97 protein-coding genes, 2 tRNA genes and 4 pseudogenes (1 of these 103 cut by a window edge) are annotated in these 115,343 nt (G+C 71.7%); 58 read left to right on the plus strand and 45 right to left on the minus strand.

Annotation, left to right across the window (positions count from 1 at the left end; genetic code table 11):
• Positions 1-117: 117 nt before the first annotated feature.
• Entirely contained in the window at positions 118-3,078 is a 2,961-nt protein-coding gene (locus tag AB0L21_RS03075) for a BTAD domain-containing putative transcriptional regulator (protein ID WP_365781891.1), read from the minus strand.
• 189 nt (positions 3,079-3,267) lie between these two features.
• Here AB0L21_RS03075 and AB0L21_RS03080 point away from each other — a divergent pair, with 189 nt between their 5' ends.
• From AB0L21_RS03080 to AB0L21_RS03105, 6 genes are all read left to right on the plus strand, one after another.
• Positions 3,268-4,494 (plus strand): amidohydrolase family protein, encoded by a 1,227-nt coding sequence (locus tag AB0L21_RS03080; protein WP_365702376.1) that lies wholly within the window; start codon positions 3,268-3,270, stop codon positions 4,492-4,494.
• Entirely contained in the window at positions 4,482-5,414 is a 933-nt protein-coding gene (locus tag AB0L21_RS03085) for a TIGR03619 family F420-dependent LLM class oxidoreductase (protein WP_365781893.1), read from the plus strand. Before AB0L21_RS03080 ends, AB0L21_RS03085 begins: the two co-directional genes overlap by 13 nt.
• Positions 5,415-5,424: 10 nt before the next feature.
• Entirely contained in the window at positions 5,425-6,195 is a 771-nt protein-coding gene (locus tag AB0L21_RS03090; protein WP_365781895.1) for an SDR family oxidoreductase, read from the plus strand.
• 110 nt (positions 6,196-6,305) lie between these two features.
• The gene (locus tag AB0L21_RS03095; protein ID WP_365702382.1) at positions 6,306-7,424 is read left to right on the plus strand and encodes an LLM class flavin-dependent oxidoreductase; all 1,119 of its coding nucleotides are present in this window, start codon (positions 6,306-6,308) and stop codon (positions 7,422-7,424) included.
• A gap of 13 nt (positions 7,425-7,437) precedes the next feature.
• A complete protein-coding gene (locus AB0L21_RS03100) occupies positions 7,438-9,168 on the plus strand; it encodes a D-aminoacylase (protein ID WP_365781897.1) in 1,731 nt (576 codons plus the stop codon).
• Between the two features lie 326 nt (positions 9,169-9,494).
• Positions 9,495-10,946, plus strand: coding sequence for an aldehyde dehydrogenase family protein (locus tag AB0L21_RS03105; protein WP_365782038.1), 1,452 nt, complete (start codon positions 9,495-9,497; stop codon positions 10,944-10,946).
• Positions 10,947-10,967: 21 nt separating this feature from the next.
• Here AB0L21_RS03105 and AB0L21_RS03110 read toward each other — a convergent pair whose 3' ends face one another.
• Together AB0L21_RS03110 and AB0L21_RS03115 are read right to left on the minus strand one after the other, a co-directional pair.
• Positions 10,968-11,363: a nitroreductase/quinone reductase family protein gene (locus tag AB0L21_RS03110; protein WP_365702386.1), complete on the minus strand. Its 396-nt coding sequence runs from the start codon at positions 11,361-11,363 to the stop codon at positions 10,968-10,970.
• 92 nt (positions 11,364-11,455) lie between these two features.
• The gene (locus AB0L21_RS03115) at positions 11,456-12,874 is read right to left on the minus strand and encodes a CehA/McbA family metallohydrolase (protein ID WP_365781899.1); all 1,419 of its coding nucleotides are present in this window, start codon (positions 12,872-12,874) and stop codon (positions 11,456-11,458) included.
• Between the two features lie 131 nt (positions 12,875-13,005).
• Here AB0L21_RS03115 and AB0L21_RS03120 point away from each other — a divergent pair, with 131 nt between their 5' ends.
• The 3 genes from AB0L21_RS03120 (at position 13,006) to AB0L21_RS03130 (ending at position 17,140) form a co-directional block, all read left to right on the plus strand.
• Complete coding sequence (locus tag AB0L21_RS03120; RefSeq protein ID WP_365781901.1) at positions 13,006-13,872, plus strand: LLM class F420-dependent oxidoreductase; 867 nt, start codon at positions 13,006-13,008, stop codon at positions 13,870-13,872.
• Between the two features lie 24 nt (positions 13,873-13,896).
• Positions 13,897-16,482, plus strand: coding sequence for a bifunctional FO biosynthesis protein CofGH (locus AB0L21_RS03125; protein WP_365702391.1), 2,586 nt, complete (start codon positions 13,897-13,899; stop codon positions 16,480-16,482).
• A gap of 85 nt (positions 16,483-16,567) precedes the next feature.
• Positions 16,568-17,140, plus strand: a complete 573-nt coding sequence (locus AB0L21_RS03130) for a hypothetical protein (protein ID WP_365781903.1) — start codon at positions 16,568-16,570, stop codon at positions 17,138-17,140.
• Here AB0L21_RS03130 and AB0L21_RS03135 read toward each other — a convergent pair.
• Positions 17,133-17,639, minus strand: a complete 507-nt coding sequence (locus AB0L21_RS03135) for a DUF2165 domain-containing protein (RefSeq protein WP_365781905.1) — start codon at positions 17,637-17,639, stop codon at positions 17,133-17,135. The genes AB0L21_RS03130 and AB0L21_RS03135 overlap by 8 nt on opposite strands.
• A gap of 137 nt (positions 17,640-17,776) precedes the next feature.
• Here AB0L21_RS03135 and AB0L21_RS03140 point away from each other — a divergent pair, with 137 nt between their 5' ends.
• Positions 17,777-18,892 carry an ADP-ribosylglycohydrolase family protein gene (locus tag AB0L21_RS03140; protein WP_365781907.1) on the plus strand — a complete coding sequence of 372 codons (1,116 nt, stop codon included), beginning with the start codon at positions 17,777-17,779 and terminating at the stop codon, positions 18,890-18,892.
• A 70-nt stretch (positions 18,893-18,962) separates the two neighbouring features.
• Here AB0L21_RS03140 and AB0L21_RS03145 read toward each other — a convergent pair whose 3' ends face one another.
• The gene (locus AB0L21_RS03145; RefSeq protein WP_365781909.1) at positions 18,963-20,522 is read right to left on the minus strand and encodes a sodium:solute symporter family protein; all 1,560 of its coding nucleotides are present in this window, start codon (positions 20,520-20,522) and stop codon (positions 18,963-18,965) included.
• Between the two features lie 127 nt (positions 20,523-20,649).
• Entirely contained in the window at positions 20,650-21,438 is a 789-nt protein-coding gene (locus AB0L21_RS03150; protein ID WP_365702401.1) for an SDR family oxidoreductase, read from the minus strand.
• A gap of 73 nt (positions 21,439-21,511) precedes the next feature.
• Here AB0L21_RS03150 and AB0L21_RS03155 point away from each other — a divergent pair, with 73 nt between their 5' ends.
• Positions 21,512-22,351, plus strand: coding sequence for a hypothetical protein (locus AB0L21_RS03155; RefSeq protein ID WP_365702403.1), 840 nt, complete (start codon positions 21,512-21,514; stop codon positions 22,349-22,351).
• Between the two features lie 3 nt (positions 22,352-22,354).
• Here AB0L21_RS03155 and AB0L21_RS03160 read toward each other — a convergent pair whose 3' ends face one another.
• On the minus strand, positions 22,355-24,175 hold the full coding sequence (locus tag AB0L21_RS03160; protein WP_365781911.1) for an MFS transporter: 1,821 nt from the start codon (positions 24,173-24,175) through the stop codon (positions 22,355-22,357).
• A gap of 222 nt (positions 24,176-24,397) precedes the next feature.
• Positions 24,398-26,938, minus strand: coding sequence for a D-alanyl-D-alanine carboxypeptidase (locus AB0L21_RS03165; RefSeq protein WP_365781913.1), 2,541 nt, complete (start codon positions 26,936-26,938; stop codon positions 24,398-24,400).
• Between the two features lie 181 nt (positions 26,939-27,119).
• On the opposite strand from AB0L21_RS03165, the gene AB0L21_RS03170 reads away from it, so the two are divergent.
• The 3 genes from AB0L21_RS03170 to AB0L21_RS03180 all read left to right on the plus strand — a co-directional run bounded on the left by AB0L21_RS03170 (position 27,120) and on the right by AB0L21_RS03180 (position 29,324).
• On the plus strand, positions 27,120-27,875 hold the full coding sequence (locus AB0L21_RS03170) for a GPP34 family phosphoprotein (RefSeq protein ID WP_365702410.1): 756 nt from the start codon (positions 27,120-27,122) through the stop codon (positions 27,873-27,875).
• A gap of 210 nt (positions 27,876-28,085) precedes the next feature.
• On the plus strand, positions 28,086-28,943 hold the full coding sequence (locus AB0L21_RS03175; RefSeq protein ID WP_365702412.1) for a helix-turn-helix transcriptional regulator: 858 nt from the start codon (positions 28,086-28,088) through the stop codon (positions 28,941-28,943).
• Positions 28,944-29,132: 189 nt separating this feature from the next.
• A complete protein-coding gene (locus AB0L21_RS03180; RefSeq protein WP_365702414.1) occupies positions 29,133-29,324 on the plus strand; it encodes a DUF397 domain-containing protein in 192 nt (63 codons plus the stop codon).
• Positions 29,325-29,452: 128 nt separating this feature from the next.
• On the opposite strand, the gene AB0L21_RS03185 is transcribed toward AB0L21_RS03180, so the two are convergent.
• Both AB0L21_RS03185 and AB0L21_RS03190 read right to left on the minus strand, forming a co-directional pair.
• A complete protein-coding gene (locus tag AB0L21_RS03185) occupies positions 29,453-29,959 on the minus strand; it encodes a glutathione peroxidase (RefSeq protein ID WP_014673293.1) in 507 nt (168 codons plus the stop codon).
• Positions 29,960-30,030: 71 nt separating this feature from the next.
• The gene (locus AB0L21_RS03190; protein ID WP_365781915.1) at positions 30,031-31,005 is read right to left on the minus strand and encodes a winged helix-turn-helix domain-containing protein; all 975 of its coding nucleotides are present in this window, start codon (positions 31,003-31,005) and stop codon (positions 30,031-30,033) included.
• An 88-nt stretch (positions 31,006-31,093) separates the two neighbouring features.
• Here AB0L21_RS03190 and AB0L21_RS03195 point away from each other — a divergent pair.
• The 3 genes and pseudogenes from AB0L21_RS03195 to AB0L21_RS03205 all read left to right on the plus strand — a co-directional run bounded on the left by AB0L21_RS03195 (position 31,094) and on the right by AB0L21_RS03205 (position 38,393).
• Positions 31,094-32,231 (plus strand): annotated as a pseudogene (locus tag AB0L21_RS03195) (MFS transporter).
• Positions 32,232-32,535: 304 nt separating this feature from the next.
• Positions 32,536-36,816 carry a tetratricopeptide repeat protein gene (locus AB0L21_RS03200; protein ID WP_365781917.1) on the plus strand — a complete coding sequence of 1,427 codons (4,281 nt, stop codon included), beginning with the start codon at positions 32,536-32,538 and terminating at the stop codon, positions 36,814-36,816.
• A gap of 5 nt (positions 36,817-36,821) precedes the next feature.
• Positions 36,822-38,393, plus strand: a complete 1,572-nt coding sequence (locus AB0L21_RS03205; RefSeq protein WP_365781919.1) for an ATP-binding protein — start codon at positions 36,822-36,824, stop codon at positions 38,391-38,393.
• A 593-nt stretch (positions 38,394-38,986) separates the two neighbouring features.
• Here AB0L21_RS03205 and murJ read toward each other — a convergent pair.
• The 4 genes from murJ to AB0L21_RS03225 all read right to left on the minus strand — a co-directional run bounded on the left by murJ (position 38,987) and on the right by AB0L21_RS03225 (position 42,697).
• A complete protein-coding gene (murJ, locus tag AB0L21_RS03210; RefSeq protein ID WP_365781921.1) occupies positions 38,987-40,624 on the minus strand; it encodes a murein biosynthesis integral membrane protein MurJ in 1,638 nt (545 codons plus the stop codon).
• 513 nt (positions 40,625-41,137) lie between these two features.
• A complete protein-coding gene (locus AB0L21_RS03215; protein WP_365702426.1) occupies positions 41,138-41,560 on the minus strand; it encodes an arsenate reductase ArsC in 423 nt (140 codons plus the stop codon).
• Positions 41,561-41,591: 31 nt separating this feature from the next.
• Entirely contained in the window at positions 41,592-42,326 is a 735-nt protein-coding gene (locus tag AB0L21_RS03220; RefSeq protein ID WP_365781923.1) for an MIP/aquaporin family protein, read from the minus strand.
• The gene (locus AB0L21_RS03225) at positions 42,323-42,697 is read right to left on the minus strand and encodes a metalloregulator ArsR/SmtB family transcription factor (protein ID WP_365702430.1); all 375 of its coding nucleotides are present in this window, start codon (positions 42,695-42,697) and stop codon (positions 42,323-42,325) included. The genes AB0L21_RS03220 and AB0L21_RS03225 overlap by 4 nt, the downstream gene beginning before the upstream one ends.
• Before the next feature lie 105 nt (positions 42,698-42,802).
• On the opposite strand from AB0L21_RS03225, the gene arsM reads away from it, so the two are divergent.
• Both arsM and AB0L21_RS03235 read left to right on the plus strand, forming a co-directional pair.
• Complete coding sequence (gene arsM / locus AB0L21_RS03230; RefSeq protein WP_365781924.1) at positions 42,803-43,660, plus strand: arsenite methyltransferase; 858 nt, start codon at positions 42,803-42,805, stop codon at positions 43,658-43,660.
• Between the two features lie 171 nt (positions 43,661-43,831).
• Positions 43,832-44,227, plus strand: a pseudogene (locus AB0L21_RS03235) (DUF5994 family protein); the annotation flags it as partial.
• A 147-nt stretch (positions 44,228-44,374) separates the two neighbouring features.
• On the opposite strand, the gene AB0L21_RS03240 reads toward AB0L21_RS03235, so the two are convergent.
• On the minus strand, positions 44,375-44,626 hold the full coding sequence (locus tag AB0L21_RS03240; RefSeq protein ID WP_365781926.1) for a hypothetical protein: 252 nt from the start codon (positions 44,624-44,626) through the stop codon (positions 44,375-44,377).
• A gap of 415 nt (positions 44,627-45,041) precedes the next feature.
• Here AB0L21_RS03240 and AB0L21_RS03245 point away from each other — a divergent pair, with 415 nt between their 5' ends.
• Positions 45,042-45,485, plus strand: a complete 444-nt coding sequence (locus AB0L21_RS03245; RefSeq protein ID WP_365781928.1) for a hypothetical protein — start codon at positions 45,042-45,044, stop codon at positions 45,483-45,485.
• A complete protein-coding gene (locus AB0L21_RS03250; protein WP_365702440.1) occupies positions 45,473-45,964 on the plus strand; it encodes a hypothetical protein in 492 nt (163 codons plus the stop codon). The genes AB0L21_RS03245 and AB0L21_RS03250 overlap by 13 nt, the downstream gene beginning before the upstream one ends.
• A 623-nt stretch (positions 45,965-46,587) precedes the next feature.
• Here AB0L21_RS03250 and AB0L21_RS03255 read toward each other — a convergent pair.
• On the minus strand, positions 46,588-47,007 hold the full coding sequence (locus tag AB0L21_RS03255; RefSeq protein ID WP_365702442.1) for a hypothetical protein: 420 nt from the start codon (positions 47,005-47,007) through the stop codon (positions 46,588-46,590).
• Between the two features lie 458 nt (positions 47,008-47,465).
• Between AB0L21_RS03255 and AB0L21_RS03260 the strand changes: the two genes are divergently transcribed.
• Together AB0L21_RS03260 and AB0L21_RS03265 are read left to right on the plus strand one after the other, a co-directional pair.
• Complete coding sequence (locus tag AB0L21_RS03260) at positions 47,466-47,609, plus strand: hypothetical protein (RefSeq protein ID WP_365702444.1); 144 nt, start codon at positions 47,466-47,468, stop codon at positions 47,607-47,609.
• A 170-nt stretch (positions 47,610-47,779) separates the two neighbouring features.
• Positions 47,780-48,015, plus strand: a pseudogene (locus AB0L21_RS03265) (oxidoreductase); the annotation flags it as partial.
• 58 nt (positions 48,016-48,073) lie between these two features.
• On the opposite strand, the gene AB0L21_RS03270 reads toward AB0L21_RS03265, so the two are convergent.
• From AB0L21_RS03270 to AB0L21_RS03280, 3 genes are all read right to left on the minus strand, one after another.
• A tRNA-Arg gene (locus tag AB0L21_RS03270) sits at positions 48,074-48,146 on the minus strand.
• 44 nt (positions 48,147-48,190) lie between these two features.
• Positions 48,191-49,834, minus strand: a complete 1,644-nt coding sequence (locus AB0L21_RS03275) for an IclR family transcriptional regulator C-terminal domain-containing protein (protein ID WP_365781930.1) — start codon at positions 49,832-49,834, stop codon at positions 48,191-48,193.
• A 125-nt stretch (positions 49,835-49,959) separates the two neighbouring features.
• A complete protein-coding gene (locus AB0L21_RS03280) occupies positions 49,960-51,270 on the minus strand; it encodes a M6 family metalloprotease domain-containing protein (RefSeq protein ID WP_365781932.1) in 1,311 nt (436 codons plus the stop codon).
• A gap of 406 nt (positions 51,271-51,676) precedes the next feature.
• Here AB0L21_RS03280 and AB0L21_RS03285 point away from each other — a divergent pair, with 406 nt between their 5' ends.
• Both AB0L21_RS03285 and AB0L21_RS03290 read left to right on the plus strand, forming a co-directional pair.
• A complete protein-coding gene (locus tag AB0L21_RS03285; RefSeq protein ID WP_365702451.1) occupies positions 51,677-52,324 on the plus strand; it encodes a helix-turn-helix domain-containing protein in 648 nt (215 codons plus the stop codon).
• 215 nt (positions 52,325-52,539) lie between these two features.
• Positions 52,540-54,078: an MFS transporter gene (locus tag AB0L21_RS03290; protein ID WP_365781934.1), complete on the plus strand. Its 1,539-nt coding sequence runs from the start codon at positions 52,540-52,542 to the stop codon at positions 54,076-54,078.
• A gap of 32 nt (positions 54,079-54,110) precedes the next feature.
• Here AB0L21_RS03290 and AB0L21_RS03295 read toward each other — a convergent pair whose 3' ends face one another.
• Positions 54,111-54,623: a MarR family transcriptional regulator gene (locus AB0L21_RS03295; RefSeq protein ID WP_365702455.1), complete on the minus strand. Its 513-nt coding sequence runs from the start codon at positions 54,621-54,623 to the stop codon at positions 54,111-54,113.
• Between the two features lie 104 nt (positions 54,624-54,727).
• On the opposite strand from AB0L21_RS03295, the gene AB0L21_RS03300 reads away from it, so the two are divergent.
• Positions 54,728-55,519 (plus strand): class III extradiol ring-cleavage dioxygenase, encoded by a 792-nt coding sequence (locus tag AB0L21_RS03300; RefSeq protein ID WP_365702457.1) that lies wholly within the window; start codon positions 54,728-54,730, stop codon positions 55,517-55,519.
• An 87-nt stretch (positions 55,520-55,606) separates the two neighbouring features.
• Here AB0L21_RS03300 and AB0L21_RS03305 read toward each other — a convergent pair whose 3' ends face one another.
• Positions 55,607-56,125 carry an N-acetyltransferase family protein gene (locus AB0L21_RS03305; RefSeq protein ID WP_365781936.1) on the minus strand — a complete coding sequence of 173 codons (519 nt, stop codon included), beginning with the start codon at positions 56,123-56,125 and terminating at the stop codon, positions 55,607-55,609.
• 219 nt (positions 56,126-56,344) lie between these two features.
• On the opposite strand from AB0L21_RS03305, the gene AB0L21_RS03310 reads away from it, so the two are divergent.
• Complete coding sequence (locus AB0L21_RS03310) at positions 56,345-57,343, plus strand: sigma-70 family RNA polymerase sigma factor (RefSeq protein ID WP_365702461.1); 999 nt, start codon at positions 56,345-56,347, stop codon at positions 57,341-57,343.
• 489 nt (positions 57,344-57,832) lie between these two features.
• Entirely contained in the window at positions 57,833-58,441 is a 609-nt protein-coding gene (locus AB0L21_RS03315; RefSeq protein WP_365782039.1) for a TetR family transcriptional regulator, read from the plus strand.
• A 304-nt stretch (positions 58,442-58,745) separates the two neighbouring features.
• Here the strand turns inward: AB0L21_RS03315 and AB0L21_RS03320 are convergent, their stop codons facing one another.
• Positions 58,746-59,723 (minus strand): WYL domain-containing protein, encoded by a 978-nt coding sequence (locus tag AB0L21_RS03320; RefSeq protein ID WP_365781938.1) that lies wholly within the window; start codon positions 59,721-59,723, stop codon positions 58,746-58,748.
• A gap of 62 nt (positions 59,724-59,785) precedes the next feature.
• Here AB0L21_RS03320 and AB0L21_RS03325 point away from each other — a divergent pair, with 62 nt between their 5' ends.
• The 5 genes from AB0L21_RS03325 to AB0L21_RS03345 all read left to right on the plus strand — a co-directional run bounded on the left by AB0L21_RS03325 (position 59,786) and on the right by AB0L21_RS03345 (position 66,105).
• Entirely contained in the window at positions 59,786-61,315 is a 1,530-nt protein-coding gene (locus AB0L21_RS03325; RefSeq protein WP_365781940.1) for an MFS transporter, read from the plus strand.
• Between the two features lie 264 nt (positions 61,316-61,579).
• Entirely contained in the window at positions 61,580-62,341 is a 762-nt protein-coding gene (locus AB0L21_RS03330) for a DeoR/GlpR family DNA-binding transcription regulator (protein WP_365702467.1), read from the plus strand.
• Positions 62,338-63,285, plus strand: a complete 948-nt coding sequence (gene pfkB, locus AB0L21_RS03335) for a 1-phosphofructokinase (protein ID WP_365702469.1) — start codon at positions 62,338-62,340, stop codon at positions 63,283-63,285. The genes AB0L21_RS03330 and pfkB overlap by 4 nt, the downstream gene beginning before the upstream one ends.
• A 238-nt stretch (positions 63,286-63,523) precedes the next feature.
• Complete coding sequence (locus AB0L21_RS03340; RefSeq protein ID WP_365781942.1) at positions 63,524-65,707, plus strand: fructose-specific PTS transporter subunit EIIC; 2,184 nt, start codon at positions 63,524-63,526, stop codon at positions 65,705-65,707.
• A 143-nt stretch (positions 65,708-65,850) separates the two neighbouring features.
• Entirely contained in the window at positions 65,851-66,105 is a 255-nt protein-coding gene (locus AB0L21_RS03345; protein ID WP_365702473.1) for a hypothetical protein, read from the plus strand.
• Positions 66,106-66,108: 3 nt separating this feature from the next.
• On the opposite strand, the gene AB0L21_RS03350 is transcribed toward AB0L21_RS03345, so the two are convergent.
• From AB0L21_RS03350 to AB0L21_RS03365, 4 genes are all read right to left on the minus strand, one after another.
• Complete coding sequence (locus AB0L21_RS03350) at positions 66,109-66,855, minus strand: DUF6227 family protein (RefSeq protein WP_365781944.1); 747 nt, start codon at positions 66,853-66,855, stop codon at positions 66,109-66,111.
• A gap of 157 nt (positions 66,856-67,012) precedes the next feature.
• On the minus strand, positions 67,013-68,233 hold the full coding sequence (locus AB0L21_RS03355; protein ID WP_365702477.1) for an Ig-like domain-containing protein: 1,221 nt from the start codon (positions 68,231-68,233) through the stop codon (positions 67,013-67,015).
• 149 nt (positions 68,234-68,382) lie between these two features.
• Positions 68,383-69,408 carry a P1 family peptidase gene (locus AB0L21_RS03360; protein ID WP_365702479.1) on the minus strand — a complete coding sequence of 342 codons (1,026 nt, stop codon included), beginning with the start codon at positions 69,406-69,408 and terminating at the stop codon, positions 68,383-68,385.
• Positions 69,409-69,448: 40 nt separating this feature from the next.
• Positions 69,449-70,687: a low temperature requirement protein A gene (locus AB0L21_RS03365; protein ID WP_365781946.1), complete on the minus strand. Its 1,239-nt coding sequence runs from the start codon at positions 70,685-70,687 to the stop codon at positions 69,449-69,451.
• Between the two features lie 123 nt (positions 70,688-70,810).
• Here AB0L21_RS03365 and AB0L21_RS03370 point away from each other — a divergent pair, with 123 nt between their 5' ends.
• Positions 70,811-70,987, plus strand: a complete 177-nt coding sequence (locus AB0L21_RS03370) for a hypothetical protein (protein WP_365702483.1) — start codon at positions 70,811-70,813, stop codon at positions 70,985-70,987.
• 23 nt (positions 70,988-71,010) lie between these two features.
• Here AB0L21_RS03370 and mscL read toward each other — a convergent pair whose 3' ends face one another.
• From mscL to AB0L21_RS03400, 6 genes are all read right to left on the minus strand, one after another.
• Positions 71,011-71,487, minus strand: a complete 477-nt coding sequence (mscL, locus tag AB0L21_RS03375) for a large conductance mechanosensitive channel protein MscL (protein ID WP_365781948.1) — start codon at positions 71,485-71,487, stop codon at positions 71,011-71,013.
• 147 nt (positions 71,488-71,634) lie between these two features.
• A complete protein-coding gene (locus tag AB0L21_RS03380; protein WP_365702485.1) occupies positions 71,635-72,207 on the minus strand; it encodes a hypothetical protein in 573 nt (190 codons plus the stop codon).
• Between the two features lie 201 nt (positions 72,208-72,408).
• Positions 72,409-73,242, minus strand: a complete 834-nt coding sequence (locus AB0L21_RS03385) for an S-methyl-5'-thioadenosine phosphorylase (RefSeq protein WP_365702487.1) — start codon at positions 73,240-73,242, stop codon at positions 72,409-72,411.
• 99 nt (positions 73,243-73,341) lie between these two features.
• Positions 73,342-73,638 carry an FmdB family zinc ribbon protein gene (locus AB0L21_RS03390; protein ID WP_365781950.1) on the minus strand — a complete coding sequence of 99 codons (297 nt, stop codon included), beginning with the start codon at positions 73,636-73,638 and terminating at the stop codon, positions 73,342-73,344.
• Between the two features lie 67 nt (positions 73,639-73,705).
• Positions 73,706-75,001, minus strand: coding sequence for an MFS transporter (locus AB0L21_RS03395; protein WP_365781952.1), 1,296 nt, complete (start codon positions 74,999-75,001; stop codon positions 73,706-73,708).
• Between the two features lie 244 nt (positions 75,002-75,245).
• Positions 75,246-76,775, minus strand: a complete 1,530-nt coding sequence (locus tag AB0L21_RS03400; protein ID WP_365702493.1) for a potassium/proton antiporter — start codon at positions 76,773-76,775, stop codon at positions 75,246-75,248.
• Between the two features lie 196 nt (positions 76,776-76,971).
• On the opposite strand from AB0L21_RS03400, the gene AB0L21_RS03405 reads away from it, so the two are divergent.
• On the plus strand, positions 76,972-79,836 hold the full coding sequence (locus AB0L21_RS03405) for a penicillin acylase family protein (protein ID WP_365781954.1): 2,865 nt from the start codon (positions 76,972-76,974) through the stop codon (positions 79,834-79,836).
• Positions 79,837-79,906: 70 nt separating this feature from the next.
• Here the strand turns inward: AB0L21_RS03405 and AB0L21_RS03410 are convergent, their stop codons facing one another.
• A complete protein-coding gene (locus AB0L21_RS03410) occupies positions 79,907-80,527 on the minus strand; it encodes a 5-formyltetrahydrofolate cyclo-ligase (protein ID WP_365702496.1) in 621 nt (206 codons plus the stop codon).
• Between the two features lie 95 nt (positions 80,528-80,622).
• Between AB0L21_RS03410 and galU the strand changes: the two genes are divergently transcribed.
• From galU to AB0L21_RS03450, 8 genes and pseudogenes are all read left to right on the plus strand, one after another.
• On the plus strand, positions 80,623-81,534 hold the full coding sequence (galU, locus tag AB0L21_RS03415) for a UTP--glucose-1-phosphate uridylyltransferase GalU (protein WP_365702498.1): 912 nt from the start codon (positions 80,623-80,625) through the stop codon (positions 81,532-81,534).
• Positions 81,531-82,853, plus strand: a complete 1,323-nt coding sequence (gene glp, locus AB0L21_RS03420; protein WP_365702500.1) for a gephyrin-like molybdotransferase Glp — start codon at positions 81,531-81,533, stop codon at positions 82,851-82,853. Before galU ends, glp begins: the two co-directional genes overlap by 4 nt.
• A gap of 84 nt (positions 82,854-82,937) precedes the next feature.
• The gene (gene moaC, locus AB0L21_RS03425; RefSeq protein WP_030650393.1) at positions 82,938-83,450 is read left to right on the plus strand and encodes a cyclic pyranopterin monophosphate synthase MoaC; all 513 of its coding nucleotides are present in this window, start codon (positions 82,938-82,940) and stop codon (positions 83,448-83,450) included.
• Positions 83,447-83,950: a MogA/MoaB family molybdenum cofactor biosynthesis protein gene (locus tag AB0L21_RS03430; RefSeq protein WP_365702502.1), complete on the plus strand. Its 504-nt coding sequence runs from the start codon at positions 83,447-83,449 to the stop codon at positions 83,948-83,950. Before moaC ends, AB0L21_RS03430 begins: the two co-directional genes overlap by 4 nt.
• Positions 83,951-83,970: 20 nt before the next feature.
• A complete protein-coding gene (locus tag AB0L21_RS03435) occupies positions 83,971-84,585 on the plus strand; it encodes a GNAT family protein (protein WP_365702504.1) in 615 nt (204 codons plus the stop codon).
• Positions 84,586-84,761: 176 nt separating this feature from the next.
• On the plus strand, positions 84,762-86,000 hold the full coding sequence (glpR, locus tag AB0L21_RS03440) for a gephyrin-like molybdotransferase receptor GlpR (RefSeq protein ID WP_365781956.1): 1,239 nt from the start codon (positions 84,762-84,764) through the stop codon (positions 85,998-86,000).
• 92 nt (positions 86,001-86,092) lie between these two features.
• Positions 86,093-86,166 (plus strand) — tRNA-Ala (locus tag AB0L21_RS03445).
• A 27-nt stretch (positions 86,167-86,193) separates the two neighbouring features.
• A pseudogene (locus AB0L21_RS03450) lies at positions 86,194-86,652 on the plus strand (LysR family transcriptional regulator); the annotation flags it as partial.
• Between the two features lie 49 nt (positions 86,653-86,701).
• On the opposite strand, the gene AB0L21_RS03455 reads toward AB0L21_RS03450, so the two are convergent.
• Positions 86,702-87,178, minus strand: a complete 477-nt coding sequence (locus tag AB0L21_RS03455; RefSeq protein ID WP_365781958.1) for a GNAT family N-acetyltransferase — start codon at positions 87,176-87,178, stop codon at positions 86,702-86,704.
• 80 nt (positions 87,179-87,258) lie between these two features.
• Here AB0L21_RS03455 and AB0L21_RS03460 point away from each other — a divergent pair, with 80 nt between their 5' ends.
• Positions 87,259-88,062, plus strand: a complete 804-nt coding sequence (locus AB0L21_RS03460) for an exodeoxyribonuclease III (protein ID WP_365781960.1) — start codon at positions 87,259-87,261, stop codon at positions 88,060-88,062.
• Here AB0L21_RS03460 and AB0L21_RS03465 read toward each other — a convergent pair.
• Positions 88,059-88,679, minus strand: coding sequence for a MerR family transcriptional regulator (locus AB0L21_RS03465; RefSeq protein ID WP_365702582.1), 621 nt, complete (start codon positions 88,677-88,679; stop codon positions 88,059-88,061). The two genes, AB0L21_RS03460 and AB0L21_RS03465, sit on opposite strands and share 4 nt — an antisense overlap.
• Positions 88,680-88,856: 177 nt before the next feature.
• Here AB0L21_RS03465 and AB0L21_RS03470 point away from each other — a divergent pair, with 177 nt between their 5' ends.
• The 4 genes from AB0L21_RS03470 (at position 88,857) to AB0L21_RS03485 (ending at position 92,552) form a co-directional block, all read left to right on the plus strand.
• Complete coding sequence (locus AB0L21_RS03470; protein ID WP_365702513.1) at positions 88,857-90,386, plus strand: NAD(P)/FAD-dependent oxidoreductase; 1,530 nt, start codon at positions 88,857-88,859, stop codon at positions 90,384-90,386.
• Entirely contained in the window at positions 90,383-91,336 is a 954-nt protein-coding gene (locus AB0L21_RS03475) for an alpha/beta hydrolase (RefSeq protein ID WP_365781962.1), read from the plus strand. Before AB0L21_RS03470 ends, AB0L21_RS03475 begins: the two co-directional genes overlap by 4 nt.
• A complete protein-coding gene (locus AB0L21_RS03480; RefSeq protein ID WP_365781964.1) occupies positions 91,333-92,217 on the plus strand; it encodes an SDR family oxidoreductase in 885 nt (294 codons plus the stop codon). Before AB0L21_RS03475 ends, AB0L21_RS03480 begins: the two co-directional genes overlap by 4 nt.
• Positions 92,218-92,306: 89 nt before the next feature.
• Entirely contained in the window at positions 92,307-92,552 is a 246-nt protein-coding gene (locus AB0L21_RS03485; RefSeq protein ID WP_365781966.1) for a hypothetical protein, read from the plus strand.
• A gap of 80 nt (positions 92,553-92,632) precedes the next feature.
• On the opposite strand, the gene AB0L21_RS03490 is transcribed toward AB0L21_RS03485, so the two are convergent.
• Positions 92,633-95,920, minus strand: coding sequence for a S41 family peptidase (locus AB0L21_RS03490; RefSeq protein ID WP_365702521.1), 3,288 nt, complete (start codon positions 95,918-95,920; stop codon positions 92,633-92,635).
• Positions 95,921-96,099: 179 nt separating this feature from the next.
• On the opposite strand from AB0L21_RS03490, the gene AB0L21_RS03495 reads away from it, so the two are divergent.
• The 5 genes from AB0L21_RS03495 (at position 96,100) to AB0L21_RS03515 (ending at position 100,776) form a co-directional block, all read left to right on the plus strand.
• Positions 96,100-96,702, plus strand: a complete 603-nt coding sequence (locus tag AB0L21_RS03495; RefSeq protein ID WP_365702523.1) for a TetR/AcrR family transcriptional regulator — start codon at positions 96,100-96,102, stop codon at positions 96,700-96,702.
• A gap of 97 nt (positions 96,703-96,799) precedes the next feature.
• Positions 96,800-99,004 carry an MMPL family transporter gene (locus AB0L21_RS03500; RefSeq protein ID WP_365781968.1) on the plus strand — a complete coding sequence of 735 codons (2,205 nt, stop codon included), beginning with the start codon at positions 96,800-96,802 and terminating at the stop codon, positions 99,002-99,004.
• An 87-nt stretch (positions 99,005-99,091) separates the two neighbouring features.
• On the plus strand, positions 99,092-99,580 hold the full coding sequence (locus AB0L21_RS03505) for a YbaK/EbsC family protein (protein ID WP_365781970.1): 489 nt from the start codon (positions 99,092-99,094) through the stop codon (positions 99,578-99,580).
• The gene (locus tag AB0L21_RS03510) at positions 99,577-100,422 is read left to right on the plus strand and encodes a DMT family transporter (RefSeq protein ID WP_365781972.1); all 846 of its coding nucleotides are present in this window, start codon (positions 99,577-99,579) and stop codon (positions 100,420-100,422) included. The genes AB0L21_RS03505 and AB0L21_RS03510 overlap by 4 nt, the downstream gene beginning before the upstream one ends.
• A gap of 78 nt (positions 100,423-100,500) precedes the next feature.
• Positions 100,501-100,776, plus strand: a complete 276-nt coding sequence (locus AB0L21_RS03515; RefSeq protein ID WP_365702531.1) for a DUF1876 domain-containing protein — start codon at positions 100,501-100,503, stop codon at positions 100,774-100,776.
• A 32-nt stretch (positions 100,777-100,808) separates the two neighbouring features.
• Here AB0L21_RS03515 and AB0L21_RS03520 read toward each other — a convergent pair whose 3' ends face one another.
• The 6 genes from AB0L21_RS03520 to AB0L21_RS03545 all read right to left on the minus strand — a co-directional run bounded on the left by AB0L21_RS03520 (position 100,809) and on the right by AB0L21_RS03545 (position 105,662).
• The gene (locus tag AB0L21_RS03520; RefSeq protein WP_365781974.1) at positions 100,809-101,969 is read right to left on the minus strand and encodes a serine hydrolase domain-containing protein; all 1,161 of its coding nucleotides are present in this window, start codon (positions 101,967-101,969) and stop codon (positions 100,809-100,811) included.
• 80 nt (positions 101,970-102,049) lie between these two features.
• Positions 102,050-102,496, minus strand: a complete 447-nt coding sequence (locus tag AB0L21_RS03525) for an organic hydroperoxide resistance protein (protein ID WP_365702536.1) — start codon at positions 102,494-102,496, stop codon at positions 102,050-102,052.
• 116 nt (positions 102,497-102,612) lie between these two features.
• A complete protein-coding gene (locus AB0L21_RS03530) occupies positions 102,613-103,077 on the minus strand; it encodes a MarR family transcriptional regulator (RefSeq protein WP_365781976.1) in 465 nt (154 codons plus the stop codon).
• Complete coding sequence (locus AB0L21_RS03535; protein ID WP_365702540.1) at positions 103,074-103,832, minus strand: ABC transporter ATP-binding protein; 759 nt, start codon at positions 103,830-103,832, stop codon at positions 103,074-103,076. Before AB0L21_RS03535 ends, AB0L21_RS03530 begins: the two co-directional genes overlap by 4 nt.
• Positions 103,820-104,581, minus strand: coding sequence for a cobalt ECF transporter T component CbiQ (gene cbiQ, locus AB0L21_RS03540; protein WP_365702542.1), 762 nt, complete (start codon positions 104,579-104,581; stop codon positions 103,820-103,822). The genes AB0L21_RS03535 and cbiQ overlap by 13 nt, the downstream gene beginning before the upstream one ends.
• A gap of 1 nt (position 104,582) precedes the next feature.
• Entirely contained in the window at positions 104,583-105,662 is a 1,080-nt protein-coding gene (locus tag AB0L21_RS03545) for an energy-coupling factor ABC transporter permease (RefSeq protein WP_365781978.1), read from the minus strand.
• A gap of 149 nt (positions 105,663-105,811) precedes the next feature.
• On the opposite strand from AB0L21_RS03545, the gene AB0L21_RS03550 reads away from it, so the two are divergent.
• Positions 105,812-106,150, plus strand: a complete 339-nt coding sequence (locus tag AB0L21_RS03550; protein ID WP_103809895.1) for an SsgA family sporulation/cell division regulator — start codon at positions 105,812-105,814, stop codon at positions 106,148-106,150.
• A gap of 20 nt (positions 106,151-106,170) precedes the next feature.
• Here the strand turns inward: AB0L21_RS03550 and AB0L21_RS03555 are convergent, their stop codons facing one another.
• From AB0L21_RS03555 to AB0L21_RS03565, 3 genes are all read right to left on the minus strand, one after another.
• Positions 106,171-107,838, minus strand: coding sequence for a penicillin-binding transpeptidase domain-containing protein (locus AB0L21_RS03555; RefSeq protein ID WP_365781980.1), 1,668 nt, complete (start codon positions 107,836-107,838; stop codon positions 106,171-106,173).
• A gap of 96 nt (positions 107,839-107,934) precedes the next feature.
• Positions 107,935-109,569, minus strand: coding sequence for a penicillin-binding transpeptidase domain-containing protein (locus AB0L21_RS03560; RefSeq protein ID WP_365702548.1), 1,635 nt, complete (start codon positions 109,567-109,569; stop codon positions 107,935-107,937).
• A gap of 107 nt (positions 109,570-109,676) precedes the next feature.
• Positions 109,677-111,434, minus strand: a complete 1,758-nt coding sequence (locus tag AB0L21_RS03565) for a phospholipid carrier-dependent glycosyltransferase (RefSeq protein ID WP_365781982.1) — start codon at positions 111,432-111,434, stop codon at positions 109,677-109,679.
• 147 nt (positions 111,435-111,581) lie between these two features.
• Between AB0L21_RS03565 and rsmI the strand changes: the two genes are divergently transcribed.
• The 4 genes from rsmI to AB0L21_RS03585 all read left to right on the plus strand — a co-directional run.
• The gene (gene rsmI, locus AB0L21_RS03570) at positions 111,582-112,430 is read left to right on the plus strand and encodes a 16S rRNA (cytidine(1402)-2'-O)-methyltransferase (RefSeq protein WP_365702562.1); all 849 of its coding nucleotides are present in this window, start codon (positions 111,582-111,584) and stop codon (positions 112,428-112,430) included.
• A gap of 238 nt (positions 112,431-112,668) precedes the next feature.
• Entirely contained in the window at positions 112,669-113,091 is a 423-nt protein-coding gene (locus AB0L21_RS03575; protein ID WP_365702564.1) for a hypothetical protein, read from the plus strand.
• Between the two features lie 47 nt (positions 113,092-113,138).
• Positions 113,139-114,038 (plus strand): TatD family hydrolase, encoded by a 900-nt coding sequence (locus AB0L21_RS03580; RefSeq protein WP_365781984.1) that lies wholly within the window; start codon positions 113,139-113,141, stop codon positions 114,036-114,038.
• Between the two features lie 131 nt (positions 114,039-114,169).
• Positions 114,170-115,343, plus strand: partial view of a ubiquitin-like domain-containing protein gene (locus tag AB0L21_RS03585; RefSeq protein WP_365702568.1) — the 5' portion only. The gene runs 197 nt beyond the window's last position; 1,174 of the gene's 1,371 nt are visible here — the first part of the coding sequence; it begins with the start codon at positions 114,170-114,172; its stop codon lies beyond the right edge, outside the window.

Here is a 115,343-nt window from a genome sequence, read left to right on the forward strand (position 1 = left end):
CTGGCTCCTGCTCGAACCGCCTGCCCCCCGACGCGACGGTTCGACAAGAAGAAGACTGCCCGGCAGAGATAAACGATTGCTGAACGTCGGAGACGGGCCCGACGTGACCTACTTCGATCACGCAGTAGCGGGGGCGAGGAGACCGCGCACTACCTGAGCCTCCTCGGCTCCGTTCTGCTCGTAGAGATTCAGTGCCTCCCGCCAACAGGCTTTGGCCCGGTCGGCCTGTCCCAAGACCGAAAGAGCCCGTCCGAGGAGCGTCAGGACGTTACCGCGCATCCGGTCGCCGCCTACACAGCCCAGAGCCAGGGCTTGCTCCGCGTGTTGTGCTGCCTGCGCCGGACTTTGGGCTGCCAGATGCACCTCGGCGATCCGGAAGTGCGTGTTTCCCACCCAAAGTCGCTGCCGGTGCTCCGTAAAGATGTCCTGAGCGTCGGACAACTGGCTGAGGGCTTCGGTATGCCGTCCGGCCTTGGTCAAGGCCAGGCCCAGGGCGAAGTGTGCGTTGGCGCGGCGCATCGGCCGGCCTATTTCAGCGTGTACGGCTAGCCCGTGCTGAGCGATCTCGACGGCTTTCGTGACCTTGCCCATCCCCAGATAGGCGCGTGAGAGGTTGGCGAGTGTGACCGCTTGGCCGAGCCTGTTGCCAGCGTCCCGATAGCCCTCGATCGCCTGCTCGAAGAAGGCCCTTCCGTCATGGAATCGCCCTTGGTGCAATGAGATGAGGCCGCGGTCGTTCGCCACCCAGCTGACGGCAGTGGCATCTCCGGCGGATTCCGCAAGCTGCATGGCGAGCTCCGCTGCCTCTGACGCCTGCTGAATCCGGCCGGAGACCAGAAGTACGTTGGTGAGGGTCGTACGCGCCCTTCCTTCGGCGCGAGCATCCCCCGCATCCCGCGTCGCCTCGCACATCGCCCTGGCCATCATCTCGTACTGATGCGAGTTCGCCCCAGACTCCGTCAAATCTTTGGCGGCCCACAGCAAGTCCACTGCCCGCCGCAACCTCCGCGTCCCCACCGCCTGCCGCACGCAAGCCAGCAGCGGCCCCGCCTCGGTGTACAACCAGTCGAGGGCCGCCGCCCCTTCGGTGAAGCGCAGACCCGGATACCGAGTGCCCTCCAAATCATCGACCAACCGATCCCCCGGCCGCTCCATCGCATAAACCCGAGCCGCCGTAGCCAAATAAAAGTCCAGCACCCGAGACATAGCCGCCTCCCGCTCACTAGGCGGCCACTCGTCCCTCTCCGCGCAAGCTCGCGCGTACAGCCGGACCAGGTCGTGGAAGCGGTAGCGCCCAGGCGCCGCCGACTCCAGCAGCGATGTGTCCACCAGGGACTCCAGAAGGTCCTCCGTCTCCTCCACAGGGAGGTCCAGGACCGCGGCGGCAGCAGCAAGCGAAATGTCCGGGCCGTCGGCCAGGCCCAGGAGGCGGAAGGCGCGAGCCTGGGCCGGTTCCAGCTGCCCGTAGCCCAGTTCGAAGGTTGCCTTCACCGCGAGGTCTCCGGCCTGCAGCTCGTCCAGCCGGCGCCGCTCGTCCGCCAGCTTCGCCGCCAGGACGGACACCGTCCACGTCCGCCGTGCCGCCAGGCGAGAGGCCGCGATGCGGATCGCCAGGGGGAGGAAGCCGCAGGCCGCGACCACGTCCAGCGCGGCCTCGCGTTCCGCCGCCACCCGTTCCTCGCCCACGATCTTCGTGAAGAGGGCGAGCGCCTCGTCGGGGGACATGACGTCCAGGTCGACCAGGTGGGCGCCGGCGAGGTCGAGCATGCGGACGCGGGAGGTGACCAGGGCGGCGCAGCCCTCGGTGCCGGGGAGCAGGGGCCGTACCTGGGCCGCGTCCTTGGCGTTGTCCAGCAGGACCAGGACTCGGCGGCCGTCCAGCACCGAGCGGTACAACGCCGCTCGCTCCTCCAGCGAATCCGGGATCGATGCGTCCGCCGTGCCCAGCGCCCGCAGGAAGGAGCCCAGCACCGTCTCCGGTTCCGCCGGGCGGGGGCCCGCGCCCTGGAGGTCCACGTACAGCTGGCCGTCGGGGAAGGCCGTACGGGCCCGGTGGGCCACGTGCACCGCCAGCGTCGTCTTGCCGACGCCGCCGATGCCGGCCAGGGCGGAGACCGCCATCACCCTGCCCTCCGCCTCGGACGCCGAGGACAGGACGTCCGTCAGTTCCGAGACGAAGGACGAGCGGCCCGTGAAGTCGGGGACGGAGGCCGGGAGCTGGGCCGGTCGGACCGGGGTCGCCGTCGGCTCCGTCACGGGGGCGGACGGCTCCGCCAGGGCCGGGTCCGCCTGGAGGATGCGCTGCTGGAGTTCGCTCAGGCCCGGGCGGGGGTCGACCCCCAGCTCCTCCGACAGGAGGCGGCGGGTGTCCGCGTACACCGCCAGGGCCTCCGCCTGGCGGCCGCTGCGGTACAGCGCCAGCATCAGGAGTTCGCGCAGGCGCTCCCGGAGCGGGTGCGCGGCCGTCAGGGCCGTCAGTTCCGAGACCGCCTCCGCGTGGCAGCCCTGTTCCAGGTCCAGGTCCAGGCGGGTTTCGAGCAGGCCGAGCCGCCATTCCTCCAGGCGGGCCCGCTGGGCCTCGGCGTACGGGCCGGGGACGCCGGCCAGGGGTTCGCCGTCCCACAGGTCGAGGGCCTGGTTCAGCAGCGACCGGGCCCGGCCCAGCTCCCCGGTGCCCCGCGCCTTCTCCGCCTCCGCCGCCAGGTCCTGGGCGACCGCCAGGTCCAGGGCGCCTTCGCGCAGGCCCCGGACGGCGTACCCGCCCGACTCGCTGGCCAGGACGCCGGGGCTCAGCACCTTCCGCAGCCGGGAGGCGTAGGTGCGGACCGCCGCCAGTGCCTGGGACGGCGGCTCGGATCCCCACAGCGCGTCGATCAGCTCCGCCGCCGTGGCGGTACGGCCCTCGCGCAGCAGCAGGGCGGCCAGCAGGGCGCGCTGCTGGGGGGAGCCCGTACTGAGCGTCTCCTCGCCGCGCCAGGCCCGCACCGGACCGAGCACGCCGAAGCGCAGCGGGCCGGGCTCCGCGACGGGCGCGGAGCCGGCACGCCGCTGCTCGGGTACTCGCGGCCCACCGTCCATGCGTTCGTCCCCCTCGGCATCACGAACAACCCCGTCAGTTTGCCTTGTTCGGGGCGGTTGCGTCAGCCGTGGGAGACGCCGATCACAGAGGGTCGCACCTGGGTGCACAGAGCCCTCACAACCTCTCCGCATGCCGGCCGCCGACACCGAGAGCTGACGGACCGTCAGATCGGCGCTACGGTGAACGGCATGGAGACCACACAGTTCCCGCTGATCATCTCCGTCGACGACCACACCGTTGAGCCTCCCGGCGTGTGGCAGGACCGGCTGCCGAGGAAGTACCGGGACGCCGGGCCCCGGATCGTGCGCGCGCCGCTGAAGGAGATGACCTTCCTGGGCGGGCGGTTCAAGCCGGTCATGGGCACGCCGGGCAGCGACGAGGGACCCGTCGGCGACTGGTGGGTGTACGAGGACCTGCGCCGGCCGCTGACCCGTCTCGACACCGCCGTGGGGTACGCCCGGGACGAGGTCCGGCTGGAAGTGATCACGTACGAGCAGATGCGGCCCGGGTCGTACGACGTGCCCGCCCGCCTCGCCGACATGGAGGTCAACCACGTCCAGTCGGCCGTCTGCTTCCCCACCTTCCCCCGCTTCTGCGGGCAGACCTTCACCGAGGCCGCCGACAAGGAACTCGCCCTGCTCTGCGTCCGCGCCTACAACGACTGGATGGTGGAGGAGTGGTGCGGGGCGCGGGCGCGGGGCCGGCTGATACCGCTCACGCTCATCCCCCTGTGGGATGCCGAACTGGCCGCGCGGGAGGTGCGGCGGAACGCCGCACGCGGCGTGCGGGCCGTCGCCTTCTCCGAGATACCCCCGCACCTGGGCCTGCCGTCCGTGCACACCGACGACTGGGACCCGTTCCTAGCGGCCTGTGACGAGACCGGCACCGTCATCGCCATGCACATCGGGTCGTCCAGCCGGATGCCCTCGACCTCGGCCGACGCGCCGCCCGCCGTCGGCTCCACCATCACCTTCGCCAACTGCTGCTTCTCGATGGTCGACTGGCTGATGAGCGGCAAGTTCGAGCGTTTCCCGCGACTCAAGGTCATGTACGCGGAGGGGCAGATCGGCTGGATTCCGTACATCCTGGAGCGCGCCGATGTGGTGTGGGAGGAGAACCGGGGGTGGGGCGGGGTCGCCGACAAGGTCACCCGGCCGCCGTCCGAGCTGTTCGCCGAGCACGTCCACGGCTGCTTCTTCGACGACGCCTTCGGACTCAGGAACCTCGACGCCATCGGCGTCGGGAACGTCCTGTACGAGACCGACTACCCGCACTCCGACTCCACCTGGCCGAAGTCCCGCGAGGTGGGCGAGGCACAGATGGGGCACCTGCCGGCCGACGTGGTCGAGCGGATCGTCCGCGGGAACGCCATCGAGCTGCTGGGGCTCACCGAGGAAGGGCTGTGGCGGGCGTGACCTCCCTGGCGTACGGCATCCAGCTGCCCGTCCAGTCGCAGAGCACCCTGTACACGGAGGAGTGGGAGACCGGGGCCGGGGCGGAGGACCTGGTCGCGGTGGCGCGGGCGGCGGACGACGCCGGGTTCGCGTACGTCGCCTGCTGCGACCACGTCGCCGTCCCGCGCCGCCTGGCCCCGGCCATGAGCACGGTCTGGTACGACCCCGTGGCCACCCTCGCCCACCTGGCCGCCGTCACCGAGCGGGTACGGCTGCTCAGCCATGTGGCCGTCGTCGGGCTCCGGCACCCGCTGCTGACCGCCAAGCAGTACGCCACCCTCGACCACCTCTCGGGCGGCCGGCTGGTCCTCGGGGTGGGGGCCGGGCATGTGCGGGAGGAGTTCGAGGTGCTCGGAGTCGACTTCGAGCGGCGGGGGGCCGTGCTCGACGAGAGCATCGACGCCCTGCGGGCCGCCCTCGGACCCGACGAGTTCCCCGAGCACCACGGGAAGCACTACGACTTCGCCGGCCTGGGCCAGCGCCCCCGCCCCGCGCAGCCGCACGTCCCCCTGTGGGTCGGCGGCTCCTCGCCCGCCGCCGTCCGCCGGGCCGCGCTGAAGGGCGACGGCTGGCTGCCGCAGGGGGATCCGCGGGAACGGCTGCCGGCGCGGATCGAACGGATCCGGCGGCTGCGGGAGGACGCCGGCCTCGACGGGCCCTACACGGTGGGCGCCCTGACCGAGCCCCTGTACGTGGGCACGCCTGCCTGGGAGGCCGGGCGGCGCACGGTCAGCGGTCCCCCGCGGGCGCTCGCCGAGTCCCTACGCGCGTACCGCGCGATGGGCGTGGACCAGATCCAGGTGCGGTTCCGCAGCCGCAGCCGCACCGAACTCACCGACCAGATGGCGGCCTTCGGAGCCGAAGTGGCTCCTGATCTGTGAGGAGTACGGCATGGGGAAGCTGGACGGACGCGTCGTGATCGTCACGGGGGCGGCGCGCGGGCAGGGTGAGCAGGAGGCGCGGCTGTTCCGGGCGGAGGGCGCGCGGGTGGCCGTCGCCGATGTGCTGGACGACCAGGGGAAGGCCCTCGCCGAGGAGATAGGGGCGCTGTACGTCCATCTCGACGTCGGCGCGGAGGACGGCTGGCGGGAGGCCGTGGCCGCCGTCAAACGGGCGTACGGGCGCGTCGACGGGCTGGTCAACAACGCGGGCATCCTGCGTTTCAACGCCCTCGTGGACACGCCGCTGGACGAGTTCATGCAGGTCGTGCAGGTCAACCAGGTCGGCTGCTTCCTGGGGATCAAGACGGTCGCGCCGGAGCTGGCGGACGGGGGCACGATCGTCAACACCGCCTCCTACACCGCGCTGGCGGGCATGGCGGCCGTGGGGACGTACGCCGCCACCAAGCACGCCGTGCTGGGGCTGACCCGGGTGGCCGCGCTGGAGCTGGCGGGCCGGCGGATCCGGGTCAACGCCATCTGCCCGGGCGCCGTCGACACCGCGATGTCGAATCCGGCCCGGCTGGATCCGGACGCCGACCCGGAGGAGATGAGCCGGGCCCTGGACGAGCTGTACCGGGGGCTCGTGCCGCTGGGCCGGGTCGGCCGGCCGGAGGAGGTGGCCCGGCTCGCCCTCTTCCTCACCTCGGACGACTCCTCGTACATCACCGGGCAGCCGTTCGTGATCGACGGCGGCTGGCTGGCGGGGGTCAGCGTCATCTGAAGCGTGAGCTGACTGTCCGTCAGCTATTGACGGTGGAGACGGCCGGTGCGACAGTCGGCCGACGAACGGTATCTGACGGGCTGTCAGACGATTGGGGACGGTGAACCGCCGTGGAATTCGGGCTCTTTGTACAGGGATACGTGGGCAAGCGCGCCGAGACCGACCCGCTGGCCGAGCACAAGGCGCTGATGGAGGAGACCGAGTACGTCATCCAGGCGGACAAGTCCGGCTTCAAGTACGCCTGGGCCTCCGAACACCACTTCCTGGAGGAGTACTCCCACCTGTCCGCCAACGACGTCTTCCTCGGCTACCTCGCCCACGCCACCGAGCGGATCCACCTGGGCTCCGGGATCTTCAACCCGCTGGCCCCGGTCAACCATCCGGTGAAGGTCGCCGAGAAGGTCGCCATGCTGGACCACCTCAGCGAGGGCCGCTTCGAGTTCGGCAGCGGGCGGGGCGCCGGGTCGCACGAGATCCTCGGGTTCATACCGGGCGTGACCGACATGAACCACACGAAGGAGATCTGGGAGGAGACGATCGCGGAGTTCCCGAAGATGTGGCTCCAGGACGAGTACGCGGGCTTCCAGGGCAAGCACTGGCAGCTGCCGCCGCGGAAGGTCCTCCCGAAGCCGTACGGGAAGTCCCACCCGGCGATGTGGTACGCGGCCGGGTCCCCGCCGTCGTACGCCATGGCCGCGAAGAAGGGGCTCGGGGTGCTCGGCTTCAGCATCCAGAAGGTCTCCGACATGGAGTGGGTGCTGGAGCAGTACAAGACGGCGATCGTGGACGCGGAGCCGGTGGGGGACTTCGTCAACGACAACGTGATGGTGACGACGACCGCGATCTGCGCGCCCACGCACGCCGAGGCGATCGAGACCGCGGTGGGCGGCGGGCTGCACTATCTGCCCTCGCTGGTCTTCCGGTACCACGACACGTTCCCCCGGCCGGAGGGGTTCCCGGTGTGGCCCGAGACGCTGCCCGCGTACACGCCGGAGTTCGTGGAGCTGCTGATCGAGGAGGAGCTGCTGATCTGCGGGGACCCGGACGAGGTGCTGCGGCAGTGCAAGCGGTGGGAGCAGGCGGGCGCCGACCAGTTGAGCTTCGGGTTGCCGGTGGGGGTGCCGAAGGAGGAGACGCTGCGGACGATCCGGCTCATCGGCGAGCACGTCATCCCGAAGATCGACACGGATCCGGTGCACCGGACCACCAGGTTCCGGCAGGCTGTGTAAGGGGGTTCCCGGCATGTTGGACCACCTCGTCAAGGGCGCCACCGTCGTCGACGGCACCGGCACGCCCGGCTACACCGCCGACGTCGGCATCCGCGACGGACGGATCGCCGTCATCGGAAAGGTCACGGAAGGGTCCCGCACCAGCGAAGACGCCGCCGGACTCGTCCTCGCCCCCGGCTTCGTCGACCCCCACACCCACTACGACGCCCAGCTCTTCTGGGACCCGTACGCCACGCCCTCGCTCAACCACGGGGTCACCACCGTGGCCGCCGGGAACTGCGGGTTCACCCTCGCCCCGCTGAACCCCGCCCGCCCCGAGGACGCCGACTACACGCGCCGCATGATGTCCAAGGTCGAGGGGATGTCCCTGGTGGCGCTGGAGCAGGGGGCGCCCTGGACCTGGCACGGGTTCGGGCAGTACCTGGACGCGCTGGAGGGGCGGATCGCCGTGAACGCCGGGTTCATGGTGGGGCACTGCGCGCTGCGGCGGTACGTGATGGGGCCGCATGCCGTCGGCGGGCAGCCGGACGAGGAGCAGCTGGGCGCCATGGTCCGGCTGCTGCACGAGGCCATGGACGCCGGGGCGTGGGGGCTGTCGACCACGCAGTCCAGCACGCACTCCGACGGCGACGGGCAGCCCGTGGCCTCCCGGCACGCGCGGCCCGAGGAGCTGGTGGCGCTGGCGCGGGCCGTCGGGGAGCACGAGGGGACGCAGATCGAGGCGATCGTCGCCGGGTGCCTGGACCAGTTCAGCGACGCCGAGATCGATCTGCTGGCCGAGCTGAGCGCCGTCGCCGGGCGCCCCCTGAACTGGAACGTGCTCACCATCGACGCGGCCGTCCCGGAGCGGGTGCCCCGGCAGCTGAGCGCGAGCGAGCGGGCCCGGAAGGCCGGCGGGCGGGTCGTGGCGCTCACCATGCCGATCCTCACCCCGATGAACATGTCCCTCGGCACCTTCTGCGCCCTCAACCTCATACCCGGATGGGGACCGGTCCTGGGGCTGCCCGTGCCCGAGCGCATCGCCAGGCTGCGGGACCCGGCCGTGCGCGCCGGGATGCTGCGGCGGGCCGGGTCGAAGGAGGCCGGCGTCTTCAGGCGGCTCACGGACTTCGGGCGGTACGTCATCGGGGACACCTACAGCGAGGCCAACCGGGGGCTCACCGGACGCGTGGTGCGGGACATCGCCGCCGAGCGCGGACAGGACCCCTTCGCCTGCCTGGTGGAGATCTGCGCCCACGACGAGCTGCGTACGGTCCTGTGGCCCATGCCGACCGACAACGACCCGGCGTCCTGGGCGCTGCGCGCCGAGACCTGGCAGCACGAGGACGTGCTGCTCGGCGGCTCGGACGCGGGCGCCCACCTCGACCGGATGTGCGGGGCGCCGTACACCACCCGGTTCCTCGGGGACTGTCTGCGCGGGCGGCGGCTGGTCGGTCTGGAGCGGGCGGTGCGGATGCTGACGGACGACCCGGCGCGGCTCTTCGGGCTGCGGGAGCGGGGACGGGTGAAGGAGGGCTGGCACGCGGACCTCGTCCTCTTCGACCCGGAGCGGATCGACGCCGGCCCGGCCCGCCTCGTGCACGACCTGCCGGGCGACAGCCCCCGCCTGGACTCCCGGGCGATCGGGGTGCGGGCCGTGTGGGTCAACGGCGTGGAGGCGATCCGGGACGACGTGGTGACCGGGGCCGTACCGGGCCGGGTGCTGCGGTCCGGGCGGGACACGCGGACGGTGAGCACACGGTGAGCGCGGGCGGCGAGCACATGGTGGGTGCCGGTGGCGGGCACACGGGTGCGGGCGGCGGGCACGTGGTGGGTGCGGGTGGTGCGCATGTGGTGGGTGCGGGCGGCGGGCACGTGGTGGGTGCCGGTGGCGGGCACGCGGTGGGTGCGGGCGGCGGGCACGCGGCGGGTGCGGGTGGTGCGCATGTGGTGGGTGCGGCCGGAGGCCACGCGGTGGGTGCCGGTGGCGGGCACCCGGGCGCGGGCGGCGAGCACGTGGCGGGTGCCGGTGGCGGGCACACGGCGGGGGCGGGCGGCGGGCACGCGGTGGGTGCGGGTGGTGCGCATGTGGTGGGCGAGGGGCAGCCGCTGTTCGTCGGCGGCCGGTGGGTGGCGCCGGACGCCGGGTACTACCCGGTGACCGACCCGGCCACCGAGGAGACCGTCGGCTGGGCGCCGGAGGCCTCCCCCGAGCAGGCGCGGGCGGCCTGCGCGGCGGCCCGGGAGGCGTTCGGGGCGTGGTCGCGGACCCGGCCGGAGGAGCGGGCCGCGCTGCTCGGGCGGGCCGCGGAGATCATCCGGGAGCGGCTGGTGCCGTACGCCGACCTGGCCCGGGCCGAGACCGGCGCGACCACCGGGACGGCCCGCGCGATGCAGGTCGGGGTGGCCGCCGCCCGTTTCCGCCGGTACGCGCGCGTGGAGCCCGCCGAGTGGGCCGTCGTCCCGCAGATCAACGAGGCCGGACCGATGGGGAAGGCCGGGGTGATGGGCGCGCTGGCGGTACGGCAGCCCGTCGGGGTCGTCACCTGCGTCACCTCGTACAACAACCCGTGGGCCAACCCGGCCGGGAAGATCGCCCCGGCGCTGGCGATGGGCAACACGGTCGTGGTGAAACCCGCCCCGCAGGACCCCCTCTCCGTCTACCGGATGGCGGAGGCGCTGGAGGCGGCCGGGGTGCCGCCGGGCGTGGTGAACGTCGTCTCGGGGCGGGAGGTGTCGGTGGGGGAGGCCGTGGTGGCCTCCGGTGACGTCGACATGGTCAGCTTCACCGGGTCCACGGCCGTCGGGCGGCGCATCGGCGAGGTGTGCGGGCGGGACATGAGACGGCAGCTGATGGAGCTGGGCGGGAAGGGGGCCGCGCTCGTCTTCGACGACGCCGACCTCGCCTCGGCCGTCGCCGGCATCGGCACCACGTTCTCCTTCTACAGCGGCCAGATCTGCACGGCCCCGACCCGGGTGCTGGCCCAGCGCGGGGTGTACGGCCGTCTGGTGGAGCAACTGGCCGGTTACGCCCGCCGTTTGAAGGTGGGGGACCCGGCGGCTGCGGACACGGTCGTGGGCCCGCTGATCTCCGCCGGGCACCGGGCGCGCGTGGAGTCGTACATCGAACTCGGCCGGAAGGAAGGCGCCGTCGTCGTCGCGGGCGGCGAACGGCCGCCCCTGGAGCGTGGCTTCTTCGTCGCACCCACCCTTCTCGCCGACTGCGCGAACGACATGCGGGTGGCGCGGGAGGAGATCTTCGGGCCCGTGGTGGTGGTGATCCCGTTCGACGAGGAGGACGAAGGCGTGGCCCTCGCCAACGACTCCGACTACGGCCTCATCGACTACGTCTGGTCCGGCGACGTCGCCCGCGCCTTCCGGGTGGCGCGGCAACTGCGGGCCGGCGGCGTCGGCATCAACACGGTGGGCCGCAACATGGAGGCCCCGTTCGGCGGCTTCAAGAAGAGCGGGGTCGGCCGGGACGTGGGCGTGTACGCCCTGCACGCGTACAGCGAGGTGCAGTCCCTGGTGTGGCCGGGGTGAGAGACCGGTGGGCGACGGGGCTCAGTCCGTCAGGTCCACCCGTACGGTCAGCAGGTCCGTGCCGAACGCCCGTACCGCCGTGCTGTTGAGGCGGGGCAGAGTGCGCAGCCGGGCCACGGGGTCGTCGTCGGGCAGGAGGTGGGCGGTGCCGTGGTGCCAGCGGCCGGCGATGCGGACCCGGACCGTGGGGTCGGCCTGGATGTTGCGCACGTACTGCGACTTCAGGCCGAACTCGGAGACCAGCCAGAAGGAGTTCCCGGCCCGGCGCCCGCCGACCGGGGTCCGCCGGGGCAGACCGGACGTCCGGCCGGTGGTCTCCAGCAGGGTCTGGAACGGCAGGCGCCGGTTGAGCGGGTTGGCGACGTACCGCTGGACGCGGGTCACGACGCGGTGCTTGCGGTCTGCGCGGCCTGACATGACTCCGGCTCCCCTGTCCTCTCCCGGCACGAGGATGCCAGCCTCCACCGGGGTCACGACTGATCGCAACGGGGGCGCGGGCCGGGCGCGCCTCAACGCGCCGCTCCGGGCTTCCCGTCTTCCAGCCTCCCCAGGAACACCGGGTTGGTGAACGCGGCCATCGCCCCGGGCACCGGTCCCAGCGCCGTCTCGTGCCGCAGCTCGGCCCGTACACAGGCCGCGCGGTCCGGGGCCGTGCGCCACTCCACGGTGCCCGTGCCGGACACCGGCAGCGGCCCGCCGGTGAACAGCACGCCCTGGTCGGTGACGAACCGCACCGAGCAGCGCGGCGCTCCGGACACCTCCAGCCGGACGGTCACCGGGGTGTCGTGCCCGACCGCCAGCCGCTCCCCGATCCCCGCCCGTTCACCCCCCTCGGCCGTCACGGAGAACGCCAGCGAGACGTGCCGCGACTCGGCCACGTACGACCGCCCGGCCCGCAGCCCCTCCCGGATCGCCTCCCGGGTCAGACCGTCGGCGAGCACGACCGTCTGGGGCAGCCCGACCACGTCCGGGGCGCGATGGGCATCGCTGTTGCCCATCGCCGGCAGCCACGCCCGCTCGCCCCGCACCGACGCCACCAGCCCCGCGTCCCAGGCCGCCAGCGCCAGCTCGTCGTCGGGTGTCCAGGGCCCGTTCCACACCTCCACGGCGTCCGCCTCCGCGAACCCGAACTTCCAGCCGCAGCCCACGCAGCCGGCGTGCGGATGGGCCGGTACGACCAGACCGCCGGCCCGCCGGATCTCCCGCGCGAAGCGCGCCCAGCGGCCGTCCCGGGCCCGGTGGCGCCAGTCGACGAAGGTGCCCGGCTCGGTGCCGAGCGCCAGGACGTGCCCGTTCCTGGTGGTGACCTCCTCGCCGAGCAGCACCAGCAGGTCGTCGCCGGCCGCGTCGGCCCAGTGGGCGTGCGAGGCGTGGGTGTTGTGGTCGGAGCTGTTGAGGAAGTCGAGCCCGGCCGCACGGGCCAGATCCGCGATGTCTGCCGGGGTGCGGCGCCCGTCGGAGTGCCAGGAGTGCAGATGGCAGTCGCCCCGGTACCAGTCCCGGCCCCGCCCCCGGGCCCGGTCCGGCGGATACACGGCCTCGGGCGTCTTGCCGGCCGCCCCCTCCGCCGGCGTGACGGTCACCTCGTACGACAGCCCCTGGGGCGCCACGGTGTACGGCCCGAGCGCGACGTACCAGGTGCCGGGCGTCAGCGGCCCCGGAAGATACCCGGGCGTCGCCTCCTCGGCCCGCACGAAGAACTCACTGCGCGCCCCGCCCGACCACCCCCGGAACCCCCGCCCGCCCAGTGCGGTACCGCGTGTGTCGAACAGCCCGATGTCGAGGGCGTTGCCGGGGGTACCGGGCGGGACGGGGGGTTTGTCGTAGGTGTAGGAGATCCGCAACTCCGCTGTTCCCGGCGCTACTTCGAACGGGAGGTACACGTAGTCCGGCGAACCCGGTGGGAGAGTGCCGCGCAAGGTGGTCACGAGGTCCAAGTTAGGCGCCCTGAGGGGCGCGGGACAGTATCCAGATGCGGCTCCGCCGCGTGGGCGCGACAGGCCACGACGAACCCGCGCGCGCCCCCTGACGAGCAACCGACCAGTCGGTACGATGCCTCATGCGTATCTCCGTCACGATCTTCCTCACCGACGAGACCATCACCCCCGTCCGGCTGGCCCAGGAGCTGGAAGCGCGCCGTTTCTCCGGCCTCTACCTCCCGGAACACACCCACATCCCGGTCGACCGCACCACCCCCTACCCCGCCGGCGGCGACCTCCCCCGCGAGTACGGCCGCACCCTCGACCCCTTCGTGGCCCTGGCCCAAGCAGCGGCCGTGACCCAGCGGCTGGCGCTCGGCACCGGCATCACCCTCGTCGCCCAGCACGACCCCATCGACCTCGCCAAGCAGATCGCCTCCCTCGACCACCTGTCCGGCGGCCGCTTCACCCTCGGACTCGGCTACGGCTGGAACGTGGAGGAGGCCGCCGACCACGGCGTGACCTGGCGGACCCGCCGGGAGCTGGTCCGGGACCGGATGGCGCTGATGCGCGCGCTGTGGAGCGAGGAGCCGACCGCGTACGAGGGGGAGTTCGGCGCCGTACAGGCCAGCTACGCCCACCCCAAGCCCGTGCGGAAGCCGCGCGGCCCGGTCACCGGCCCCCGCACGCTCATCGGCGGGGCCGCCGGGCCCAAGCTGTTCGCGCACATCGCCGAGTACGCCGACGGCTGGCTGCCGATCGGCGGGCGCGGGCTCTCCGAAGCGCTGCCCGTGCTGCGCTCGGTGTGGGCGGACGCGGGCCGTGACCCGGCCGCCCTCCAGGTCGTCCCGTACGCCGTCCAGCCCACCCCCGGCAAGCTCGCCCACTACGCCGAACTGGGCGTCGAGGAGGTCGTGGTGCAGTTGCCGCCGGCCCGGGAGGCGGAGGTGCTGCGCGCGCTCGACGCGTACGGCCCCCTCCTGCCGGACAGTGCCCCGCAACCGTGATCAAAGCGAACGTATGCTCAAGGGATGACGACTTCCGCGACCTCCGGAACCGGCCCCACCGAGAACTCCATGCGTCGCGCCCTCAAACGCGCCCGGGACGGCGTCGCCCTGGACGTCGCCGAGGCGGCGGTGCTGCTCCAGGCACGCGGTGAGGACCTCACCGGCCTCGCCGCCTCCGCCGCCCGGGTGCGGGACGCGGGCCTGGAGGCGGCGGGCAGGCCCGGCGTCATCACGTACTCGAAGAGCGTCTTCGTCCCCCTCACCCGGCTGTGCCGGGACAAGTGCCACTACTGCACGTTCGTCACCGTGCCCGGCAAGCTGCGCCGCGCCGGGCACGGCATGTTCATGTCCCCGGACGAGGTGCTGGACATCGCCCGCAAGGGCGCCGCCCTCGGCTGCAAGGAAGCCCTGATCACCCTCGGCGACAAGCCCGAGGACCGCTGGCCGGAGGCGCGCGAGTGGCTCGACGCGCACGGCTACGACGACACCATCGCCTACGTCCGCGCCATCTCCATCCGCATCCTGGAGGAGACGGGACTCCTTCCCCACCTCAACCCGGGCGTGCTGACGTGGACCGACTTCCAGCGGCTGAAGCCCGTCGCGCCCAGCATGGGCATGATGCTGGAGACGACCGCGACCCGCCTGTGGTCCGAGCCGGGCGGCCCGCACCACGGCTCCCCGGACAAGGAACCGGCCGTACGGCTGCGCGTCCTGGAGGACGCCGGCCGCTCCTCCGTGCCCTTCACCTCCGGCCTGCTCATCGGCATCGGCGAGACCTACGAGGAGCGCGCGGAGTCCCTGTTCGCCCTCCGGAAGGTCTCCCGCGCCTACCACGGCATCCAGGAGCTGATCATCCAGAACTTCCGCGCCAAGCCGGACACGGCGATGCGCGGCATGCCGGACGCCGAACTGGACGACCTGGTCGCCACGGTGGCCGTCGCCCGGCACATCATGGGCCCGGCGGCCTGTCTCCAGGCCCCGCCGAACCTGGTCGACGCCGAGTACGAGCGGCTGATCGGCGCCGGCATCGACGACTGGGGCGGGGTCTCCCCGCTGACCATCGACCACGTCAACCCCGAACGCCCCTGGCCGCAGATCGACGAACTCACCGAGCGCTCCCGCGCCGCAGGCTTCGAACTGCGTGAACGCCTCTGCGTCTACCCGGAGTTCGTCCGCCGCGGCGAGCCCTGGCTGGACCCGCGGCTGCGCCCGCACGTGTCCGCCCTCGCCGACCCGGTCACGGGCCTCGCCCTGCCGGACGCGCCGGTCCAGGGCCGCCCCTGGCAGGAGCCGGAGGAGGTGTTCACCGCGACCGGCCGCACGGACCTGCACACCTCCATCGACACCGAGGGCCGTACCGGCGACCGGCGTGCCGACTTCGACGAGGTGTACGGCGACTGGGAGGCCCTGCGGGAGGCGGCGGCCCCCGGCATGGTCCCGGAACGCATCGACGCCGACGTGCGCGAGGCGCTGCGCACGGCGGCCGACGACCCCACCCGCCTGACGGACGCCGAGGCCCTCGCCCTGCTGCACGCGGACGGTCCGGCGCTGGACGCGCTGTGCCGGGTGGCCGACGACGTCCGCAGGTCGGCGGTCGGCGACGACGTCACCTACATCGTCACCCGCAACATCAACTTCACCAACGTCTGCTACACCGGCTGCCGGTTCTGCGCCTTCGCGCAGCGCCGCACGGACGCGGACGCGTACACGCTCTCGCTGGCGCAGGTCGCCGACCGCGCCCAGCAGGCGTGGGACGTGGGCGCGGTCGAGGTGTGCATGCAGGGCGGCATCCACCCGGACCTGCCGGGCACCGCGTACTTCGACATCGCGAAGGCGGTGAAGGAGCGCGTCCCGGGCATGCACGTGCACGCCTTCTCCCCGATGGAGGTGGTGAACGGCGCGACCCGGACCGGCATGTCCATCCGCGAGTGGCTCTCCGCCGCCAAGGAGGCGGGCCTGGACTCCGTCCCCGGTACGGCGGCGGAGATCCTGGACGACGAGGTCCGCTGGGTGCTGACCAAGGGCAAGCTGCCCACGGCCACCTGGATCGAGGTGATCCGCACCGCGCACGAGCTGGGCATCCGCTCGTCGTCCACGATGATGTACGGGCATGTGGACCAGCCCCGGCACTGGCTCGGCCATCTGCGCACGCTGGCCGGGATCCAGCGGGAGACGGGCGGCTTCACGGAGTTCGTGACGCTCCCGTTCATCCACACCAACGCGCCGGTGTACCTGGCCGGCATCGCCCGCCCCGGCCCGACGATGCGGGACAACCGGGCGGTGACGGCGATGGCCCGTCTCCTGCTCCACCCCTGGATCCCGAACATCCAGACGAGCTGGGTCAAACTGGGCACGGAGGGGGCGGCGGAGATGCTCCGCTCCGGCGCGAACGACCTCGGCGGGACGCTGATGGAGGAGACGATCTCCCGCATGGCGGGCTCCTCGTACGGGTCGTACAAGTCGGTCCGCGACCTGGTCGCGGTGGCGGAGGCGGCCGGCCGCCCCGCGAAGCCGCGCACCACGCTCTACGGCGAGGTGCCGGAGGAACGCCGGCGGGCGGCCGAGGCGTCCGACGGCCACCTGCCGGACCTGCTGCCGGTCCTGGACTGAGCGGCCTCCCGGACCGATCCCCCTCCGCGGACTGAGTACGATGATCCGACCCCTGTGCTGAGAAGGGGGACCCGTAGCGGAGGAGATGCGTCCCGTGGCTGCCCGACTGCCCTCGTGGGCCTGGGTCACCGGTCTGACGGCGGGGGCGACCGCGGTCGTCGTCGCCCTCGCCGTGCAGGCGGACCACGGGCCGCATCCCACGGCCGCCGTGACCAGGCCCAGCGCGTCGGCGTCGGCGAGCCCGCACGCGTCGCTGACGCCGAAGGCGCCGTCCGCCCCCGCCCTGCCGGACGAGTCCGGCGAGGGCCGCCGGATCGTGTACTCGCTCGGTGAGAAGCGCATCTGGCTGGTCGACGCGACCGGCAGGGCGACCCGCACGTTCACGGTGTGGCCGGGCACGGTGAGCCCGCAGCCCGGCCGCTACTCGATCATCAAGCGCACCCAGTCCATCCAGGGCTCGGACGGCGTGCAGATCGAGCACATCATGTACTTCACCAAGGTGTCCGGCGTGGACGTCGCCTTCTCCAACGCCCTCGACGGCTCCTCGCCCCCGCCCGCCAACGGCCAGAAACTGGGCGGCATCCGCCTCCACAAGGAGGACGGAGCCGCCCTGTGGGCCTTCGGCGACCAGGGCACCCGGGTCGCGGTGGTCAGGTAGCGTCCCGTGCGCCCGAGGGCAGCTGGTTGACGATCAGCGCGACGCCGCTGAGCAGGAACACGCGGGTCGCCGCGTCCAGGCCGTTCCACGTCTTCGACTGCCACATCGCGAACCACTCACCGCCGATCGCGATGAACCCGGCGCCGAAGAGCAGCAGCAGCATCAGCAGACCGTAGGTGGACCAGCGCCGGGCGAGGTCGTCCTTCCGCCGCGCCCACAGGTACGTCCCCCGGATCAGCAGCAGGGCCGCCACGGTCTCCCACACGATGACGAGGACGTACGCGGTGTCCTCGAGCGCCGTACTGGTGACCGCCCGCCACATCAGGTCGTCGTCCTTGAACGTCGTGTCCATCGCCAGCACGTGCCGGACGAACTGCTGGTTGGTCCCGAAGTCGGTGATGTTCCCGAGCGCGACCAGGGCGATGTAGAGGGCGAGTATGCCGGTGAGCACACCGGCGGCGAGCCTGAGGCCGGTGTGGCGGGTGGGGGTGGTGGTCATGGCTGGATTCTGCCCGGTGGCCGCCCCGGTCCGCCGTACGCATTGCGCCAGAATCCGGCCGGGCGGCGCTGAACGGACCGTTCCCGGTCGATTACAGTGCTGGCGTCGTACAGGCGGACGGTGCCGGGGGAGGTCTGGTGGGCGCGACAGCCGGTCCCGTCTGGGGGCGTGCCGAGCAGCAGGACTTCCGGAGCCGGGTGCGGGGCACGCTGCTCGGGGCCGCGGTGGGCGACGCGCTGGGCGGGCCCGCCGACCCGCTGTCCCTGGAGGAGATCCGGGCCGCGTACGGCGGTGAGGGGCTGCTGGACCTGGCCTTCGGGCACGGGCGGCGCGGCACGGTCACCCATCACACCCAGCTGACCCTGTTCACCGTGGACGGGCTGATACGCGCCCAGGTGCGCCGCGACACCGGCGCCTGGCATCCGCCGACCGATCTGCACCGGGCCTATCTGCGCTGGGCGGCCACCCAGCGGGACTGGGGGCCCGACGAGCGCCGCAAGGACGACGGCTGGCTGGCCCGCGAGGAGTGGCTGTACGCCCGCCGGGACCCCACCCGCGCGCTGCTCATCGGGTTCGGCGACGACACCATGGGCACGCTGGAGTCCCCGAAGAACCCGGGGGAGCTGGGCCCGGAGGCGGTCGCCCGCTCGGCGCCGTTCGGGCTCCTCGTCGGCTGGGAACCCCAACTGGTCGTCCAGCTGGCCGTGGAGTGCGCGGCCCAGACCCACGGCCACCCCATCGCCTACCTGTCGGCGGGCGCGTACGCCGTGATCGTGCACGCGCTGGCCCGCGGCGACAGCCTGGACGGTGCCGTACAGCGGGCCCTCGCGCTGCTCGCCGTCCGCCCCGGCCACCAGCCGGTCTCCGACGCCCTCCAGCACGCTCTCGGGGCGGTGCGGCAGGGGATGCCGACCCCGGCCCGGGTGGAGGAGCTGGCCGGTGACGGTACGGCGGACGGGCTGCTGGCCGCGGCCGTGTACTGCGCGCTGGTGGGGGAGGATGTCCGCCATGGCCTGTGCCTGGCGGTGAACCAGAGCGGCCCCTCCGCCGCGGCGGGCGCCCTCACCGGCGGCCTCCTCGGTGCCCTGCACGGCGAAACGGCCCTCCCGCCGGCCTGGCTGGCCGAGCTGGAGGGCCGCCCCACGATCCTGGAACTGGCCGACGACTTCGCGATGGAGATGACCCAGGGCCCCGCGTTGCACGGCCCGGCCGGTTCGTCACCGGGGTGGCTGGCCCGGTATCCGCGGGCGTGAGCGCCCCGACGGGGCGCGGAGACCGGCGCGAGCGACCACGATGGACCCGCGCCGACTCCCCGTGCAACCCCTACGGCGCCCCCACCACGTCGTCGCCCGCCGTGGCCGGCACCGGTACCGCCGCCACCGCGTCGCCGTCCGTGTTGACCTTGTCGATGACGGCCAGGCGGGCCGGGGTGTCCTCGGGCTTCAGGTAGCCGACGAGGACGTAGAGGACCAGGGAGACCGCGAGCGGGATCGAGACCTGGTACTGGAGCGGGACGCCGCCGTCGACGTTCCAGTTGATGGGGTAGTTGACCAGCCAGAAGGCCAGCAGACCCGCCGCCCAGCTGGTGAGCGCCGCCGTCGGGCCGGAGCGGCGGAACGGGCGGAGCAGGCCGAGCATCATCGGGATCGCGATGGGGCCCATCAGACCGGCCACCCACTTGATGACGACGGTGATGATGTCCTTGAAGGCGGGGGAGTTGACCTGGGTCGCGACCGCCATGGACAGGCCGAGGAAGACGACTGTCGTGACCCGGGCCGCGATCAGACCCGAACGCTCGCTCCAGCCTCGCGCCCTGGCCGACAGCACCGGCGCCACGTCCCGGGTGAACACGGCGGCGATCGCGTTGGCGTCGGAGGAGCACATCGCCATGGTGTGGGAGAAGAACCCGACGATGACCAGGCCCAACAGGCCGTGTGGCAGCAGCTGTTCGGTCATCAGGGCATAGGAGTCGGAGCCGTCCGGCTTCTGCGCGTGGACCAGCAGCGGGGACATCCACATGGGGAAGAACAGCACCACCGGCCAGACCAGCCACAGCACCGCCGACAGCCGGGCCGAGCGCTCGGCCTCGTAGGCGCTGCCGGTGGCCATGTAGCGCTGGGCCTGGTTGAGCATGCCGCCGTTGTACTCGAAGAGCTTGATGAAGAGGAACGCGAGGAGGAACACCGTGCCGTAGGGGCCGACCAGGGGCTTGCCGTGGCCGTGCAGGGCCGGCTCGTCCCAGGCGCCGAGGAAGCCGATGTTCTTGTCGTTCAGCTTCAGCACGACCGCCACGAACATCGCGACACCGGCGAGCAACTGGATGACGAACTGGCCGAGTTCGGTCAGCGCGTCCGCCCACAGGCCGCCGATCGTGCAGTAGACCGCGGTGATCGCGCCGGTGATGAGGATGCCCTGGTTCAGCGAGACGCCGGTGAAGACGGACAGCAGGGTGGCGATGGCCGCCCACTTGGCGCCCACGTCGACGATCTTCAGCAGCATGCCGGACCAGGCGAGCGCCTGCTGTGTGGGCAGGTTGTAACGGTTCTTCAGGTACTCCAGTGGGGAGGCCACATGGAGCCGGGAACGCAGTCGGTTGATGCGCGGCGCGAACAGCTTCGACCCGATGGCGATGCCGAGCGCGATGGGGAAGGACCAGGTGATGAAGGAGGTGACGCCGTAGGTGTAGGCGATGCCCGCGTATCCGGTGAACATCACGGCGCTGTAGCCCGACATGTGGTGCGAGATGCCGGAGAGCCACCAGGGCATCTTGCCGCCGGCCGTGAAGAAGTCGGAAACGTTGTCCACGCGCTTGTGCGACCAGACGCCGATCGCGACCATCACACCGAAGTAGCCGATGAGCACGGCCCAGTCGAGACTGTTCATGTGCCCGATCGTGGGTCTGCCCACGTGAACACGACAAGCAAGCGGAAGGTCAAGTCAGAGTAAAATTGTTCGGCTTGCTGATCTGTGTTCATCAGCATGAACGACCGCACCTTCTGGGAAAGTTGGGTCAGCGCATCAGCTCACCCGCGTTGACCAGCAACGACTGCCCCGTGATCGCCCGCGCCCGGTCCGAGGCGAGGAACACCGCCGCATCCGCCACATCCCCGTCGGTGGCCAGCTCCGGCAACGCCATCCGCTCGCTCAGCCGCGCCAGCACCTCCTCTTCCGGCACCCCTTCCGTCAGCGCGGTGAACTGGACGTACGCCTGCACCGGCGGTCCCCACATCCAGCCGGGCAGCACGGTGTTGACCCGGATGCGATACGGCCCCAGCTCCCGCGCCAGCGAGTACATCGCGCTGGTCAGCGCCCCCTTCGAGGCGGCGTACGCGGCCTGCTTCACCTGCGAGGGCGCGGCCACCGCCGACTGCGTCCCGATGAACACCACCGACCCGCCCCCGCCCGCCTTCAGCGCCGGCAGACAGGCCCGGGTCATCCGCAGCGTCCCCAGCAGGTTCACGTCGACGACCTGCCGCCAGGTCGCGAAGTCGGCGTCCTCCAGCCCGCCGAAGTACGAGTCCCAGGCGGCCACCTGCACCACGGCGTCGATCCCGCCGAACCGCTCCCGCGCCAGCGCCGCAAGCGCCTCGCACTGCCCCTCGTCCGTGATGTCCGTCGCCCGGAACGCCGTACGCGTGCCCTCCGGGTCGATCCCCGCCGCGCTCTTGGCGAGGTTCGCCTCGGTGCGCGCCCCGAGCACCGCGTTGCCGCCGTCCCGTACGACGGCCGCGGCGACCTGGTGGCCGAGCCCGGCCCCGACGCCCGAGACGACGACGGTCTTGCCCGCGAGCAGGGACATGGGCCCTCCTTCGGTATGGCGCTTCATCTGACGGAGCGTCAGAGTATGGGTGACCGCAGGAAAGGGGAACCGCGTGAGCGAGGACACCCGCAGCGAGCGGTACGCCGAACTGGCCGCCGTCGGCCCGTACGGCGTCCGCCCCGGCCACGCCCTGATCACCATGGTCGAGCCGCACCCCGGCCACGAGTACGCGTACAACCGCTGGTACGAGGACGACCACTACTACGCCGGCGCGATGGCCATGCCCTGGATGTACGCGGGCCGCCGCTGGGTCGCGACCCGGGACCTGCAGCTCCTGCGCTACCCGGAGAAGTCGGCCGTCGCCCAGCCGGTCACCGCCGGCTGCTACCTCTCCACCTACTGGATCACCGCCGGCCGCTACGACGACCACATGAAGTGGACGGTCGCCATCAACAAGCGCCTCAACCGGGACGCCCGCGTCTACCACGACCGCACCCACGTCTTCACGGCCTTCCAGGACCACGAGACGACGGTGTACCGCGACGGCGCCGCCGGCCCCCGCGACTTCCACGCCCTCGACCACCCGTACGCGGGCCTGGTGCTGGAGGTGATCGACGCCGAGTCGCCCGAGCGGCGGACCGCACTGCTGGAGTGGCTGCGCGCCCGGCACCTGCCGCGCCGCCTCGCGGGCTCCCCGGCGGCGATGGCGACCGTGTTCCGGCCCACCCCGCTGCCGGGCGACCGCATGACCTACGTCCGGCAGGTCGAGGGCGTGGACACCCGGCTGACGCTGCTGTGGTTCCTGGAGCGGGACCCGCGCGAGTGCTGGGAGGAGCACTTCACGGGGCTGGACGGGCAGGTGGCCGCGGCGGGGCTGGGCCGGGTGGAGCTGGTGGCGCCGTTCATCCCGACGGTGCCGGGCACGGACACGTACGCCGACCGGCTCCGCTGACCGTCAGGGCTTCTGCAGCTCCTCGGGGCACGGCGTACCGCGCGGCAGCTGGTACGGCGCGGCCAGCCGGTACGTGCCCGGCCCCGGTGCGAGCAGCGTGGTCCACTTGTCCCCGTCGACGTCCTCCGGCGTCGCCATCAGGCACGCCTTGATCTTGTCGTAGGACTGGCTCCTGCCGTGCTCGTCGACGATGCTCAGCCACGGCGAGTACGGGATCCGGATCAGGATCCGCCCCGCCTGGCTCACCCGCAACGTCATCTCGCCCTGCTCGGCCCGGTCCACCACCGCGTTCGGTTCGGCGAGCGGCGCCGGATCGGTCACCTTGAACAGCTGCCAGTTCGCGTCGCCCCAGATCTGCTTCAGATAGGGCATCCCGCGCCGCAGCAGCTGCCGCTCGCGTTCGCCGCCGTCCCCGTCCGGATTGTCCTTGGGCAGCACCACGTAGTGCACGGCCCACCGCTGGAGCCACTCGTGGTAGTTGGCCGAGTTGAGCGTGTCGTCGTAGAAGAGCGGGTTGCGCTCCATGTCGGCCTGCCGGTTCCAGCCGCGGGCCAGGTTGACGTACGGCGCGAGCGCGGAGGCCTCGCGGTGCGAGCGGGCCGGGACCACCTCGACCCGGCCCTTCTCGGCGCCGACCTTCTGCAGCTCGTTGACCAGCGGGGCGAGTTCCCGCGCCCAGGAGGCGGCCGGGTTGGTGTGGATGATGTCGTCCACCGACTTGAAGCCGATCCAGCCGGCGAAGCCGAGGAAGGCCAGCACGGTCACGTACCACTTGCGGGACTTCGGCACGGTGTACGGCAGGGCCGCGATCAGGGTCGCGCCCGCGAACAGCATCGGCAGCCGCGAGATGTTGGACCCGATCTGCGAGCTGATCAGCCACACCAGGACGACGGCGAGGCTGTAGACGGCGGCCGTCAGCCGGACCGTCACCCACTCCTTCGGCACCAGGAACAGGCACAGCAGGCCGTACGACAGCGGCATGATCACCGAACCGAAGCCCATCGGCTGGGTGCCGGAGAACGGGAACAGCCAGGCCGACACCGCGACCACCGCCGACGGCGCGAGCCCCAGCGCCCACGCGCCGGGCCGCCGCTTCTGCAGGAACAGCGCGACCGCCACCAGGCCCACGAACAGCCCCGCGACCGGCGAGGCCATCGTGGCGAGCGCCGCCAGCGGCGCGGCGACCAGGGCCTTCGCCCAGCGTTTGAACCGCCACCGGTACGGCCAGCAGAACACCGCCGCGACCGAGCCGAGCGCGAACATCGTGCCGAGCCCGAAGGTCACCCGGCCGGAGATCGCGTTGCACAGGAACGCGAAGACCCCGGCGAGCGAGGCCCACAGCGGGTTCTTCACCGCCCGGCTGCGGATCAGCACCGTCGTCAGCAGACCGGCCGAGACCGTACCGGCGATCATCATCGTCGTCCGCACACCGAGGACCGACATCAGATACGGCGACACCACGCTGTACGACACCGGGTGCATGCCCCCGTACCAGGCGAGGTTGTACGCCGAGTCCGGGTGCCGGCCGACGAACTCCGCCCACGCGTCCTGCGCCGCGAGATCCCCGCCGCTGTTCGCGAACGTGAAGAACCAGATGATGTGCAGCACACCCGAGAGCGCCGTCATCGACAGCGCCGGGTGCCTAAGCAGCCGCTGCCGGAGCGGTTCCAGGGCGGCGAGCGGACGGGCGCGTCCACCGGGGCGCGCCCCGGCGCCGGGCTCGGCGAAGCGCCGGTCCGGGTCAGTCGCGGACAGACGTATTCGCGGGCCGGATCCCGGGCCCGGATCTGCGTCGTCGGCGTGTGTCGGCTCCGCTGTGGCCACCTGAAGGCACTCCCCGTGTCCCGTCTTCTGTTCTCGGCCGCTTCCCTCGGAGTACCCGGCCGCGTTCCGTCCAGTTCGCGGCCCTGTCCCGGGACCGGCGACCTGCCCCGTTTCGTGACGCTAGCACGCACCCCGTCACAGGGCTCCCGGGTGGGGGCTCCGTGACGGGGTGCGCGGGGGACGGGGACGGGGCGGGCGGGGGCGTACGGCCGGCCCGGCAGGTCAGCCCAGCCGGGTCAGCCTGGCGCCGATACCGGGCTCGGTCAGGTCCTTCTGCAGGGCCACCGGGACCTTCACCGCGCCGGCCGAACCGTCACCCACGGTGAGCGTCCCGACCCGGGTGCCGGCCTTCGCGCTGTGCGGCACCGTCCCGGACGCGAAGGACAGCTCCACCTTCATCCCGGCCCAGCCGGCCGCCGTGACGTCCTTCGTCACCACGACCGGGGTACGGCCGCCGAGCCCGTCGTCCACGTACCCGACGACCTCCCCCTTCTTCACGATCTTCGCCGAGGTCAGCGCGTTCTGGGCGGCGAGCAGCGCCGTCTTGCTGACCGCGTTGACCGTCTGCAGGATCTCCCGCTTGTGCTGGCCGAGGATCGCACCGACGATCGTCACCGTCTGCCCGCCGACCTGCTTGCGGGAGGCGAAGAGCAGGTTGCCGCCGGCCGCGGTGGTGCTGCCGGTCTTGATGCCGATCGCGCCGATGCGGTACGGCAGCTCGTTGTAGTTGGGCCAGAATTTGCCGGAGGGATCCGTCCAGCTCGCCGCGCTGCTGATCGCGACCAGGGCAGGGACCTTCACGAACGCGCGGCCCAGCTTCACCTGGTCCTCGGCCGTGGAGACGGTGGTCTCCTTCAGTCCCGAGGGGTCGGTGTACGTCGTGCCGGTCATCCCCAGTTCCCTGGCCGTGGCGTTCATCTTCTTGACGAACGCCGCCTCCGAACCGGCGTCCCAGCGCGCGAGCAGCCGCGCGATGTTGTTGGCGGAGGGGATCAGGACGGCCGACAGGGCCTGCTTCTCGGTGAGGGTGTCACCGGCCTTGACGGTGTCGAGCGTCGACTCGCCGGCCTTGTTGTAGCCGCCCTCCTTCTCCGCCGTCGGGTCCACCTTGATCTTCGGACCCTCCTCGCCCGCCTTCAGCGGGTGGTCCTTGAGGATGATGTACGCCGTCATGGTCTTGGCGACCGAGCCGATGGCCACGGGGGTCTGCTTGCCGAAGTGACCCATCGTGCCGACGCCGTCCACGTCCATCCAGCCCTGTCCCTCGCCGGGCCAGGGCAGCTGCGTGCGGTCCCCGGCGAAGGTGTAGCTGTCCTTGCCGGTGAGCGCGAGAGTGGGCGCCGGCAGCGGGCGCACGGCCTGTACGACCGCGAAGACGATCGCCAGGAGCAGGACCAGGGGGGTCCAGATCTTGATCCGGCGCACGAGCGTGCGGACCGGGGTCTCCGGCGGCGGGGGCGTGTTCGTCAGCTCCGCCAGCAGGTCCAGCGGGGGCTTGGGCGGGAGCGGCTGCTGGGTGGTGCGCTCGGGGCCGACCTGGGGGACGGGGGTGGTGGCGTCCGGGGCCTTGGCCTCGGCGGCCGGCTTGCGCAGGTCGTCCTTCAGCGCGACGAACTTGCTGGTGCGCTCCGAGTCGGACTCGCGGGCGGCCGGCTTGCCGCCGAGCTTGAGCATGGTCGTCGGCTGGTCGACGGGGGGTGTCTTGGGGCGGACGGCCTTGAAGACGGTGGTGGGCTGGTCGACGCCGGTGTCCTTGGCGGCGGGGTCCGCGCGGGGGCCGTCACCGTCCGCCGCCTCGGCTCCGCCTTCGGCGTCCGTGGCGCCACGGGTCGCCTGCGGCGCCGGGGCCGGCTGCGCCTCGGCCTCGGCTTCGCCTTCGGCGTCGGCGTCCGTGTTCCCACCCGCACGGGTTGCCTGCGGCGCCGGGGCCGGCTGCGCCTCGGCCTCGGCTTCGCCTTCGGCCTCCGCGGTCCCAACCGCACGGGTTGCCTGCGCGTCCGCCTCGGCTTCGCCTTCGGCCTCCGCGGTCCCAACCGCACCACCCGTGCGGCTCTCGTCGTCGGCTGCGGGTGGCCCCTGTGGGGCGTCCCCGCCATCGGCGGCCTCCGGCTCGTCCCCGCCACCGGGCATCTCCGGCTCGTCCCCGCGCTCAGCCGTCTCGGCCTCCGTGCCCGGGCCGGACGGGGCGTCAGTCTTGGCCTTCGCGTCAGACGTGCCTTCGTCCTCCGCGCTTGCCTCGGACGACGCTTCAGCCTCTGCCTTCGCGTCAGCGGAGCCCTCCACCTCGGTCTCCCCGTCCGCGTCCGACGGTTCCTCGGCCTCGGCCTCCGCGCTCGCGCCGGACAAAGCCTCCGCCTCGTCCCCGGCGTCAGCTGAGGCCTCCGCCTCGGACGAGGGCTCAGCCTTCGTCTCCGTGGCGGACTTCGGCTTCGTGGCCTTCTCCGGCTCGTCCCCGGTGTCGTCGGTCTCCTGGGTGTTCGCGGGTGTGTCCGGGCTCGGTTCGCGTACCCAGGTCGAGACCGCCGCCTGCAGGGCGGTGTCCTCGGGGTCGGCCGACTGCTTCCGCGCGGTCGGGGTTTCGGGTCGTACCGTCAGGACCTTCGTCGCCGTGTCGCCGCCCGAGGACTTCCGTTCGCGGGACACCGTGAGACGCGGATCGCGCGCCTCGGGAACCGAACCCGCGCTCCCCGACGTCGGTTCCGCCGACGACTCGCGCTGCTTCGACCTGTCGGGGGACTCGCCCGCCACCGATGCCTCCTCCATGCGCCGCACGCCTACGCGCGCGCCCTGTCCGAACCATGTACCAGTGTCCTGTGTGAGGGCTTGGCCCCTGCGGTAGACGAGAACGACATACCTACCGGTTCCCTCACGAACCGGTCACGCACCCTCGACAGACCAATGTGAGAGGGGTCACCCTGTCATTCATCCACGCGGGGAGGCATGGATGGGCAGGAGCCGCAGAACACTTCCGGAGGAGCTTCTGTTGCTGGCACTGGACCCGGCCACGGGTACCACTGCGCAGCCGCAGTCGCTCGACCTCGGTCTGGCCGGTGCACAGCTAGTGGAGCTGGCGCTGGCCGGACGGATAGCCCCAGACGGGGATCGTATCGCCGTGGTGGTGCCACGGCCGACAGGAGATCCGACTCTGGACTGCGCGTTGGAGTTGCTGCGAAGGCGTGGCGCTCCCGTGCGTGCCGTCCACTGGATCGGCGGACCCCGGCTGGGGCTCCGCCAGACCTACCTCTCGCATCTGGAGCGGTGCGGCATGGTCGCCGCCGTGCCGGGTCAGATGTGCGGGGTGTTGCCGACGACTCGCTACCAGGCGACGGACAACGACATCAGCCGGGAGATCCGTGCCCGGCTGGACTCCGCGATCCGCACCGGCGTACCGCCGGACCCGCGGACCGCGGCGCTCGCCGCCCTGGCGCACGCCGTCGGGCTCGGCAAGCATCTGTATCCCGGGAACGAGGGCCGCTCGTCCAGGTCCCGGTTGCGGGATCTGATCCGGCACGACCCCATGGGCGGGCTGGTCGCGCATGCCGTCATGGACGTGCAGAACGGTGCGGTCGCGCAGCCGCGCCGCGGCCCGGCCGCGGCCGGCCGGCAGGCCGCGCCCGGCGCCAGGCCGGCGCCGGAACCCGCGCGCGGGGTTCCGATGCAGCCGCGTCGCGGGTCCATGGCGCGCGCCGTGGCCCACTGAGCCGTAATCCCGGTCCCCACAGACCCGGTTCGGGAGCCGCTGGTCCGAGCGGGGCGGCGAGATCCTTGTGGTCTCGCCGCCCCGCTCGGCTGCGTCCCCGGCCGCATATCGGCGGTTTCCCAGCGGTGGAAAGCACCTTGGTGGCAGTCTGCTCAACAGCAGATACGCAAAGTGTTAAGCAACAGGCAGGCAGCCGGAGGTGCGCGTCCCGTGGCGTCCAATGTCAATCCCACCGTCAGGCGGCGCCGGCTGGGCCAGGAGCTGCGCAGGCTTCGTGAGCTCAAGGGCATGACGGCCGAAGAGGTGGCGGAGCGGCTGCTGGTGTCGCAGTCGAAGATCAGCCGGCTGGAGAACGGCCGGAGGAGCATCAGCCAGCGCGACGTGCGCGATCTGTGCGGGGTGTACGAGGTCGAGGACCAGCGGATCGTCGACTCGCTGATGGAGATGGCCCGGGACTCCAGGCAGCAGGGCTGGTGGCACACTTTCGGCGACATCCCGTACAGCGTGTACATCGGTCTGGAGACGGACGCCGAGTCGCTGCGGGTGTACGAACCCCAGCTGGTGACCGGGCTGTTGCAGACCCGGGCCTATGCCGAGGCGCTGGTGCAGGGCGCGTTGCCGGAGACGTCGACCACGGAGATCGAGAAGCGTGTCCAGGTGCGGATGCGCCGACAGGAACGTATCACCGCCCAGACCAACCCGCTCCGGCTGTGGGTGGTGCTGGACGAGGCCGCGCTGAAGCGGGTCGTGGGCAGCCGGCTGGTGATGCGGGAACAGCTGGAGCACCTGATCGAGATGTCGCAGCTGCCGCACGTCACGGTGCAGGTGCTGCCCTTCGACGTGGGCGCGCATCCGGGGCTCAACGGCCAGTACGCGATCCTGGAGTTCGCCGACGCGGCCGACTCCAGCGTGGTGTACCTGGAGGGCGTGACCAGCGACCTGTACCTGGAGAAGGCGCAGGACGTGCAGAAGTACGCCGTGATGTACGAGCATCTGCGGGCGCAGTCCCTCAACGTGGAGGCGTCCCGGAAATTCATCGCGGATGCGGCGAAACTGTACGCCGACTGATGCGGGATCGTGCAGGGCGCGGGATCGTACACCGCCGGTCCACTCCAGTGGAAGGCCCGCCTGGAATATGCCATCCGGTTGAGTGAACGACTCCTCCGCGGCGAGCAGTTGCCCGGTAGCGTCGATCACGCCAATCAAACGACATGGTTGGCGTGATCCGCACTACCGCAACTCGCAACAGGAGTGGACATGGCACTGATTCAGGGCGCTTCGGAGACGTGGATGAAGTCTTCCTATTCCGCGGGCAACGGCGCCTGCGTCGAGGTCAAGTCGCCCGCCGCCGCCGAACTCGCCGTCCGCGACTCCAAGACGCCCGAGGGCCCGATCCTGGCCTTCCCCGCCGACGCGTGGAACGCCTTCGTGGCCTCGGTCAAGGCGTGAGGGGTTCTCCCTGACCCTGGTCCGGACAACAACTGCACACGCACCACAGGAGAGCCCTCTCGACCAGTCGCCGTCCTTGCCGAGAGGGCTCACCGCCTCGTCCGGGCCGTCGGGGGCCCGGGCCGTGTTCAGCCGAGCTGGGCCTCGATCGCGGAGACGACCTCGGCCGACTCCGGCTCGGTCTGCGGCGAGAACCGCGCGACGACCTGACCGTCCCGGCCGATCAGGAACTTCTCGAAGTTCCAACGGATGTCCCCGCTGTGCCCCTCGGCGTCGGCGAAGCCCACGAGCCGCTCGTACAGCGGATGCCGGCCCGCCCCGTTCACCTCCACCTTCTCCGTCAGCGGGAAGGTCACGCCGTACGTCGCCGAGCAGAACTCCGCGATCTCCTCGGCGGTGCCGGGCTCCTGCCCGAGGAACTGGTTGCAGGGCACGCCCAGCACGGTGAAGCCCTGTTCGGCGTACCGCTCCTGGAGCTTCTCCAGCCCGGTGTACTGCGGGGTCAGTCCGCACTTGGAGGCCACGTTCACGATGAGGACGGCCTTGCCCGCGAACCGCGAGAGATCCGCGGAGCCGCCCTGGAGGGCCCCGATCTCGACGTCCAGCGGGGAGCCGCTGTGCTCAGTAGTCGTCATGCCCGGATGCTAGCCCCGCCGGGTCACGCCCCCCTGCCCGGCCTCGCCGTGGACGTCACCGGCTCCCCGTGTCACCGGTTTCCTCGCCCCGCCTCGACCAGGACGTCACCGGCCGTCGTCCGGACGTACAGCACCGACCGCCCGGCCCGCCGCCGCGTCACCAGCCCCGCCTCCCGCAGCACCTTCAGATGCCGGCCCACCGAGCCCAGCCCCTGCCCGGTCACGGCGGTCAGCTGGGTGGTGCTCAGGGGGGAGCCGAGGAGCACCAGCACCGCGGCCCGGCCCGGCCCGAGCAGCGCGCTCAGACCGGCGGGCACCACCCGGTCGCCGTCCCCGGCCAGGACACCGGCACAGGGGTAGACCACGGCGTACCGCTCGTGGTCCTCCCAGGCGACCCAGCCCGTGCGCTGCGCGGTCACCGGCACGAACACCAGCTCGGCGCCGGAGATCTCGCGCGGCGGATACTCGTGCAGGTTGATCTGGAACCGGTTGTCCCCGAGCCACCGCGTGCCGCCCGGCCGCAGGGAGTCCAGCACGCTCGCCCAGCCGCGCCGGCTCGCCTGCGCGGTCCGCGCCACCACATCCGCCTCCAGCACCCGCCGGCGCCGCTCCCAGGACGGCCGTACGGTCTCCTCCCACACCCACTCCAGCAGTACGGCCGCCCGTTCGGGCAGGTCGTCCCGGTCCAGCTCGGCGGGCAGCGGCCCGGCGAGGGAGAGGCGCAGATGCGCGCGGGCGTCCGCCGGCCGGGTGGCGCGGACCCGGGCGATCCCCTCCGGGAAGCTCTCGCCGTCGCGGGGCGTGGGCGTGAGGAAGTCGGCGATCCACTCCCGGCCCAGCCCCGCCCGCACCAGCCGGGCCGTCACCGGGTCGGCCGCGAGCCTGTCCCGGTAGGCGGGCAGATGCGTGCCCAGCCAGGAGTGCTCACCGGGATGCGTCCCCTGCCCGGCGTGCAGCAGCTTCAGCCCGGCGAAGGTCTCGGCGAGCGGCGAGACGACGAACCGGCTCCGGGCCAGGGTGTCCGCGTTGAGCTGCCACCACCCCATGAGCGCCTCCTCGTACGCCGCGTACGGACCTTTCGCACGACGGCGAAACACTAACGAGCCCGCTGCGGCCCGCCCGAGACTCCGGACCATGCCCAGCTACCGCTCCCTGTTCCGCACCCCGGAGTTCACCCCGCTCTTCCTCGGCGCCGCCGCCCAGAACGCCGCCGGGACCGTCGGCGGCCTCGCCCTCGGCACGCTCGTCTACCGGGCGACCGGCTCCCCCCTCCTGTCGGCGCTGAGCATGTTCGGCCCGTCCCTCGCCCAGGTGCTCGGCGCGGCCTTCCTGCTCTCCGGCGCCGACCGGCTGTCCCCGCGTACGACCCTCGCCGCCCTCTCGCTGGCCTTCGCCGCCGGTCCTCGGCCTGGTCGCCTCCCTCGGGGGCGGGGTCCGCTGGGGTCTGCTGAACGAGATCCTCGCCAAGGACGGCTACCTGCCCGGGCGTTCGCTGTTCAACATGATGAGCGGGCTCATGCAGATCGCCGGGTTCGCCACCGGCGGCGCCCTGCTCGCCGCCCTCTCCCCGCGGGCCTGTCTGCTGCTGGCCGTGGCCCTGTACCTGACGGCCGCGCTCGTCCTGCGCCTCGGTCTGACCGCCCGTCCACCGCGGGTCACGGGCCGCCCCTCGCCGTCGGCGACCTGGCGCGCCAACGCCGAGCTGTGGTCGTCCCGCCCGCGCCGCCTCACCTACCTGGGCCTGTGGCTGCCCAACGGGTTGGTGGTCGGCTGCGAATCGCTGTACGTGTCGTACGCCCCGCACGCCGCCGGCACCCTGTTCGCCTGTGGCGCGCTCGGCATGTTCGCCGGGGACGTGACGGTGGGCCGTCTGCTGCGGCCCGCGGTACGGCGCCGGCTGGCCACCCCGCTGCTGTTGCTGCTCGCGACGCCGTACCTGGTGTTCTTCGCGCACCCGCCGGTGCCGGTGGCGGTGGTCTGCGTGACCGTTGCCTCCGCCGGTTTCGGCGCGAGCCTGGTCCAGCAGGAGCGGCTGATGAGCCTGACCCCCGGCGACCTGGCCGGCCAGGCGCTGGGACTGCACTCGGCCGGCATGCTGACCTTCCAGGGCGTGAGCGCGGCGCTGGCCGGTGCGGTGGCCCAGTTCACCTCACCGGCCGCGGCGATGACCGCGATGGCGGCGGGCTCGCTCTGCGTGACGCTGACGCTGGCCTCGGCCGCCCTGCGGGCTCCGGCCCGGTCCTGCGCCGAGCCCGCGCGGGGACGGTGGTGATGCCAGGAGGGGGTCCGCCCACCGACGTACGGCGTGATCATCCGTCTGCGTGAGGGTGACCGGCCATGTCGCGGGCCGCCGGGAGAGCATCCCGTGCCCGCGCGGATTCTCTGCTGTTTTTCCTGGTTCCTCCAGGTGTGAGCTGGGCTATGGTGCTCATGTGGACTTGGGGATGATCCAGCAGTGGTACCCCGTGGGTACGGATGTCGTGGTCTATCTTTCCGGGGGACGGTCCGCTCGGGGGCGTCTGGAGGCTGTCGGTCCGAACAGCCTGGTGCTCGTCACCGAAAACGGACCGACTCTGTTGCGCGCCACCGCGATCGAGCAGGTGGAGGCCATGAGCCCCGCCGTGCCGGCCGCCAGGGCCGTCGCACCGGATCCTCCCGCACCGCCGAGCCCGCCACCGCCTCCCGCTCCCGTGGTGCTGTCCGCCGCCTGGGACGTGCTGGCGGGCGAGTTCGCGATGGACGTCGGCCAAGCCCGGCTGACCACCCCGGTGTTCGGCCTCGACCCCGACTTCGAGCTGGGGTACACCGAGGCCAAGGAGATCGAGGGACACATCAACCGGGCCAAGAACCGCCTGGATTCCGCCCGGAAGTTAGGTGAACCGTCGCGCGTGCCGGGGGCGTTGCGCGACCTCGTGGCCGCGGCCGACGCGTGCGACTATCCACCGGCGTTCCACCTCGCCGCACTGCTGCTCCTGGAACGGGTCGGCACGGAGGCGGCCCGGCGCCAGGCCGAGGAGTGGATGGCGGAGGCCCTGTACTGCGGCAACCGGTACGTCTGGGACCTGGCGGTGCTGCGGATACGGAACGGCCATGTCCGGGAAGCGCTCACGGCGCTCGGTGAGGGGCTGCGGCACAGCCCGGCCGACCACAGCGACGATCTGCTGCTCCGGCTGTTCCTCGCCCTGGTCCTTCAGGAGGGGGACGTCAGCGCGGCGGCCTCGGTGCTCGGCGCCGCGGAGCAGGAGAGCCCGGGGCAGCGGTGGGTGGCCACCCGCGCCGGCCTGTACCTCCTGTCCCGGGTGTCCCCGGAGCGGGCCGCACCGCTGGAGCCGCTGCTGTCCGCGCCGGCCCCCTCACCCGATGACCTCCGTCAGGTCCTGGCGGCCCTCGGACCGGGCACGGACGCCGGCCTCACCCCACCGCAGACGCCGCGATCCTCCGCCGCGACCGCCGCCCCTCAGGCGCACCCGGCGCCCGGCGGGCCCGCACCCGCTCCGGCCGCGGCCGTACTCCACACCGCCGGGCGCCGGGTGCCGGCCGGCCGGCCCGCACCCGGACCGAAGGAGCCCCAACTCCATGTGGCCGCCGCGCGCAACCAGCTCAACCAGGGCAACCTGGATGCCGCGCTGAAGATCGCGCAGAACGCCCTGGCGAGCCATCCCGGACACGTCGAACTGCTGGAGATCACCGAGACCGCCCAGCGGGAGAAGGCGGCGCGGACACTGGCCGGCCCGGCGTCCAGGCGCACGGCCCAGGCGCAGCTGGTCCGGGGCCACCGTTCGGCCTACGCACGGGCGCAGCACGCCGACACCCAGGAGAAGGACTGGCCCAAGGCCGAGCAGCTCTACCGTCAGGCCCTGACGGAGGACCCGGGCAACGAGCGGGCCCGGCGCAGTCTCGCCTGGGGGCTGCACCGCTACAAGCGCAGCGGTGAGGCGCTGGAGCTGCTGCGCGATCCGAGCGTCGTCGTCCAGGACACCCTGCCGCACCAGAACATGATCATCACGATCCTGAGCGACACGGGGAACTGGGACGAGGCCGCTCGTCTGCTGGAGGACCTGCTGAAGCGGGAGCACTCCAAGCAGACCCGGACCGGTCTGCTCAAGCGTCTGATCGTGCTGTACCGCAGGCTCCGGGACGCCGAGCGGGCGAAGGGCGCGGCGCGCCGCCTGCTCAACCACGGCCCCCGGAACCCGGAGTTCCGCAGCCTCTGGGAAGAGGTGGAGAAGGCCGAACGCTCAGGCATCTGGGACAAGATCGACCAGCTGCTCGCCAAGAGCGACTGGAAGCCGGAGCAGCCCGGCTCCATCAGCCCCATCCTGCTGCTCCACCTGGACCGCTGCGAATACGCCGGGGTCAACCCGGCCCGCGTGCAGGAAGGCACCCTGAGCGAGCGGGACGTCCAGGAGCTGGACGACCTCATCCGTACGCTGGGATCGCGGCGGTCCGCGGACCGCGCCGCCTACAACCTGTCGGCGGCCCGCATCCTGAGAGACCTCAACCAGTCCGAGGACGACCGCTTCCGCAAGTCCCTGCGGAGCTTCGGGGCGGCCATGGGCGATCTGTGCACGGCCGAGCGCCGGCCCGGGGACGTCACGCGCACCTACTACGCCGAAGCGGTCGCGCTGGGCGGGTGGGACGACATGGGCGAGCTGAAGGTCAAGCAGTTCGTCCTGTCGTACCTCGACCCGGACTCGACGCAGCCGGAGACCCGCCCGACGTTCGAGAAGTGCCTGCAGTGGGTGCTGGAGGACGAGAGCCTGCACCGGCCCCTGACGTTCGGCCTGCTCAGCCTGATGGCCAGCGGCTCGGACCGGGTGCGGCGGGAGATCGTCTCGCGCACCTTCCGCGTGACCCACATCAGGGACATCCTGCTCGGACAGCTCTGCGACTACCTCGGCGAGGCCAACTCGTCCAGCGTGCACGACGTCTACGCGGAGCGGTGGCAGCAGGCCCTGCGCAAGCTGCGCCAGGAACTGGACGCGCAGCGCCAGTCGCTCCAGCTGCCGCTGAACCGCAGCGAGCCCCTGGGCGCCCTGGCCGAGGACCAGCAACTGCTGGAGCGCGCGAGGGACCTCGCGCCCACCACACCGCTCGACATCGACCGCCTCAAGAAGGTGGCCACCACCCTGGCGGACATCCACGGCTACCTGGAACAGCCCTCGTACCTGGAGCAGGAACGGCTGGAGTCCAAGATCCGCACCGCGGTGCGCGAGCTGGTCGCCACCATCGAGACGTATCCGACCCGGCTGAGCCTGGAGTACCTGGTACCGCTGCTGACCAAGCTGGACCGGGCGCTCGCCGGTCACTTCCAGGACGTTCAGCGGGCCGCCGAGCCGACGGACCTCGAAGTGACCAAGGTGCTCTCCAGCTACGCCCCCAGCGCGGCGTCCACCATCCATGTGCAGCTCAGCGTCAAGAACCTGCCCCGGCGCAGCCCCGCCGTGGACGTGATGCTGCGCGTGCTGGACAACGCGGACGACTACCAGCCGGTGGCCGAGCCGATACCGGTCGCCCACAGCCTGCGCGACGAGCAGACCGAGACCTGCACGCTCCCGCTGGTGGTGACACCGCGCGCCATAGCCGAACAGGTGCTCACGCTGCACTACAGCCTGGAGTTCATGGTGCGCTCCGACCGGCGCATCGTCACCGAGCCGCGTACGTTGCCGCTCCGGCTGAACGACTCCCAGGACTGGAAGCCGATCCGCAACCCCTACGCCGAGGGCGCTCCCGTCTATGACGAGGAGATGTTCTACGGCCGCGGGCCGCTGATCCAGATACTCGTGGACTCCCTGGAGCGGGCGGACGCCAAGTGCGTGGTGATCTACGGCCAGAAACGCGTCGGCAAGTCGTCGGTCCTGCACCATCTGCAACGGGCGCTCAAACCCCCGGTGCTCGCGGCCAAGTTCAGCATGGGCGAACTCGCCACCAACCTGACCCACGCCAACCTGCTGTACAAGATCGCGAACGCGTTCTTCCGCCGTCTGGAGGAGCTGGAGGACGAAGGGCTGCCGGGTCTGAACCTCTCCCGGCCGGTGCTGCGGGAGTTCATCGACAGCGGTTCACCGGAGATCCACTTCGATGACTACGTGCGGGACATCCTGCGGCGGATGCAGCGCAGCGACACCTACCGCAACTGGCGGATGGTGCTGCTGCTGGACGAGTTCACCGTGCTCTACGGCGCCATCGAACGCGGCGATCTGCCCCGGGAGTTCATGAAGTCGTGGAAGGCCATGCTGGAGAGCAAGCTGTTCAGCAGCGTGGTCGTCGGCAACGACCTGATGCCGCGCTTCCTCAAGGCGTTCCCCAACGAGTTCCAGGTGGCCCGGCAGGAGCCGGTGTCGTACCTGGACGAGGGACCCGCGAAGGCGCTGATCACCGAACCGATCGCCCTGGAGAACGGGGAGAGCCGCTACCGCGGCGACTCGGTGCAGCGCGTCATCGAACTGACCGCCCGCAGTCCCTACTACATCCAGCTGTTCTGCAACCGCCTCGTCCACCACATGAACGCCGAACGCCAGCCGCTGATCGGCCCCGCCGACGTGGACAACGTCGCGGCGGCGCTGGTCAGCGGGGACCGGGCGCTGCTCCAGGAGCAGTTCGACAACCTGCTCACCCCCGGTGACGCGGACGTCAGCGACCTGTCGGACGAGACCGTGCTGGGCGTGCTCAAGGGCAGTCTGTCGGGACACCGCCGCGACCTCCACCTGGACGGCCGCAAGGCCCGCGAACTGCCGGAGGGCCCGCGGGTCATCGAGGACCTGCTGCGCCGCGACGTGATCGTCCGCGAGTCCGAGGACCGCTACCGGATCAAGGTGGGGCTGTTCGCGGAATGGCTCTGGCAGAGGAAGGCGTAGGGCCCGTGACAGACCTGACGGCCAAAGGCCCCGGCGACCCCCTCGCCGTGACTCCCTCCGACCCCGTCCCCGTGGCTCGGTCCAACCCCTTCGCCACGGTGGGCCACCCGGTCCACGGCGACGGCCACATCGGCCGGACCGGCCCCATGGAGATACTTCAGGAGCGGGTCCTGTCCCAGTCGACCGCCGGCGCCACCGCCATCATCGGCCCGCCGCGGATCGGCAAGTCCAGCCTGGCCTACCACGTCTTCATGCGCCCCGAGGTCCGGGAGACGTATCCCCGGCTCCTGCCCGTCTGGATGAACGTACGGACCCAGGCCGGCATCCAGCAGGCGTTCCGCAGGCTCTCCGACGACGTCTGGGAACTGCTGACCGAGCGGTCGGGCGAGATCGACCGGCGCACCACACAGGCGTACGAGAGGGCCGTGGAGCCCGGCCTCCCCTGGGCCCAGGCGCAGAGCGAGACCCAGGAGTTCCTCCGGCTGGTACGGCGGCGCGGATGGCGGGTCGTCCTGATCCTGGACGAGTTCGACGCCGCCCGCGACGTGTTCAAGTCCCAGCCGGGCACGTTCCAGGCGCTGCGGGAGATCGCCTACAACCTGGACTGGAACATCGGCCTGGTCACCACCTCCCGCCGGGAACTGAGGGAGATCGTCGACATGGCCGACCCCGACGAGTCCACCTTCGCCGGGATCTTCCGCTCCCTGTTCCTGACCTGCTTCGACGCCGACGAACTCGGCGCGCTCGCCGCCCGCGTGCCGGGCCGCGCACCGGACGAGGGCGCGGACGCGGCCGTCGCCCGGCTGGCCGAGCTGACCGGTGGCCATCCCTATCTGGCGAGCGTGCTGCTGGACCGGGTGTGCAGCGCGGCCCGGGGCCGCCCCGTCCGCCTCCTCGACGAGATCGAGGCGCTGGCGCACGCTCTGCCGGCGGAGTTCCAGTACTACTACCGCGATCTCGAGGAACTGCTGCGCGCGGACGGCCGGCTCCGCGCGCTGCTGGAGGTCGTCCTCGGTCCGCAGCTCGTCGTGACCCCGGACGACGCGCAGGTCCTGCTGCAGCAAGGGCTGGTCAGGGTGCGCGAGGGGTCGTACCGGGCCTTCTCCGACCACTTCCAGCAGCACCTCATGCTCATCGGACGCAAGCTGGGCCACTGGGACAACTGGATGGCCGTCGAGCGGCGGGTCCGCGACCTGGTCGAGTCCGTCTTCCAGGACAGGTACGGCACCGACTGGCCGACCGAGCTGCGCAGGGTCCGCCCCAAGCTGGTCCCCATGCTCGACCATTGCGAGGACCTGAGAGCCCGGGAACTGCGGTCCTTCGGCGCACAGGGTTCCACCCGCATCCTGGACTTCACCTACCCGCGGAACCTGTACGACCTGATGGCCTCCCACTGGGACCTCTTCGGCCGCCTCCTGAAGAAGGACAAGAACTACTGGAACGAACGCTTCTCCCTGCTGGCGAAGGTCCGCAACCCCATGGTCCACAACCGCATGTCGGTGGTGACACCGGTGGAACAGCGAACGTTCCAGCTGTACTGCGACGAACTCATGGAAACGCTGGACGGGGTGAGCTGACCGCCATGGCCGTCCATGACACACTCGGCGCGACGTGTGCCCGGACGCGACAGACGTACGCGACGTGAGAGCGGGCACGGGCGCGTACGAACTACCGAGGAAGGTCCTCGCGGTCGAACCCGGCCCGGCCTCGCTGACCGTTCACCACTGGCCCGACCTGACGGCCGGCATCACAGAACCGCGCCAGGGTCACCCGCTGCCGCATCGTCAGCGGTTGTGACTCGTACGGGACTACCTTCCCCAGGCAGCCGCGTTCGACGGCAGCCGCGCCGTCCCGACCGACCGGCCGATCGACCTGCTCGGCGGGGCCGCCAGGAACCGGTCCGCATCCCCCACGACCGCGTCGACGGCTTCGGCGCCGCATACGGGCGCCGCCCGCACGCCTACCTCGCCCCCCACGTGCGTGCGGGGATCTCCACGCTCGCCCAGACCGGCGACGACGCACTCGCGCCGGAACGGACCCGGCTCGCGGACGACGTGGCGTCAGGCCGCCGGCCCACCCGCCACGCCGAACTGCTCAGGCCCGAAGCCGTTGATGCCGGTCACGGCTCATCGTGGCCGACCACCGACAGGTACGCCGTCCCCGGAACGGGTCAGCCCAGCCCTGGCAGACCGCGCAGTTCCCCGATGCGCAGAAGCCGCGCGAAGAGCAGGAACAGCAGCACCATCACGATGCCGCCGGCGGCCAGCGAGACGGCGGGCGTCCAGGATGCCGACGTCAGGCCGTGGCCGCACGAGCGGGCGATGAACCAGCCCGCGGCTCCCGCGCCGGTGGCGGCCGCGGTCAACTTGGCGTAGGTACGGCAGATACGGCGGCCGTCGAGGAGCCCCTCGGTGCGCCGCCTGAGCCGCAGCGCCGTGAGCAGCAGGCCGACGGCGTAGGACAGGGCGTAGGCGGCGGCCATCCCCGTGACCGCCCACCGGGGGGACAGCAGCAGATGGCACACCACGGCCAGAGCGATGTTGATGCCGCCGATCCACAGCGCCATACGGAACGGCGTGCGGGTGTCCTCGAAGGCGTAGAAGCCGCGCAGCAGGAGGTACTGGGCGGAGAACGGGATCAGTCCCAGGCCGAAGGCTTGCAGCATGTGGCCCAGCGGGACGGTGTCCGCGGCGTCGGCGGCACCGTGGGCGAACAGCAGCTGGGCGATCTGGGGGCCGAAGACGACGAAGAAGAAGGCCGCCGGGACGATGGCGACGCCGCTGACCCGCAGTGCGCGGGACAGGTCGGCGCGCAGATCGCCGAGCCGATGCTCGCGCGCTGCCCGGCTCATGCGGGGGAGAAGTGCGGTGACGAGGGAGACGGTGACGATCGACTGGGGGAGCATCCATATCTGCTGGGCGTAGCTGTAGGCGGTGTAGCCGACCCCGTCGTCGGGCCGGGCGGCGTCCGCGGCGGAGGCCAGGCGGGTGACCACCGTGCTCGCCACGAGGTTGGCCAAGACGAACAGCAACGTCCAGCGCGCCGCGCTCACGCTCTTGCGCAGCCCGGCGCCCCGCCAGTCGAAGCGTGGCCGCAGACGGAAGCCGGCCGCGTGGGCGTACGGAACCAGGGCGAGTGCCTGGAGGGCGAGAGCGGCAGTGGTTCCGATTCCGAGCAGCCGCACCTGGGCACCGGTGATGTCCGAGACCTTCTCCGGGGCGGTCATCATGCCGAGGTACAGGCCGAACATCGTGATCAGCACGATGTTGTTCAGGACCGGCGTCCACATCATCGCCCCGAACCGGTTCCGGGCGTTGAGCACCTGCCCGAAGATGCTGAACACGCCGTAGAAGAAGATCTGCGGCAGCAGGAAGCGGGCGAAGACCACGGTCAGCTCGAACGCGTCGTGCGTGGCGGGCGTGTCCTGCTGGTAGACGCTGATGATCCGGGGAGCGGCCCAGGTGGCCAGCGCGCTGCCGACACCCAGGACACACAGCACGAGGGTGACCAGACGCTGCTCGAAGGCGGCCCCGCCATCGGGGTCTTCTGCCCGGGCCCGGACCAGCTGGGGAACCAGGACGGAGTTCAGCGCGCCACCGATCAGCAGGAAGTACAGGCTGGTGGGCACCGTGTTGGCCTGGTTGTAGGTGGTGGCCAGCAGCCCGGTGCCCAGTGCCGCTCCTTGCAGCACGTTCCGGATCAGCCCGGTGGCACGCGAGACCACCGTCCCGGCGGCCATCAACGCGGACGACCGCAACACCCCGCCGGCCTCGGCCCGCTTGGGGGCGGCATGCTTCCGGCGTCTCATGCCGGATCGCGCTAACTGTTCGGGCGAAGTCTCCTTGCTCATGGCCCCAATCTACGATCCGAGCCTCGCCGGTCCCCGGGGACCTCGACACCGACTTCACCGCGCCCACGGCCCAGCGCTCGCCGGCAGGAGGTTCGATCCGCGCCCGCTCCGGCCGCCGCCGTCGACTGGTGCGACGGACGGGCTACCGAGTGGCACTGCGGAGTGGTTGGCCGTACTCGATCACGGCCAGCAGGTCACGCGCATGTGTGCTCCGCTCGCCCAGGGCCCCCACTTGCGCCGGGAGCGTCTGCCTTCAGCAGCCGGCGATGTGACGGCACACCAGGTCGACGGGGAGGGCGACGCCGGCGACGAGACCCGCGCCGGGGCTGCACAGCCACAGGACGGCCTGGGCGATCTCCTCAGCGGTGCCGAGCCGGTTGGCTGGCCTCGGCTCCGGCCCGGTCGAGCAGTGCTGCGTGAGGTGTGCTCCGTCCGTGCGGGGAGCCGGCGTCGCGCCGACGGCCAGGGCGGTCAGGCCACCGCGGGAATCCCGAGTTCGGCGAGCAGGCCGCGTACCCGTTGTTCGATGGTGTCCCGGATCGGCCGGACGGCGTCGACACCCTGCCCGGCGGGATCGTCCAGCTGCCAGTCCAGGTACCGCTTGCCGGGGAAGACCGGGCAGGCGTCCCCGCAGCCCATGGTGATCACCACGTCCGAGGCCCGCACCGCCTCGCTGGTGAGGACCTTGGGTGTCTGGGCGGAGATGTCGATGCCGACCTCCGCCATGGCCTTGACGACGGCGGGGTTGACCGCGTCGGCGGGGGCCGAGCCGGCCGAGCGGACCTCGACCTGGTCACCGCCCAGGTGGGTGAGGAACGCGGCGCCCATCTGGGAGCGGCCGGCGTTGTGGACGCAGACGAACAGGACCGTGGGGCGCGGGGCGGGGGTACTCATGGCAGGCGTCTTTCGGGAGGGCGGGAGGGGGTCAGGAGGAGGCCAGTTCGGGTTCGCCGTGCGGGACGGCGACCTCGTCGGCGGCCGGGGCGGGACGGCCGTACACCGCGATGACGGCACCCAGCCCGAGCACGGCTCCGACCAGTTGGGCGGCGATGAACGGGGCGACGGAGGCGGGGGCGATTCCGGCGAAGGTGTCGGTGAAGGCCCGGCCGATGGTCACTGCCGGGTTCGCGAAGGAGGTGGAGGAGGTGAACCAGTAGGCGGCACCGATGTACGAGGCCACGGCCACCGGCGCGAGGGAGGCATCGCCGACGCGGTCGAGTCCGGAGATCAGCAGGATCAGCCCGGTCGTGGCGACCACCTCACCGAGCCACAGGTGAGAGGCGGACCGGTCGTGGGTGGACCACTCGGCCAGCGGCTTGGCGAACATCGCGTCGGCCAGGATCGCCCCGCCGATGGCTCCGGCGATCTGTGCGGGCACGTACGCGGCCACGTCCCGCAGGGGCAGGCCGTCGGCCTTGCGGCGGCCGGTGAACCAGGCGGCGAGGGTGACGGCCGGGTTGAAGTGGGCGCCGGAGACCGGCCCGAGCACGGTGATCAGCACGCCCAGGCCGAAGACGGTGGCGAGGGAGTTGGCGAGCAGCTGCACGCCCACGTCGCGCGACAGCTCGGTGGCCTGGATACCGGAGCCGACCACCACCGCCACCAGCAGCCCGGTTCCCACGGCTTCAGCGGCGAGGCGTCGGCCCAGGGGCGCGGTCACGCGGTGTTTCCGGCGGTCTGCGGCGTGGTCAGGAATGCGGCGAGCCGGTCCAGGACGCCGGGCAGCACCCAGTAGTACACCCAGGTCCCGCGCCGCTCGCAGTCGATGAGCCCGGCCTGCCGGAGCAGCTTGAGGTGGTGGGAGATCGTCGGCTGGGACAGCTCGAAGGCCGGCGTCAGCTCGCACACGCAGACCTCGCCGCCCTCCCCACGTGAGGCGATCATCGACATCAGCCGGAGCCGGACCGGGTCACCGAGGGCCTTGAAGACCTTCGCCAGCTCGGCCGCCTGGTCCTCGTTCAACGGCGCGGCGGACAGTCCTGCGCAGCAGGCGGTGTCCTGCCCGATCACCTCAAGCTCTTGTTTCGACATACGTCTATGTTGACGTTTTTCGATCCAGGGCGCAAGGTTGCATCAACGAACGTCAATACAAGCCGTTCCGGGGCACCGCCATGCCCCGTCACCTGGGAGTGAGTCATGAGCGAACAGTCCACTGACCTGCGCGAAACCGTCCGCCGGCGCTACGCCGCAGCGGCCGTGAAGGTCACCGAGGGCGGCGCCGCCTGTTGCGGGCCGGAGCCGGTCGAGGCCGACGAGAACTTCGGCTCGGCCCTGTACGCCGCCGACGAGCGCGACACGCTGCCCGCCGAGGCCGTCGCCGCCTCCCTCGGCTGCGGCAACCCCACCGCCGTCGCAGAACTGCGCGAGGGCGACCACGTCCTCGACCTGGGCTCGGGCGGCGGCATCGACGTCCTGCTCTCCGCCCGCCGCGTCGGCCCCACCGGCAAGGCGTACGGGGTGGACATGACCGACGAGATGCTGGCCCTGGCCCTGGCCAACGCCGAGAAGGCCGGTGCGACGAACGTCGAGTTCCTGAAGGGCACCATCGAGTCCGTCCCGCTGCCCGCGAACACCATCGACGTGGTGATCTCGAACTGCGTGATCAACCTGTCCGTCGACAAGCCCGCCGTGTTCGCCGAGACCTTCCGCGTCCTCAAGCCCGGAGGCCGTATCGGCGTCTCCGACGTCGTCGCCGACGACACCCTCACACCCGAGCAGCGCGCCGAACGCGGCGACTACGTCGGCTGCATCGCCGGCGCCCTCTCCTTCGCCGAGTACCGCGCAGGGCTGGAAGCCGCGGGGTTCACCGACATCGAGATCACCCCGGCCCATTCGGTCGCGGACGGAATGCACTCGGCGATCGTCCGTGCCACCAAGCCGGTGACGGCCGATGCCTCCTCCAGGGCTGCCGAAGCGGCCGACGCCTGCCGCTCCTCGGCCTCTCGTACCGGCGCTGCGAACGCCCTCCCGTCCGACGGACGGAAGGGCCTCTGACGAGGTGCCTGTCTGTGCCCTCGCAGGATTCGAACCTGCGACACCCGCTTGAGGAGTTTTCCCTGGGCGGGGTCGTGCCCTGAGACGTCGGCGCGTCCGGTGCTCGGAGCAGCGTGGCAGACGCGAGGCGAGTCCCGTTTTCGCACCAACTCCCGAAGACGGGTGGTCCTCATGACCGGTTCGGATACACCTCCTGTTCCCCGGCGTCTCCCCAGCGGCGTCCACGAGACCGTGCGGCCGGGGTGCGCGCTCCTCCGGCTGGAGACGACCGCATCACGCGAAGGAGTCCTCGACGGTGCGTGGTGGCCGCGGTCGCGCGACATCGGGGCCGAGCTGCCCGAGCTGCTGAGCGCCCTCATCGCACATCTGGGCCCCGTGACCCGCGTCGGGCTGGACACCGCGGCCTGGGCAGGGCTCCCGACGCGGATCGTCGTCGACGACCGGGTGGTGCACATCGACTCCTTCCCGGTGGGTGACGACACCGTCCTGATCACCCGGGGCGACCGGGACCTCTTCTCCCTGCTGGTGGTCCCGCCCAACGCGACTCCCGAGGCCGCCCGCGCCGCGGGCGCGGTCCCTGGCGCGGCGGAGCGCCCATGCTTTCGGGCTGCTAGGGCAGGTCGCGGCGGCCGGGGCGGAGACAGGAGGCAGGCCGCGCCGCAGAGGCGGCGCGCGCCCGCGCCGTGTGCGAGCCTTGAACCAGAAAGTTGTAACTCAGTCGCTGGGGCTGGTGGTTTGATCAGGCTCCGGCCTGCGGGCTTTCGCGATGTGGCGGCCGTGTTCAGCAGCTCGTAGCAGTGACTGGGCTACCCGTTCAGCGTCGTCGGGGTGAAGGTAGATCTCCTGGGTCCACAGCACCGACAGGCGCACAGTGCCGTTCAACAGGTTCGTTGCCACGTCCACCTCGACGCCGTTGCCGGCGGCGTCGGTGACCTTCAGGTCCAGGTCGCTGCCGTAGGCGCTCATGTACCTGAGCATGCCTGACTCCCCACGAGGAACCCTCGCCCGTCAACCTCAGCTCCTCCTCAGAAGATCCACGGAACCTTCGCCTCCGGCATGTCCCTGCCATACGGTCAGGCCATCCGACCGCCTCCAGAGCGGTCCCCACCGGATGGGCGTTCCTGTGCAAATCTCAGCACGTCGCACCATGCTTGTTCCCGCGACCGCGCTCCTGCTGTGCACGGCCGTGGCTGGGCCTGCGCTGGCCGAGGATGAGGCGCCATCGACTGCCTCTTCGACATCTACACAAGCCGATGACTCCCTCATCAACACGTCCCCGCCCGATCAGCCTGAGGAAGATGTCAGCGAGGTCCCTGCTGATGAGGTAGACAAGCAGCCCGAAGTACCTGCGTCTGAGGCCAAGCCGCCACTTCCCGGCGATGTGCCGGCTGCTGCCGACTGCGCCCCGGCTCACGGCGTCTACATTCCCACCAAGCAGGGCCGCAAGTACCACCGGGCGGTAGGCCCCACCAACTCGAACTACAACGGAACGTCAAGGACCGCCAAGTCGACCTTCACGTCGGAGGTCACCGGCGAGGTAGGCGTGGCCGTCACCGGCGAGCTGGAGACATCGGTGGGCACGCTGCTTGCCAAGGTCAAGGCCAAATACCAGGTGACCGTGTCCGCCAAGCTGACGGCCAAACTGGGGAACTCCATCGCGGTGGACACACCGTCCCACAAGACCACCCACGCGACGTACGGTGTCTGGCGACTCAAGCACACCGGCAAGAGCTACTGGCTGCACCAGAACTGCACCACCACACCGGAGCGCACCGTCGTCAGTTACTCGCCCTTCCGCATAGGGTGGTACCTGTGGGAAAGCTGAGCCCGCTGGCAACCGCAGCCACGTTGACCGCTGTCACGGTTCTTGCCGTCGGCTGCAGCAGCGACGATGGCAAGGCGTCGGACGCTGGCCCGAAAGCCTCGCCTCACTCATCGTCCTCTTCGACGCGGACGCCAACGCCTGATCGCGCCGAACACATACCCGGTGAATCCGTGACCAAGGCACCTGCCCTACCGGACGGAGATGTTGTCGCTCAGGCGGTGAACGCCAGCGGCAACCGGGAGATGGACGTCAAGGGCGGCCTCAAGGGCGGCCCACTGGCAGTCCTTGTGAATTGCAAGGGCAACGGTAAGCTGACTGTCGAGGTTAAACCGGTCGGATTGAGCTTCCCGCTTGAATGCGTTGCCGGGGAAGTCAGCAGCACCTATAACCAACTGGATCTGAAGCGCACGCGTCAGCAGGGAACGGTGAGTGTGACCGCACCCTCGAACGTCCGGTGGGCAATCACCGTCGGACGTTGAGGCCCGGCTTCAGGTACGAGGCCGGTCCTTCGGTGCCAGATGAGAGGGGACACCCCGGGTCTGGGGCTGAACTCATAGGCGCAGGGTGGGAGTTCTGTCCGGCGAGCTAGGGGCAGGTAGGTCACGGGTCGGATGGTCCAAGTGACGCGGGTGCCCGCGTGTGTGACCGACACCGTGCAGGGCTCCGACCGCAGTAGGTAGGGCTCGTTGTGGGTTCAAATCCCACACCCACCGCGCAGGTGAACGGCCCCCGGCCAGCAGGTTGGCCGGGGGCCGCTCTCATGCACTTTGTCCTGTTGGTGTCAGCCGCTGATGTCAGCAGCCGCAAGCGGTCTTCACGAACATCATGTTCACGTCGTTCAGGAAGACGGTGAACAGCAGGTTCGGCTCCGACTAGAAGCCGAAGAAGTGAAGGGCCGGGTCCCTGACCTGCGGCTGTGAAATCGATCAACGCTGCGACCTGCGACTTAGCTGTCGGTGGTTGTCAGCGTGGTCGTCGTTGAGCACCCCCGCACGGCCTGGAGACGGCCTGAGCGGGAGTGTCGCGTGCTGCACCTAGAAGCGAACTATGGGCGGACGGTCACTGAGGTTTGCAGCTGGGCAGGTGATCATGCGGTACTGCTTCAGTCGGCTGCTGTGACCGAGCAGTCCTTAAGCGCGATGCTGAGGAGTTCACAGGCCGCGACATCCTCCCCGGCCTCCAGGCCTTCCGCCTCTTTGGATCGAGGCTTCTGCAGATACGCCGCTGCCGCACGAGTCGCACCACTGAAACAGGTCGGATTCTGATCGACGATCAGGCCGAGGATCTGCAGTTGGGCCGACTCCGCGTATGCGTTCACGGAGTTGAGATAGTCCTCATCACGGGCTTCGCGCTTCTTCTGCTCCCGCAGCTGATCGGCCCGCTTCCCGAAGTCGTTGCTGGCCTGTCGGCACGTAGCGGACTGCTCGGATGTGCTGTCGTGCCGCGTCGCTCCGACGGCGTACCCGCCTGCGGCGAGCGTGACTGCTCCTGCGCTAGCCAGCGCGATCATCGAACGCTTCATGGCCGGGAATCGTATATGCCCAGGTAAGGATACTGATCATCTTCGGAGAGGCTCGTAGCCAGTCGATGCAATGATGTGATCGCTCTGTGTTCTGGTGAGGGTCAGTCATTGCGCGCCAGTATGACGCCCGCGGGGACAAGCGCGGTCGGCGCAGCGAGTTTGGAAGATCGCGTATGCGGATGCGCGGTGACTTGGCGAGACGCTGACCAGCGCGTGAGTGGCTTTCTTGCCGGTGTTCCCTGCTATTCCCCGAAGCTTGCCGCTGCAACGGGCACGTATGAGGCACGGGCTGAGGAGCTGACATGGTTTGACGCGTGGGCCTTGGCGCGGTCACAATAACGGCACGCCTACTTCAGTGATGATTCCCTGTGTAGGTCGAGGTGGAGTGCTGGGCAGTGCGTAGCCCTACTTTTTATCCACATTTCGACTACACCCCGTTTCGACAAAGGGTGTAGTCTGTGCTGTTTGAGATCGTGGCCCTTCTGGGCATCGTGCTCCTCCCCATGGTCCGTCTGGTGATCGGTATCGTCGCGCTTCGTCGGTGCGACAGCCGTGACGTGCCGGAGGTCGTGAAGGCTTTGGCCTTCGGTAAGAAGCAGTAGCTCCAGAGACTGAAGCCCTGGCCTCGATGGTTCAGGGCTTCGGTTTTTTGCGGGAGCGGGCGTGGTTCAGGGGCGTCAATGCATGGGTGGATTCTGGCGGGCGGGTCTGACATGGGGCGTAGGAGGCTCCTCCGAACTCGTACCCCCCAACACGCTTACTCGTAGACGTTCAGTCCGCCGGCCTCCGCGTCATCCGGTTGCACGATGCCCCGCAAGGCACCGCAACCCTCCTCACGGCGGCCGGAGTCGCACCCTGCGTGGTGATGGAGATCCTGGGCCATAGCCAGATCAGCATCACCATGGACGTCGACACACACGTCGTGCAGGACCCCAGCGTGAGGCCATGGGCCACATGGACCGGCTGCTGCGGAAGAGGCGCCCGATCGCGGGTGACCGCCCCCGTTGATGTCAGAAGTAGATGTCAAAGGCCCCGAACCATGATCGGTCCGGGGCCTTCTCCCTTGTGCCCCCGGCAGGATTCGAACCTGCGACACCCGCTTTAGGAGAGCGGTGCTCTATCCCCTGAGCTACGAAGGCGTGGGTGGGCGTCCTGGTGGGCGCTCGGTCCACAGGGTACCGGATCAGGACGGGGGGACGTGGGTGAAGCGGGATGCGGTGTGGAGGTCCTGCTGGATGTGGTCCGCCGTCGCGTGGAGGGCGGGGAGGAGGTCGTGGACGCAGTCCCGCAGGGTGCGGCGGGCCGCGTGGGTGGAGATGTTCAGGGCGGCCACCGTCCTGCCCGTGCGGTCCCGTACCGGTACGGCGATGGACCTCAGGCCCGATTCCAGTTCCTCGTCGACCAGGGCGTAGCCCTGGGAGCGGACCTCGGTGAGCGTGGGGGACAGGGAGGCGGCGGTGTCCGCCAGGAGGACGCGGCCCAGGGAGGTGGCGGTGGCCGGCAGCCGTGTGCCCACGGTGATCTGTACGGTCAGGACCCGGCTCGTGCCCGCCCCGGCCGTGTACTGGATCTCCTTGCCGTCGTTCGTCAGCACCGCCAGTGCCGTCGGTTCCCGCACCGCGTCCGCCAGGGCCCGCAGGTGCGGTTCGGCCAGGCGGGGGAGTGTCGTCCGGGACAGGGGCGGGAAGCCGAGGTCGAGGACGCGCGGGGTGAGGGTGAAGGTGCGGTCGGGGTGTGCCGCAACCAGGCCCAGGTGCTCGTGGGTGAGCAGCGCCCGGCGTGCGGTGGCCCGGGACAGGCCGGTCGCGCGGGCCACCTCCGTCAGGGACAGCGCCGACCGGCCCTCGCCGAACGCCGTCAGTACCGTCAGACCCCGGGCCAGCGATTCCACGAAGTCCCGGCCGAGTTCGTGCTTGGACGCCGTGGTCCAGGCCGCGAGGCCGGCGGGTGCCGGGCCGGGCTCGGGTGCGGGTGCGGTGCGCAGGTCCGTCTCCATCGCCTTCACCGCTGTACGCAGCCGGGGCAGCAGGCTGGTGCGCAGGTCCGTCGCGGAGTGCCGGCTGGTGTGGCTGACCACGCTCGCCACGCAGGCCACTCGGCCGTTGCCGGGGTCCCGTACGGGGACGGACACCGCGACCAGGCCCGGCTCGATCAGCTGGTCGTCCACGGCCCAGCCGTCCCGGCGCGCCCGCTCCACCCGTTCCGTGAAGGAGTGAGTGAAGGAGTCCGTGAAGGAGGAGTCGTCAGATGCTTCCGCTCTCGGGGGGACGGTGGGGAAGGAGGCGTCCTGTGCGTCGCCGGCTCGGCGGTCCCGCCAGCGGGTCCAGTCCGGCTCCGTCCACTCGGTCGCGAACAGCGCGCCCGGCGCGGTCCGTTCGGCCGGCAGCAGGTCGCCGATGCGGAAGCTGACGGACAGCGCGCGGCGGCGGGTGGCCTGGTGGATGAAGCGGATGCCGTCGAGGTCGGCGACCGCGAGCGACACCGACTCGTCCAGCTCGTCGGCGAGGGTGTCGGCGCGTGCGTCGAGCAGCGCGGGCAGGCGCAGGGCGGCCAGGTAGGCGTTGCCCAGCTCCATCACGCGGGGGGTGAGGACGACGTCCCGGCCGTCGAGGCGGACGTAGCCCATGCGGCCGAGGGTGCCGGTGATCCGGTCCACCGTGGAGCGGGCGAGGCCGGTGGCCCGCTCCAGCGCGCTCGGGCTCAGTGTGCCGCCCGCCTCGGTGAGCCGCCGTAGCACCGCGACGCCCCGCACCAACGGCCCGACCGCCTCCACCGGCGTCCCGGCCCCGGCACGGGCATCGGCATCCACTGCGGTCATCGCGGGCATCGTCTCTCCGGTACGGCATCCCATCGGGGCACGCCTACGGTAAACCCCGGTCGGCAGGCCGTGAGCCCGGTAAGTCCCAGTGGGGCAGCCCGGGCCCGTGGACCCGCACCGGCCCAGGCCCACCCTCACGCCCCCACCCCCACCGCCGCTCCCCTCGTGATCCGCACCCGGTAGTTCCCCTCCTCGTCCGTGCTCAGGACCTGGACGGTGATGCCGTGGCGGGGGTCCTTGAAGGTCTCGCCGGTGGTGAAGGGGGCGTCGGAGAGTTCGGCGTGGACGTTGGGGCTGCGGGTGCAGCCGCCGCTGTTGCGGTGGCTGTCGTAGACGGTGACCGGGCCGCGGCCGGTGTCGACGGTGCCGTCGACCTTGTAGATGAGCAGCCCCGGGCGGCACACCGCCTCGTCGTTGCCGCCCTGCGCGCGGACCTCCAGCGCGTAGGTGCTGCGCGCGGTCACCGGCACCAGGACGAGCTTTCCACCGTCCGGCTTGTACAGCGGGGACAGGGTGTACTCGGCGCTGCCCCGCGCCGCCGCGCAGCCGACCTGGCCGCCGTCCAGCCAGCCCAGCTTCCACTTGTGCCAGCCGAGCAGGTCGTTGTTGGCGCCCCAGTCCTCGCTCATGATGTCCCAGTGCCCGACCGCGCTCCCGCCCTCCTGCGTGTAGAGGTCGGGCAGGCCGAAGGTGTGGCTGTTCTCGTGCGGCAGCACGCGGTAGCCGGTGCGGGAGTAGGAGCCGGAGCCGTCGTCCTGGCGGGAGTAGACGAAGGAGGCGTTGGAGATGCGGACGCCGTCGGCGACCGGGGCGTCACCGTTCCCGGCGAAGGTCACGGACAGCACGGTGTCCAGGGCGGAGGGGCCGGCGTTCGGGGTGATGAGCACGTTCAGCAGGTCGTAGTCGCGGAAGTCCACGGTCGGGTCGGCGGCGGCCACGATGTCCTGCACCAGGTTCCGGTAGCCGGGGTCGAAGGGCGCGCCGCGCTCTATGCCGTACGCCTGGAAGGGTTTCGGCATGCGCAGCCAGGTGGTGACGGGGGTCTCGGGGCGGTAGTCGAGACGGCCGTACGACGCGGTGCGGAACCACTCCTGGGTCTGTGGGAAGAACTCGTGGAAGCGGTCCATCGCGCTGCCCGGTCCGGGCGCGTCGGGGAAGTCCACCATCAGGGTCAGGGCGTGGACGGTGCCGGTGGAGTGCGAGTAGCCGGTCGGGGTGGGCAGGCCCTCGGTCATCTGCACGTCCAGGCCGCCATGGATCATGCAGGGTACGAGCGCGGAGTTGCGGGCCAGGTTGTCGGGCCCGGCGGCGGAGGTGGGCGCCGTGAGGTTCCCGGTCCCGGCCGAGGTGCTGACCGCGAGGGTCAGTGCGGTCACCATCGACAGGGCGGCAACCCGGCGCGGGCGTATGCGGCGGCGGGGGCGGGGCTGCGGCTGCGGCTGCATGCAGGGACCTTTCGCGCCACGGCAGCCGCCGGTCTCCGGCTGCACCCTTGCGCTCACCCTGTGTCGGCGGGGCGGCGGGCGCGCGCTGGAGAAGACCGATCGTGGGAAAGCGGGGCCGCAGCGGGGTGAATCCCAGCGGGTGGTGATTGTGTCTCAGCTCACACGACTTCTGGGGGCGAGCGGGAAATAACCGGGGACGGTTTCCCCGTTTAGCCCTGTGTCCGACGGAAACGGGGACCGGGTCCCCGGATCGCGCCCGGCGTGCGAACGCTCACCGTGGAGTGCTCGTCGCAGGATCTTCGGACGCACCAACGCGCACCAATGCGCAGCACCGTGCACCAACGCGCAGCACCGTGCCGCACGGCGTACCACCGTGCAGCACCCCGACCGACCCAAGGAGTTCACCGTGCCCGCCACGACCGCCCCCTCCGTGCGCAAGGCGCCCCGGCCGCGCGCCGACGCCCTGCGCAACCGGGAGCGGATCGTCACCGCCGCCCGCGAGATGTTCGTCGAGCACGGCCCGGACGTGCCGCTGGACGAGATCGCCCGCCGGGCCGGCGTCGGCAACGCCACGGTGTACCGCAACTTCCCCGACCGTGACGCCCTCGTCCGCGAGGTCGTCTGCTCCGTCATGGACCGTACGGCCGAGGCGGCCGAGCTGGCCCTCGCGGAGACCGGGGACGCCTTCGCCGCCCTGGAGCGCTTCGTGCACACCGCCGCCGACGAGCGGATCAGCGCGCTGTGCCCCATGGTGTCCAGCACCTTCGACCAGCACCACCCCGACCTGGAGGCCTCCCGGGAGCGCGTCGAGCAGCTGGTCGAGGAGGTCATGGGCAGGGCCAAGGTGGCGGGGCAGCTCCGGCCGGACGTCGGGGTCGGCGATCTGATGATCGTCGTGGCCCAGCTGAGCCGGCCTCCGGCAGGCACGGACTGCATGCGCGGCGACCGCTTCGTCCACCGCCATCTGCAGCTGTTCCTCGACGGTCTGCGGGCCCCCGCCCGCTCCGCCCTGCCGGGCCGGGCCGTGAACATCAGGGAGTTGCGCGTCTCCTGACCGACGACTGACCGATCAGTTCAGCTCCCGCACCCAGTCCACCCTCCGTAGCACAGCCGCCTCACAGCACGGCCTCTTCATCTTTCCGCCGGACTCCGTTTTCTCGTCATTTTTCCGTCACGCCGTTCGTCACCGTCTCCGTCACGAAGTCCCGAAGCTTCTCCGTCACGAAGTCCCGAACTTCTCCGTCACGAAGTCCCGAAGTGGGTATCTCCATGTCCGAAGCAGCCCTCAAGGCTCCCGGCGCCGCCGCTGTGAGCGGTGACGCCAACCGCTGGAAGGCGCTCGTGTTCATCGCGCTCGCCCAGCTGATGGTCGTCCTCGACGCCACCATCGTGAACATCGCCCTTCCCTCAGCCCAGACCGACCTCGGCATATCCGACGGCAACCGGCAGTGGGTCGTCACGGCCTACGCCCTCGCCTTCGGTGGCCTGCTGCTCTTCGGCGGCCGGATCGCCGATCTGTGGGGCCGCAAGCGCGCCTTCGTGCTCGGCCTCGCCGGCTTCGCCGCCGCGTCCGCGCTCGGCGGTGCCGCCACCACCGGCGCGATGATGTTCGGCGCCCGCGCCCTGCAGGGCGTCTTCGGCGCGCTGCTCGCCCCGGCCGCGCTGTCCCTGCTCGCGGTGATGTTCACCGACGCCAAGGAGCGGGCCAAGGCGTTCGGCATCTACGGCGCCATCGCGGGCGGCGGCGGTGCCGTCGGCCTGATCCTCGGCGGCTTCCTCACCGAGTACCTGGACTGGCGCTGGACCTTCTTCGTGAACGTCCCGTTCGCCGTGGTCGCCGCGGCCGGCGCCTACTTCGTCATCCGTGAGCCGGAGGGCGGCCGCAACCGCAACCCGCTCGACATCCCGGGCGTCCTGCTGTCCACCCTCGGCCTGGTCGCGCTCGTCTACGGCTTCACCCGCGCCGAGTCCGACGGCTGGGGCGACGCGGTGACCGTGTCGATGTTCGTCGGGTCCGTGGTGCTGCTGGTCGCGTTCGCGGTCGTCGAGGCCAGGGTCAAGGCCCCGCTGCTGCCGCTGCGCGTGGTGACCGACCGCAACCGCGGCGGCATCTACCTGTCCCTCGGCCTCGCGATCATCGGCATGTTCGGCCTGTTCCTCTTCCTGACCTACTACCTCCAGGTCGTGAAGGGCTACTCGCCGGTCAAGACGGGCTTCGCCTTCCTGCCGATGGTGGCCGGCATGATCACCGGCTCCACCCAGATCGGCACCCGGCTGATGACCCGCGTCCCGGCCCGCCTGCTGATGGGCCCCGGCTTCCTGGTCGCCGCGCTCGGCATGCTGCTGCTGACCCAGCTGGAGATCGACTCCTCCTACGGCGCCCTGCTGCTGCCCGCGATGGTGCTGCTCGGCCTCGGCATGGGTACGGCGTTCATGCCGGCGATGTCCCTCGCCACCCAGGGCGTCGAGCCCCGGGACGCCGGCGTGGCCTCCGCGATGGTCAACACCTCGCAGCAGGTGGGCGGCGCGATCGGCACCGCCCTGCTGAACACCATCGCCGCCTCGGCGACCACCTCGTACATCACGGAGCACATCGCCGGTGCCGCCTCCAAGCCGCAGCAGCAGCTGGTGATGCTGCAGGGCCAGGTGCACGGCTACAGCACCGCGATCTGGTTCGCCGTCGGCATCCTGGCCGCCGCCGCCCTGATCGCCTTCACCCTCGTCAACGCCGGCCGTCCCGGCGCCACCCCGGTGGCCTCCGGCGAGGGTGTCGAGGACGAGGTGCCGGTGCCGGTGGTGGCCCACTGACCGGCCGTACGGTCCGACCCGCCCTGCGCTGACTAGCGGAGCCAGGGCAGGTCCGCACCCGCTTCGTTGGGCTGGAGGCCCTCGGCGACGATCTCCATGATCTCGCCGAGGGCCTTCTGCTGTTCCGGGCTCAGCCGGTCGAACAGCGCCTGCCGTACGGCGGTGACATGGCCGGGCGCGGTGCGCCGCAGCACCTCGTAGCCCGCGTCGGTGAGGACGGCGAACTGGCCCCGCTTGTCGGAGGGGCAGTCCTCACGTCGTACCCAGCCGTTCTTCTCCAGTCGGGCGATCGCGTGCGAGAGCCGGGAACGGGTGATCTTGGCCTTCATCGCCAGCTCGGTCATCCGCAGCCGGCGACGCGGCGCCTCGGCGAGGCCGACGAGGAGGCCGTAGTAGATGTGCGGCATGCCCGCGTCGCGCTGCAACTGCCGGTCGAGGTGGTCCTCCAGCAGGGTGGTGGCGTGCAGGTAGGCGCGCCAGATGCGCTGTTCCTCGTCGGTGAGCCAGCGGTGCCGTGCGGCGGCGGGGTCCGGTGCCGTGTCCATAGCTCCCACTGTACGAGCCAGCTCCTTGAAACTTGAACAAGTCGCGCGTAGAGTTTCCGTGAGAGCTTGAGAGTTAAAGCATCTGGAGCACGGGAGCCGCCGCGATGTCCGCCACCGCCCAGGAGCGCATGCCCGCCCTGTACCTCAGCCACGGCGCGCCGCCGCTCGCAGACGACCCCGTCTGGCCCGGCCAGCTCGCCGCCTGGTCCGCCGGCCTGCCCCGGCCCAAGGCGATCCTCATGGTCTCCGCGCACTGGGAAGAGGCCCCGCTCGCCCTCGGCGCGGTCGAGACCGTCCCGCTCGTCTACGACTTCTGGGGCTTCCCCGAGCACTACTACCGGGTCCAGTACGCCGCCCCCGGTGCCCCCGCGCTCGCCGAATCCGTCCGCAAGCTGCTGCGCGCCCCCGGCATCCCCGTCCAGGACATCCCCGACCGGGGCCTCGACCACGGCGCCTACGTCCCCCTCGTCGAGATGTTCCCGGCCGCCGACATCCCCGTCCTGCAGATCTCGCTGCCCACCCTCGACCCGGTGCGCCTGATGGACATCGGCCGCAAGCTCGCCCCCCTGCGCGACGAGGGCGTGCTGATCGTCGGCTCCGGCTTCTTCACCCACAACCTGGCCGCCCTGCGGTACGCCGGCCGGGGCGTGCCCAGCTGGTCGTCCGAGTTCGACGACTGGGGGCGGCGGGCCCTGGAGGCCCGCGACTGGGACGCGCTGCTCGACTTCCTGAACAAGGCCCCGGCCGGCCGCTACGCCCATCCGCGCACCGAGCACTTCGCCCCGCTCTTCGTGACCATGGGCGCGGCAGAGGCGGGCGGCGAGCTGGACGCGCAGAAGTCGGTGATCGACGGCTTCTGGATGGGAATGGCGAAGCGGTCGGTGCAGTTCGGGTGAGGTGAGGCTCCGGCCGGGCCGCCACGGTCCGGCTGGGCTACGGCGGTCCGGCCGGGCTACGGCGGTCCGGCTGAGCGGGAGCAGCTTCTAGAGGGGCTTCTCGTACCAGGCCACGTCCCAGTAGCGGCCGAACTTGCGGCCCACCTCGCGGTACGTGCCGACGTACGCGAAGCCGAAGCGCTCGTGGAGCCGGGTGGAGGCCTCGTTCGGCTGGGCGATGCCCGCGTAGGCGCGGTGCACGTCCTCCCCGGCCAGGGCGTCGAACAGGGCGCCGTACAGCAGCGTGCCGATCCCGCGGCGGCCGGCGAGCGGAGAGACGTACACCGAGGTCTCCACGGACGTCGCGTACGCCGGCTTCGGCCGGTAAGGACTGGATGTGGCGTACCCCAGAATCTCCTGTGACTCCGCGTCCGTGGCAACCATCAGCCGGTGCGGGCCGTCTTCCGGGTGGGAGAGCAGCCAAGGGCGGCGCTCTTCCGGAGTGAAGATCGCGGTATCGAACGTGATGGCCGTCTCACGCACATAGTGGTTGTAGATCGCCGTGAGGGCGTCGAGGTCCGCCTCGATTCCCGGCCTGACCTGCACCTCAGTGCGTTCCGACGGCATCTCGCCTCCCAGCGTGGCCGACAGGGTACTGCATGATCAGAAAAATTGGGGGGTGGGTTGGGAATTCTGTCCGGATTCCAGTCGTTGTTTCCCACGGATGCAGGGCACCCGGAGAGAGTCTCGGAGCGAGAGCGAGTGAGCGAGTCCCACAGACTCCCCCCTTCAGTGCCGAGCGTTCGCCAGGACCACCCGCCAGCCCACCATCGCAAGGGAGCACGCATGGCAACCCGTGCCGTCGCCCGTCGTCAGTCCGCCACCGGCGAGACGGCCGACTCGGCAAGCAGTGTTCGCGCTCATGGCGGCGAGATCGCAGACCGCGACCTGGTCGGCATGTACCTCGACGAGATCGCGCGTACGCCGCTGCTCGACGCCGCCAAGGAGGTCGAGCTGTCCCAGACCATCGAGGCGGGTGTGTTCGCGCGGCAGGTCCTCGACGGCGAGGAGGAGTCCAAGACGGACGCCACCCGTGAGGAGCTGGAGGCCCTGGTGGCCGCCGGTGAGCGGGCCAAGGACGTCTTCATCCGCTCCAACCTCCGCCTGGTCGTCGCGGTCGCCCGGCGCTACCCGCGCAGCGGTCTGCCGCTGCTCGACCTGATCCAGGAGGGCAACGCCGGCCTGGTGCGCGCCGTCGAGAAGTTCGACTACCGCAAGGGCTTCAAGTTCTCGACGTACGCCACCTGGTGGATCCGGCAGGCCATCACCCGCTCCATCGCCGACCAGTCCCGCACGATCCGGCTCCCCGTCCACCTGGTGGAGGAGCTGGGCCGCATCCGCCGCGTGCAGCGCGAGTTCAACCGCGAGCACGGCCGCGAGCCGGAGCCGGCCGAGATCGCCGCGGAGCTGGGCTCGACGCCGGAGCGCGTCACGGACGTCCTCGACTGGTCCCGCGACCCGGTCTCGCTGAACATGGCGGTGGACGACGAGGGCGAGACCCAGTTCGGCGACCTGCTGGAGGACACCTCGGCGGTCTCCCCCGAGCAGTCCGTCCTGACCCTGCTGCGCAGCGAGGAACTGGACGACCTGATCGGCCGCCTGGACCAGCGCACGGCCTCCATCATCAAGATGCGGTACGGCATCGAGGACGGCCGCGAGCGCACCCTGACCGAGGTCGGCAAGGAGCACGGGCTCACCCGCGAGCGGATCCGGCAGATCGAGAAGCACGCGCTGCTGGAGCTGAAGAAGCTGGCCCGCCAGACCGGTTTCGACGCGGCGGCGTGACGCAAGGGGTGCACGGGGCGTACGCCCGGTGCGAAAGACGGCGCAAACATGGCGTAGTCCCATCGCTTCAACCGCTGGGCCCGAGGGAACAACCCTTCCGGGCCCAGGAGCGGGCCCCGGGAACCGCACTCCCCACCCACCGCACAGCCCCGGCCGACCCCACGCGGCCGGCCCACGTGAACCACGTCCCGTCGCAATTCCCCCCCCGGCGCCGGGACCTTCCCGAGCCGGGCTTCGGCGCCTATCCCCCCCCCGGGCGCCGGAGTCCGGCTTCTTCTCGTCGTGGGGGCTACGGGGGCCGCGTCCGGCCCTGACGTGCTGGAAAGGCGGCCCACCCCGTACCTGAACCCCGGGGTGGACCGCCGGATGGCAGATTCTGCCACACGGGCATAGCCTGCCGGGATGAGCACCACCCCCAACGCCGCCCACCAGCCGTTTTCCGCCTCCGCACCGGTGTCCCTCACCGAACGCAGAAAGGCCGAGACCCGGATGGAGATCGCCCGGGCGGCGGCGGCCCTCTTCGTCCGGCAAGGCCTGCGGGCCACCCGCGCCGAGGACATCGCGCAGGCCGCGGGCATCGCACCGCGCACCTTCTACCGCTATTTCGCCACCAAGGAAGAGGCGGTGGCCCCCCTCTACGCGGCCGGGGCCCAGCGCTGGATCGAGGCGGTCCGTACGGCCCCGGCCCACCTGACCCTCCCCGAGGCCCTGGAGCACGCCGTCCACCACACCCTCACCCCCGGCCTCGGCGTCTCGGCCGCGTCCTGGGAATGGCTGCGCACCCTGGTCCGCCTCGCCGACACCAGCCCGGCCCTGCGCAAGGTGTGGGCAGAGGTGTGCCAGACGTCGGAGGGGGCGCTCGGGGAGATCCTGGTGAGGCGAGCCGAGGCGGCGGGGAAAGCGGCCTCGTACAGCCCGCACCTCCGCTTCGCCGCGGCCGTGGCCGGTGCCGCCGTGCGCGTGGCCGTCGAGTCCTGGGCCGCCACGACGACCCCGCCCACCGGCCCGGACGGCCCGGCGGCCCTGGCCCTGCACAACCTGCGCGCGCTGCGGTCCTTCGAGTGGGACGAGAGCGAGAGCCCGGGAGGGGGACGGTGAGCCGGTCCGTACGACGGTGAGGCGGCCCGTGCGACGGTGAGGTGGCCCGTGCGACGGTGAGGTGACTCGGGGAATGGTGAGGTTGCCCCGGGAACGGCGAGCCGGCTCGTGGAACGGTGAGGTGACTCGGGGAACGGTGAGGTTGCCCCGGGAACGGTGAGCCGGCTCGTGGAACGGTGAGGTGGGCCCGGGAACGGTGAGTCCGGACGACGGTGAGCCAGTCCGGGGAACGCTGAGGCGGCCCGGACATCGGGGGAGGCGGCCCGTATGACGGTGAGCCGGTCCGGACATCGGGGAAGCGGCCCTACGCCTTCCCCCCGGCGTCAGCCGCTCTGCTCAACCGGCCCCCCAACTCGCGCACGCACTCCACCAGTTCCGCCGGCCCGCGCACCGCGAACTCGCAGCCGGCCATCACCAGCCGCACCGCCAGCCACTCCAGGGGATCACCGGTGGTGCCCCGCAGGACGCAGCCGCCCGCGCCGTCGTCCTCGGGCACCCCGAGCCACGTCGGCAGGCGCCCGGACACCCGGTCCGCCGGCGCGGCGAACCGCACCTCGAACGCGTACGTCTCCTGCCGCCGGTGGATCGACTGCCGCAGAAACTCGGCGGCGCTCCCCGTTGGCAACTCCCGGGGCGCGAACCGGACTCCGGTCGCGAACGGCTCGCTCACCCGGTCGACCCGGAAGGTGCGCCAGTCCGCCCGGTCGAGGTCGTACGCCACCAGGTACCAGCGCCGGCCCGTCGACACCAGCCGGTGCGGCTCGGTCAGCCGCCGGGACGCGCTGCCGTCCTTGTCGCGGTAGGCGAACCGCAGCCGCTCCCGCCCGGCCACCGTCGATGCCATCACCGTCAGCGTCTCCGGCGCGATGGTCGGCCCGTCACCGCTGGTCAGCGGCGTGGTCGCGGCCTGGAGTGTGGACACCCGGTGGCGCAGCCGGGAGGGCAGCACCTGCTCCAGCTTCGCCAGGGCCCGTACGGACGCCTCGTCCACCCCTTCCACGGCGTGCCCGGCGCCGGCCCGCAGTCCCACCGCGATGGCGACCGCCTCCTCGTCGTCCAGCACCAGCGGCGGCATCGCCTTGCCCGCCACCAGCCGGTACCCGCCGTCCGCGCCCTTCGTCGCCTGCACCGGATAACCCAGTTCCCGCAGCCGGTCGACGTCCCGCCGCACGGTGCGCCGCGACACCCGGAGCCGCTCGGCCAACTCACCGCCGGGCCACTCACGGGGCGTCTGGAGGAGCGAGAGGAGCTGGAACAGCCGGGCTGGAGTGTCGGTCGTCATACATTCGAGCATGCCGCAGAACTAGGACACCAACTGACCTAATGCGGTCCTACGGTCTCTCCATGACCCCGAACGACAGCATCACCGCAGAGGAGCGCGGAGAACTGCGCGCACCGGCCGCCGACCGCTCCCGCTGGCTCGCCCTGGCCATCGTCATGGCCGCGGCCTTCATGGACCTCGTGGACGTGACGATCGTCAACATCGCCATTCCGTCCATCCAGCGCAGCGCGGGCGCCTCGGTCAGCCAGATCCAGTGGATAACCGCCGGCTATGCCCTCGCCTTCGCCGCGGGCCTGATCACCGGCGGGCGGCTCGGCGACATCCACGGCCGCAAGCGGCTGTTCCTCATCGGTGTCGGCGGCTTCACGCTGGCCTCGGCGCTGTGCGGCTTCGCCGTGAACCCGGACATGCTGGTCGCCTCCCGCATCCTTCAGGGCGGCATGGCGGCGCTGATGGTCCCGCAGGTGCTGTCGATCGTGCACGCCACCTTCCCGGCCCACGAACGCGGCAAGGTGTTCGGCCTGTTCGGCGCGATCGTCGGCCTCGGCGCGGTCTCCGGCCCGCTGCTCGGCGCGCTGCTGACGGAGTGGAACCTGTTCGGCCTCGAATGGCGGCCCATCTTCCTCATCAACCTCCCTGTCGGCGTCCTGGCCTGGATGCTGGGCCGCCGTTTCATCACCGAGTCCAAGGCCCCCAAGGCGCTGAAGCTGGATCTCGTCGGCGTCGCCCTGGTCACGCTGGGCCTGCTGATGCTGCTGTATCCGCTCACCCGCGGGCACGAGCTGGGCTGGCCGCTGTGGGGGTACGTCTGCATGGCCGGCGCGCTCGCCGTTTTCGCGGCGCTGGTGTCGTACGAGAAACGGAAGGCCGCCAGGGACGGTTCCCCGCTCGTCGAACTGTCCCTCTTCCGGGTGAAGAGCTTTGCCGCGGGCATCGCCGTACAGACCGTCTTCGGGGTCGCGCTCGGCATCTTCTTCCTGGTCTGGACGCTGTACATGCAGATCGGCCTGGGCTGGAGCCCGCTGCGCGCCGGGCTGACCGGAGTGCCGTTCTCCATCGCCGTGTCCACGGCGGCCGGGCTGTCGGTGCAGCAACTGGTCCCGCGGTTCGGGCGGAAGGTGCTCCAGACGGGCGCGCTGGTGATGGGCGCGGGCGTGCTGCTGTACCTGTGGGAGGCCCGCCACTACGGCCTCGCCATCGCCTCCTGGCAGATGGCCCTGCCGCTGGTCGTGATGGGTGTCGGCATGGGCCTGATCGTCGCCCCGCTGACCGACGCGGTGCTCTCGGAGGTGCCGCGCGAGCACGCCGGTTCCGCGTCCGGGCTGATCAACACCGTGCAGCAGATGGGCAACGCGCTCGGGCTGGGGCTGGTGTCGGTGGTCTTCTACGGGCAGATCGGCGACCGGCTGACCTCGGCCCAGGTCGGCCCGGCCTTCGTACACGCCTTCCAGCACGCGCTGTGGTGGGTCGCCGGGATCATGGGCGCGATCTTCCTGCTGATGTCCGCCCTGCCGAAGCGTCCGGCCCAGCATGGGGAGGGCGGGGCCGAGGAGGCGCCGGCGGTGGGGAAGGAGCCCGCGCTGGCGCACTGACCAGGCAGGACGAGGGGCCCGGTACCGGTTCGGTACCGGGCCCTTCCGCTGCCCGGACCACGCCGGAGGAAGGCCGGAAGCCCAGCCGGAAGCCCGCCGGAAGCCGGCCGGAAGTCCGATCATGCCCAGGCCGGGCCCGAATCTGTTTACTTTTCGGACATCCGGGCGTAGCCTGCCGGTGAAACCACACGTTCGGGCATGACCCGGAAAAGCTCGGACATCGGTCGGACATCTGGTCGGACATTGAGGCGGAGGCGAACGGACATGTACGCACCGGAACGGCAGCAGGAGATCCTCCGGCTCGCCCGTGACGGCGGCCGGGTGGACGTGCTGTCTCTGGCCGAGGAGTTCCAGGTCACCGCGGAGACGATCCGCCGCGATCTGAAGGCTCTCGACCGCGCCGGTCTGCTCCGCCGGGTGCACGGCGGTGCCATCCCGGCCGGCCGCCTCGACTTCGAGCCGGACCTCGCCGAGCGCGAGACCACCGCCGCCGACGAGAAGGACCGCATCGCCAAGGCCGCCCTCTCCGAACTGCCGGCCGAGGGCACGATGATCCTCGACGCCGGTACGACGGTGGCACGCGTCGCCGCCGCCATCCCGCTGGAGGCACGGCTCACCGTCGTCACCCACTCCCTGCCGATCGCCGCCCGCCTCGCCGACCACCCGGGCATCCAGCTCCATCTGATCGGGGGGCGCGTACGGCACCGTACGCGCGCCGCCGTGGACGCCTGGGCGCTTCGCGCGTACGGCGAGATCCGCGCCGACGTGCTGTTCGTCGCCGCCAACGGCTTCTCCGCCGAGCACGGTCTGACCACCCCCGACCTCGCCGAGGCCGCGGTCAAGCGGGCCGCCGTCGCCGCCGCCCGGCGCGTGGTGCTGCTGGCCGACTCCTCCAAGCACGGCCAGGAGCACTTCGCCCGCTTCGGCGACCTGAGCGACGTGGACCTGCTGATCACCGACAGCGGGCTGACCCCCGAAGACACCGCCGCCATCGAGCGCGGCGGCACGGAAGTAGTGCGCGCATGATCCTCACCGTCACCCCCAACCCGTCCCTCGACCGCACCTACGAGGTCCAGGCCCTCAAGCGCGGCGAGGTCATCCGCGCCGAGACCGAGCGCATGGACCCCGGTGGCAAGGGCGTGAACGTCTCCCGCGCGGTCGCCGCCGCCGGCCGGCGCACGGTCGCGGTTCTGCCCCTGGGTGGTGCGCCGGGGGCGCTCGTCGCCGACCTGCTCCACGCGCAGGGCATCGAGGTCGCGCCGGTCCCGGTCGTCGGAGCCACCCGCTCCAACATCGCGCTCGCGGAGGCCGACGGGGTCCTCACGAAGATCAACGCGCCGGGTCCGAAGCTGTCGGAGTCCGAGCAGGAACTCCTCCTGGACACCGTCCGGTCGCAGTCCCGCGACGCCGACTGGATCGCCTGCTGCGGCAGCCTGCCCCGGGGGCTCGCGCCCTCCTGGTACGCCGATGTCGTCACACGGGCGCACGCCGGGGGCGCCCGGATCGCGCTGGACACCTCGGGGCGTGCGCTCCTGGAGGCGCTGCGCGCGCGGCCCGACGTGGTCAAGCCGAACGCCGAGGAGCTGGCGGAAGCCGTCGCGCGCCCCCTGACGACCGTGGGCGACGCGCTCAAGGCGGCGGAGGAGGTCCGTGCGATGGGCGCCCGCGCCGTGCTGGCGAGCCTGGGCGCCGACGGCCAGCTGCTGGTGTCGGACGCCGGTGCGTGGTTCGGCAGCGCGCGTGTGTCCGCCGTCCGCAGCAACGTCGGCGCGGGCGACGCCTCCCTGGCCGGCTTCCTCATCGCCGGCGGCACAGGCCCCGACGCCCTCGCCTCCGCCGTCGCCCACGGCGCCGCCGCCGTCCAGCTCCCCGGCAGCGTGATGCCGACCCCGGCCGACCTGAACCCGGCGGCGGTGACCGTCACCACCGACATCCCCCTGGACCGCGAACTGAGGGAGCCCACGTCATGAACGCCACGCGGGCTACGACCGCTCCGCCCGACGTGACGCTCGCTCCGGCCGTCCGATCGGTGTCATCCCGGTCCACCGCTCCCCGTAAGACCCCCCTCCCCGACACGCCGGCCCCGCCCCGCTTCCCCCGTCGCGGTGTTCCGTCGGTGCCCGTCCGCCCCACCGTCCCCCACCTCAGCCCCGTCCCCACCCCCGCCCACCCCTCTCCCCGGGCGATACGCGTGCATAGGAGCCCGCGATGAGCGACATGATCACCGCGGACCTGGTCGATCTCGACCTGTCCGCCGACACCAAGGAAGCGGCGGCCCGTGCCCTCGCCGAGCGCATGGTGACCCAGGGCCGGGTGACCGACCTGGAGGGTTTCCTCGCCGACGTGGCCGCCCGGGAGGCCCAGATGCCGACCGGCCTGGACGGCGGTATCGGCATCCCGCACTGCCGTAGCGCCCATGTCACCGAACCGACCCTCGCCTTCGGCCGTAGCGCCGCCGGCATCGACTTCGGCGCCGCGGACGGCCCGGCCGACCTGATCTTCCTGATCGCGGCACCCGCCGGCGCCGACGACGCCCACCTCACCATCCTCTCCTCCCTCGCCCGCCAGCTGATGAACGCCGAGTTCACCTCCGCGCTGCGGGCGGTGGGCGACCCGGAGACGGCGGCGGCGCTGATCCGGGGCGACGAGGCACCGTCCGCGAAGAGCGCCGAGGACACCTCCGAAGACACCGCTGCGGCCCCGGTGGCGGCCTCCACCGGCGCCGCAGCGGGCAAGACGGCGCACACGCCGGACGCGAGCGCTGCGGACGCGGGCGCCGGGGGCGCGAGCCCAGAAGGCGCCCTCACGGCGGACACCGCACCGCCCGCCGCGGAGCCCGCCCCCGCGGGCGCCGGCACGGCCACCGGCACCGGCTCCGGCGAGCGCCCCTTCCGTGTCGTCGCCGTCACCTCCTGCCCGACCGGTATCGCCCACACCTACATGGCGGCCGAGTCCCTGGAGAACGCCGGCCGCGAGGCAGGCGTCGAAGTGGTCGTCGAGACGCAGGGTTCGGCCGGTTTCGCCCGGCTGGACCCGGCGGTGATCGCGGCGGCGGACGGCGTGATCTTCGCGCACGACGTCCCGGTGCGCGACAAGGACCGCTTCGCGGGCAAGCCGACCGTGGACGTCGGCGTGAAGGCGGGAATCAACCGCCCCGCCGAACTTCTCGCGGAGGTCCGCGAGAAGGCGGCGCGCGGCGAGGCGAGCGCCCCGGCGCACGCGTCGGCCGGTACGCCGGTGGACCGCGCGGGTGACTCCACCGAGGGCTACGGCACCAAGCTCCGCAAGTGGCTGATGTCCGGCGTCAGCTACATGGTCCCGTTCGTCGCCGCGGGCGGTCTCCTCATCGCCCTGGGCTTCGCGATCGGCGGCTACAAGATCAACAAGGCGCCGTCGGTGATGGACCACTTCCTGTGGACCCAGGCCGACAGCTGGGGTGCCCTGCTGTTCCAGATCGGCGTCGTGGCCTTCGGCTTCCTGGTCCCGGTCCTGGCCGGCTACATCGCCTACGGCATGGCCGACCGGCCGGGTCTGGTCCCCGGCTTCGTGGGCGGCGCGATCTCCCTCACCATCAACGCGGGCTTCCTCGGCGGTCTGGCGGCCGGTCTGATCGCCGGTGGCGTGGTGCTGGCGATCCAGCGGGTGCACATCCCGGCGGCGTTGCGCGGCATCATGCCGGTGGTGGTGATCCCGCTGATCTCCTCGGCGATCGTCGGCTTCCTGATGTTCGTCGTGATCGGCAAGCCCATCGCCTCCGCGCAGAAGGGCCTGACCGACTGGCTGAACGGCCTCACCGGCACCAACGCCATCCTGCTGGGCGCCCTGCTCGGCCTGATGATGTGCTTCGACCTGGGCGGCCCGGTCAACAAGGTCGCCTACACCTTCGCCACCGCCGGCATCGCCGTCTCCAACCCCGGCGACTCCGCGATGAAGATCATGGCCGCGGTGATGGCGGCCGGTATGGTCCCGCCGCTGGCGATGGCCCTGGCCACCACCGTGCGCGGCAGGCTGTTCACGCAGACCGAGCGGGAGAACGGCAAGGCCGCCTGGGTGCTGGGCGCGTCCTTCATCTCCGAGGGCGCGATCCCGTTCGCGGCGGCCGACCCGCTGCGGGTCATCCCGTCCTCGATGGTGGGTGGTGCGCTCACCGGCGCCCTGTCGATGGCCTTCGGCGCCACGCTGCGCGCCCCGCACGGCGGCATCTTCGTGGTCCCGCTGATCGGCAACCCGTTCCTGTACCTGCTGGCCATCGCGGCCGGCGTCTGTGTCACCACGGCCCTGGTGGTCCTCCTGAAGGGGCTGCGCAAGCCGGTCCCCGGGTCCACGGCCACCGATCCCGCCGCGCCGGCGGCCACCGCGCCGAAGGAGGCCAAGCAGCCGATAGCGGCCTGACCGCCGCACCCCCCTCCCAGGGCGCCGCGCCTCACCCCTCCGGCCCCCTTGTCCCTTTGGTTCGCTGTGAGTTGTTCACGGCACCTGCGAGATACGTCACGGTCCGGGACCAAAGTCCCGGACCGTGGTGTGTACTGGGACGTATGCCTGAGCACGCCCCGACCCTCCAGCTGATCGGCGAGGCCGTCCTCGCCGTGGCGGCCGTCGTCTGGGTCGTCGTTCTGCTGCGTCTGCTGCGCCGCGCCGGCCGCCGCCGGACCGTCGTCCGCCGCTCCACCGCGCCGCTCCCGGCCCTGCCGAGCCAGACGCGGGTCGGCCCCTCCCGGGAGTCCGTGGAGCTGACTCCCGCCGAACAGGACGCGTTCGCGGGCCTGGTACGGCACCTCGCCAACGGCTGACCCTCACCCCTGCCGCGCCGCGCGCCGCTCCATCGCGTCCCGGGCCGCGTCCTCCGACATGTAGACCTCGCACATGTGCCGTCCGTCGGGCGTCGCCGTGTGCTCGACCTCCCACAGGGAGATCTCGGTGCCGTCCGGCAGCAGGAAGGCGTGCTCGTACAGCGCGTAGCTCAGCCCGGTCCGTCCGGCACGCCCGGGCCGGCCGAACGCCTGGGTGATCTCGTGCGCGGTCGCCGTCGCCAGCAGCGCCGCCGTGTGCGCGTCGGGCCGGTCCGGGTTCTCCGCCCGGCGCAGCAGCCGGCGCGCGTGGTCCGCCGAGTCGTCGGAGGCGAACATGTGCCGGGGCTCGGGAATCGCCCACAGCCGCATCAGCGCGGGCAGCTCGAAGTCCCGGGTCTCCGGGGGCAGCCCGAGCCGTGCCGTGGCGGTCTGCACCTCCTCCTCGTCGACGTACACCTCGTGCTGCGGCGCGCTGCCCGGCGTGGGGTTGTGCACCAGCTCCCACAGCGTGACCGCCGAGCCGTCGGCGAGCAGCCAGGTGTGCCGGTACGTCTCCCGGTGCAGCCCCGCGCTGTGGTACGCGGAGTGCAGCGAACTGTCGTGCGCCAGCGCGCAGTCGAGCCGCCTCATCACCTCGTCGGGCAGCTCGAAGGAGTTCAGGGCACGGCCGAGGAGCCGCGCGAGATGCTCCTCAGGAGACTCGGGCGACTCGGCTGGTTCGTACGCTGTGGTCTCGTACGGAACGCTCAAGGCATCTCCCGGCGTTGCTGCATGTCACCTTGTGGGTGCATACCGTAGCCCCTCGGTCGGATATCATGTCTGCGAACCGAGAAAACGTGCGCGGGGAAAACGCGCGGGCCGCGCGAAAAATTCCCGCGCGACCCGCCGTCCTGTCAAAACCCGCCGCTCAGACGGCACTTCCCGCGGTCCAGGCGCTCCACGACATGTTCCAGCCGTTGAGGCCGTTGTCCGGGGCGACCGTCGTGTCGGGGGAGTTCTTCACGATCACCACGTCGCCGACGAGCGAGCTGTCGTAGAACCACTTGGCCGACGTGGCGCCCTGTGCGCCCTGCACGTCCGCGAGGCCGACACAGCCGTGGCTGGTGCCCTCCCGCCCGAACGGCGGGTTGCCCTTGTTGTACCAGTAGTTGCCGTGGATGAACGTCCCCGACGACGTCAGCCGCATCGCGTGCGGCACGTCCGGTATGTCGTACTCCCCGCCGAAGCCGACCGTCGAGCCGTTCATACGGGTCTGCACGAACTTCTCGGAGATCACCATCTGCCCGTTGTACGTCGTGTGCTGCGGGCTGCCCGCCGAGATCGGCACGGTCCTGACGGTCTGGCCGTCCCGTACGACCGTCATGGTCTGCGTGTGGACGTCGACCGTGGAGACCTGCGAGCGGCCGACCGTGAAGGAGACGGTCTTCTTCTGCACCCCGTAGACGCCCTGGGCGCCCTGGACGCCGTCCAGGTCGATGTTCATCGTGACCTTGGACCCGGCCTTCCAGTACTCCTGCGGCCGGAAGTCGAGCCGCCGGTCACCGAACCAGTGCCCGACCACCTGCTGGCCGCTGGTGGTGTTGACCGTGATGTGCGACTGCACCGCCTTCTTGTCGGTGATCGACTTGTCGAAGGTGAACGACACCGGCATGCCCACCCCGACCGTCGCGCCGTTGTCCGGCGTGTAGGTGCCGATGAAGCTGTTCGCCGTGGTGACGGTGGTGAAGATCGAGTTGGCCGCCGCAGTGCGCCCCTCGGCGTCCTTGGCGGTCGCGGATATCTGGTACTTCGTCCCGCGCTCCAGCCGCTCCTTCGGCTTCCAGCTGCGGCCGTCCGCCGATATCGCCCCCGGCACGGCCTGCCCCGACCCCGCCACGGTCATCTTCACATCGGTCAGCTTGCCGTCGCTGACCTTCACCCCGGTCGCGTTGATGGACGCCCCGGTCGAACCGTCCTTGGCCGAGATGGCGATCTTCGCCGTCGACGTCTTCGGGGAGTCCTTGCCCCCCTTGCCGTCGCCGTTGTTCGCCTTGGCGCTGCCGCCGCAGGCGGTCAGGGTGAGGGCGCCGACCATCAGGGCGGCACAGGCCCCGAGTACGCGCCGCGCTGCAATGTCCGGCGTTGTCACGGGCTGCTCCCAGTTCGTGTGATGTGAGTGATCCGTTCCAGTGCGTGGAGAAAGAGGGCGCCGACGCCGAGGAAGGTTCCCTCCGTCTCCCGTGAACGCCATCACGTGACAGAACCGCGACAATCCACCCCGCCCCCGGGGCCGTACCGTTACCCCTTCCCGTACAACTCCCCGTACGACGGCCACACTCCGCCCGGCCCGACGACCGACTCGGCGGCGCGCACTGCCCGGACGATCGCGCGGGTCACCATGTCCGCGCCGGCGGCGAGGATGTCGTTGAGCGCCAAGGGATGTGCGTCCAGCGCGTGCGTGCCGGTCGCCAGCGCGAACACCGTGTCCCCGTCGTGCAGGAGGTGCACCGGCCGTACGGCCCGCGCGATCCCGTCGTGCGCCGTGCCCGCCAGCTTCTGCGCCTGCGCCTTGGAGAGGTCCGCGTCCGTCGCGACCACCGCCAGCGTCGTGTTGAGCGGCGCCGGCCCGTTTGCGGCGGCGGCCTCGTCCAGGCGCCGGCACGCGGCCTCGTGCACCCGCTCCTCCGGATACTCCACCCGGCCCTGGAACAACTCCCCGTACAACACCCCCGTTTCCGGATCCAGCACCGATCCCGCGGCGTTCGCCACCACCAGTGCCGCCACCGTGATCCCCGAATCGAGCACCGTGCTCGCGGTGCCCACCCCGCCCTTGAGCCGCCCGGCGACGGCGCCCGTACCCGCGCCGACGCACCCCTGCGCCACCCGGGCCCCCGGCACACCGGCCGCCGCGGCCTCCACCGCCGCGCGTCCCGTCCCCGCGTCCGGACGGGCCCGGAAGTCCCCGCCGCGCCCCAGGTCGAAGACGCACGCGGCGGGCACCACCGGCACGACATGCGCCGGGTCCGTCCCCACCCGCACGCCCCGCTCCCGCTCCTCCAGCCAGGCCATCACCCCGGAGGCCGCGTCGAGCCCGTACGCGCTGCCTCCGGTCAGCACGATGGCGTCGACGCTCCGCACCACGTTGCGCGGGTCGAGCGCGTCGGTCTCCTTGGTGCCGGGGCCGCCGCCGCGCACGTCCACGGCCGCGACCGCGCCGCCCACGGGTGCGAGGACGACCGTGGTGCCGGTGAGCCACCCGTCGCCGGTGCGGGTGGCGTGCCCCACGCGCAGCCCGGCGACGTCCGTCAATGCGTCAGCTGTCATGGACGTCAGTCTGGCCCAGTCCGGCGAGCTGCCCGGAACATCAGCCGGCCGGGGCGGCGGCGTTCCCCACGCGTTCCCGGCCGGCCGTGCGCGCCGCCAGGATCACCCCGGCCGCCACCGAGGCCGCGGACACCAGCCCCGCCGCGAGCACCGCCCAGTCGCCCAGGAAGGTGCAGCAGATCACCAGCAGAGCCGTGACCGGCAGCACCAGCTGCTCGGTGAGGCCCACCTTGAAGTGCCGTGAGTGCAGCGCCCATACGGTCAGCAGGTACAGCGCCGTGGGCAGGGTGACGGCGGCCGAGGCGGACAGGGTGGAGATGTGCGCCTTGCCGACCGCCTGTTCCACGGCGACCTCCAGGCCCGCGCCGATCGCCGCCGCCGAGGCGAAGACCAGGTAGTGGCCGTAGCCCCAGATGAACGCCCGCCGGCTGGAGCGCAGGTGGCCGTGGATGGGCACCACGAAGTAGATCCACCACGCGGAGAAGACGACCAGCAGCCCGCCCGCCGCGATGGGCAGCAGCTCGCCCAGCGCGTTGTGCGCGTCCGCGGCCGACTTCACCGCCACCGTGGCCGCGGCGACCGTCTCGCCGAGCACGATGATGGTGAACAGGCCGTACCGCTCGGCGATGTGATGCGGATGCCAGGAGGTCTGCTGGGCCTTCTCGGCGTACAGCGGCACGCACAGTTCCGCGACCACCATCACCAGGAACACCCAGGGCCGGGCCGGCTCCGGCAGCACGACCAGGCCGAGCCAGCCGATCTGGCACAGCAGCACGCCGTACGCGTACCGCAGCGCGGTGGTCCGCTCCGCGCCCGACGCCGATCTCGCGGCTCTCAGCCACTGCCAGACCATCGCCAGCCGCATGATCACATAGCCGAGCCAGACCAGGAGGAAGTCGTGCTGTGTGGTGGCCCGGGAGATACCGGCGGTCAGCACCAGGACGCCGGCGATCTGCACCAGGGTGACGACCCGGTAGAGGACGTCGTCGTTGTCGTACGCCGAGGCGAACCAGCTGAAGTTCATCCACGCCCACCAGATGGCGAAGAAGACCATCGCGTAGTTGAGGATCCCCTCGCCCGCGTGGCCCTGCGCCACGGCGTGCACCAGTTGCACGCCCGCCTGCGCGACGGCCACGACGAAGCACAGATCGAAGAAGAGCTCCAGCGAGGAGGCGACGCGGTGCGCCTCGTCGCGTCCGCGGGCGGTGAGCCGTCGCAGGGGGCCGGAGGGCTTCGGTGCGCCCGAGGGGGCGGGCGTGGGAGCGGAACTCGACGTCATGGTTCCCAGCACAGCAGAAAAACACCGCGACGTCTTGTGAAGGCTTTCACAAGGAGGCGAGGGTCCACAGGCCCGGCGAAAACCCCAGGCCGGGCGCGCCGACGGGAGCCGTACCCTGGAGGCATGAGCACCGCCCGCGAACCCGAGCCGCGCGACCCGAAGCCCGCGCTGGTCTTCGACGACCCGCTGGACCAGCAGTCCTCGGACGACACCGACCGCGGGTGGGGCGAGCGCCCGGCCGGCGACAGCGCCGCCGACCTGAAGCGCTTCCTGGACGAGAAGCCGCCCCACCACCTCTGAGCGGCCCCCGGGCCGCGCCGGCACTAGCGCTCGTCGTGCCCGGCCCCGCGCTGCGCGAGCAGCGCGTCGCGGATCTCCTTGAGCACCTCCAGCTCGGTCACCTCGACCACTTCCTTCGTGCCCTCCCGGGCCGCCTTCCGGGCCGCCTGCCGGGCCAGGTACTTCGACATCGGCAGGACCATCAGGAAGTACACCACCGCCGCGGTGATCACGAAGCTGAGCGTGGCCCCGAGGACGGAGCCCCACATGATCGGCACCCCGCTCCTGACCGTGCCGTCCGCGCTCACCCGGCACGGGTCCTTCAGGCAGGAGCTGTAGCTGTCGAGGTTCTGCGTGCCGATCGCCCCGACCAGGGGGTTGATGATCCCTTTCACGACCGAGTTGACGATGTTCGTGAAGGCCGCGCCGATGACCACCGCGACTGCCAGATCGACGACGTTGCCGCGCATCAGGAAGGCCTTGAAGCCCTGCCAGACGCCCGGATCCTTCTTCGCGCTCACCTAGGGGACTCTCCTCGCGTGCACAGGGTGTGGAACGAATCGCTCCGCAACCTACGGCACGGTGCGGCTGTCGTGTCCACTTCCGTAACCGGACCGAGGCCCTTGCCCACACGTCGACTACGGCACGGAGAACCTGTACGGACTGGTTCAGCACAGCGTCACCGCCAGGCGTGCGGTGGCACTCGCGCCGACCAGCCGGGCCGCCGTGGGCCGCGGCACCGACAGCACGACCAGCGCACCGCTCTCGGCCGCGCCGACCGGTGGCTCCGGCACCTCCGTCACCCGCACACCGCGCGCCAGCACCCGGACGCCGGCCCCGGCCGACGGGTCCTCCGCGGCGATCACGTCGACGCGGTCACCGGAGTGCAGCAGGCGCACCGCGGCGGCGTCGGCGATCCGCACCGGCGCCGTCACCACCTCGACCGCCGGGTGCGGCCGTACGGGCGCCGGTACCCGATGGCCGTGGGCCCGCTCCGCGCCGTGCGGTTCCGCCCCGGTGCGTGGTCCCACGGCCACGAGCGCCGCCGCCGTCACCGCGAGTCCGGCCGCGACGGCCCGGCCGCGATGCCGTAGGAGCCGCTGCAGCCGGTACCGCCCGCCGCGCACCCGCACCGGATCGAACGGGGGCACCTCACGGGTCGGCGGGGCCTCCGTGCCCAGCGGACGCGGAGGCCGCAGCGGGGGCGGGAACGAGGAGCGAGCGGGAGAGAGCGAGGGCATGGGAGTCACCGCCTGCGACGAGGAGTTCGGCTTGCGATGCCACGATGACGCCTCGCGCCGGATCCCGCCGGGGCCGGTGGATCACGGGCGGATTGTGGATAACTCACCCACCCGTACGAGGAGTTCCGCGCCGCTGCACCGCGCTGCACCGCGCTGCACCGCACCGCGCCGCCGCAAAACCTCCCCGCTCGGCCTCCCCGGCTACGGCAACGCGAACCCCGGATCCATCCCGCCCAGCGCGTTCACGCACAGACAGTCCCGCTCGCCGGTCTCCGGCAGGGCCGCCACCGCGTCGAAGAGCACGCCGCGCAGCCGGTCGACGTTGGCCGCGAACACCCGCAGTACCTCCTCGTGCGAGACGCCCTCACCGGTCTCTGCGCCCGCGTCGAGGTCGGTGACCAGGGTCAGCGAGGTGTAGCACAGCTCCAGCTCCCGGGCGAGCGCCGCCTCGGGATGACCGGTCATGCCCACCACCGACCAGCCCTGGGCCTGGTGCCACAGCGACTCGGCGCGCGTCGAGAAGCGCGGGCCCTCGACCACGACCAGCGTGCCGCCGTCCACCGGCTCCCAGTCCCGGCCGCGGGCGGCCTTCAGCGCGGCGGCACGCCCGGTGGGGCAGTAGGGGTCGGCCATGGACACGTGCACGACGTTCGGCACGGTGCCGTCGGGCAGCGGCAGCCCGTCGAAGTAGGTCTGTGCCCGGGACTTCGTACGGTCCACGAACTGGTCGGGCACGAGCAGGGTGCCCGGGCCGTACTCGGGACGCAGGCCGCCCACCGCGCACGGACCGAGCACCTGCCGTACTCCGACCGAGCGCAGAGCCCACAGGTTGGCGCGGTAGTTGATGCGGTGCGGGGGCAGATGGTGGCCGCGGCCGTGCCGGGGCAGGAAGGCGACCTTCCGGCCGGCGATCTCCCCGAGGAAGAGCGAGTCGCTGGGCGCTCCGTAGGGGGTGTCCACCTGGACTTCGGTCACGTCGTCCAGGAAGGAGTAGAAACCCGAACCGCCGATTACGCCGATCTCTGCTTTGGCCATGACCAGCACACTAGCGGGCCGCGATGTCGCGGGGGAGCCGCTGCCGGGGAAGGCCGAAGACCCTGCCGTCGTGCGACGGCAGGGTCCGGATGAGAGGTGTCAGGCGGCGGAGCTGCTGGCGGAGCCGGAGCCCGAAGAGGACGTGGACGTCGAGGAGGACGCCTTCGCGTCGGACGACGAGCCGGCCGGCTTCGACGCCGGGGTGCTGCTCGACGTGGAGCCGCGGGAGTCGTTGCGGTAGAAGCCCGAGCCCTTGAAGACGATGCCGACCGCGGAGAACACCTTCTTCAGGCGGCCGTTGCAGCTGGGGCACTCGGTCAGGGCGTCGTCGGTGAACTTCTGCACCGCCTCGAGGCCCTCGCCGCACTCGGTGCACTGGTACTGGTAGGTCGGCACTGTCTTCCTCCTGGCACTCTCACTCAATGAGTGCTAACGACGGTCCATAGTGACGTATTCCCGGGGATCAGTCCACCGCGACCGGCACGCGGTGACCGACGCCACGCGCGACCGTGCGGTTCTGGTGCCGTGCGGCCAGCCGCGACCGCAGCGTCAGCAGGGTCACCAGCGCGAGCACGGTGCCGCCCATCGGCACCAGGAACCCGGCGCCGTCCCACAGCCGGTCCTCCAGCTGTCCCGCGACCGTGACGGCGGCGGCCTGGCCGAGCGCGACGGCACCGGTCAGCCAGGTGAAGGCCTCGGTCCGGGCGCCTGCCGGGACCAGGCCGTCGACCAGCGTGTAGCCGGTGATCAGCGCCGGGGCGATGCACATGCCGACCAGCAGGCCGAGCGCGGCGAGCAGCGGCACCGAGTGCGCCGTCCACAGGGCGGACGCCGCGACCGCGAGCGCGGTGTAGCCGATCACGAGGCGCTTGTGCGGAGCCGCCTTCCAGGCGATCGCGCCGCAGACGATGCCGGACAGCATGTTCCCGGCGGCGAAGACGCCGTACAGGACGCCGTTCAGGCCGGGCTCGCCGATCGACTCGGTGAAGGCCGCGAGCGACACCTGCATGCCGCCGAAGACCGAGCCGATGCCGAGGAAGGTGACGACCAGCACGCGCACGCCCGGGACGCGCAGGGCGGAGGCGTGCTTCACGCGCGCGTGCCCGCTGTCCCGGGACGCCGGCGGCTGCGTGCTCTTCCGCGCGGCGAACAGCAGACCGCCGACGAGGGTCAGCCCGGCCTCCGTGACCAGGCCCGCGGCCGGTGTCACGGCCGTGCACAGCGCGGTCGCCAGCAGGGGGCCGACGACGAAGGTCAGCTCGTCCGTGACCGACTCGAACGCCGCCGCCGTGGTCATCAGCGGCGAGCCCTGAAGCTTCACACCCCAGCGCGCCCGCACCATCGGACCGACCTGCGGTACGGAGGCGCCGGTCGGGACGGCGGCCAGGAACAGCGCCCACAGCGGCGCGTGCGTCAGCGCGAGCGCCGTCAGGGAGAGGCCGGAGAGCGCGTGCACCAGGACGCCGGGGATCAGCACGGCCCGCTGGCCGTAGCGGTCGGCGAGGCGGCCGCTGTACGGCGCGAACAGCGCCATGGAGACGCCGGTGGCCGCCGCGGCGGCGCCCGCGGCGCCGTACGAGCCGGTGGTGTGCTGGACGAGCAGCACGATCGAGAGGGTGAGCATCGCGAACGGCTGGCGCGCGGCGAAACCGGGGAGCAGGAACGTCCAGGCGCCGCGGGTGCGCAGCAGCTGTCCGTATCCGGGGCGGGACGACGTCGACGGGTTCTCCGCCGGCTCGGTGGTGACCGTGGACTCCACGGCCCGTGCCTTTCTTCCGCCTGGTAGCGCGCCCGTGCGGGGGCGCCGAGAGCTGTCCTCTTGCGCGGAACTGCGGTAGATACCGGTGCCTCCGCGGAGGATGTTCCGGCCGCCATACGGTCGCGCCAGCTCTGCATCAGGCAGAGTTGGTTCGATCAGGGTGCCTTCATACTACAGGGATCATGGCTTGTCCCCCTGTGAAAGTGAGCACCGTCGCACGGGCAGCCTGTGATTGCCGCAGGGCTCACCTGCGGTTGCCGTCCGTGCCCAGCCAGCCCGCCAGCTTGCCGCCGTGGGCGACCGCGCGCAGCCGCCGTTCCGCCGCGTCGCGGACCGGGTCGGTGGCGACGACCAGCAGCTCGTCGCCGCGCCGCAGCACGGTCGAGGGCAGCGGCACGAACGATTTCTCCTCGCGCACGACGAGGGTGACGGCCGCGCCGGGCGGCAGCCGCAGCTCGCTGACCTCCACGCCGTGCATCCGTGAGCCCTCGGGGACGGTGACGGACAGCAGGTGTCCCTGGAGCCGCTCCAGGGGCGCCGACTCGATGCCGAGGTCGGCTGCCTCGCCCGTCTCCCCGAGCCGGAGCGTGCGGGCCAGCCAGGGCAGGGTCGGCCCCTGGAGCAGGGTGTAGACGACGACCAGCACGAAGACGATGTTGAAGATGCGACGGCTGCCGGCGACGCCGTTCACCATGGGGATGGTCGCCAGGATGATGGGCACGGCGCCGCGCAGCCCGGCCCATGACATCAGGATCTGCTCGGGCCGCGGCACCCGGAACGGCGCCAGGCTGACCACCACGCTCAGCGGGCGGGCCACCATGGTCAGCACCAGCCCGATGACCAGCGCGGGCACGACGTCGTCGCCCAGCTCGTGCGGGGTGACCAGCAGGCCGAGCACGACGAACATGCCGATCTGGGCGATCCAGCCGAGCCCTTCGGCGAAGCCGCGGGTGGCGGGCCAGTGGGGGAGCCTGGCGTTACCGAGGATCATCGAGGCCAGGTAGACGGCGAGGAAGCCGCTGCCGTGCGCCAGGGCGCCTGCGGCGTACGCCGTGACGGCGATGGCCATCACGGCGATCGGGTAGAGACCGGAGGCGGGCAGCGCGACGTGCCTGAGCCCCCAGGAGCCGAACCAGCCCACCGCGAGGCCCAGGGCCGCGCCGATGGCCAGTTCCAGGACTATCTCGCCGAGCAGCAGGTACCAGTGCTCGACCGGGCCGGCGGTGGAGAAGGCGACGACCAGGATGACCACCGGGGCGTCGTTGAAGCCGGACTCGGCCTCCAGCGTGCCCGTCACGCGCGCGGGGAGGGGGATTTTCCGCAGGACCGAGAAGACCGCCGCCGCGTCCGTCGACGACACCACCGCACCGATGATGAGCGCCTGCCGCCACTCCAGTCCGACCAGATAGTGCGCGCCCGCCGCGGTGACGCCCACGCTGATCGCGACTCCCGCCGTCGCCAGCACGGAGGCGGACGGCAGGACCGGCCGGATCTCCTTCCACTTCGTGCCCAGACCGCCCTCGGCGAGGATCACGACCAGGGCCGCGTACCCCATGACCTGGGTCATCGCGGCGCTGTCGAACTGGATGTCACCGATGCCGTCCTGGCCCATGAGGACGCCGATCCCCAGGTACACGAGCAGGCTGGGGAGCCCGCTGCGGGAGGAGACCCGGACGGCCGCGACGGCGACGAGCAGGACGACGGAGCAGACGAGCAGGAGCTGGTTGAGGTGGTGAACAGTCAGGGGGCGTTCCTCCTCCGAGATCTGGCCCACGGATCTCCGGTTACTTCGTTACCTTACCTAACTCTTGACGATTTCTTGACGTTCGGCGAGGCAAGATCGAACGCTCGTACGCGCTGGTTCCCGACTCCGCGTCAAGCGGGACAGGGCCCTGCGCCTATGGTTGCTCCAGCGCTCATTCAAAGTCACAGCCCGACCTGCCGCTCGCGTTAGGACAGCAAGGACAGCGATGCCCCCCAACACCACCGCCACCACGGGTGACACCGCCACAACGGGTGCCACGTCCGTCAAGTCCGGCAGGAAGAAGGGGCGCAAAGCCCGACTCATCGTGCTGGTGCTGGTCCTGGCCCTCATCGGAGGCGTCGCCTACGGGGCGTACTGGTCGATCAGCACCGTCCGCGCCTCCTTCCCGCAGACCACCGGTTCGATCAAGCTCGACGGCCTGTCCGGGCCGGTCGACGTCAAGCGGGACGGCCATGGCATTCCGCAGATCTACGCGTCCTCGGACGAGGACCTGTTCATGGCGCAGGGCTACGTCCAGGCGCAGGACCGGTTCTACGAGATGGACGTGCGCCGGCACATGACCTCCGGGCGCCTGTCGGAGATGTTCGGCAAGAGCCAGGTCGAGAACGACGCGTTCCTGCGCACCCTCGGCTGGGACCGGATCGCGCGGCAGGAGTACGACACCAAGCTGTCGGCCTCCAGCAAGAAGTACCTCCAGGCCTACGCCAAGGGGGTCAACGCCTACCTCCAGGGCAAGGACGGCAAGGACATCTCCCTGGAGTACGCGGCGCTGGGCCTCACCAACGACTACACGCCGGAGAAGTGGACCCCGGTCGACTCCGTCTCGTGGCTGAAGGCGATGGCCTGGGACCTGCGCGGCAACATGCAGGACGAGATCGACCGCGCCCTCATGACCAGCCGCCTCGGCCCGCAGCAGATCCAGGACCTGTACCCGGCGTACCCCTACGGCCGCAACAAGCCGATCGTCCAGGAGGGCCAGTACGACGCGGTGACCGAGGCCTTCCGGCAGAGCGGCGCGACAGGTTCCGCCGCGGGCTCGACCGGCACCACGGGCACGACCGGCACCACGGGCACGACGGGCACCCAGGGCACGACCGGCGGGGCCACGGGCTCTTCTCAGGGCACCACGGGCACGACCGGCTCCTCCACCTCGGCCGGGACCGGTTCGGCCCTCACGAGCCAGCTCGGCGGCCTCTACAGCGTCCTGGACGACCTGCCCACGGCCGTCGGCGTGAACGGCCAGGGCATCGGCTCCAACTCCTGGGTGGTCGCCGGGAAGTACACCATCACCGGCAAGCCGCTGCTCGCCAACGACCCGCACCTGTCGGCGTCCCTGCCGTCCGTCTGGTACCAGATGGGCCTGCACTGCCGGACCGTCTCCAGCACGTGCCAGTACGACGTCAGCGGCTACACGTTCGCCGGCATGCCCGGTGTGATCATCGGCCACAACGCGAAGATCGCCTGGGGCCTGACCAACTCCGGCGTCGACGTCACCGACCTCTACCTGGAGAAGGTGAGCGCGAACGGCTACCTGTACGACGGCAAGGTCCGCCCGTTCAAGACCCGCGAGGAGACCATCAAGGTCGCCGGGGGCGCGGCCAAGACGATCGTCGTCCGGCAGACCCAGGACGGGATGCCGCTGCTGTCCGACCGTGACGACGAACTCGTCCAGGTCGGCAAGAAGGCCACCGTGAACACCGCCGCGCCCGACCGCGGCGACGGCTACGGCATCGCCCTGCGGTGGACCGCGCTCGACCCGGGCACGACCATGGACGCCGTGTTCGCCCTCGACAAGGCCGGGGACTGGAGCGACTTCCGCGCGGCGGCGGCCCTGTTCGACGTGCCCTCGCAGAACCTGATCTACGCCAGCACGGACAACCACATCGGCTACACGCTGCCCGGCCGGATCCCCACCCGCTCCGCCAAGGACTCCGGCGCCGTCCCGGTGCCGGGCTGGGACTCGCGGTACCGCTGGAAGGGCTTCATCAAGCAGGACGAACTGCCCTACGAGTACGACCCCGAGCGCGGCTACGTCGTCACCGCCAACCAGGCCGTGGTCGACCCGGCCACGTACCCGTACACCCTCACCACCGACTGGGGCTACGGCACCCGCAGCCAGCGCATCACCGACCTGATCGAGTCCAAGATCAAGGACGGCGGCAAGATCTCCACCGACGACATGCGGCAGATGCAGCTGGACAACAGCAGCGAGATCGCCAAGCTCCTGGTGCCCAAGCTGCTGAAGATCAACCTGGACGACCCGGACGTCCGTGAGGCGCAGAAGCTGCTGGAGGGCTGGGACTACACCCAGGACGCCGACTCCGCGGCGGCCGCGTACTTCAACGCCGTCTGGCGCAACATCCTCAAGCTCGCCTTCGGCAACAAGCTCCCCAAGGAGCTGCGCGTCAAGGGACAGTGCCTGTGGGTCGACAAGATCGACAGCACCGGCCCGGTGGACGACGACACCAAGGTGCGCGAGTGCGGCCAGCGCGACGCCGACCAGGCGCAGCCGGACGGCGGCGACCGCTGGTTCGAGGTCGTGCGCACCCTGATGGACAAGCCGGACAGCGACTGGTGGAAGACGCCCAAGTCGGGCACCCGCCCCGCCGCCGAGAACCGCGACCAGCTCTTCGCCCGCGCCATGATCGACGCCCGCTGGGAGCTGACCGCCAAGCTCGGCAAGGACATCGACACCTGGAGCTGGGGCCGTCTGCACCGGCTGTTCCTGAAGAACCAGACGCTCGGCACCGAGGGTCCCAAGGCCCTGCAGTACCTCCTCAACCGCGGCCCCTGGAAGCTCAGCGGCGGCGAGGCGACGGTGAACGCGACCGGCTGGAACGCCGCCGGCGGCTACAACGTGGTCTGGGTGCCGTCCATGCGGATGGTCGTCAACCTCGCCGACCTCGACAAGTCCAAGTGGATCAACCTGACCGGCGCCTCCGGGCACGCCTTCAGCGCGCACTACACGGACCAGACGAGCAAGTGGGCCAAGGGCGAGCTGCTGCCCTGGTCGTTCTCGGGCAAGGCGGTGGACAAGAGCACGAGCGACACACTGGTCCTCAAGCCCTGACCACCGGCACAGAGCGATGAAACGGCCCTCCGCGCGCGCGTGGAGGGCCGTTCCGCGTCGAGGGAGGGGGTCAGCTGTGCGGGAAGCGGCGCACTCCCGACGGCGTCACCACCGCGTGCACCGGCTTGTCGTGCGCCTCCGCCGGGACGCGCGCGACGACCTCCGTGTCGTACAGCAGCACCACGAGCCGGGGGCGCGCGCCCGCGCGCTCCAGCCGCGCCAGCACCCGGTCGTACGACCCTCCGCCGCGCCCCAGGCGCATCCCGCGCGCGTCCACCGCGAGCCCGGGCAGCAGGACCACCTCCGCGTCCGTCACGGCGTCCGGGCCGAGACGCGGACCGGAGGGCTCGAAAAGCGCCATCTTGCCGCCGTGTCGCACCCGCGCGAGGGAGTCCGGGCCGGCGTACTCGCCCCAGTCCAGGTCGTTGTCGGGCAGCAGCGCGGGGAGCAGGACGCGCACGCCCCGCGCGCGCAGCGCGTCCAGCAGCGCGAGCGTGCCGGGTTCGCTGCCCACCGAGACGTACGCGGCCACCGTGCGACCGCGCGCCAGCTCGGGCAGCTCCAGGGCGCGCTCCGCCAGCGCGCGGCCCGCCACGCGGACGTCATCCGCCGTCAACCTGTTCCTCACCGTGCGGAACTCTCGCCGCAACACGCGCTTGTCAGGCTCGCCCGTACGTCCGTCGTGTTCCACTGGTCTTCCTCGCGCCCTTCTTAATGCAGGCCATATAAGGGACAAGCAACCTGAGCCACAGATTCCCCACAAAGGCACCGGATATGGTTGCGGGCATGACTCAGTCCCACCCCAGGATCAGCAAGGCTGTCATTCCGGCAGCCGGCCTCGGCACCCGGTTCCTGCCGGCTACCAAAGCCACTCCCAAGGAGATGCTGCCGGTCGTAGACAAGCCGGCGATCCAGTACGTGGTCGAGGAGGCCGTGTCGGCGGGGCTCGACGACGTCCTGATGATCACCGGGCGCAACAAGCGTCCCCTCGAGGACCACTTCGACCGCAACTACGAGCTGGAATCGGCGCTGGAGAAGAAGGGCGACGCCGAACGGCTCGCGAAGGTGCAGGAGTCCAGCGACCTGGCCACCATGCACTACGTGCGCCAGGGCGATCCCAGGGGTCTCGGGCACGCCGTGCTGTGCGCCGCCCCGCACGTCGGCCACGAGCCCTTCGCCGTCCTCCTCGGTGACGACCTGATCGACCCGCGGGACCCGCTGCTCGCGCGCATGATCGAGGTCCAGGAGCGGCACGGCGGCAGCGTGGTCGCCCTGATGGAGGTCGCGCCCGAGCAGATCCACCTCTACGGCTGCGCGGCCGTGGAGGCCACCGCCGACGGTGACGTGGTGAAGGTGACCGGACTGGTCGAGAAGCCGGACCCGGCGGACGCCCCGTCGAACTACGCGATCATCGGCCGCTACGTCCTCGACCCGCACATCTTCGACATACTGCGCAAGACCGAGCCGGGCCGCGGCGGCGAGATCCAGCTCACCGACGCCCTCCAGCAGCTCGCGCAGGACGAGAAGGTCGGCGGCCCGGTGCACGGCGTCGTCTTCGAGGGCCGCCGCTATGACACCGGTGACCGTGGCGACTACCTGCGTGCCATTGTCAGACTCGCGTGCGAACGTGAGGACCTGGGCCCGGACTTCCGGACCTGGCTTCGCAGTTACGTAGCCGAGGAGATGCAGCAATCTTGAGCAGCGCCGCGACCCGCCCCGCAGGCCCGGACGACCTGTGGTCGGTGGACGAGCACCTGGAGGACATCCTCTCGACCGTCCGCCCCCTCGAACCCATCGAGCTGCAACTGCTCGACGCCCAGGGCTGCGTCCTGGTCGACGACGTCACGGTGCCGGTGTCCCTGCCGCCGTTCGACAACAGCTCCATGGACGGGTACGCGGTGCGGGTCGCGGACGTGGCGGGCGCCGCGGAGGAGTTCCCGGCCGTCCTGGAGGTCGTCGGGGACGTCGCGGCCGGCGCGGCCGACCTGGTGCGGGTCGGACCCGGACAGGCCGCGCGGATCATGACCGGCGCGCCGCTGCCGCCCGGCGCCGAGGCCGTCGTCCCCGTCGAGTGGACCGACGGCGGGCTCGGCGAGGGCCCGGTCAGCGGGATGCGGGCGCGCAGCCTGGCCCCCGAGGGCGCCGAGGGGCACGTGCACGTGTACCGCCCCGCCGAGGCACGCGCGCACGTGCGGGCCAAGGGCAGCGACGTGAAGGCCGGGGACCTCGCACTGGAGGCCGGGACGATCCTCGGTCCGCCGCAGATCGCGCTGCTCGCCGCGATCGGCCGCGGCACGGTGCGCGTGCGCCCCCGCCCGCGCGTGGTCGTGCTGTCCACCGGCAGCGAACTCGTCCAGCCCGGCGAGCAACTGGCCGGCGGACAGATCTACGACTCCAACAGCTTCGCGCTCACCGCCGCCGCACGGGACGCCGGTGCCATCGCCTACCGGGTGGGCGCCGTCGCCGACGACGCGGACATCCTCCGCTCCACCATCGAGGACCAGCTCATCCGCGCCGACCTGCTGGTGACCACGGGCGGGGTGAGCGTCGGGGCGTACGACGTCGTCAAGGAGGCCCTGTCGTACGCCGGGGACGCGGACGAGGCGGGCAGCGGCGTCGAGTTCCGCAGGCTCGCCATGCAGCCCGGCAAGCCCCAGGGCTTCGGTTCCATCGGCCCGGAGCACACCCCGCTGCTGGCGCTGCCCGGCAACCCGGTGTCGTCGTACGTCTCCTTCGAGCTGTTCGTCCGGCCCGCCATCCGCGCGCTGATGGGCCTCACGGACCTCCACCGGCCCCGCGCGCGGGCCGCCCTCAGGGCCGGCGAGGCGCTGCGCTCGCCGAAGGGGCGCCGCCAGTTCCTGCGCGGCACGTACGCCGACGGCGAGGTGACCCCCGTGGGCGGTGCCGGTTCCCACCTGATCGCCGCGCTGGCGCAGGCGGACGCGCTGATCGTCGTGCCCGAGGACGTGGAGTCCGTCGAGCCCGGCAGCGAGGTCGAGGTGGTCCTGCTCGGCTGAGCCCCGCTGGTTGGCGGTACCGTGTCGCGCACAGCAGGCCCGCGCGCCGCACCGCGCCGGGCCCGGACCGGGAGCGCCACAGCCATGACCCAGCCTTCCCGGGGGGAGACCCCCGGAGCCCCTGCGCAGGACCGACTGACGCACATCGACGAGGCGGGCGCGGCCCGCATGGTCGACGTGTCCGGGAAGGACGTGACCGCGCGCACCGCCCGCGCCAGCGGCCGGGTCCTCGTCGCACCACGCGTGGTCGAGCTGCTGCGCGGCGAGGGCGTACCCAAGGGGGACGCCCTGGCCACCGCGCGGATCGCCGGGATCATGGGCGCCAAGCGCACGCCGGATCTGATCCCCCTGTGCCACCCGTTGTCGGTGTCCGGTGTGACACTGGATCTGTCGGTCGCGGACGACGCCGTGGAGATCCGGGCCACGGTGAAGACCACGGACCGCACGGGCGTCGAGATGGAGGCCCTCACCGCCGTGACGGTCGCCGCGCTCACCGTGATCGACATGGTCAAGGCGGTCGACAAGGGGGCGGTCATCACGGACGTACGGGTGGAGGAGAAGACGGGCGGCAAGTCGGGCGACTGGAGCCGGGCATGACCTACCGAGCTCTGGTGATCACCGCTTCCAACCGGGCCGCCGCGGGCGTCTACGCGGACAAGGGCGGCCCGCTGATCGCCGACGGCCTCAGGAGCCTCGGCTTCGACGTCGACGGCCCGCGGATCGTCCCCGACGGCGACCCCGTGGAAGCGGCCCTGCGCGCGGGCGTCGCCTCCGGGTACGACGTCGTCGTCACCACCGGCGGCACCGGCCTGTCGCCCACCGACCGCACCCCCGAGGCGACCCGCGCGGTGATCGACCACGAGGTGCCGGGCATCGCGGAGGCCGTCCGCGCGTACGGCCGGGAGAAGGTGCCGACCGCCGCGCTGTCCCGGGGTCTGGCCGGAGTGGCCGGGCGCACGCTGATCGTCAACCTGCCCGGGTCGACCGGCGGGGTCCGCGACGGCCTCGCCGTGCTGGAGCCCCTGCTGACCCATGCCGTCGACCAGATCCGCGGCGGTGACCACCCGAGACCGGGCAGTACGGGGGGTGCGAGCTGAACAGCCCTTCCTGGCCCGTCGTGCTGGCGGACGGCGATGTCGTCCTCCGGCCGATAAAGCTGCGCGACCAGCGGGCCTGGCGCGAGGTGAACCGGCGCAACCGCGACTGGCTGCGCCCGTGGGAGGCGACCATCCCGCCGCCCACGCCGAGCGGACCGATCGCGCACCGGCCGACCTACCGCCAGATGGTCCGGCATCTGCGCTCCGAGGCGAACGCGGGCCGGATGCTGCCGTTCGTCATCGAGTACCAGGGGCAGCTGGTCGGGCAGTTGACGGTCGCCGGGATCACCTGGGGGTCGATGTGCTCGGGGCACGTCGGGTACTGGGTGGACGAGGGCGTGGCCGGGCGCGGGGTGATGCCGACGGCCGTCGCGCTCGTGGTGGACCACTGTTTCCGCACCGTCGGCCTGCACCGCATCGAGGTCTGCATTCGCCCCGAGAACCGGCCGAGCCGGCGGGTCGTGGAGAAACTCGGATTCCGCGAGGAGGGGCTCCGGCCGCGTTATCTGCACATCGACGGCGCCTGGCGCGACCATCTCGTCTTCGCGCTCACCGCGGAAGAGGTGCCCGACGGGTTGCTCACGCGGTGGAAGCGGGCACGCTCTCGCGGGAGTCAGCGCACCGAGAGCCAGTGAATTGAATATATGTTCGAAAATGATCGGCTGTTGACCGTCTCGGGGTACTGAATTCCCGGCTGCGGCGGTCCTCTGATCGCAAGGGTCGCAAAAAATGCTGGAAATATGAGCCAGATCGTGCGACACACCGGCCCAATTGGCGGATGGCCTCACGCAAACCCCTCTACGGTGTGAGCGTGAGCAGCAGCGGCCTCATCTACGCAGTCATTGTCGGGGCCTGGGCCGCCTACTTGGTGCCGATGTGGCTCCGTAGGCAGGACGAGCTGAACGAGGCCCGTCCGACGGAACGCTTCAGTACCGCCATCCGGCTGCTGTCCGGACGGGCGGGTATGGAGCGCCGGTACGCCAGGGACCTGCGGGCGCGCTCCGCCCATGAGGGGGAGCCGGACGCCGTGGATCCGGACGCCGTCACCGACTCGGTGGACGTCCGGGCCTTCGCCGTGCCTCCGACCCGTCGTCAGGTGGCCGCGGAGGCCGGGCCCGAGGCGCCCGGCGGCACCGAAGCGGCAGGCGACCACGCCTCCGTACCGGCGTCCCGGCCCGCCCCCGCGCCCGTGCACGCGTCCGGGACCCCACCGGCCCAGCAGCGTGAACCGGCAGCACGGAGCGTGCCCTCGGCGCAGTCGGCCGCGGCACGCGCCCAGCGCTCGAAGGTGCTCGCGCGCCGCCGGCGCACCACCGTGATGCTCTTCCTCGCCTTCACACTCGGCGCGATCGTCGCCGCCGTCGGCGGCCTCGCCTTCCTCTGGGCGCCCGGCGTGCCCGCCGTGCTGCTCAGCGCCTACATCGCCTATCTGCGGGCGCAGGAGCGCCGCCGGTTCGCCTACCAGATGGACCGGCGCCACGCCGAGGCCGCCGCCCAGCGCCTGCGCGCGCGCCGGCGCGTGGCCCTCGACACGGGACCGGGCGCCGGGGAACCGGAGGAGGGCCAGGCCACCGAGACCGACACCGGCGTGTCCGCGCTCGCCGCCGACCGGCGCGCCCTCGTCGAGCAGACCGACCACGCCGAGTGGGTCGACCAGCAGCGCGAGCGGCAGCGGCGGCCCGGTCACGGGGACAGCTGGGACCCGGTCCCGGTGCCACTGCCGACGTACGTGACCGCGCCCGTCGCCCCGCGCGCCACCTCCGACGTGGATCTCGCGGCGCCCGACACCTGGAGCTCGGCGCGGTCCAGCACGGTCGTGCCGGAGCACGAGGCGGGCCGCGCACCGGAGAGCGAGGCGCGGGAGCCGCAGCCGGAGCCGGTGTCCGGGGAGAAGGAGGAGAAGGCGGCCGACGGACGCCCCCACGCCCGGACCCGCTCGCGCGGCGGGGCCTCCACCGCGGCCGCCGCCCGCCGGGCACGGGAACGCGGACGCACGCCCCTCTTCGACCAGTACGAGGACGGCGACCGCCCGCGCGCGGCCAACGAGTGACCCGCATCACCCCCTGGAACCCCCGTCCTGACCAGTCAGGGAGCGGATTTCCAAGCACCCCGATCGGGATGCTAAAGTTTCACTCGTTGCAAGGGCCTGTGGCGCAGTCCGGTAGCGCACCTCGTTCGCATCGAGGGGGCCAGGGGTTCAAATCCCCTCAGGTCCACTGCACGACGAGATCCCGTCGGTCATCATGACCGGTCGGGATCTTCGTCGTTTCCGGGACGGCCGGGGATGTGTCCCGGACATCTCCGGGGCAGCCGGGGCACTGGGGCGGGGGACAACCGTGGAGATACGCCACCTGGTGACGTTCCAGAAGGTCGCGGCGCTGCCGAGCTTCACGCGCGCCGCGGAGGAACTCGGCTACGTCCAGTCGAGTGTGACGGCGCAGATCCGCGCGCTGGAGACCTCGCTGGGAACGGAACTCTTCGACCGGCTCGGCGGACGCGTCCGGCTCACGCCCGCCGGGGAGAACTGCTGGAGTACGCCGAGCAGATCCTGGCGCTCGTCGAGGCGGCGCGCGCCGATGTGGCCGGCGGCGACGGCCTCCCTGCGGCCGAGCCTGTGCGCGGACACCCGGCAGGCGCTCCGCCAGGGCACCTTCGACATCGTCTTCCTCCTGGAGGAGGAGACGCGGCACCCGGGTCTGGAGACGGTGGTGCTGGCCGAGGAGCCGCTGACCCTCGTCGCCGCCCCGGAAGTCAGAGCCGCTTGGCGTAGCAGAGGCTGTCCTCGTAGTGCCGGTAGTAGCCGAACTTCGCGCACGGCTCGTAGCCGCTGGAGGTGTACAGGGCGATGGCCTCCGGCTGCTTGGTGCCGGTCTCCAGGACCATGCGGACCCGGCCGGCCATACGGGCGTCCTCCTCCAGGGCCGCGAGCATGCGGCGGGCCAGGCCCCGGCCGCGCATCTCCGCGACGACGTACATCCGCTTGAGTTCCGCGTCGCCGTCCTCGTTGCCCTCCTCGTTGCGGTCCTGGCTGCGCCAGCCGCCGGTGGCCACGGGGCGGTCGCGCTCGTCGTACGCGATCAGGTACACGCCCCGGGGCGGGTCGAAGTCGGCGGCGTCCAGGACCGTGGCGTCGCCCCCGTCGCCGTAGCGCTGGTGGTATTCGGCCTGGACCTCGTCGTTGAGCTTCACGGCGTCGGGGTGATCGAAACGAACGCGGCGGATAATCATGCTGGGCATCGTACTTCTATGCAGTCGGCGGGGGTCCCGCATTTTGTGGACCCGGACCAGTGTGCCGGTATCGTGCCCGGGTGCTGACTGTGACCTCGGTGAACGTGAACGGGCTGCGGGCCGCCGCGAAGAAGGGCTTCGTGGAATGGCTCGCCGGGACGGACGCGGACGTCGTCTGCCTGCAGGAGGTGCGCGCCGAGCCGCACCAGCTGCCCGAGGAGGTCCGCCGGCCCGACGGCTGGCACGTCGTCCACGCCCCGGCCGCCGCCAAGGGCCGCGCGGGCGTCTCCCTCTACACCCGGCGCGAGCCCGACCGCGTCCGGGTCGGCTTCGGCTCCGCCGAGTTCGACGGCAGCGGGCGGTACGTCGAGGCCGAGCTGCCCGGTGTCACCGTCGCCTCCCTCTATCTGCCCTCCGGCGAGGTCGGCACCGAGCGGCAGGACGAGAAGGTCCGCTTCATGGGCGCGTTCCTGGCCCACCTGAAGGAGCTGCGCGAGCGGGCCGCCGCCGACGGGCGCGAGGTCCTGGTCTGCGGCGACTGGAACATCGCCCACCGGCAGGCCGACCTCAGGAACTGGCGCGGCAACACCAGGAACTCCGGCTTCCTGCCCGAGGAGCGGGACTGGCTCGGCCGGGTGTTCGCCGCCGAGGACGGCGGCTACGTCGACGTGGTCCGCGCCCTGCACCCGGACGCGGAGGGTCCGTACACCTGGTGGTCGTACCGGGGGCGGGCTTTCGACAACGATTCGGGTTGGCGCATCGACTACCACGTCGCCACGCCCGGGCTCGCCGGCAAAGCGGTCAAGGGTTTCGTCGAGCGCGCGGCCACGCACGCCGAGCGCTGGTCGGACCACGCGCCGGTCACGGTCGTCTACGACCTCTAGTCCCGCTTGTTCAGCCGGCGGTCCAGTGCCAGCGAGAGTTCCGCCTCCACGACGCTGCGGGCCAGCGGGCGCAGCCGTCGCAGGTCCTCCTCGGGGCCGTGGCGGAGGATCAGGTCGGTGAAGAGTTCGGCCAGGGCGTCGGCGTGTTCGCGGACGCGGGCGCCGGCCGTCAGCACCTCGGCGAGCGGGATGCCCTCGCGGACCAGCGCGGAGGAGACGTCCAGCAGGCGCCGGCTGATGTGGACGATCTCGTCGCCGTCGGTGCCGAGGTAGCCCAGCTCCAGGGCGGCGGCCAGGTTCTCGGGCGTGACCTCGCCCTCGAAGCGGGCGGCGAGTTCCTCGGGGGTGAGGCGGACGGGCTCCTCCTCGGTGGGGGTGCCGACGCCGAGCAGGTCGGCGACATCGCGGCCCTGGTCGAGGGCGTCCGCGAGTTCCGCGATGCCGTTAAGGGTGTGGCCGCGCTCCAGGAGTGCCGCGATGGTGCGCAGCCGGGCCAGGTGGTGGTCGTCGTACCAGGCGATTCGGCCCTCGCGGCGGGGTGGCCGTATCAGCTTGCGTTCGCGGTAGAAGCGCAGGGTGCGCACGGTGATGCCCGCCAGCCGGGCCAGCTCCTCCATGCGGTACTCGCGCCTGACCATGGGGTGTTCCGGGTCCTCTGCCACGACCGCAGCCTATGGCGTACCGACGGTAACTTCCTTCTCCCGCCCCCTACCGCTCAGTAGGCGGCTGCTCTACAGTCCCATTGCGCCAGTGTTCACTGGCAGAGTTCCTAGGTGATGCGTGGAGGCTTCGGGATGGCCGAGCACGAGCATGTACGGGTGGCGGTGATCGGGTCCGGGTTCGGCGGGCTGGGGGCCGCCGTGCGGCTGCGCCGCGAGGGAATCACCGACTTCGTCGTCCTGGAACGGGCCGACAGCGTCGGCGGCACCTGGCGGGACAACAGTTACCCCGGGTGCGCCTGTGACGTGCCCTCGCACCTCTACTCCTTCTCCTTCGCGCCCAACCCGGACTGGCCGCGCACCTTCTCCGGGCAGCCGCACATCCGCGCCTACCTGGAGCACGTCACCGACCTCTTCGGACTGCGCCCGCACCTCCGCCTCGACTCCGAGGTCAAACTGATGACCTGGGACAACGAGCACCTGCGGTGGAACATCGAGACCACCCGCGGCGCGCTGACCGCCGACGTCGTCGTCTCCGCCACCGGGCCGCTGTCCGACCCGAAGATCCCCGACGTCCCCGGCCTCGCCTCCTTCCCGGGCAAGGTGTTCCACTCCGCCCGCTGGGACCACGACTACGACCTGCGCGGCAAGCGGGTCGCCATGGTCGGCACCGGCGCCTCCGCCATCCAGATCGTCCCCGCCATCCAGCCGCAGGTCCGCCGGCTCACCCTCTTCCAGCGCACCCCGCCCTGGGTGCTGCCCCGCGTCGACCGCGCCATCAGCGGCGCCGAGCGCTGGCTGCACCGGCGGCTGCCCGTCACCGCCCAGGCACGGCGCGGACTGCTGTGGGGCATCCGGGAGCTCCAGGTGCAGGCGTTCACCAAGCACCCGGACGAACTCGGCCTGGTCGAACAGCTCGCCAAGCGGAACATGGCCCGCGCGATCAAGGACCCGGCCCTGCGCGCCAAGCTCACCCCGGACTACCGCATCGGCTGCAAGCGGATCCTGCTGTCCAGCGCGTACTACCCGGCGCTGGCCGAACCGAATGTGGACGTCGTCGCCAGCGGGCTGAGCGAGATCCGCGGATCCACGGTCGTGGCGGCCGACGGCACCGAGGCCGAGGTCGACGCGATCGTCTTCGGCACCGGCTTCCACGTCACGGACATGCCCATCGCCGAGCGCGTGGTCGGCGCGGAGGGCATCACGCTCGCGGAGTCCTGGAAGAACGGCATGCGGGCGCTGCGCGGCGCCTCGGCGGCCGGGTTCCCGAACTGGATGACGATCATCGGGCCCAACACCGGCCTCGGGAACTCCTCCATGATCCTCATGATCGAGTCCCAGCTCACCTACATGGCGGACTATCTGCGCCAGCTCGACGTCCTGGGCGGCCGTACCGCCCTCGACGCCCGGCCGGCCGCCGTGGAGGCCTGGAACGACCGGGTGCAGGAGCGCATGAAGCGGACCGTGTGGAGCACCGGCGGCTGCACCAGCTGGTACCTGGACGCGAGCGGCCGCAACACCACCATCTGGCCCGGTACGACGACCGAGTTCCGGCGCGCCACCCGGCGGGTGGACCTCGCCGAGTACGAGGTCCTCCGGAAGCCCGCGCCGGTGTCCGGCCCCGGCGCCGACGCGGCCGGCCGGAAGAGCGGGGCCGCCGCATGAGCCGGAGCGCCCACGTCACCTCCGGCCCCTACGCCCCGCCCGCCCCGGCCCGCACCCTCACCGCCGTCTCCGCCGACGGCGGGCGGCTGCACGTCGAGGTGCACGGCCCCGCGGACGCGCCACCGGTCGTCCTCTCCCACGGCTGGACCTGCTCGACGGCGTTCTGGGCGGCCCAGATACGGGACCTGGCCGCCGACCACCGGGTGATCGCCTACGACCAGAGGGGGCACGGGCGCAGTCCCGCGAGCCCCGCCTGCACCACCCGGGCGCTGGCGGACGATCTCGAAGCGGTGCTCGCGCAGACCCTGACGCGCGGGGAGAAGGCGCTTGTCGTCGGTCACTCCATGGGCGGCATGACGGTCATGGCCGCGGCCGAGCGCCCCCGCTTCCGGGAGCACGCCGCCGCCGTCCTGCTGTGCAGCACGGGGAGTTCACGGCTGGTCGCCCAGTCGCGTGTGGTGCCGTTGCGCGCCGGGCGCGTGCGCACCTGGATCACCGGGCGCGTGCTCGGTTCCCGCGCGCCCCTCGGGCCGGTCACACCGGTCGCGCGGAGCATCCTCAAGTACGCGACGATGGGCCCCGGTTCCGCCCCGCACATGGTGGAGGCGTGCGCGCGGATCGTGCACGCCTGCCCGCGCGCCGCGCGGCACGCATGGTCGGCCGTCCTCGCCGCGCTCGATCTCGACCACGGCATACGGCGGTTGAGCGCGCCCACCGCCGTGCTGCACGGCGCGTCCGACCGGCTCACGCCTCCGGTGCACGCCCAGGCGCTGGTCGCCGCGCTGCCGCACTGCGTCGGCCTCACCGAGCTGCCCGGCGTCGGCCACATGACCCCGATCGAGGCCCCGGAGCTGGTGACCGCCCGCATCCGGGAACTCGTCGGCACGTATGTCACGGGGGCTGTCCCCGAACACGGTTCCACCCCCGCGCAGATCAAGGAGAGCGCATGAGCAGGGTCAGCCTCGAAGGGCAGGTCGCGGTCGTCACGGGAGCGGCGCGCGGCGTCGGTGAGCTGCTGGCGCGCAAACTGTCCGCGCGCGGCGCGAAGGTCGCGCTGGTCGGGCTGGAGGAGGAGGCGCTGAAAGAGGTCTCCGGGCGGCTGCACAGCGACAGCGCCCACTGGTACGCCGACGTCACCGACCACGAGACGATGAGCAGGGTCGCCGAGGAGGTGAAGGAGCGGTTCGGGAAGGTCGACATCGTGGTCGCCAACGCCGGTGTGGCGACGGGCGGTCCGTTCGCCGACTCCGATCCGCAGGCCTGGCGGCGGGTGATCGAGGTGAACCTCATCGGTTCGGCGGTGACCGCGCGGGCGTTCCTGCCGGTGCTCGTGGAGAGCCGCGGCTATCTCCTCCAGATCGCCTCGCTCGCCGCGATCACACCCGCGCCGATGATGACGGCGTACTGCGCGTCCAAGTCGGGCGTGGAGGCGTACGCGCACAGTCTGCGCGCCGAGGTGGGCTACCAGGGCGTCCGTGTCGGCGTCGGATATCTGTCCTGGACCGACACCGACATGGTGCGCGGCGCCGACCAGGACGACGTCATGCGGGAACTGCGGCAGCGGCTGACGTGGCCGGCGAACAAGACGTACCCGCTGGGCCCGACGGTGGACCGGCTGGTCGACGGGATCGAGCGGCGCTCGGCGCATGTGTACGGGCAGTGGTGGCTGCGCGGCATGCAGGGGGTGCGCGGATATCTGCCGGCGCTCATCGGGGCGGTCGGGCAGCGCGAGATGAAGCGGTTCGCGCCCCGCCTGAAGGGCATGCGTTCCGGGCTCGTCGGCGCAGGTGGGGCGGCCGACGAGGCGGTCCGTGCTACGCACGGTAACTGATCGACATGCAGGCTGTGTTCGCCCGTGTGAATCTGGTCGAGGCCCCACCGACGGGGCCGGACCCCCACTCATCACGGGAGTGAACCCACATGGGTATGAAGGACCAGTTCCAGGAGAAGTCGCGCCAGGCCAAGGAGAAGATGGACCAGGGCCGCGAGAAGGCCGGCCAGCGCGGTCAGCAGCAGGGCCGCCAGGGTCAGCAGCAGGGCCGCCAGGGCCAGCAGCAGGGCCGCCAGGGCCAGCAGCCGCCGGAGCGGGGCGGCCAGAACTACCGTGACGTCGAGGACACGGAGCAGCAGATGGAGGACCGGTTCGACCGGGACTACGACGCCTGACCGCTGCGCTCGGCTTCGGCCGGTCGGCGTGGGGTGCCCTTCTTCCAGGAGGGTGCCCCGCGTCGGTTCTGGGGGGTGATTCACGAAGTCGCCCTCGGGGGCAGCTTCGGGCGGGACCTGTTCGGGACGTCGCTGTAGGTCGGGGGGATCGCCGCCGGGTTGGACTCCAGGAGTTCCAGGGCGAGTTCCACCGCGTCGGCGAGCTGGGCGTGGCGGCCCTCCGCCCAGTCCAGGGGGGTGCGCAGGATCTCCAGGTCGGGGGCGACGCCGTGGTTCTCCACGGACCAGCCGTAGGCGTCGAACCAGGCCGCGTTCATGGGTACGGTGATGACCGTGCCGTCGCCGAGGCGGTGCCGGCCGGTCATGCCGACCACTCCGCCCCAGGTGCGCTGGCCGACGACCGGGCCGAGCTTCAGCAGCTTGAAGGCGGCGGTGATCATGTCGCCGTCGGAGGAGGTCGCCTCGTCGGCCAGGGCGACCACGGGCCCGCGCGGGGCGTTCGAGGTGTACGACACCGGTTGCGCGTCGCGGGTCAGGTCCCAGCCCAGGATCGTCCGGGTCAGCTTCTCGATGACGAGTTCGCTGATGTGGCCGCCCGCGTTGCCGCGCACGTCCACGATCAGCGCCGGCCGGGACACCTCCATGCGCAGATCGCGGTTGAACTGGGCCCAGCCGGAGCCGCCCATGTCGGGGATGTGCAGGTAGCCGCACTTGCCGCCGCTCAACTCGCGTACGACCTCGCGGCGTTTGGCCACCCAGTCCTGGTAGCGCAGCGGTCGCTCGTCGACGAGCGGGACGACGGCGACCCGGCGGGCGTGCCCGGTCTCGTCCTCGGACGGTGTGAACGTCAGCTCCACCGTCGTACCGCCCGAGCCGGCCAGCAGTGGATACGGGCCGGTCACCGGGTCGACCGGGCGGCCGTCGACGTGGGTGAGGACGGCGCCCTCGCGGATGCCCGTGCCGGCCAGCGGTGAGCGGGCCTTGGAGTCGGAGGAGTCGCCGGCGAGGATGCGCTTGACCACCCAGCGGCCGTCCCGGCGGACGAAGTTGGCGCCGAGGAGGCCCTGCCAGCGCTGGTAGTGCGGCGGGCCCTCGTTGCGGCGGGCGGCGGTGACGTAGGCGTGCGAGGTGCCCAGCTCGCCGAGGACCTCGCGGAGCAGGTCGGCGAACTCGTCGGGGGACGCGACCCGTTCGACCAGTGGACGGTACTGGTCGAGCACCGCGTCCCAGTCGATGCCGCACATGCCCGGCTCCCAGAAGTAGGCGCGGATCAGGCGGCCCGCCTCGGCGTAGGCCTGGCGCCATTCGGCGGGCGGGTCGGCCTGGTGCAGGATGCGGCGCACGTCGATCCAGACGGTCGAGTCGGCGTCGCCGATCTCGGTCGACGGCACCGCCCGCAGGTCGCCCTCGTCCACGACGACCAGCCGGGTGCCGTCGCCGCTCACCGTGAACCAGTCCAGGTGGTCGACCAGTTCGGACTTCTTCGCCTTGGCGATGTTGAAGTACTCCAGGGTCGGGCGTCCGCTGATGTCGGCCGGATTGACGAAGGTCTCGCCGAGCGCGCCGGAGATCGGCCAGCGCAGCCAGACCAGGCCGCCGCCCGCGACCGGGTACAGCCCGGAGTACTTGGAGGCGATCACCGGGAACGGCGTGACCCGGTTCGCCAGCCCCTCCACCTCGACCATCACCGCGCCTGCCTCGCCGGTCTCCTCGTCCTCCAGCGGATCGAGCCCGCCGGCGGCCGGGCGGCCCTCGGGGTTGAGGGCGAACGGGGACGGGGTCGCGGAGGAGAGCGGGACGAGGTACGGGCGGCAGCCGAGCGGGAAGGACAGGTCGCCGGTGTGCACGTCGTAGACCGGGTCGAAGCCGCGCCAGGACAGGAAGGCGAGGTAGCGGCCGTCGCGGGTGAAGACCGGGTTCTCGTCCTCGAAGCGGCCGTTCGTCACGTCCACGATCAGCCGGTCCTTGATGCGGGCCAGCTTGATCTTGCGCAGGGAGCGGCCGATGCCGGGGTGCGACCAGGTGAGCCAGGACCCGTCGGGGGAGAAGGCGAGGTCGCGGACCGGGCCGTTGATGGACCGGATCAGCTCGGTGATCCCGGTCCCCGCCTCGGCGGTGTCCGGCTCCGTCGCCCCCTCCTCCGGCTCCGTCGCCCCCTCCTCCGGCACGTCGATCAGCAGCAGCCGCCCGTCGTGGGAGGCCACGGCCAGGCGTTCGCCCTGGGGGTCGCAGGCCATCTCCAGGATCCGGCCCAGCGCGCCGGAGGCCAGCCGCCGGGGCGCGCGGTCGCCGGTGGCGCGGGGCAGGTGGGCGATCTCGACGGCGTCCTCGCCCTCGGCGTCGGTGACGTAGGCGACCTGCCCGCTGGAGCCCAGCATCTCGGGCAGCCGTGCCCGGACGCCGGGCGTGTCGGTGATCGTACGGGCCGGTCCGTCGCGGTGGGTGAGCCAGTACAGGCTGCCGCGGACGACGACCGCGCTGGCCCGGCCGGTCTCGTCCACGGAGATGCCGTCGATGTTCTGTGCGGCCGGCACCTGATAGCGGCGGCGGCCGGTGCGCGGTCCGGCGAGCCGGATGTCGAGCTTGCGCGGCATCCCGCCCGGGGAGAAGTCGTCCACCAGCCACAGGTCGCCCGCGCACTGGTAGACCACCCGGTCGCCGTCACCGGAGGCGTGCCGGGCGTAGAAGGCGTCGTGGTCGGTGTGCCGGCGCAGGTCGGTGCCGTCGTAGGCGCAGGAGTAGAGGTTGCCGACGCCCTCGTGGTCGGAGAGGAAGGCGATCCGGCCGGCGACGAACAGGGGGCAGGCCAGATGGCCGTCGAGGTCCGGCAGCAGGCGCTGCCCGTGCAGCCACAGGCGGCCCATGGCACCGCCGCGGTAGCGCTTCCAGGAGGCCGGTTCGTGCGGCGGGGTACCGGTGAGCAGCAGGGTCTTGTGCTCGCCGGCGATGTCGGCGCACTGGATGTCGGCGACCGGGCCCCAGGGCAGCCGCCCGCCCGGGTCGCCGTCGGCGGGGACCTTGTAGGCCCAGGTGAAGTGGGAGAAGGGCTGGCCGTGGGAGGCCACGGCCAGGATGTCGCTCTCCGGGGTCCAGCCGCACACCTGGGTGTCGGCGCTGCCCCAGTAGGTCAGCTGGCGTCCGGGGCCGCCGTCGACGTCGACGAGGTGGATCTCGGGGACGAGGCTGCGCCAGGTCGTGTAGGCGATCCGGCGGCCGTCGGGCGAGAAGCGCGGGTGGCCGGTCTTGGTGCGGTCCGCGGTGAGCCGCCAGGCGCGGCCCGGGGCGTCGAGGGGGGCCAGCCAGAGGTCGTCCTCCGCGACGAAGCACAGCAGGTCGCCGCTGAGGTGGGGAAGGCGCAGATAGCTCACGTCCCCATGCTTTTCCGGTCACACGGCACCAGCAACTCGGGGCCCGCGCTGTCCCGTTCCTTACAGGTCCTTCACCTTCGTGACCCAGCACACGTACGAAACCGTTTCGTTTCGTTGATGCACGGGGTATCTTCATGGATGTACGAAGAAGAAGCTCCGGAAGCGGGAAGGTGACGGGCATGACCGAAGCTGTCGCGGCGACACGTCGCAGCCGGATCACGCCCGAGCGCGAGGCCGAGCTGTACGAGGCCGTGCTCGACCTGCTCCGCGAGGTCGGCTACGACGCCCTCACCATGGACGCCGTGGCCGCCCGCACCCGGTCCAGCAAGGCCACGCTCTACCGCCAGTGGGGCGGCAAGGCCGAACTGGTCGCCAAGGCCGTGCGGCACACCAAGCCGGGCCGGGCCGGAGACGTCGACACCGGCTCCCTCAAGGGCGACCTGCACGCGATCACCCTGCGTGCGGACGACTGCGAGATGGAACAGAGTTCCGCGCTGATGCGGGGCCTGGCCATGGCGGTGCACGGCAACCCGGATCTGCTCAAGGCGTTCCGCGAGCACCTCATCGAGCCGGAGACGGCGGAGTTCCACCGTGTGCTGCGACGGGCGATCGACCGGGGCGAGGTCCGTGCGGACAACCCCGCGATCGGGTTCGTGATGCACATGATGATCGGCGGGTTCGCCGCGCGCACCATGATCGACGAACAGCCGCCGACGCAGGACTTCCTCCTTTCGTACATCGACGCCGTGGTCCTCCCCGCCCTCGGCGTTCCCGCGAGCTGAACGCTCTTCCCCGGCAAGCCCACCACCTGACGTCACCGCTCACGTCGTCGGGCTGATCACCCCTGCCCACCAACGACCTGACCGGGAGTACGCCTCCGTGGCCACGTTCCTCTACAAACTCGGCCGCCTCGCCTTTCGGCGACGGCACTTCGCCGCCCTCATATGGGTCGCGCTGCTCACCCTCGCCGGGGTGGGCGCCGCCTCCGCGCCGGCCGCCGGCAACACGTCCTTCTCCATCCCCGGCACCGAGGCCCAGAAGGCCTTCGACCTGCTGGAACAGCGCTTCCCCGGGATGAGCGCCGACGGCGCCACCGCCCGGGTCGTCTTCAGGGCCCCGAAGGGCGAGAAGATGACGGACGCCGTCAACAAGGCGACCGTCGAGAAGACCGTCAAGGAGCTGGGAAGCGGCTCCGAGGTCGTCTCCGTCGCCGACCCCTACACCGGGCACGCCGTCAGCGAGAACGGCACCATCGCCTACGCCTCGGTGAAGTACAAGGTCTCCGGCATGGAGCTGGAGGACTCCTCCAAGGACGCCCTGAAGGACGCGGCCCAGGACGCGCGGCACGCGGGCCTCACCGTCGAGATCGGCGGTGACGCGCTGACCGCGACCCCCGAGACCGGCTCCAGCGAGATCATCGGCATCGCGGTCGCCGCGGTCGTCCTCGTCATCACCTTCGGTTCGCTGCTCGCGGCCGGGTTCCCGCTGCTCACCGCCATCGTCGGGGTCGGCATCGGCGTCTTTGCGATCACCGCGCTCGCCGGCGCCCTGGACCTGGGCTCCACCACCTCCACCCTGGCCTCGATGATCGGCCTCGCCGTCGGCATCGACTACGCCCTGTTCATCGTCTCCCGCTACCGCGCCGAACTCGCCGAGGGCCGCGAGCGCGAGGACGCGGCCGGACGCGCCGTCGGCACGGCGGGCTCGGCGGTCGTCTTCGCCGGCCTCACCGTCGTCATCGCCCTGGTCGGTCTGTCCGTCGTCAACATCCCGATGCTGACGAAGATGGGCATCGCCGCGGCGGGCACCGTCGCCATCGCCGTCCTCATCGCCCTGACCATGATCCCGGCGCTGCTCGGCTACGCCGGCCGCAGGATCAAGCCGGCCGGTCAGAAGAGCAGGCTGCTCGGCGGCGGCCGTACGCCGAAGAAGCCGGGCCGCCCCAACATGGGCACCCGCTGGGCCGGCTTCGTCGTCCGCCGCCCGGTCGCCGTCCTGCTGCTCGGGGTGCTCGGCCTCGGCGCGGCGGCGATCCCGGCCGCCTCCCTGGAACTGGGCCTGCCCGACGACGGCTCCCAGCCGGCCTCCACCACCCAGCGCCGCGCCTACGACCTCCTCTCCGAGGGCTTCGGGCCCGGCTTCAACGGCCCGCTGATGATCGTCGTCGACGCCAAGGACAGCGCCGACCCCAAGGCCGCGTTCGCCGAGGTCGGTGACGAGATCAAGGGCCTGAAGGACGTCGTCACGGTCACCCCGGCCACGCCCAACAAGGCCGGCGACACCGCGACGATCACGGTCGTCCCCGACTCCAAGCCGTCCTCGACCACCACCGAGGACCTGGTGCACGCCATCCGCGACAAGGGCGCGGACATCGCCCGGGAGACCGGCTCCCAGGTCCTGGTCACCGGCTCGACGGCGATGAACATCGACGTCTCGCAGAAGCTGAACGACGCGCTCCTGCCGTACCTGGCCCTCGTGGTCGGCCTGGCCTTCCTCCTGCTGATCGTGGTCTTCCGCTCGATCCTGGTCCCGCTGAAGGCGGCGCTCGGCTTCCTGCTCAGCGTGATGGCGGCCCTCGGCGCCGTGGTCGCGGTCTTCCAGTGGGGCTGGCTGTCCGGCCTGATGAACGTCGAGGAGACCGGCCCGGTCATGTCGATGATGCCGATCTTCATGGTGGGCGTCGTCTTCGGCCTCGCGATGGACTACGAGGTGTTCCTCGTGACCCGTATGCGCGAGGCCCACGTCCACGGGGAGAAGCCCAGCCAGGCGGTGGTGACGGGCTTCAGGCACGGCGCCCGGGTCGTGACCGCCGCCGCCGTCATCATGATGGCCGTCTTCTCCGGCTTCATCGGCTCCAGCGAGTCGATGGTCAAGATGATCGGCTTCGGCCTCGCCATCGCCGTCTTCTTCGACGCGTTCCTCGTCCGCATGGCCATCGTCCCGGCGGTCCTCGCGCTGCTCGGCAAGCGGGCCTGGTGGCTGCCGAAGTGGCTGGACCGCGCGCTGCCCAACGTGGACGTGGAGGGCGAGGGCCTGCGCGCCCACGCCGACCCCGAGGAAGAGAAGGAGCTGGTACGCGCCTGACGTACCGCTGCTGACACAGAGCCGCGGGTGAGGGTGCCCGTGGGGACGGGGCTGCACCCTCACCGGCTTTCCCGCTAGCGTGCGCGTATGACGACGACCGCTCATCCTCGATTCGCCGCCGCCGTGGAGGAGTCGGGACTGGGGGAGTTGCTGCCCCGGGTCCGGAGCTTCCCCGAGGCCACCCGGACCGCCGCCGAGGCCGCCGCCGCCATCGGGTGCGAGCTGAGCCAGATCTGCAAGTCGCTGGTCTTCGCCGCCGACGGGGTGCCCGTGCTGGTGCTCATGGACGGGGCCTCGCGGGTGGATGTCGAGCGGGTGCGGCGGGAGCTGGGGGCCGGGAGGGTCACCCGGGCCGACGCCGGGCTCGTGCGCGAGACCACGGGGTACGCCATCGGCGGGGTGCCGCCCTTCGGGCACCGCACGCGCACGCGTGTCCTCGCCGACCGTTCGCTGCTCGCGCACGATGTGGTCTGGGCGGCGGCCGGTACGCCGTACAGCGTCTTCCCGATCGAGCCGAAGGAACTCGTCGCCCACGCGGGCGCGACGCTGGTGGACGTGCGCGAGCAGCGCGGGTGACGCCGCTGGTCGCGACGGCGGTCCTGCTCGCCGCCGTCACGCACGCCAGCTGGAACGCCATCGCGCACCGCATCACCGACAAGCTCGTCGGCTTCGCCCTGATCTCCGGCGGCGGGCTGCTGATCGGGCTCGCGGCGGCACCGTTCACCGCGTTCCCGGCGGGGCCCGCCTGGCCGTACCTGTTCGCCTCGGCCGCCGTGCACATCGCCTACTACGCGCTGCTGATGACCTCGTTCCGGCTGGGCGACTTCGGGCAGGCGTACCCCATCGCGCGGGGCAGCGCCCCGCTCGTGGTCACCGTGCTCGCCGCCGTCTTCGCGCACGAGGTGCCCGGCGCCTGGGCGAACGCCGGCATCGCCGTGTCGTGCCTGGGGCTCAGCGGGGTCGGGCTGTGGGGGCTGCGCGGGAAGCGGCCCGAGTGGGCAGCGATCGGCGCGGCCCTCGGGACCGGGCTGACCATCGCCGTGTACACCGTCATCGACGGCATGGGCGTACGGGCCTCGGGCACGTCCCTCGGGTACGTCGCCTGGCTCATGGCCGTCCAGGGGGCGGTGCTGCCCGCGTTCCTGTACGCACGCGCGCGTGCCGGCACGGCGCGGCTGCTGCGGCCGTACGCCGTCCTCGGGCTGCTCGGCGCCGCCCTGTCCGTCGCCGCGTACGGCCTGGTGCTGTGGGCGCAGACCAGGGCCGCGCTCGCCCCGGTCGCGGCCCTGCGCGAGTCGTCCATCATCGTCGGCGCGGCCATCGGCGCGCTCTTCTTCAAGGAGCGCTTCGGGGCGCCCCGGATCGCGGCGGCGGGCCTGGTGGTCGTGGGGATCGGGCTGATGCTGCGGGCCGGTTAGCGCGGCGCCCGGCGCCGACATGACGGGCCGGGGTGCCGTGGCGCACCCTGGAAGCAGCGATTTTCGGAGGTGGTCGTCATGATGCACACCGCTGTGGGATGGCACGTCGAGCTGGAGTTCATGGAGGACGATCAGCACACGCGCGCGGTGGCCCTGGTGCGCTTGCCCGACGGCTCCGAGGTACGGGCCCACGGCCGTGCCAGCCGGCACAACGTCGACGCGAACCAGCCCCGGGTGGGCGAGGAGATCGCCGGTGCCCGTGCCCTCAACGAACTGGCCATGCAGCTGCTGACCAAGGCCCACGAGGAGATCGACCAGGCGTCCGGACGGACGTCGCACCCGATCCACGTGTGACACGCGCCCGGCGTGCGCCGAGGGCGCGCGGCTCAGGCGAGCGCCGTGCGGACCGCTCGTACCAGCGCCTGCGCCCTCGGGTCCGCCGTGACGCTCTGCCGGAATCCGTTGGTGACGTAACCGAAGGCGATGCCGGTCTCCGGGTCGGCGAAACCGAGCGCGCCGCCGCGTCCGGGATGGCCGAAGGAGGCGGGGGAGAGCAGCGGGGACGCGGCGCCGTGCAGCATGTGACCGAGGCCGAAGCGGGTGCCCACCACCAGGACCCGGTCCGGTCCGGCGGACTGCTCCGTGCGGGCCAGTTCCGTGGTCTGCGGGGTGAACAGCCGGGTCCCGCCGTCGACGTCGCCGATGAGCGAGGCGTAGAAGCGGGCCAGTCCGTCGGCCGTGGCGATGCCGTTGGAGGCGGGCAGGGCGGCGGCGCGGTAGCCGGGGTCGTTCTCGTCGGGGAGCGGGGTGATCGCGGCGAAGGCGCGGCGGGTCAGGGAGTCCGGGTCGGCGTAGGCCTCGGCCACCGCCCGCTTGGGGCGGGTCTTCAGGCCGCCCGCGGTCTCGGGCGCGTCCACCGGGCCGACGCGGCCCACGCGCGCGTGCTCCGACTCCGGCAGGCCGAGCCACAGGTCCGCTCCGACCGGCCGGGCGATCTCGTCCGCGATCCAGTCGCCGGCCGGGCGGCCGGTGATCCGGCGGAGCAGTTCGCCGGTGAGCCAGCTGTAGGTCTGGGCGTGGTAGCCGTGGTCCGTGCCCGGCTCCCACACGGGCGCCTGCGCGGCGACGGCGGCGGCACCCAGGTCGGGGTCGGCGGCCTGCGCCGGGGTCAGCGGGCGGTCCAGCACGGGCACGCCCGCGCGGTGCGCGAGCAGGTCCCGCACGCGCGTGTGCTCCTTGCCGGCCGCCTTGTACTCCGGCCAGTACGTGCCGACCGGTGCGTCCAGGTCCAGTTCGCCGCGCTGGTGCAGGAGCAGCAGCGCGGCGGCGGCCACGCCCTTGGTGGCGGAGCGCACGATCTGCGCGGTCCCGCGCTGCCAGGGAGCCGTTCCGTCCACGTCCCGGGTGCCGGCCCACAGGTCCACGACCCGGTGTCCGTCCCGGTAGACGGCGACGGCCGCTCCGCGCTCGCCGAGCAGCGCGAAGTTCGCGGCGAACGCCTCCCTGACCGGCTCGAAGCCCTCGGCCACAGTGCCGTTCACGTCCACGCCCGCCGTCCCTTCCGCTCGTCTGTCTCCTGCGACGGTGGGTGCAACACGGGGTGTACGCCTGCGATTCCTCGGTGGGATCAGCCCAACAGAATCGTTACGTCGATGTTGCCGCGCGTCGCGTTCGAGTACGGGCACACCTCGTGCGCCGCGTCCACCAGCCGGGCCGCCACCTCGGCGTCCAGCACCGGCAGGGAGACGCTGAGGGCGACCGCGAGGCCGTAGCCGCGGTGCTTGTTCGGGCCGATGCCGACCTTCGCGGCCACGGTGGAGCCGGTCAGGTCGTAGCCCTCGCGGTTGCCGACCAGGATCAGCGCGTTGTGGAAGCAGGAGCTGTAGCCGGCCGCGAACAGCTGCTCGGGGTTGGTGCCGTTGCCGTCGCCGCCGAGTTCCGCAGGCATCGCGACCTTCAGCTCGATCCGCCCGTCGTGGCTGGTGACATAGCCGTCCCGGCCGCCGTGGGCGGTGGCCTCGGCGACGTACATGATCTTCGTCGGACGCGTGTCGACAGCGGTGCCCTCGGTCATGGCCGGCCTCCCCCGGAACAAGTGGCGCAAGTACATCGTGCACAAGGTACTGGCCGGTAGGGCAGGGTGGACCGGCAGGGGTGCGCAACCGCGGGTAACGCGTGCCCAGTGCCGGATCAGTACCGGTGCGCCGCCGCGTCGACGCGCTCGGTCAGCCTCCACAACTCCTCGCGCAACCGCGCGATCTCCTGCGCGCCGAGCCCCGTGGTCGTGAGCAGCGCGCCGGGTACGCGCGCCGCACGCTCCCTGAGTTCCTCGCCGCGCCCGGTGCACGCGACCAGCACCGAGCGCTCGTCGTCCGCCGCACGCTCCCTGCGCACCAGACCCGCCCCCTCCAGCCGCTTCAGCAGCGGCGAGACGGTGCCGTAGTCCAGCCGGAGGGCGCGCGCCAGTTCCTTCACGCTGGTCTCCCCCCGCTCCCACAGCACCAGCAGCACCAGATACTGCGGGTAGGTGAGCCCGAGGTCGTCCAGCAGCGGGCGGTACGCGGCGGTCACGGCCCGCTGGGCGGCGTACAGCGCGAAGCACAGCTGGTCGTCCAGCAGCAGCGAGCCGTCGACGGCCGGGTCCTCGTTCGTCACGCGCCCATTGTCACGGACTTCGGGTCGAAGCCGAACGGCAGCTCCAGCCGGTGCGCCCGCATCAGCTCCTCGTCGGAGAGCAGCGCGCCGGTCGGGCCGTCCGCCGCGATCACGCCGTCGCTGAGGATGAGGGAGCGCGGGCACAGCTCCAGGGCGTACGGCAGGTCGTGCGTGACCATGAGGACCGTGACGTCCAGAGAGCGCAGGATGTCGGCGAGTTCGCGGCGCGAGGCCGGGTCCAGGTTGGAGGACGGCTCGTCCAGGACCAGGATCTCCGGCTCCATGGCGAGCACGGTGGCCACCGCCACCCGGCGGCGCTGCCCGAAGGAGAGGTGGTGCGGCGGCCGGTCGGCGAACTCCCGCATCCCGACCCGCTCCAGCGCGCTGTGCACCCGCTCCTCCAGCGCGGCCCCCTTGATCCCGGCGGCGGCCGGCCCGAACGCCACGTCCTCCCGCACGGTCGGCATGAACAGCTGGTCGTCCGGGTCCTGGAAGACGATGCCGACCTTCTGCCGGATCGCGGCCATGTGCTGCCTGGACACCGGAAGCCCGGCCACGGTCACCGTGCCCGTGCCGCCGCTCAGGATGCCGTTGAGGTGCAGCACCAGGGTCGTCTTGCCGGCGCCGTTCGGGCCGAGCAGGGCGACCCGCTCGCCGCGCGCGATCGAGAAGTCCACGCCGAACAGGGCCTGGTGTCCGTCCGGATAGGCGAAGGCGAGGCCGGAGACCTCCAGAGAAGCAGTCACAGGAACCATCCCAGCAGACAGACGACGAGGGCGGCGCAGGGGAGTGCCAGGGCGTGCCGCCACTGGGCACCGGACGCGGTCACCTCGTCGATGACCGGCATGGAACCGGTGTACCCCCGGCTCATCATGGCGAGATGCACGCGCTCCCCGCGCTCGTAGGAGCGGATGAACAGCGCGCCGGCGGACTTGGCGAGCACACCCCAGTGCCGCACGCCCTTCGCCTCGAAGCCGCGCGACTCACGGGCGATCCGCATCCGGCGCATCTCGTCGGTGATGACGTCGCCGTAGCGGATCATGAAGGAGGCGATCTGCACGAGCAGCGGCGGCAGCTTCAGCCGTTGCAGCCCGAGCAGGAGTTCGCGCAGCTCGGTGGTGGCGGCCAGCAGCACGGACGCGGCGACGCCGAGGGTGCCCTTGGCCAGCACGTTCCAGGCGCCCCACAGCCCGTTCACGCTCAGCGAGAGCCCCAGCACGTGCACCCGCTCGCCCTCCGCCACGAACGGCATGAGCACCGCGAACGCGACGAACGGCACCTCGATCAGCAGCCGCCGGAGCAGGAATCCGGCGGGCACGCGCGCCTGGTACGCGACACACGCCAGCAGTACGGCGTACACGGCGAACGCCCACATCGCCTCGCGCGGGGTCGACACGACGACCACCACGAACAGCAACGCGGCGGCCAGCTTGGTGTGCGGCGGCAGGCCGTGCACGGGCGAGTGCCCGTGCCGGTAGAGCCGGTGCGCGTGTCCTGCCCCCACGTCAGACGCCGGTGTTCACGGGGGAGACGTCGTCGCTGCGGCGCCTGCGCAGCGCCCAGAACACCGCGCTGCCCGCGACGACCGTGACGCCGACGCCGATCACGCCCGCGAGGCCGCCGGACAGCCGGGCGTCGGAGATGTCCCTGACGCCGTAGTCGGCGAGCGGCGAGTCGGCCGCGGCGTGCTCCTTCGCCTTCTTGTCGATCCCCTTGTCGTGCGCGACCTTCTCCAGGCCGTCGGGGTTCGCGGAGGCGTAGAAGCTGACGAAGCCGGCGAGGACGAGGGAGGTGACGAGGCCGGTCACCCACAGCGTGCGGCGCGAGGTGCGCGCCGCCACGGGCGCCGTGGGAGCGGGTGCGTCCACCAGCGCGCCGTTCACCCGCAACTGGAGCCGCTGCCGCAGGCCGCGCGCGCCGTACACCAGGTCCGGGCGTACGGCGATGACCGCGCCCACCGTGAGCGCGGTGATGACGGCCTCGCCGACGCCGATCAGCACATGGACGCCGATCATCGCGGTGGCGACCTTGCCGGGGGAGACGTCGGTGGTGCCGCCGATCGCGTAGATCAGGGTGAAGGCGACCGCGGCGGCCGGCACGGACACCAGCGCGGCGACGAAGGAGGCCACGGTCACCGAGCGCCGCTTGCGGGGCAGCACGGCGAGCAGGCCGCGGAAGACGGCGTAGGAGACGACCGTCGTGACGATCGCCATGTCGGTGATGTTCACGCCGAGCGCGGTCAGCCCGCCGTCGGCGAACAGCACGCCCTGCATGAGCAGCACGACCGATACGCACAGGACGGCTGTGTACGGGCCGACGAGTATCGCGGCCAGGGCTCCGCCCAGGAGGTGACCGCTGGTCCCGGCGGCGACCGGGAAGTTGAGCATCTGCACGGCGAAGATGAACGCCGCCACCAGGCCCGCCAGCGGGGCGGTCCGCTCTCCCCCACGCTCGGCTTCGCTCGCGTGGGAGGTGCCTCCCTGTTCGCGGCGGGCGCCGCGCAGGCTCACCGCGAGGGCGGCGGCGGCCACCACTCCGGTGACCGCGGAGGTCGGGGCGTCGATGAATCCGTCAGGTACATGCACCGTACGATTTTAGGCCCTTGTTGCGAATGCTTTGCAAGAGAGACGAAGTCTCGTCTCTCACCGAGGCGCACACCGGAAAATGTGCCACTCTTGAGGGAAAGCGGATGCAGAGCTTTCGGATAGGTCACGGTGCGTGAGAGGGCGGTCCGATGTCTGTGGTCGAACAGTACGCGCGCGCTCATATCGTCACGGACGAGGAGGATCCCGGGGCCGTACCCGTCGTACTGCGGTACGACCCCGACACCGATCCCCGCTCCGTCCGGGTCGGTCTTCCCGGACCGCACGAGTGGACCTTCTCCCGCGCGCTCCTCGAACGGGGACTGCGGGCGCCGGCCGAGAGCGGCGACGTCCGGGTGTGGCCCTGCGGGCGCGTCCAGGCGGTGGTCGAGTTCCACACCGACGACGGGGTCGAAGTGGTGCAGTTCGAGTCGAAGACGCTGGTGCGGTTCCTGCGGCGGACGTACACCGTCGAGCCCGTACGGAGCTGACCGCAGCCGACCGGAGCCGGTCAGCTCCCGAGCTTCAGCAGCTTCGCCACGATCGGGCCGGCCGTGTCACCACCGTGCCCGCCCGCCTGGACCACGCCGGCGGCGGCGAGGTCGCCCCGGTAGGCGGTGAACCAGCCGTTCGGCTTCTTCTGCCCGTCGACCTCCGCCGAGCCGGTCTTCGCGCCGTAGTCCGGGCCGAGCCCCGACATCGCCTCGGCGGCGGTGCCGTACGCGGCCGTGTACCGCATCAGCTCGCGCAGCTGGGACAGCGTCTTCGGCGACAGCGTGCGGGAGGCGGTGGCCAGCGTGCGGTGGTCCACGGACGGCGAGACCAGGTACGGCTGGTGGAAGGTGCCGGACTTCACGGTCGCCGCCACGGAGGCCATGTTCAGCGGGTTCATGCGCACCCCGCCCTGCCCGATCAGCGAGGCCGCCATCTGCGCCGCCGACTGCACCGGCACCGAGCCGTCGAAGGTGGGCACGCCGATCGCCCAGTTGTTCATGGACAGCCCGAAGACCTGCTGGGCCTGCTTGGTCAGGTCGTCGTTCTTCAGCTTCTTCGCCTGGCTGATGAAGGCGGTGTTGCAGGACCGGGCGAAGCTCGCCTTGAACGTGCCGCCCTTGATCTCGAAGTCGTCGTCGTTGTGGAACTTCCAGCCGCCGTAGGTGAACGTCTTGGGGCAGGGGTGCGGCTTGTCCACCGACGCCAGGCCCTTGTCGATCAGCAGCGACGACGTGATGACCTTCATCGTGGAGCCGGGTGCGAGGGAGCCCTGGAAGGCGGTGTTGAAGCCGTGCCCGCTGTTGGCGACCGCGAGGATCTCCCCGGTCGAGGGCCGCAGCGCGACCACCGAGGCCCGCGCGCGCCCCGCCACCTGCTTCTCGGCGGCGGCCTGGAGGGTGGGGCTGAGGGTCGTCTTCACGGTGCCCGGGGTGCCCTTGCTCAGCTCGACCAGCGTCTTGTCGGAGAGCTTGGCGTCCTTGGCCGCCTTGCCGCGCACCACGCGCAGCTCGACGCCCGCCGTGCCGCCCGCCGTCTTGCCGTACTTCTCCCGCAGCCCGTCCAGCACCGTGCCCAGGGACGGGTACCTGGCGGCCGTGATCTCGCCGCCGTCGCGGTCCAGCGCCTTGACCGGCGGGGTGCCGGACGCGCCGGTCACGAGCGTGTCGCCGTCCCGCAGTTCCGGGTGGACCACGGCGGAGTGCCAGTCGACCAGCGGCTCGCCGTCGCTCGCCCGGCGCACGACGGTGAGCGAACTGTCGTAGGCCAGCGGCTTGCTGAGACCCCGGTAGGCCACCGTGGCCTTCACGGAGAACGGCACCTCGGCGCCCTTCGCGGGTTTCGGGGTGAGCGTGACGTCCTTCAGGTGGGCGTCCTTGGTGTAGCCGGTGAGCGCCTTCCCGGCGGCGGAGGGGTCGTCGGTGGCGTCCGCCGCCCGGTCGGCCCTGCCGTGCTGCCAGGCGGTCAGGAAGCGGGTGGAGGCGGTGCGGATCTCGGTCGCGGTGAGCGGGCCGGTCTTGACGGTCCTGTGACCGGCCGTGGCGGCGGAGCGCTCGTCGGCCGCGGCACCGCCGTCGTACAGCGCGTAGACGCCGAACCCGGCACCGCCGACCACCACGGCGATCATCCCGCCGAGCACGGCGGGTCGGGTCTTGCGTCGCTCGGCGACGCGCCTTCTCTTGCCCACAGCCTCAGTTCCTCCGCACCTTTCCCAGGGTCCCCGTAGCCCTCACATTCCCCAACGACGGCAATTACCTTAAAGTCCCCGTCTTCCCGGGTGACGTCAGCCGGCGTTCCGTAGCACGCTTGCGACAATCGGTCCGGCCGCGTCGATGCCGTGCCCGCCGTCCTGGACCATGGCCGCCGCGGCGACGTCGTCGCGGTAACCGGTGAACCAGCTGTCCGACCTGGCCTCCCCGTCGACCTCCGCGGAGCCGGTCTTCGCGCCGACGTCCCCGCTCATCCCGGCCATCACACCGGCCGCGGTGCCGCTGCGCGCGGTGCGGTTCATCATGGCGCGCAGCTGCTGGACCGTGGTCGGCGACAGCCCGCGCGCGCGGGCCGGCTGACGGTCGTCCAGCTTCAGCGGCACGATCAGGGGCTGGCGGAAGGTACCGGTCTTCGCGGTGGCCGTCACGGACGCCATGTTCAGCGGGCTCATCTGGACCTGGCCCTGCCCGATCAGGTTGGCCGCGGTGTCCGGGCCGCCGGAGGCGGGCACCCGGCCGTCGAACGTCGGCACGCCGACCTGCCAGTTGTTCCGCCCGAGCCCGAACCGGTCCTCGGCCTCCCGGGTGAGGGAGTCGACCTTCACCTCGTCCGCGAACTTCACGAACGCCGTGTTGCAGGAGCGGGCGAAGCTGTCGGCGAGGGTGGCGTGCTCGTCCGGCACCATGCCCTTGAGGTTCTGGAAGGTCTGGCTCTGCCAGACGGCCGACGGCGGGCAGGGCGCCGGTCCGTTCGCCGTGGTCAGGCCGTTGTCGATGAGGGTCGCCGCGCTGACGACCTTCATGGTGGAGCCGGGGGCGCGTTCACCGAGGAGGGCCGCGTCGAAGCCGTCGTCGCGGTTGTTGGCGACGGCGAGTATCTCGCCGGTGCTCGGCTTGACGGCCACGACGGAGGAATCGGGGTACTTCAGCACGGCCTTCTCGGCCGCCGCCTGGGCGCTCGCGCTGAGCGTCGTGGGGAGCCTGCCGGGCTTGCCCTTGGCCAGGGTGAGCAGCGGCGTGTCCGCGGCCTGGCTGCCGTCCGCCGCCGCCTGGTGGCGGATCGCGAGTTCCACCCCGGGCCGGCCGCCGGTCTTGTCGCCGTACCGTCTGCGCAACTCGTCCAGGATCGGACCGAGGGACGGGTACGTCACCCGGGTGAGCACCTTGCCGTTCCGGTCCACGGCCTCGATCTCCGGGGCGGCCGAGTCGCCGGTGGTGAGCGTGTCCCCCTTGCGCAGGCGCGGGTGGACGACGGAGGGCTGCCAGTCGACCAGCGCGCGGTGCGAGGTCTCGCCGCGTACGACGGTCAGCTCGCCGCGGTAGGAGAGGGGCCGGGACACGCCGGCGTACGACACGGTCGCCTTGACCGTGAACGGCACCGTGTCGCCGGTGGCCGGCCCGGGCGTGATCCGTACCTCGCCGATGTGCGCGGCGCCGCCGTAGGCCGACAGCAGCTCCTGGGCGGCCTCCGGGTAGTTCGTGTACGACGCCGCGGCCGTCGCGTCGCCCTTCTCCCAGGCGGTGAAGAACGCGCCGCTCGTCTCCTTCACCTCGGCGCCGCTGGGCGGACCGGTCCGCACGGCCGCCGGGCCTCCCGGGCCGTCGTCGCCGTTCAGTGCGGACGCGACGTTGTAGACCCCGTACCCGGCACCGCCGAGCAGCGTGACGCACACGCCGCCGATGACGGCCGCCTTGACCCCGTTGCGCATGGCGCGCATCCCCTCCCGTTCAGCCTGTTGAACATGTTCAAAACAGGTCGTGGGGGCACTGTAAGCGGTTGCGCCGCCGCTGTGACCGGAGTTGTCGAAACCGTGACTCAGACCCAGGTGTCCAGCCACATCCGCGACCGCCACGAGTCGATCGGGACGGCCTGGCCCGTGTACAGGGGCCAGAAGTAGATGAAGTTCCAGGTGATCAGGAGGACCAGGACGCCCGCCGCCGAGGCGCCGATCACGCGGCGGGTGTCGGTGGAGCCCCGCGGGCCGATGATCGCGCCGATCATCATCGCCACCGCCAGGCACAGGAACGGCAGGAAGACGACCGCGTAGAAGAGGAAGATCGTCCGCTCCTGGTAGTGGAACCAGGGGAGGTACCCCGCCGCGATGCCGCAGGCGATGGCGCCGGCCCGCCAGTCGCGGCGGAACGCCCAGCGCCACAGCACGTAGAGGATCGCGAAGCAGGCCGCCCACCACAGCAGCGGCGTGCCGATCGCCAGAACCTCCCGGGCGCACTTCTGGCCCGCGTCCACCGGGCAGCCGTCGGTGCCGGGGGAGGGGGACTCGTAGAAGTACGACACCGGGCGGCCCAGCACGATCCAGCTCCACGGGTTGGACTGGTACGTGTGCGGCTGGTCGAGGTGGACGTGGAAGTTGTACACCTCGTGCTCGTAGTGCCACAGGCTGCGCAGCCAGTCCGGCAGGAAGGACCAGGTGCCGCCCTTGCCGTCGGTGGCCGCCCAGTTGCGGTAGTAGCCGCCCGTGCCGTCGGCCGGGGAGAGGATCCAGCCCGTCCAGGAGACCAGGTAGACCACCAGCGCCACCGGGACCGTCGCCACGAAGGCGGCACCGGTGTCGTACTTGAGGACGGCGAGGTACGGGTGACGCGCGCCCGCCACCTTGCGGGTGCCGACGTCCCACAGGACCGTCATCACGCAGAACGCCGCCAGGATGTACAGGCCGTTCCACTTCGTGCCCACGGCCAGGCCCAGCATCACCCCGGCCCCCCAGCGCCACGGGCGCCACCCGAAACGGAAGGCGTCGGCGACCCGCTCGTCGGGCCGTACCCGCCCGTCCGGCCCGGCCGGCAGGGCGGCGGCCAGTCTCTCCCTGGCCCGGTCCCGGTCGACGACCAGACAGCCGAACGCGGCCACCACGAAGAACATCAGCACGCCGTCGAGCAGCGAGGTCCGGCTCATCACGAAGTGCAGGCCGTCCACCGCCATCAGCGCGCCCGCCAGACAGCCCAGGAACGTCGAGCGGAACATCCGGCGGCCGATCCGGCACAGCAGCAGGACGGAGAGCGTGCCCAGCAGCGCCGTCATGAACCGCCAGCCGAACGGGTCGAACCCGAAGACCAGTTCGCCGAGGCCGATGACGTACTTGCCGACCGGCGGGTGCACCACGTACGCCGGGTCCGTCGGGATCGCCAGATGCCCGTGCTGCTGGAGGACCATGTCGTTGGCGTTCTTGCCGTACCGGTCCCAGCTGACCTCGAAGCCGCGGTGGACGAGCGCCCACGCGTCCTTCGCGTAGTACGTCTCGTCGAATATCACCGCGCGCGGGCTGCCCAGGTTCCAGAACCGCATGACGCCCGCCATCAGCGTCACCAGCAGCGGCCCGCCCCAGCCCGACCAGCGCGTGAGCCGCTCGGCGAGCAGCGGCGGCACGCCGAGCGCCCGCCACAGCCGGGGGCTGGGCTCGGCGTACGGCGGCACCAGCCGGTCGCGTACGTCGCCCGCGGGCGCGTCCGTGGCCGGCGCGTACCCGAATCGGCGCAGCCGACGCTGCCACGACGGCCGGCGGTCGTGCGGTGCCTGGTCCTGCCGGAGGTCCATGGAGGACGCGGTACTGGTCACCGCGCCATCGTAGGGAAACGTCCTGTGCGAGTCCCGTGCATGTGCGGTACCGGTCCGGACACGGTCGGTTTCCTCCCGCTCACGGGCCCCGGAGCCGGTCCGGGTTCTCCGGGGAGGAGGCCCCGGATCTCCTGGGAGGATGGGGGTGTGACTGGAACCCTTGTCCTCGCAGGTACCCCCATCGGCGACATCGCGGACGCGCCGCCCCGGCTCGCCGAGGAGCTGGCCGGCGCCGACGTGGTCGCCGCCGAGGACACCCGGCGGCTGCGCCGGCTCACCCAGGCGCTGGGCGTCACGCCCAAGGGCCGCGTGGTGTCGTACTTCGAGGGCAACGAGTCCGCCCGCACCCCGGAACTGGTCCAGGAGCTGGTCGGGGGCGCGCGCGTGCTGCTGGTGACCGACGCCGGCATGCCCTCCGTCTCCGACCCCGGCTACCGGCTGGTCGCCGCCGCCGTGGAGCAGGACATCCGGGTCACCGCCGTGCCGGGCCCCTCCGCCGTGCTCACCGCCCTCGCCCTGTCCGGGCTGCCCGTCGACCGCTTCTGCTTCGAGGGCTTCCTGCCCCGCAAGGCCGGCGAACGGCTGTCCCGGCTGCGCGAGGTCGCCGGCGAGCGGCGCACCCTCGTCTACTTCGAGGCCCCGCACCGGCTCGACGACACCCTCGCCGCCATGGCCGAGGTCTTCGGCGCGGACCGGCGGGCCGCCGTCTGCCGGGAGCTGACCAAGACGTACGAGGAGGTACGGCGCGGTCCGCTGGCCGAGCTGGCCCGGTGGGCGGCGGAGGGCGTGCGCGGCGAGATCACCGTCGTGGTCGAGGGAGCGCCCGAGACCGGGCCCGAGGAACTCGACGCGGAGGAGCTGGTGCGCCGGGTACGGATCCGGGAGGAGGCCGGCGAGCGCCGCAAGGAGGCCATCGCGGCGGTGGCGGCGGAGGCGGGACTGCCGAAGCGGGTCGTGTTCGACGCGGTGGTGGCGGCGAAGCGCTCCGCCGGCTGAGGCGGCTTGCCGCGCGGTTCCCCGCGCCCCTTCGGGGCGCCCCCGCGCGCCCCATGGGGAAGCAAAAGGCCGGCGTCGACGGCAAAGCTCAGCCGTCTCATTCGCGACCGTTCGGCAAGCGATGTCCAAATCGCCTCCAACACTCGACAGGCCTGCTGCGTTCGCGCCGGTGGAGGCGTCCACTGGTCGAAGGGACGCACCCGTCCAGAGGGACGCACCCGTCCGACAGGGAGCTGGCATGAGTGACATAGCAGGGCGGACCGGCCTCCGTGCCACAGCCACAGCCGTCGTTCACGAGTCGTACTCGTTCGCCTGCATGCGCTGCGGGCACGGCTGGGAGCAGTCGTACGAGATAGAGCACCACACGAACGCGCAGGGGGAGGAGTTCGTGCTGTACGTGGCCGACGGCCAGGTCGTGCCGTCGCCGCTGAGCCGGCCGTCCTGCCAGAACTGCGACGGCCAGGTCGTGCGGATCATGCGCGCGGGCCAGGTCTCCGCGGTGCGCGGCCCGGCGGAGCGGCAGCACCACCGCGTGCCGCCGGCGGGCCCGGTCGAGTCGCCGCAGGTGCCCGCGCAGACCGCGCGGGCCGTACCGGCCAGGGCGCCGCACCACTGGCACCTGTCCGATCTCCTGCACCCGTTCCAGCGCAAGGCGGGCTGAGCGGATCGCCGGCCGTCGAAGGCGTGCCCCTTCCGTAGGATCGGAGCATGCCTTCGAACGCCGGTCAGAGCACCAAGGACGCCGACAAGAACGCGGCACCGCCGCTGCCCCAGCCCTTGGCGGTGCCCGTCGCCGACTCCCACACCCACCTGGACATGCAGTCCGGCACGATCGAGGAGGGCCTGGCGAAAGCCGCGTCGGTGGGCGTCACGACGGTCGTCCAGGTCGGCTGCGACCTCAAGGGCTCGCAATGGGCCGCCGAGACCGCGGCGGCGTACGAGAACGTCCACGCCACCGTCGCCCTCCACCCCAACGAGGCCCCGCGCATCGTCCACGGCGACCCGGACGGGTGGTCGAGGCAGGGCGCCCGGGAGCCCGGCGGCGACGCGGCGCTGGACGAGGCCCTCGCCGAGATCGACCGGCTGGCCGGGCTGCCGCAGGTGAAGGGCGTCGGCGAGACGGGCCTGGACCACTTCCGCACCGGCCCCGAGGGCAAGGCCGCCCAGGAGCGGTCCTTCCGCGCCCACATCGAGATCGCCAAGCGGCACGGCAAGGCGCTCGTCATCCACGACCGCGACGCCCACGCCGACGTCCTGAGGGTCCTCAAGGAGGAGGGCGCCCCCGAACGCACCGTCTTCCACTGCTACTCCGGCGACGCCGAGATGGCCCGGATCTGCGCCCGCGAGGGCTACTTCATGTCCTTCGCCGGCAACGTCACCTTCAAGAACGCCCAGAACCTGCGGGACGCCCTCGCCGTCGCCCCGCTGGACCTGGTCCTCGTGGAGACCGACGCGCCCTTCCTCACCCCGGCGCCGTACCGCGGACGGCCCAACGCCCCGTATCTCGTTCCGGTCACGGTCCGCGCGATGGCGGCCGTGCGCGGGATCGACGAGGACGCGCTGGCGACGGCTCTCGCCGCCAACACGGCCCGCGCCTTCGGATACTGACCGTCCGTCGGGTGTACTGAACCGCCCGTTCGAGCGCGACAGTCCGTAGTCGAGTCGCTTTGGAGAGTGACCGACGCTCCGCTAGGTTCTGGGGGCCCGATCCGGACCCCTGGCCCCTGGAGCGTGTCGGCGTGAGCACGTCGCAGTACGAGACGTACGACCCCTACGGCCGTGACGCCTCCGTCCACACCGCGGAGACGCTGCCGTACGGCATCCCTGAGGACACCTACCGGCCCGCCTACGAGGCCGAGGCGTACTTCGTCACCGAGCCGGCGCCGCCGCTGCCCCGGCGGACGGCGAGCGCGCCCGGGACGGTGCGTCCGCAGACGTCGGCTCCCGAGGCCGAGGAGGCCGACGGGGCCGGCGGGCGGGCCGCGCGCCGGCGCAAGACGCGCTACGGCGAGCGCCCGGACTCCACCGTGCGCCGCCTGCTGCCGCAGGCGCTGGTCGTGGCCTTCCTGGCCGGCGGCACCACCGCCTTCGTCGCCAACGACAAGGCGGTCGAGCTGAGCGTCGACGGCAGGCAGCGCAGCCTGCACACGTTCGCCGACGACGTGAGCGAGCTGCTCGCCGAGGAAGGCGTACGCGTGGGGACGCACGACATGATCGCGCCCGCCCCCGGCACGGCGCTCGCCAGCGGCGACGCGGTCGCGGTGCGGTACGGGCGCCCGGTACGGCTCACCCTGGACGGCCGGCGGCGCGAGGTGTGGACGACGGCGCACACGGTGGACGGCGCGCTGGACGAGCTGGGGGTGCGCGCCGAGGGCGCGTACCTGTCGACCTCGCGCTCCCAGCGCATCGGGCGCACCGGGCTCGCGCTCGACGTGCGCACCGAACGCGCGGTCACGGTCCTGGCGGACGGCCGGACCCGCACCGTCCGCACCAACGCGGCCACCGTCCGGGAAGCGGTGGAGGAGGCCGGGATCACCCTGCGCGGCCAGGACACCACCTCCGTCCCGCTGGACAGTTTCCCGCGCGACGGGCAGACGGTGACCGTGCTCCGGGTGAGCAGCACCCGGGAGACCCACGAGGAGCAGATCCCTTCCGCGGTCGAGCGGACCGCGGATCCCACGCTCTTCCAGGGCACCGAGGTCATCGCGCGGCCCGGGCAGCCAGGACTGCGCCGGACCACCTACTCCGTGCGCACCGTCAACGGGGTGCGGCAGAAGCCGCGCCGCGAGAAGTCGGAGGTGGTGCGCGAGCCGCGCACACAGGTGATCAAGGTGGGTACCAAGCCCCGGCCGCCTTCCGTACGGGACGCCGACCACCTGAACTGGGGAGCACTCGCCGCCTGCGAGTCCGGCG

It is taken from the genome of Streptomyces sp. NPDC052721 (assembly GCF_040678315.1).
Lineage (GTDB): Bacteria > Actinomycetota > Actinomycetes > Streptomycetales > Streptomycetaceae > Streptomyces.

Coding starts and splice junctions, on each gene's coding strand:
- AB0L21_RS03075 (WP_365781891.1), bottom strand. CDS start 3,078: ATGGACGGTGGGCCGCGAGTACCCGAGCAGCGGCGTGCCGGCTCCGCG.
- AB0L21_RS03080 (WP_365702376.1), top strand. CDS start 3,268: ATGGAGACCACACAGTTCCCGCTGATCATCTCCGTCGACGACCACACC.
- AB0L21_RS03090 (WP_365781895.1), top strand. CDS start 5,425: ATGGGGAAGCTGGACGGACGCGTCGTGATCGTCACGGGGGCGGCGCGC.
- AB0L21_RS03100 (WP_365781897.1), top strand. CDS start 7,438: ATGTTGGACCACCTCGTCAAGGGCGCCACCGTCGTCGACGGCACCGGC.
- AB0L21_RS03110 (WP_365702386.1), bottom strand. CDS start 11,363: ATGTCAGGCCGCGCAGACCGCAAGCACCGCGTCGTGACCCGCGTCCAG.
- AB0L21_RS03120 (WP_365781901.1), top strand. CDS start 13,006: ATGCGTATCTCCGTCACGATCTTCCTCACCGACGAGACCATCACCCCC.
- AB0L21_RS03125 (WP_365702391.1), top strand. CDS start 13,897: ATGACGACTTCCGCGACCTCCGGAACCGGCCCCACCGAGAACTCCATG.
- AB0L21_RS03130 (WP_365781903.1), top strand. CDS start 16,568: ATGCGTCCCGTGGCTGCCCGACTGCCCTCGTGGGCCTGGGTCACCGGT.
- AB0L21_RS03135 (WP_365781905.1), bottom strand. CDS start 17,639: ATGACCACCACCCCCACCCGCCACACCGGCCTCAGGCTCGCCGCCGGT.
- AB0L21_RS03145 (WP_365781909.1), bottom strand. CDS start 20,522: ATGAACAGTCTCGACTGGGCCGTGCTCATCGGCTACTTCGGTGTGATG.
- AB0L21_RS03150 (WP_365702401.1), bottom strand. CDS start 21,438: ATGTCCCTGCTCGCGGGCAAGACCGTCGTCGTCTCGGGCGTCGGGGCC.
- AB0L21_RS03165 (WP_365781913.1), bottom strand. CDS start 26,938: ATGGAGGAGGCATCGGTGGCGGGCGAGTCCCCCGACAGGTCGAAGCAG.
- AB0L21_RS03170 (WP_365702410.1), top strand. CDS start 27,120: ATGGGCAGGAGCCGCAGAACACTTCCGGAGGAGCTTCTGTTGCTGGCA.
- AB0L21_RS03180 (WP_365702414.1), top strand. CDS start 29,133: ATGGCACTGATTCAGGGCGCTTCGGAGACGTGGATGAAGTCTTCCTAT.
- AB0L21_RS03185 (WP_014673293.1), bottom strand. CDS start 29,959: ATGACGACTACTGAGCACAGCGGCTCCCCGCTGGACGTCGAGATCGGG.
- AB0L21_RS03190 (WP_365781915.1), bottom strand. CDS start 31,005: ATGGGGTGGTGGCAGCTCAACGCGGACACCCTGGCCCGGAGCCGGTTC.
- murJ (WP_365781921.1), bottom strand. CDS start 40,624: ATGAGACGCCGGAAGCATGCCGCCCCCAAGCGGGCCGAGGCCGGCGGG.
- AB0L21_RS03215 (WP_365702426.1), bottom strand. CDS start 41,560: ATGAGTACCCCCGCCCCGCGCCCCACGGTCCTGTTCGTCTGCGTCCAC.
- AB0L21_RS03225 (WP_365702430.1), bottom strand. CDS start 42,697: ATGTCGAAACAAGAGCTTGAGGTGATCGGGCAGGACACCGCCTGCTGC.
- arsM (WP_365781924.1), top strand. CDS start 42,803: ATGAGCGAACAGTCCACTGACCTGCGCGAAACCGTCCGCCGGCGCTAC.
- AB0L21_RS03240 (WP_365781926.1), bottom strand. CDS start 44,626: ATGAGCGCCTACGGCAGCGACCTGGACCTGAAGGTCACCGACGCCGCC.
- AB0L21_RS03255 (WP_365702442.1), bottom strand. CDS start 47,007: ATGAAGCGTTCGATGATCGCGCTGGCTAGCGCAGGAGCAGTCACGCTC.
- AB0L21_RS03275 (WP_365781930.1), bottom strand. CDS start 49,834: ATGCCCGCGATGACCGCAGTGGATGCCGATGCCCGTGCCGGGGCCGGG.
- AB0L21_RS03280 (WP_365781932.1), bottom strand. CDS start 51,270: ATGCAGCCGCAGCCGCAGCCCCGCCCCCGCCGCCGCATACGCCCGCGC.
- AB0L21_RS03290 (WP_365781934.1), top strand. CDS start 52,540: ATGTCCGAAGCAGCCCTCAAGGCTCCCGGCGCCGCCGCTGTGAGCGGT.
- AB0L21_RS03295 (WP_365702455.1), bottom strand. CDS start 54,623: ATGGACACGGCACCGGACCCCGCCGCCGCACGGCACCGCTGGCTCACC.
- AB0L21_RS03300 (WP_365702457.1), top strand. CDS start 54,728: ATGTCCGCCACCGCCCAGGAGCGCATGCCCGCCCTGTACCTCAGCCAC.
- AB0L21_RS03305 (WP_365781936.1), bottom strand. CDS start 56,125: ATGCCGTCGGAACGCACTGAGGTGCAGGTCAGGCCGGGAATCGAGGCG.
- AB0L21_RS03310 (WP_365702461.1), top strand. CDS start 56,345: ATGGCAACCCGTGCCGTCGCCCGTCGTCAGTCCGCCACCGGCGAGACG.
- AB0L21_RS03315 (WP_365782039.1), top strand. CDS start 57,833: ATGGAGATCGCCCGGGCGGCGGCGGCCCTCTTCGTCCGGCAAGGCCTG.
- AB0L21_RS03320 (WP_365781938.1), bottom strand. CDS start 59,723: ATGACGACCGACACTCCAGCCCGGCTGTTCCAGCTCCTCTCGCTCCTC.
- AB0L21_RS03325 (WP_365781940.1), top strand. CDS start 59,786: ATGACCCCGAACGACAGCATCACCGCAGAGGAGCGCGGAGAACTGCGC.
- AB0L21_RS03330 (WP_365702467.1), top strand. CDS start 61,580: ATGTACGCACCGGAACGGCAGCAGGAGATCCTCCGGCTCGCCCGTGAC.
- pfkB (WP_365702469.1), top strand. CDS start 62,338: ATGATCCTCACCGTCACCCCCAACCCGTCCCTCGACCGCACCTACGAG.
- AB0L21_RS03340 (WP_365781942.1), top strand. CDS start 63,524: ATGAGCGACATGATCACCGCGGACCTGGTCGATCTCGACCTGTCCGCC.
- AB0L21_RS03345 (WP_365702473.1), top strand. CDS start 65,851: ATGCCTGAGCACGCCCCGACCCTCCAGCTGATCGGCGAGGCCGTCCTC.
- AB0L21_RS03360 (WP_365702479.1), bottom strand. CDS start 69,408: ATGACAGCTGACGCATTGACGGACGTCGCCGGGCTGCGCGTGGGGCAC.
- AB0L21_RS03365 (WP_365781946.1), bottom strand. CDS start 70,687: ATGACGTCGAGTTCCGCTCCCACGCCCGCCCCCTCGGGCGCACCGAAG.
- AB0L21_RS03370 (WP_365702483.1), top strand. CDS start 70,811: ATGAGCACCGCCCGCGAACCCGAGCCGCGCGACCCGAAGCCCGCGCTG.
- AB0L21_RS03380 (WP_365702485.1), bottom strand. CDS start 72,207: ATGCCCTCGCTCTCTCCCGCTCGCTCCTCGTTCCCGCCCCCGCTGCGG.
- AB0L21_RS03385 (WP_365702487.1), bottom strand. CDS start 73,242: ATGGCCAAAGCAGAGATCGGCGTAATCGGCGGTTCGGGTTTCTACTCC.
- AB0L21_RS03405 (WP_365781954.1), top strand. CDS start 76,972: ATGCCCCCCAACACCACCGCCACCACGGGTGACACCGCCACAACGGGT.
- galU (WP_365702498.1), top strand. CDS start 80,623: ATGACTCAGTCCCACCCCAGGATCAGCAAGGCTGTCATTCCGGCAGCC.
- moaC (WP_030650393.1), top strand. CDS start 82,938: ATGACCCAGCCTTCCCGGGGGGAGACCCCCGGAGCCCCTGCGCAGGAC.
- AB0L21_RS03430 (WP_365702502.1), top strand. CDS start 83,447: ATGACCTACCGAGCTCTGGTGATCACCGCTTCCAACCGGGCCGCCGCG.
- AB0L21_RS03455 (WP_365781958.1), bottom strand. CDS start 87,178: ATGATTATCCGCCGCGTTCGTTTCGATCACCCCGACGCCGTGAAGCTC.
- AB0L21_RS03465 (WP_365702582.1), bottom strand. CDS start 88,679: ATGGAGGAGCTGGCCCGGCTGGCGGGCATCACCGTGCGCACCCTGCGC.
- AB0L21_RS03470 (WP_365702513.1), top strand. CDS start 88,857: ATGGCCGAGCACGAGCATGTACGGGTGGCGGTGATCGGGTCCGGGTTC.
- AB0L21_RS03475 (WP_365781962.1), top strand. CDS start 90,383: ATGAGCCGGAGCGCCCACGTCACCTCCGGCCCCTACGCCCCGCCCGCC.
- AB0L21_RS03480 (WP_365781964.1), top strand. CDS start 91,333: ATGAGCAGGGTCAGCCTCGAAGGGCAGGTCGCGGTCGTCACGGGAGCG.
- AB0L21_RS03485 (WP_365781966.1), top strand. CDS start 92,307: ATGGGTATGAAGGACCAGTTCCAGGAGAAGTCGCGCCAGGCCAAGGAG.
- AB0L21_RS03495 (WP_365702523.1), top strand. CDS start 96,100: ATGACCGAAGCTGTCGCGGCGACACGTCGCAGCCGGATCACGCCCGAG.
- AB0L21_RS03505 (WP_365781970.1), top strand. CDS start 99,092: ATGACGACGACCGCTCATCCTCGATTCGCCGCCGCCGTGGAGGAGTCG.
- AB0L21_RS03515 (WP_365702531.1), top strand. CDS start 100,501: ATGATGCACACCGCTGTGGGATGGCACGTCGAGCTGGAGTTCATGGAG.
- AB0L21_RS03525 (WP_365702536.1), bottom strand. CDS start 102,496: ATGACCGAGGGCACCGCTGTCGACACGCGTCCGACGAAGATCATGTAC.
- AB0L21_RS03535 (WP_365702540.1), bottom strand. CDS start 103,832: ATGGTTCCTGTGACTGCTTCTCTGGAGGTCTCCGGCCTCGCCTTCGCC.
- AB0L21_RS03550 (WP_103809895.1), top strand. CDS start 105,812: ATGTCTGTGGTCGAACAGTACGCGCGCGCTCATATCGTCACGGACGAG.
- AB0L21_RS03560 (WP_365702548.1), bottom strand. CDS start 109,569: ATGCGCAACGGGGTCAAGGCGGCCGTCATCGGCGGCGTGTGCGTCACG.
- AB0L21_RS03575 (WP_365702564.1), top strand. CDS start 112,669: ATGAGTGACATAGCAGGGCGGACCGGCCTCCGTGCCACAGCCACAGCC.
- AB0L21_RS03580 (WP_365781984.1), top strand. CDS start 113,139: ATGCCTTCGAACGCCGGTCAGAGCACCAAGGACGCCGACAAGAACGCG.